Here is a 110,845-nt window from a genome sequence, read left to right on the forward strand (position 1 = left end):
CGCATAATGTCACTGGCTTCAGACCGAGCCGATGGAAGCTGTTGACCAGGCCGATGTTGCCGGTGAATGTCACCCATTCCAGGCCGCCCATGGCCAGCAGGTAGGTGATGGTGATGATGCTCAGCCGTGCACTGCCGGTGTCGCTGGCGGCGAGGTTGCCGACTTCGACGATGCCGGTGCGATCCACCGGGCGATCGGCCGCGGCGCTGATCAACGGTTCGATCGGCTCATCCAGGTAACGCTCCAGAAACAGCGGCTCCCGATGGGCGCGCCGTACACCGGCCACCGCGCACAGTTCGCCGTCGCCGTTGTGCATGCCGAACAGCTCGGGCATAAAGTGTCGAATGTCGGCGCCGTGGGCCTTGCGAAAACGTTGCTGGATGAAGGCTTCGAAGGTCTCTCGCAGTGCGTCGTCGGGCAAGGCGCCGGTCAAAGTCATCGGCGGTGCTTCGGCTTGACCGAAGCGCAGGGGAAGGGGGATGTTCCAGTCGTAATCGGGCATGGGCAGAATGCCTTCCTCAATGGTTTGAGCGAAGTATCGGAGGCATTTCTTAACGAAGTCTGAAGGTGAAAAAAGGTTAATCAATCGGGCAATCTTCAGATTGTCTTAAGACTGCAAGGGCAGGGTGGCACCGTCGGTCCGCCCTGCAACCGGATCGAGACCGTCGAACGAATCGACCGTCGCTCACGACAATCACGAGGCGCTTCTTATGACCCGCGACACCGCCGTTACCCGTTATGGAAAACTTTCAATCACCCTGCACTGGCTGATGCTGGCGCTGTTCGTCGGCGTATATGCCTGTGTCGAAATCAAGGGCTTCATGCCCAAGGGCAGCGAAGCGCGCGGCCTGCTGATGGGCTTTCATGGCCTGTTCGGCGCGGCCATCTTCGCTCTGGTCTGGGTGCGTCTGCTCGGCCGTCTGACTCCACGCCCACCGATTACCCCCAAGCCACCCGCCTGGCAGACCGGCGTCTCGCACCTGATGCACCTGGCGCTGTACGTGCTGATGATCGCCACACCGATCCTCGCCTGGCTGATGCTCGCCGCCGCCGACAAGCCGTTCCCGTACTTCGGCTTCCACGTCCCGGCGCCGGTGGCCATCGACCCGGACTTCGCCAAACAACTCAAGTACTGGCATGAAACGCTGGGCAGCACCGGCTACTGGCTGATCGGCCTGCATGCGGCGGCGGGGCTGTTCCACCATTACTGGGTGCGGGATAACACGCTGGTGCGGATGCTGCCGGGCCGCACGGAATAACGCTGACCTCCCCTGTAGGAGTGAGCCTGCTCGCGATAGCGGTAGACCCGTCAGCATGGGTGTCGACTGAGCAGACGCCATCGCGAGCAAGCTCGCTCCCACAGGTTTTGTGGTGTGTTTGAATGCTCGGGCTTCAGGTTTTGCGCCTGCCTGCCGATGAAATCTGCACGATTTCAACGGATGCCGTTCATGAACAAGGTTGTTGCTCTACTGGCGTTTACCGCCCTCGTCGCAGGCTGCAAATCCCTCGGCGGTTCCAGCGGCAATCCCATCGCTGACGCGCATCCCGTCTTCCGTTGCGCCGCCTACTTCGATCAGCCGTCGCTCAGTGAGCAGCAGCTCAACGACATCCGTGCCCTCAGCCGCCGCGACAACGGTTGCAAGTTGATTCTCGGCAGAATGTACGAAGCGGGCCGAGGCGTACCCCGAGACATCCCCCAGGCCAAAACCGTTTATCAGTCCCTCGCCGAGGCCGAACCGCGTGCCTACAACCGACTCGGCGCGATGGCCGAGCAGGGCATCGGCGGCCCGGTCGATCTGGTCGCCGCGAGGGACTTCTATCAGCGTGCCGTCAGCAAACCGGGCAACACCGACATCGAGTTCAAACTGGCCGAGTTCATGGAGAACGGCAAAGGTGGTCCTGAGGATCTTCAAGGCGCATTGAAGTATTACCTCAGCAGTGCTGGCGCCCTCGACGCGGCCTGGAGTGGTGTGCAACGACTGCGTGCCCAAGGTGTTCCGATGACAACTGCGCAGCAGAAGCGCTACAACGAGATCTTCGGCAGCAGCGTTTATTACCGCTTGAGAAAGAAGGTCGAGTACCTCGAAGAGGCCTTGAAGAAAGAGAGAATGACGTCGCCCGACAGCCAACCGGTCAGTGTGAAGCTGGAGGGGATCCCCGGTGTGCCGGTGCCGACCCTCTCGCTGGTGCAAAGCTCCGGTAACAGTGCTGTCGACCAGAAAGTACTGCAGGGTTTCGCCGATTACCGTTTCCCCGGTGAGCCGATCATTGCGCCGGACCAGAAAACCTACTGGCTCATATCCACCGTCAGGACCGACGGCAAAACTGAATTGCAGAGATTGAAAGACCTCATGACGAAGTGAGCGGCTCCTGACCGATTCAGCACGGATCATATATTTTAAGAAGTAAGGCGGACCCGACGGATGCAGCGCATGAACAAGGCAGTTATTGGGGCATTCATGACCCTCGTCGCAGGTTGCAGCAGCCCCCCACCCAATCCTCAGGAAGCAAGCCTCACCGGCACCCGCTGCCTGCTCTTCGCGAGTGTGAGCGACCTTCCCGCCGACCGCGTCGATGACATCCGCGACGCCAGCGACAACGGCAACCTCAAGTGCAGGATTGCGCTTGGCGCTTTGTATGAGTTCGGTCGTGGCGGCCTATCGCCGGATGTGCGCAAGGCCCGCTCCCTGTATGAGTCTGTCGCTGCGCTGGATGGCGCCGGGTATGAGCAACTGGCACGCATGGCCGAGGAGGGCAGCGGGCAGGCGCCTGACGCTGTCGAGGCGCGACGGCTTTATCAGTTAGCGCTCGTCCATCGTGAGAGCGCCAGCAGCGAGTTCGCGCTGGCCCGGTTGATGGAACAAGGCCGAGGTGGCCCACAGGACCTGTCCGGGGCGCTGACGCATTACCTCAATGCCACTCGACAAATCGATGACCCGGCATGGGACGGTGTGCAACGGCTCCGCGTCCAGGGGCTGACCCTGACCGCCGAGCAGACACAGCGCTACAACGAAAAATGGTACGACGCCGTTGGCACCAGCCTCACAAGAACGGTGTACGACACCGAGCTGCTGTTGAACAAACAGATCAAACCTGGCACCGCGAGCAAACCGGTCACACTGGAGGCGAAAGGCAAACCCGGTTCGTTGGTGCCGCAATTCACCTTGGTCGAAAGCTCTGGCAATAACGAGGTCGACCAAGCCGTGCTCAAGGCCCTCAGCGAATACCGTTACCCGGCGCAGCCGATCCTCAAAGCAGGGCAGGAGTCCTGGTCGTCAGAGTTTCCGGTCAAGGTCGGCGTGAACTGAACGGGCTCACTTGCCGGAACAGCGTCTCGCGTCCACTCTATGGCATGCCGACAAGGAGCGTCCGCCGACCCTCCGTCGAGATCAAAGGGAGCTTGCAGCATGAGCGAAGACAACAAGGTAAAAGGCCCAGCGTCGTACTTCCCCTCCATCGAAAAGAAGTACGGCCAGCCCATCGATCATTGGCTGAACCTGCTCGCTGGCGTCACCGACAAGAAGCACATGGAGCTTGTGGCGTGGCTCAAGGACGAACACGGCATGGGCCACGGCCATGCCAACGCGCTGGTGGCGCATCACCTGGCCGCAGGCAAACAGTGAGGGCAGGGCAGCGATGAACTTCTCCCACCGGCCCGTCACGGCCGACGACGTCAAAACGCTTTGCGGCTTTCCGCAGGGCGTTCAAGAGTTGTACTTCATGTTCCCGAAAGCGCAGTACCCGCTGACGGAAGAACAGATGCACACCGCGATCAGTCAGCGCTTCGACTCCACGGCGTTTTTGGCCAACGGCGAGTTCGTCGGTTTCGCCAACTTCTACCGTGCCGAGCACGGCGGCGTCTGCTGCATCGGCAACGTCATCGTCGCCTCCTACGCCCGTGGCCAGGGTGTCGCTCGGTACATTGTCGAAACCATGACCGCCGTCGGCTTCGAAAAGTATCAGGCCAGGGAAGTGCAGCTTTCCTGCTTCAACGAAAACACCGCTGGGTTGCTGCTTTACCCGAAACTCGGCTTCGTGCCGTTCTCCATCGAAGAGCGTGCGGCGCCGGGTGGCAGACGTGTGGCGCTGATCAACATGACGCGCAGTAGAGGCGCAATCGATGCCGCTGACCTTCCATAAGATGCACGCCAACGGCGATGATTTCGTCGTGATCGACGCACGCAACAGCGTCAACCCCGTCACCGGCGAACTCGCCCGGCGTCTGGGTGATCGCCATCGCGGCATCGGCTTCAACCAGCTCGCTGTGGTGCTCGATTGCGAAGACGCCGATGCACGCCTGGAGTTCTGGAACGCTGATGGCTCAGCGCTCGACGTCTGCGGCAGCGCCACTCGTGGCGCCGCCGACCGACTGATGCGTGAAACCAGCCGCACCTTGATCGTCCTGCGCACCCAACGCGGTCTGCTGACCTGCGAACGCACACCCTCGGGCACGATTTCGGTGGAGATGGGCCAGCCGCTGTTCAACTGGGCAGACATCCCGCTGGCGCAGGCACTCGACACCCTCACACTGCCACTGCCCGGCGACCCCGCCGCGTGCAGTATGGGCAATCCGCACTGCACGTTTTTCGTCGAAGACTTGAGTGCCGTCGACATCGTCACCCTCGGCCCACGCCTGGAAACCCACCCGTTGTTCCCTCGCAAAACCAACGTCCACTTTGTGCAGATCATCGACCGTCAGCACATTCGCCTGCGCATCTGGGAACGCAACGGCGCCATCCCGCTCGGCTCGGGCTCCTGCTCATGTGGCGCGGCCGTCAACGGCATGCGCCGAGGGTTGCTGGATAACACCGTAGAAGTCGAATGCGACGGCGGCCCCGTCACGGTTCACTGGGACGGCACAGGCCCGGTCATCCTCAGCGGCCCGGTAGAGGCGAGCTTCACCGGCACCATCGCTGACCACCAACTCGAGCCCAAGTGAAACACGCCCCCTGTAGGAGTGAGCCTGCTCGCGAAGGCTCCCGCCCAAGCGACACCGCTCCCTATCCATAAACGCGATCATCCAGACGCCCCATGACTCAAACCTCCTCACCCCTAAGCTGAAGGCTCATCAGATCGCAACTCGCGGACCACGACGTCAACCACTCCGGCATCTCGGGCGACTGTTCAGGCAACCCCAATTCCCTGACGAACTCACCCGGCGCAATCGTGCCTTTCGCCGAACGAAACAGCCCACGCATGACCACCACGCCGATCACCCGTCCCTTGCTCACGAAGCGGTGTTCCATGAAGCTCCATTTGTCGTCCCAGCCGAGCATCCGGCTGTGGATTTCAAATGCTTCAAACAGCTTCAGTTCACGCCGGAATTTACCCCAGGTATCCCCAACGACGGGTAGCGCTTTAGTGCGCAACGCCACTCGAAACGCGCCACTGCGCAACACAAAATCCATGCGTCCGACGTCGGCCATTGTGAAATAGCGGCCATTGGTGACGTGCCGATTGAAATCGAGATCCAGCGGCCACACGCGCATGCGGATAACGGTGGATTCCAGCGCATTGACCGGCCTGCGCCAAGGTCGACGAAAAAGCATGCAGAGCAGTCGAAACCACAGATTCATAAGTACGTCAGCCAGTTGAAAGAGCGCTGCACTCTAGCGACCCGGGCGTCGGCGAGGTAGGTGCGTAAATGACTTTTTTGGGCTGAACAGTGCATTCCGATCATTGCTGAGTATTCGTCCGGCCAAGTCATCTACCCAGCCCTGAAACCTGTTGCGATGATCCGCATCGACTCAATCCGGCTCGCCACCGAGCCCATGGACATGCGCGCCGGCACCCGGAAAAAATCGTACGCTAAGGCTTTATAACCTGCCGTAGCGGCCTGAGTTTCTTGTCTTTCAGGTTGCTGGCTTTGCCGCCAGACGTGGCGAGTTCATTTTGGGTGTGGGCCTGATAAAGCATAGCGACTTGCCTCTTCCATCAAGTCATCGCACATAGGATTCGCCTTGAGAACGTGCGCAGCCGGGTCGATTATCGACAAGCCAAGCGACGTCTCTTCTGTGGCGGAAGTCCAAACTTCTCCCATAGGCCCGACAATTTGGCTTTCACCTCTGAATGTCGCCTCTGCGCCTGCATACATTTCCACACCGGTACGATTGGCACAGATAAGCGGAGTGGCATTTTCCATTGCGCGAATACGCGCAAGCTGGGTTGTCCAAGGCCCACCATAGTTGGCTGGACAACACAGTAACTGCGCACCCTGGCGCACCAACAGGCGAGCGGCTTCTGGCATCCAAAGGTCAAAACAGGTAAGTATGCCGAAGCGGCAGATTCCGTCATCGAAACACGCTAATGAATCGCCTGGCGTGAAGAGGCGCTTTTCTATGCGTGACAGGTGGCACTTGCGTTGCTTTCCCAGCCAGCGCCCTCGCGATACGACAATCGCCGTGTTGTAGATGTGATCGCCATCACGCTCGGCGATGCCAGCAATTAGCGTTGCATTCTTGTCTGCCGATAGTTGCAGTAAGAACTGCGCCGTTGGCCCATCGAGCGCCGATTCAGCATGAACAAACAATGCCTCACGCGAGTCGTGAAAATAACCGATGGTGCAAAGCTCGGGCATGACTAAGAGATCAAATTGCGCCAAGTTTACGGTGTCGCGAATCTTCCTGAAATTTGCTGCTGGATCGCCAAATGAAACGGGATACTGCAAAAAAGCCGTCAGCATGAAGTTGTCCAACCATTATGGAAGTTTTCTGGGCCCGGGCTTATCTTCCCTTGGGCGGCGTGAAGTTGAACTATACCCTTGCCGGCTGTCAGGCAGGCCAGCCGCTTAGTGTGAGATTTTGTCCATTTGTAAAGGCAAGGATGTCAGCGAGAAACTCGAACATAGGTGGCAACCGGTTTAGTTACGCAAGACGCGATGCCCGGACGTCTACATTGCTGAAATGGTGTTGATGCTGGATCGGCAGCCAGTTCAATCGGCCGATAAACAGAAAATAATCGGGATGTTTAAACGAAGCCTGCCGTTACCACCGAAGCCCTACAACGCCTTGCGCCATCGCCTACGACTAAGCCAGAATCCGCCGGCTTGTGCGTCTAGGTCGCGGGTTCTATCGTCTGTCGGTCACTGAAAAACAGTGATCGGGTTTGGTAGCCCGCCCTAACTAGTCGCATCGCGCACCGTTCGCAGACCTCTTCAGGTCGCTGCTCAATGGTGGCCATGCGCAGGACACCTTCGGGTGTGCCGGGTCCTAGTTACCGGTCTACCAACCCGCGTGTGGCCGCCACCCTTCGTTTGGTAGCGAAGGTGAAGGCTCCTCTTCAATAACTAGGAGTTTCACCATGATCAAACCAACACCCAATCCCCCAGAAACCGACCTCGCATCCCCCTACGAATCCCTCGATTCCAAAAAACTCCACGAAGCCGCCGAACGCGCCCTCGACCATTACCTCACCCCGGCCACCCAAATCATGGCCAGCAGCAACAAACCCGAACCCATGTACCTCGCCAACCCGAAGTGCGACACCGAATCCCTGCTCGCCAACGCCAGCGAAACCCTCGGCTCGGCCAGCGAAATGCTCAACAACTTCGCCGCCATGCTCGACACCTCCCACCGCAAAACCGCACTCGGCATCGCCCAAGTGGTGATGCTCGGCGAACTCGCCGTAAACCAGGCCCTCGACAACGTCGAAACAGCTCAATAACGCACCCCGTGCGACGAGACAAAACCCTCGTCGCACCCAGCAATTTCAACCAGGCTGGCACACGGCCACGCCTTGCGCGCCCCAGCCTCGGCTGTCACCCTTCGGCCCGTTCTTCAAGGATCAGAACAAGGAAATCAAGGATTGAGTGGCTACGTTCCCAACCCCCCGAAAAACTACCGCTACGAAGAAGCCAAACCCGTCGACATTCACGCCCAGCGTTGGGCCGAGTACGAGAAACACGGGAAAGAACCTGCGCGCGAGCCTGAGAAAATCGGCATTGCGTTGAGGATTGGGGTGTTCTTTGACGGTACTGGCAACAATGCGAATAACACGGCAGCAGGGTTGTTGTGTGGTGCGCAGCATCCGATTGCGCCGCAGGATATTCCTGCTAGCTGTCAGCCCTATATGAGGGATCCGGACAGCAGTTACGCTAATGACACCACCAATGTTCAGAAATTAAGTGAACTGTACTTCGCACCTCAAAGGGCCGAAGGAGATAGTTTGCAGAAGCAAGCGTTCCGGATGATTTATATCGAGGGAATAGGAACTCAGTCAGGCAAGAAGGACAGTGCGCTAGGTGGTGGTACTGGCCGAGGCGAAACCGGCGTGGCAGGCCGTGTTCAGTTGTCGTTTGCGGAAATCAAAACGCGTATCAAGGACGTACTGGACAACAATCCCAACAGTGAAATTACGTCCCTGACCTTTGATGCATTTGGCTTCAGCCGTGGTGCCGCTGCCGCGAGACACTTTGCCAACGAGGTTGTACGTGGAAAGCAGGGTCCACTTGGGGAGGTTTTGCGCAGCAACGCCAACGCCCTCAGCCGGACCTTCATCTACGAGTACAAAAGCAGCATCAACATGGGTTTTATCGGCCTTTTTGATACAGTGCCATCCATTGCTGGCTGGTCAAATCTTGGGGATATCAAAAGTCCCATCGCAACAGGAATCAAGCTGTACCTCGACCGTCGTTTCTTCACAGATGTCGTTCAGCTATCCGCGCGTGACGAATATCGGGCCAACTTCGCTCTGAGTCGCGTTAAAGCGGATCACTTGGAAATAACTCTGCCCGGGGTTCATTCCGACATTGGCGGTGGCTACCGCGATGAGGTCCAAGAGTGCGTACTCATCAGTCCGATGCAAACGCTTGAGGTGTCGCAATTTACCGACGTCTCCACTACCTCGATCTACCGTGATGCCGTGACGGTGAAGGCGCAGTGGCTCGCAAAGGGATGGCCAGAAGATATGTTGGAGATCGTCACGCCTGATGCGCTTCTTCTGCCAATTGGTCCTCAGGATCGGCTCAACCCACGTATGAAGCGCGTGTATGCCGCAGTGCAGCTCAAACGTCCTGTGAGTGGCTTGCTCTCCAGGGTATATCTACGAGTGATGCACCGATTGGCAAAAGAGAAGGGCGTTCGGTTTCAAGACATTCCCGATACGCCGGAGTTGGCAGTACCCGCAGAGCTTCAAACGCTGTGTGATCGATTTCTGGCAGGAAGTTATGACACCTCAATGCAAGAAGACCAATTGTTGAAGCTGAAGTACATTCACATGTCTGCAAATTGGAACCATCCCCTCGGGCGCAGAGATGGCAGTGGCGTCCGTGCCGTTTACATCAATGCCCCGACGCCGGACTTGATACGCGTACAACACCCTCATGTAGCTGACTGGAAACTTTGGTGATGAAAGTATTTTTTGCTCTGCTATGCGCGCTGTTCATTACTGGGTGCCAGTCTGCGGATCCACTTTCAGCAAAAAATGACCCGAAATCCGAGTGGTGGGAGTTGGCGTTTACCGAGCCGGACTACATGAAGGTCTGGGTAGAGAGCAGTTCTGTTCAAGACATTAACGGCAGGATTTTCTACAAAACCGGCGGTGGCACCGCTGCGGGGGGAGAGCCTGAAGATGGTACCGAGTCCGCTCGAGGGTGGACAGGTGGGGTGGGTGGCAGCGGAAAGAGAGTGGTGGGTGCAGATTTACCTGTTCGCATCTGGGTCCGTTGGCAATCGATTGTCGAACAGAAAACGTGGCAGGCATGGGTAGAAATCCCAGAGAAAGCCAGACAGTTGATGGTGGCATCCGTCAATCAGCGTTGCCCGCAGACGCCTGATCAGGAAGCGAGATTTATGGCGTCAGTTTATTTAGGGTTGGCCCCCGGTGGTGTTGTGCAGGTTTGGGTAAGAGACTCTTGCCACCACCCGGTCAAAGTCGCTCGAGCGCAGGCTGAAATTGAGCCGCTGGGGCCGAGTCAAGGTAAGAACGAAGGGCGTTACGCTTATCCGGTGAGTGAAAAGGCCAAGCGGTATATTGATAAATATGGCATTCCGTACGGAAGTTGGTAGTCGTGACACTTAACTGAATGGATCTTCTGTAATGAAAGTAACGATTGCACTGCTGGGCGCTTTATTGTTGTCCGGCTGCCAAATCAGTGGTGCAGAAACAGGCGAAAATGACCCTAAATATCCATGGTGGGAATTAGTGTTCGTTCAGCCGAATTACATGAAGGTCTGGGTAGAGGACAGCTCCGTCCAAGACATCAATAACAGAGTTTTCTTTAGAGCTGGCAAGAGCACTGCAGCCAGCGGAGAGCCCGATATCAGCACAGAGTCTGCCCGTGGTTGGGGGAAAGTATCGGGGAGCGGGATACCTGTGACGGGCGCCGACCTTCCAAAACTGATCTTTGTCCGCTGGCAATCCATAACAGAGCAAAAAACCTACAAAGGCTTCATCGAAATTCCGGAAGAGGGCAGGCAACTGATGGTGAAATCAACACACCAGCGTTGCCCGGAAACACCGGAGAAAACTGCTCGCTTTATGGCGTCACTTTACGTGGGGCTCGCTCCGGGCGGCGTGCTCAAAACATGGGTTAGAGATTCATGTCGAAATCCGGTTGAGATTTCTCGCGGTCAAGGAGAGATAGAGCCTCTGGGGCCGGAACAAGGGAAGCACGGTGGTCGTTATGCCTATCCGGTAAGTGAGAAGGCTGAACGATACGTCGAAAAGTACGGCATTCCGTATGGAAGTTGGTAGGGTAAGGGGGGAGACACTTCTCTTGCCTGCTTTCAGTGGCGTTGTCTTGAGTGAATCACCTTTTTGACAGCTTTCGCGTCAATGCTGAGCTCAACGAAGGTTCGCTTTCGGCCAATAGCTGTCTGTCGTAATCGACCGTAATCGACCCAGGGCGAACGTTGTCACTGCACGCAGCGTCTAGTAAAAAGGTCATCTCCAGTTCCAGGCACTGAAACGAATTTATGACTACTGACTATGGTCAACGTGTTTGTAATCGATGCGGCGATTTAATTACTGCTTACTGCCCATCAATTGAATCGCTAGCGATCATCGGGGCTTTCCACGAGAAGGGTGATCAGGCAGTAGTAGATGAAATAGTCCGCCGAGAAAATATTGATCCTAATGTTGTCTGGGAATATTTCCGCCATCGGATGAGGCCTTTGTGCGAGCAAAAATTGCCAGGTGCTCATTCTGCGGAGGGCAGCTGAGGACTTGGCATGCGCGTCAATGCATGCACTGTTTTCGGGAGTGGCACTGACGCATGGTGATTATCGAGCTGAATTTTCAGATTCTGAATTGCATTTGTACGACTTCTGACTGACCGCTATGTGGCCGGAAGCCGCCGTACCAGGCAAACCGTTTTCGGCCAAAAGCTGTCCTTGGACAGACTAGTGGCAAAACAGTAATTTTTGCGATAAGACCGACGGAAAATGGCCGCCAGCGGGTCATTCAATGGGATTCCACGTATGCCCACTTCTCTAACCTTTAGGTACCACAATGAAGTCGTATCGCAAGTTGATTTCAGCAATAGAGGCGTTTGATCGCTGGGAGCAGCCATGGGAGTTTTATGAGTCGATATCAGCTGCACCATCACTCGACACAAATGACCTCGAACAACTGCGGCGTGCCTGGGGTACTGCAATAGAGAGAGAAGGTTGGCTTGCGAGCAAGGACTTTGCCGATGGCTGCTCGCTTGCAGATGCTCGTCTTGCGTCGGGATTCCCATGGCTATCGAACAAAGCACGACAGCAGATTGTCAACGGCGCTTCCTACCAATGGCTGTAACGCTTAACATCTCGCCGAAGGCTGGATCAACATTGGTGCATCTTGTTCAACAGTCCATTCTCTGAATGATGGCCAAGGTAGGTTCAAGCCCTTCGCTACAAGGCAACAACTGGCAGAGATCAACCAAAAGCAGACATTCGCAACCGACCGCTAACGGCCAGAAGCGGACGTTTCCAAGCGCCCATGAGCGCATGCTCGTCAAGAAGTAATTCAGCTTATCGAAGCTTCTGCCTTGGGCAAGGTTTGCCGAAGGCGCATCTGTTTCTAGCAGTTATTTCTGGGAACTCGACTGTAAGTTCTACCATCTAGTACCCTCTTGATTTTATCTAAGTTTGTAACTCCAACCCTTGGTCCAATCACCTCCGCAGTAGCCCCTGCTTGGCCCATAGCGCGAATCGCTAAGACCTGATCGACACTGAGTCGATTCGAAGCTCCACAAATGACTGCAAGGGCATATTTAGGGTCTTTCCAAAGTTCTGCGATCCACGGCGCAGGCATACCGTTACGTGGACTACTACGTAACCAATTCTCTTGAGCTGTTTCAATGTCATCTGGTTGGATATCGACATTCCGGGAAAGCATACGGTGTTTGTGGAGATAGGCGAGTCCTGCCCTCCCACCGGGTATCATGTTGAGCAAGCGTTCATCACTCCAATGGCCTGCGACAAATGCCTCCTCCAGCTGCTGTACTTGTTCGAGACTTTCTGTAACGCCCATCACTTTGTGGTGAACAAAAGTCAGTCTATTCTTAGACTCCTCTTCCCGGAAAACTCGATGGAATTTGAGTCTAGAGCCGCGTTTGATTGCGGCACTGTGTTCTGCCCAGCGCCTTTGCCAGTCTCTAGATGTGATACCGATATAGAAATAGCCATCATCTGGATAGGCTCCACCGTGACCGAAAATATGCTGATACAAGATATACCGGCGACGAAGATTGTGTTTAGCCGTCGACCTAAGCGCTAACCCTAGAGGCATGGTTAAAATCATTGTTGGTGATGTTCGTTCGCTTCCAATCCGTTCTTCGGCGCTGCGACGATGGGCTTCCATAGCCTCCAAAGCTGCAGTTGAACCTTGAAGATGATTAATCGACGCGAGTTCGCGGCGGAGAGATGGATTACAGACGAAGGCGAGCTTTCTGTCGGTAATAATCTCCAATCTAAGCATCGGCTGGAATGCCATTTCCTCTGTTGGCCCTTCTGAATTGACCATACGATGGCCTTCTCTAATAAGAGGAGCGGGTAGGCGCATAAATGTCCACTTCTGATCCCAGCACATTCCGGCAAGATGAATGATTGGAAAGATCTTCCCTCCGCGGAAGCTAGCAAATGGATTAGCTAGAAATGCGTGGAAGTCCGATTGATGCGCAGCTAGCTCCTGATCAAATGCATCCAAATGGTGAAAGATCTCTTTAGGAGCAAACCGTAATAGCGAATCATGATCCAATAGCGTGGCCATGCATCAGGTTTCTCAAGTGAATTGTCAACCTTTACTTTGCGCTTCCAAGCTCCGCATTTACAACCCCCAATCGGAACATCCTTCCACGCGATTTTTAAGACCGTTACTGGGTATATACTGGCCTCACTCTGATCTCACCATGGCGTCGAGTACCACACGGCTAAACCGAGCCAGCACCAAACTGGAGCATAGAGTCCTCAGAAAATGGTGCTGGATCGCATACACATTTTACACACCGCTTGCTATATCGAATTTCCTAATCAGATGAGGTAATTCTAATTGTTGCAACTGATAACAAATAAATTAAATATAAGGGCTGAATGCTTTCGCCATTACGTCTCGTAACGATTGCGGAACGCCCTCCCAGCTTTCATTCCAGGCCAACGTCTCCCGATAAGCTTTGAACGGTTTTTCCGAGCTGGGCGCGGGGTAGCCTATCAAGTCCTCTACGCACTCATGTAACATAGTGATTTTTCTATTATCTCCAACCGCATCCGCAATTGGCTGGTTGAATATTTCAGCGCCAGCGGTGCCTTGGTCTCGATCATGAATCACATAATAATTAACGTTCAGAGCATTAAGATACTTTACTAGTCCTATAATCGCAGCCTTGCCTCTGGCTTTAACTATTTCGCTTCCAGATAAAACTTTCGCTCGAAGCTCCGGAGTCATTCGACGGATAGCTTCTTTTATCAAAACCTCTTCAGTGTCACCCTCTACAACGACAACCTTGCGAGTAAAGAAAATTCGAGACACGTGATCGTCAAGCTTTATCAGCATTTTCACTTGATCCTTGTCGTCTGCCTGAAGCTCTCGAAATTTCTCAGAAACGGAGAATGCGTGTATTGTTGAATGCCCCAGTTCATAATGGAAGCGATTTAAAACCTGTTTGGGTTTTCTAGATAGGTCTATTAAATATGGGGAGTGAGTAGTGGCTACTATTTGAGACGTGCCGCCTGAAAGCTCGTAAATCAAATCACGCATTTGGTTTGCTGCGCTGGGATGAAGAAATATTTCAGGCTCTTCAAACCCTATTATGAGTCCGCGATCATCGTTGCCACCCCTTTTTTTTAGCCATTGCTGACGGAACCGGAGAAGTCCAAAAACCGCAGCGCGCACCATTCCAGTTCCTTGATTAGCGATACTAGTACGGATGTTGCTCGACATCTCAATTGCGAACACCGGATTCAAGGATTCTGGTCCTGAAAGATCCGCAGAAGCGAAGATTCTGGATTCAGGAAAGACACCGCCCAAAACTTTATTTAGCTCCAGCATCATCTTCCCAAACTCCGACTCCGCGTCGGAAGGATCTAGCTCTTTCGCTAGAAGATTCAGACTGTGTTGGGCAGTTTTGAAGTGTTCAGATGTTTCTCTAACATCCTTGAAAAGCTCATTAAGAGTTTTGTGGAGTACGCCAGCCTTGTCGAACTCGTGGGCTGAAGATTCCGCAGGTATCAATAAAAAATTTGGCAGTTTTGATAGTACCACACTACTAATTCCGCCTGGATTCTTGTCCCAAACTTCATCCTCTGAAACATCCCAGATCTCGTCAATCAGCTCCAGTTTAGCGCGGTCGGCGGCACTTATTTTTTTATCCATGTCTTTGAATAGGTCTTGCACAACGCCGGGATCAATACCCCTTTCCAATAAATCCATCGGCTTGTTAATCGCGGAAAAATCAGGATGGAGAGTGCGAGCAAAAGATTTCAATTCAGTAATTACACTTTCACCAAGGCTATAGGTTTTTCTGTAAAAAATGCTCTTTCCTGTCTCTCCCGACTCGCCGGGGTCATAATTAAAGACTCTTCCTTTAAACCCTCTCTACTCGCTAGATTGGTCGGGAACATCACGAAACTCAGCTTCCAATGTCACGGTCTTGCAAGAAATTTTGTTTTCCCCCGTGTCAGGATCAGCTTCTGAGCAATAAAAGCACTGGTCCATTACGGTTCTAGCCGAAAGCAGCCACTCTACTGCCTGTAATACGGAACTTTTTCCTGCATTGTTCGCACCGATTAAGAACGTTGCTTCGCCGAATTCAACAGTCGCGGAGTGGATGCGTTTAAAACCACTAATTTCTAATCTATGAAGTCTCATCTTGATCTTTCCCTGAAACGATATCGGATTGATATCTAAATGGCATCATGGGGCAGGTCTTCGACGTTTTTCAATCGCTTCAAATCAAGAAAAATAGAATGTCATTCGTTGTGCGCATGTTTCTGAATTGGCTGCTAATCTTAGGTGTTTGCCATTTAAAGTTGCTGCTACACCCCCTTTCCGACCTGTGAACCTTTACGGCTTGTACCACCTCCGTCGTTGCTTCCTGCGCAGCCCAGATGAAGGCATGATGAACACTGACGATCCAATGCTATAGAGTCCAGATCACGCATTGAGCTATCCTCTACCTATGCTAATCAACCATGAACGCGAAAAGCTGATCGAAGCGGTCAAGTTTTTCGCGCAAAATACGCGAAAGCTGGGTAAGACAAAGCTTTTTAAGCTTTTGTATTTCTTAGACTTTACGCATTTTAAAGATACCGGCCGACCAGTCACTGGGCTGGAGTATTTCGCGTGGCCAATGGGGCCTGTTCCCACCGACCTCTTCGAGGAACTGAAGCGTCCTGAGCGAGATTGGGATGGAAATTGCTCGTTCGAATTCTTCTCTACAGCCAAAGGGCAAATGCTTAGAGTCGAGGCGTTAAGCGAATTCGACTCATCGCATTTTTCAAAGCGTGAGCTTCGTATCATGCACAGTTTGGCAGATCAGTTTAAAAACTCTGATGCAGAGCAAATGGTGGAGGAAACTCACCTCGAAAATCTGCCATGGCATCAGATCTACGAAGTCGAGGGGCGAAAGCAAGAGAGCATCCCTTACCGTATGGCTGTGCGTAGGCAGGAGGAGGGTGCCGTTATGAGTCTCGCCGCCGATCGAGCAGAATTGGTCGCCACGCTAAGGAAATAACGTGACCCCAGGAACAATCTATCTCCATAAAGAATTTCTATTTGCTGATGGCACATCCAAAGACAAGTATTTGGTTGTTTTGGGCAACTTGAAAAATGGAATAGTCCTGGTGGCCAAAACTACATCTCAAGGACACCACTATCGGAATGATTTTGGCTGCCAGAGTGCCAATAGATTTGCTGCTTTCTTTTTTCCTGCTAAGTCCACCTGCTTCCCGAAGAATACTTGGATTTGCTTGAGTGAGTTTTATGAACTCAGTGAGAATCAGCTGACTCAGGGGTTAGCTATCGGCGACGTTTTTAGGATCGGCCATCTTGAAAGCGCATTCACTCGGGACGTTCAGTTTTGCGCTAAGGGATCAGATGACATCAGCGCTGTTCAGGAATCCATGATCGACGGCAGTTTGGTTCCTTCATAATCTTCCCTCGCACCAAGACACCTTTGGCAGGTTTTATTAATCGTCCGCTTTTGGCCGAAAGCAGCCCCATCCGTAATTCCCTATCAGCCCGAGTCCCGCCAGATCAACGGAATCTATTACCGATATCAATCAGCGACGATCTCAAACGCAGCACTCCCCAAAACCTCCCCATTAACCAAAACCCTAACCCCATGCCGCCCCAAAAAATGCTTCCGCGTCGTAAAATCCCGAATCACCTGCCGCCTCCCCACAACCAACTCCCCAAACCCCGCCAACACCACCGTCTTCAACTTGAAAACCTTCCCTGAAACCCCGCCATTCGCCTTCACATAGTCAATCGCATAATCAATCACCAACCGTTGCTCATGCGCCACCGTCGACTTCACCGTAAACGACAATGTAATCGCTTCCCCCAACCGCACCACCGCCGGCTCAACCCGCACATCCAGCAACTCAACCTCAGCCTTGGCTCCGGCACCAATCACCGTCAGCGCTCGCAGATCTCCCTGTTTGATCAAACTGCGCAACGCATGCTTGGCAATCCACGCCGTGTGTTTGTTCTCCAGCGACCAGCCTTCAATCGTGTCCAGCACCCACTCCGGATGCTCTTTGGTCACGTCATTCAAATGGTTCGCCACGGACTTGCGCACGTACAGACTCTCGTCGGCTTTCAATCGATCGAGGATTCCGGCGGCCAATTGCGGATTGGCCTGCACCGCTTCCAGGCGAAATGACCAGGGCAGGCGAGGGCGGGTGCCTTCGCTGGCGAGGCGGCGGACGTGGTGGTTTTCGTCTTGGGTCCAGTCGTGCATGAGTTCCAGCGAGCGTTTGAGGTCGCTGCGCAGGAAGTGGCGGATGGCGAATTCGGAGGAGCCGAAGGTGGTGAAGTATTTCAGTGCTTGCATCGAGGTATCGAACGCGTGGCCGCCGTAGCTGGCGACGTAGTGCGGCAGGCACATGCTGACGAATCCGCTGTTGAGGCGGGGGGCGAGTTCGCGCAGCACATCGAGGGAATCTTCGTAGTCCAGCGGCAGCACGGCGTGCAGGCTTTCGCTGACGCGGGCCATGCGTTGCATCACCGAGAGTTCGGCAAGCCCGTCGTTGGCATGCTTGAGAAACGCTTTGGCCTTGAACGCCGGGTACACGGCGCTCATTTCAGTGGCGATGTGGTGCAGGCGTTCGGCGTTGAAGATTTCCTTTAACGCCGGCGCGGCGGTGTCGGTTGCGCTCATGGTCAGGTCATCGGGGTGCTGACGAACGCTTCGAGGGTTTCGGCGTAGGCGGTGTATTGGGCGATGTGCGGGTAGCGGCGGGTGTCGATCTGGTCGGGGACGACGAGGCCGGTGAAGCTCCAGGCGACGGCGAGGCTGATGCCGGCCTGGGTGAGGGTGCCGTCGGTGGGCAGGCCGCTTTTTTCGAGTTCCTGTTCGAGGGCGGTGAAGGCGGCGGCGAGTTGGCCTTCGACGCGTTCGACCCATGGTTGGTATTGGATGTCGGCCGGGCGCAGGTTGCGTTCGTAGTAGAGCTGCACGGCTTTTTCGCAGGCGGCGAGGCTGAGGCCGATCAGGCGCAGGGCGTGAGCGCGTTGTTTGAGGTCGCTGGGCAGCAGGCTTTTGCCGCTGGCGGCTTCGAGGTAGTCGAGGATGAGGGTGGAGTCCATCAGGACCACGCCGTCATCGAGGATCAGCGTGGGCGCCTTGACCACCGGGTTGATCTGCTGGAATTGCTCGAAGTGGCGGAACACCGAGACCGATTGGTGTTCGAGGGCGATGCCGAGGCGTTTGGCGGAGATCGCCACGCGGCGCACGTAAGGGGAGTCCAGCATGCCGATCAGTTTCATGACGCGTTCCTTCAAGTCGAACCGGTGGGAAGGCATAACCTAGCCGAGCCTGAGGCAAATGTCAGTCGTCAAACCCCGCTTGCTCGTGAATCTCCTCGACATTCAATTCCAGCCGATACGCCACCGCCACAAACAACGCCTGACACAAACACAAGGTCGCGCTCAACGAGCGGAACGCCAATGCGCTGCCTTCATTCACCAGCAACAGGCTGTTGGCGTTCCTCGCCAGTGGCGAGAGATGGCTGTCGGTGAGGATCAGGGTGTTTGCTTGTTGCTGGCGGGCGTAGCGCAGGCAGTGTTGGGTTTCCTTGGCGTAGGGGGTGAAGCTGATGGCGATCACCAGATCTCCACTGCGCACGCTGCGCATCTGCTCTCGATAACTACCGCCAAGGCCGGACACCAGGTGAATCCGCTTGTGAGTGTGTTGCAAGTTGTAAACGAGGTAGTCGGCGACGGCGAAGGAGCGGCGCACGCCGATGACATAGATGTTGTCGGCGTTGACGATCAGGTCGACGGCTTTTTCGAACGCGACGTCGTCGAGTTCGCGGCCCAGGCGTTCGATGCCGGAGCGGGTGGCGTCGATGCATTCGCGGGCGAGGTCGCCGTCGCTGGCTGGCTGCGACTGGTTGGCGATCATGCTGCGGATGCGTTGCTGGTAGTTCTGCACCGGCGAGGCTTTGTGGGTGTAGGCGGTGCGGAACAAGGCCTGCATTTCGCTGAAGCCGCTGAAGCCGAAGCGCTGCGAGAAGCGCACGATGGCGGACGGATGCACTTCGCATTCACGGGCGATGTCGCTGATGCGATCAACCATGATCCGGTCGCTTTGCTGGCTCATGTAACTGGCGATGCGCTTGAGTTGGCGCGGCAGGGTATCGTATTCGTCGGTGATCAGTTGCAGCAGACGCTCGGCATTGATCGGGGGGCTGGCGAGGGGGCGCTCGTCGTTGGCCGGCAGATCGGGGCGGGGCATGGGGAGTCCTTTTGGCAAATTGATCACCCTGTGGCGAGGGGGCTTGTCGAATCGTTGCACCGTCCCGTTGGACTTCGCAGCAGACCCTCTGCTTGAAAGAAAAAAGCAGGGCCGCCCCGCGACTCAGCGGGGGCAAGCCCCCTCGCCACAGGTGTTGGTTTGCTCTGATATTAGGGGGCTTTTTCGGGTTTGCTTTGCTGAAACGATGCACTGCGCGGGCGGCATGGCTGAAAAAAATGCGACCAACTGCCACTGGGTTAGCCGTTTGTCTTCTATATACAGCCGCTCGACTGAATTTCTTGCTATAAACGCACTCCGATGACCGCCATGACGCCTGTGTCAGAGCTGTTTACGGGTGTTGTCGGACAAATTCCCAGTATTTACAGTTGCTGAGGCCTCAAACGGGCCTTAGACTGCCGCCCCTTCGTAAATTGAGTGCCGGGTGGCGTTTGCAATAAACGATGCCTTTTCGTCGACCGGACACGGTTCGCCGGAACGCTCCCTAATTCGCCTTAATGCACGTTTTTTTATAGAGATATCAATGACAAAGGACAAGTTGCTGGCCATGCCGGCAGATGACTACATGAATGCCGAGCAGCACGCTTTCTTCACTGAGCTGCTGCAGAACATGAAAGTCGAAACCCACGAGCGCATTGAGCAAAACCGTATCGCCATCGAAAGCCTGGACACCCCGGCCGACCCGGCGGACGCGGCTTCGGTTGAAGAAGAGCGCACCTGGCTGGTCAACGCGATCGATCGCGACCAGCGCATGCTGCCGCAACTGGAACAAGCCCTTGAGCGCATCAAGGAAGACAGTTTTGGCTGGTGCGACGACAGCGGCGAGGCCATCGGCCTGAAGCGCCTGCTGATCAGCCCGACCACCAAGTACTGCATCGAAGCTCAAGAGCGTCACGAGCAGATCGACAAGCACCAGCGTCAGGCCTGATTCCATGGCTGCCCCCTGAATGGGGGGCGCCTGCAAAAGATCGCAGCCTTCGGCAGCTCCTACATGGGTTTACGTGAACCGCTGTAGGAGCTGCCGAAGGCTGCGATCTTTGCTTTTGCTCGTCTGCACGATTCCCGAGCGGTTCCATTGACCTGCTGCAGGCTCCACGACTAACGGACCATGGATAATGGCCAGGTAGTGGCGTTTAATGCGGATACAACAATGAGAACATGCGTGGGGTGACGAAATGACGAGAGATGGATCTCTGGTTGCGGCTCTGCCCGCACCAGTGCTGTTGCCGAAAAACCGCTGGATCGCTCCGACCCTGCAAAGCATTGCCTTGATGCTGTTGCTCGTCGGCATGACGCTGGGTGAGTGGTCGTTGTACATCGGCCTGCCACTGGTGGTGTTGATTGTCTGGCTGCCACGCCTGCGTTCCCGTGCCGTCGCCGATGCCGCGCCTGTCGAGACCGGCAGCGCGATTTCCGAACTCACTCGCGATCTTTCCTACACCACCAGTCATAACGCTCTGTCAGCCGCGGGTGTGGCGTTTTCCGTCAAACAACTGGCCAGCAAGCTGGAATCGCAGCTCGACGCGGCGGCGCAGATTGTCAGCAACGCCGAAGTGATGATCGCCACCGAACACGCTACCTCGCAGCTCAGCCGTGCAGCGCTGGACGCCGCCAGTGAAGCGCACCACAGCAGCGCGGCGGGGCGTACCGAGCTGGTGGATTCGATTGCGCGCATGCACCAGCTCAGCCAGCGCGCCAACGCCAGCCGTGAGCTGATCGAAGCCCTGAGCCTGCGCAGCGACGACATTCAACGGGTGACGCTGGTGATTCAGTCCATCGCCAGCCAGACCAATCTGCTGGCCCTCAACGCGGCGATTGAAGCGGCGCGGGCGGGCGAGCATGGTCGTGGTTTTGCGGTGGTGGCGGACGAGGTGCGCGGTCTGGCGGCGCGCACGGCGTCGGCGACTGGCGAAGTCGGGGAAATGGTCGCCGATATTCAACAGCGCACGGCGCAGGTAGTGGAGCAGATCCGCGAGCTGTCCAGCGATCTGCAGGTCGGCGTCGCACAGGTGGAAAACACCGGTCAGCATCTGGAAAACATTGCCCGGTTGGCCGCGGGGGTGGAAGGTCAGGTCGGCGAAATTGCCCGTGGCGCGGAAACCAACCGAGAGCAGCTCGACAGCCTGTTCAAGGCCATCGAGCAGATGCGCAGTGATCTGGCGATCAGCGATCAACAGACCCGACGCCTGGCCGAGGCCGCCGTGCAGATGGAGGGCCAGGCAGAAACCATCAGCGAGCGTCTGGCCGAAGTCGGTCTGGATGACTACCACCAGCGGGTCTATGACCTGGCACGTGAGGGGGCGACCCAGATTGCGGCGCGGTTCGAGGCGGATGTCGAGCAGGGGCGGATCAGCCTTGAGGATTTGTTCGACCGCCAGTATCAACCGATTCCCGGGACGCAACCGGCGAAGTTCCATACCCGTTTCGACCGCTATACCGATCAGGTGCTGCCAGCGATTCAGGAGCCGCTGTTGCCGCGCCACGAAGGGTTGGTGTTCGCCATCGCCTGCACGCAGCAGGGCTATGTGCCGACGCATAACCTGGCGTTCAGTCAGCCGCTGACCGGTGACGAGCAGGTCGACGCCGTGGGCAATCGCACCAAACGCAAGTTCGCCGACCGCACCGGCATCCGCTGTGGCAGTCATCAGCAAGCGGTGCTGCTGCAGACCTACACCCGCGACACCGGGGAGTTGATGCATGATTTATCGGTGCCGATCATGGTCAAGGGCCGGCATTGGGGCGGGTTGCGATTGGGGTATAAACCGGAGAGTCCGAGCTGATCGATTATTACCGTCCATGCAATGAATCTGTGCACGGGCGTTGCTGTTTCCGCTGTGACGAACTCATTAACATTGCTACTAGTTAGGTGGCTAATGAAGTGGAGAGGTCAGCATGCAGAGCAGAGTCGATGTCGCGGTGATGATTGGCAGTGGTGTGCCCGCCGGATTGCGCGCGATGGGCCAGAGCGTGTGCTGGGTGGTGTTGCTCAACGGTGAGCGGCGTGGCACTGCGTTCGCCAGTCGCGACGAGGCGGAGGAGTGCAAGGCTGCCTGGCTCGCGCAACTGCAAGCCGAACCAGGCGACAGCCTGCACTGACATTGATTAACGGCCGTCGTGCAAGCGTACGTTCAACTCATCGACCATCATCGCTTCCTCGCCGTCGGCGCGCAGCCATTCCTTCAGAAGTTGTGCCTGTTGCGGCGTCCAGAATTCGGCATCGATCAGTTTGGTATTGGCGTCCAGCGGATGCGCTTCGATGAAGTCGTCGATTGCGTTGCCCTCCGATGGCAGTCCGAGTTGGTCGAACAAGGTTTTCAGATCATATGCAGGCAGTTCCATCGTGTACTCCTTTTGCGTGTGCCGGAATGGCGCTGTCGCTCGCTCTTTATCTGAGGCAGTCGTTGGGCAAGAGTTCGATTCGTGCTTCAAGCGAGCGGGCTAGGGCACAGGCTGCGTTATGATCTTCGCGGAAACCTCTTACACGACCGGTAGACGATTCCTTGATATGAAAGAACGCATTACCGGCCGGGACGACCTGGAAGCGCGGTGTGTTGGCGCTTTGTGCGTAGTGCGCAAGCTCCGGTATATCGGCTGCGTGCAACACGAAAGGCGCGTCGATGCTGGCGTTGGAGGGGCAAGCAAAGTGAGTCAGAGTGCACATATGAAGTCCTTTTCATGAGTTGGCCGACGTTTACTGGTCGGTTCGGGTAGTCGTAAGGAGCATCGCTGCTCTAGAATCGCCAGTGCCTGTTGGCGACAGGTGCCTATCTAAAGCAATTTTTTACGGGCGATATGTCGGAAAAGGGCTTTTTTTCGTCAGTTTTTTCCCTAAAGTTTGTAGTCAGTCTTCGCTACGCTTAAGTGAAGATTTTTCCTTCAAGGCCTGGCGAACGTCGAGGCAAGTTTCTCGCGAGACTTTCCAGTAGTCTTGCGAACTCGCGATGAATGGGCGTTCTGCTTGATTCAGGTTTAGTGGAGTCATTGGGTAACAGCATCGGCCTGGCCGTTTTTTTTGCCGTGCGCGTCTTTGCGCAGGGTACTTTTTCAGATGTGGGGATGTTTCTTTGGCAGTCAGTAATCTCGATATGCATGCTTTGTTCGTGCTGGGTGATTTGCGTGCAAAGCTGGTCAAGCTGTTCCAATCGCGTTTTGTTTACATCACCGAACAGAACGCCGAAGGCATTTACGTGGCCGAAATCGACACCGAAAGTGCGTTGGTGGTCGATGACAAACCGGGCCTCAAGCTCAAGGTAGGTGATCATTTCAGCGCCTCGGTCCTGCCCAGCCGTGAAGGCGGCAAGATGGACATCCGTTTTCGCGAGATCAAACTGACGGTCTATGGCCTGGGCGATTACGCCTTTGTCGAAACCGCCGAGGGTCACGCGATCCTGTTCAAGGAAGGCCACAGCGTGGTGACGGTGTTTGCCGCGCATCAGCAATTGCAGGAAGGCCTGACCAAGACCCTGAAAGCCGTCACCGGCAAAGCGGCGAAGTGGCGCAAAGGCGAACTGGTCACGTTCAAGGCCAGCGAGTGATCGGTGGCTTGAGTCGCGCCGACTTCCATTCGCAGAACCTCGACCGTGCGCGTGAGGAAGCCTTGCGCTTGTTCAACGCCAAAGCCGAATTGCAGGGGGGCTGGCTGAATTGGGTGGCTGCGCAGATCTATACCTTGCGGCCTGCGGAATACGCCAGCATGGTCAGACGCGAGCTGCAAAGCTTGCAGGAAAAGTCTGAAACATAACCTCGTCGGGGATTGGCTCCCTGAAAAAGCAGGAACCTCGGCTACAGTCAGTTGACTGAGTATTCAGAGGCTTGCGGTCTTCTGTCAGGCCGTCCTGCTATTGCTGTGAACAGCACGAGGTGCAAAAGCATGAAAGGATTTCGACGGTTACTGGCCGCCAGCGTGGTCACGTTCGGTGTGCTGACGTCCGCGCAATCGATAGCGGCAGCGCAGGCGCCCATCCATTTTGCCGACCTGAACTGGGAAAGCGGCAGCCTGATCACCGATGTCCTGCGGATCATCGTCGAGAAGGGTTACGGGCTGCCGACCGATACGCTGCCCGGCACCACCATCACGCTTGAGACCGCGCTGGCCAACAATGACATTCAGGTCATTGGCGAGGAGTGGGCCGGGCGCAGTCCGGTGTGGGTCAAGGCCGAGGCGGAGGGCAAGGTCGCCAGTCTCGGTGATACGGTCAAGGGCGCCACTGAAGGCTGGTGGGTGCCGGAATACGTGATCAAGGGCGACCCGGCCAAGGGCATCAAGCCGCTGGCGCCGGATCTGCGCAGTGTCAGTGATCTGAAGAAATACAAGGATGTGTTCAAGGACCCGGAGAACCCGAGCAAGGGCCGGTTCCTCAACAGCCCGATCGGCTGGACCTCGGAAGTGGTCAACAAACAGAAGCTGACCGCGTACGGCCTGCAGGACGACTACACCAACTTCCGCAGTGGTTCCGGTGCGGCGCTGGACGCCGAGATCAGTTCTTCGATTCGTCGGGGCAAACCGGTGCTGTTCTATTACTGGTCGCCGACGCCGCTGCTGGGCAAATTCAAACTGGTACAGCTCGAAGAGCCGCCGTTTGATGCCGAGGCGTGGAAGACCCTGACCGATGCCGACAATCCCAATCCGAAACCGACCCGTTCGCTGGCATCGAAGCTGTCGATCGGGGTGTCTACGCCGTTCCAGAAGCAGTATCCGCAGATTGCCGAATTCTTCAGCAAAGTGGATTTCCCGATTGCGTCGTTGAACAAGGCACTGGCCGAGATGAGCGAGAAACACACCGCGCCACGGGAAGCCGCGGAGGCGTTCATGAAGGCGCATCCGCAGGTGTGGCAGGCGTGGGTGCCGAAGGATGTGGCGGATAAGGTATCCGCCAGTTTGTGACACTGCTCTTGTAGGAGTTGCCGCAGGCTGCGATCTTTTGACTTTGGCCTTTGAAAATCAGATCAAAAGATCGCAGCCTTCGGCAGCTCCTGCAGGGCATCGGGTTAGGGTCAGAACTTCGTCTGCACCGCCAATTCAAAGGTACGCGGCGTGCCCAGGTAGTAAGCCGGCGACACATGCGCAAACTCGGCATACACCTCATTGGTCAGGTTGCGCACCCGGCCGGTGACGGTGGTGTGCGAGTCGACCTTGTAACTGAGGAAGCTGCCGAACAACGTGTACGACGGCACGGTCATGGTGTTTGCCGTGTCCGCATACACCGACGCCACGTACCGCGCATCGACCCCCCCTTGCCATTGCGGCGAAAAATCATAAGTCAGCCACAGGTTGCCCACCCGGTCCGGGACGTTGGTCGGTGTGTTGCCCTTGCGCGATACCACCACGCCGGCAGCATTCTTCTCGGTGAAGTCGTCGTACTGCGCATCGACCCAGGCGAAGTTGCCTTCGGCCAACAGCTGGTCGGTGATTCGCAGGGAGCTGGCGATCTCGATGCCCTTAGAGGTTTGCTGGCCCACCGGAATGCTGCTGGTCGGGTCCAGCGGATCAGTCACGGCGAAGTCCTTGCGTTCGATGGTGTAGGCAGCCACCGTCGCCGAGCCGCGGCCGTTGAGGTAGTCGAATTTACTGCCGATTTCCCATTGTTTACCGGTCGACACATCGAAGTCCTGAGTGCTGTTCGGTTGTTCGGCGGCGGTGCTGTATTGCACGTAGACGTTGGCCGAAGGGATGAACTGATAGGTCAGGCCGGCGCGTCCGGTGACGGGTTCCCAGCTGCGCTTGAGGTGTTTGGGGTTGGACGCCGTCACCGTGCGGTGGTTGGTCACGTCGAGGTCGATGTCGTCGTAACGCAGGCCGGTCAGCAGTGCCAGTTTGTCGGTCAGGGCCAGGCGGTTTTCAACGAACAGCGCCTTGGTCGTGACTTCGTTGGTCTTGTCGCTGATCAGCGCCGGGTGGGTGCCGGGGATGTCGTAGAAATGCCCCGGCCGATAGTTGTTCGGATCGACCGTGCTCGCACCTTTGATGTTCAGCGGCGAGTTGGTGGTCTGGTTGACCTTGTATTCGAAGCCACCGGACCAGGTGGTGTCGAGGCCGAGCAGGGTGTTGTCGTGGCGCAGTTCGAACTGGTTGCCGTTCTGCTCGCCCTGATGTCGTACCTGATACGCGGTGGAGCGGTTCACCGCCGTGTTGTCAGCGTTGTACTGATAGGTTTCGAGGTTGCGGTAATCGCGCTGGCTGTCGAGGTGATACAGCGTGTTGCGCAGGGTGGTGTTGTCGTTGATCCGGTAGTCGATGATCGAGCGTACCCAGATCGTGCGCTGTTCATAGCGACCGTCCTCGACGTTGTAGTTGTTGAAGCGGTTGTGTTTGTCGATCTTCAACTCGCCGGCCTTGGGATTGAGCACCGGGGTTCCCCAGTACGGGCTGTCTTCGTGTTCGTCCTGATATTCCAGAGCCAGGGTGTGCGACAAATCCGGCGTAAGGTCGCTGAGCAACGAGAACGCCACGCTCCAGGCGTCGCGTTCCTGGCGGTCGATATAACCGTTGCTGGTGTTGTGGCTGACGTCCAGGCGCGCGTAGTGCTGCACATCGGCGCTCGGGTCGGTGAGTGCGTGGTTGAGGCCGAACGCGGTTTCGGTGGTGTCGTAGCTGCCGTAGCTGACGCGACCTTCGACGGCTTGCTCGTCGCGGGTCGCCAGTTTGGTCACGTAGTTCAGCGAGCCGCCCACCGAGCCTGCGCCGTTGATCAGCGACGACGGGCCGCCCACCAGTTCGACTCGATCATAGATCCAGGCATCCACCGGCCGGGCGAGGCCGCCGGAGACGTTGATGCCGTTGAACATTTGGGTGATCTGGCTGCTGGTGAAGCCGCGATAGGAGACGAATCCGCCAAAGCCTGGCGGTGCGCTGGCATTGACCCCGGGCAGGCTGTTGGCAGCGTCCTGGAAGTTCTGCGCGCCGTGGCGTTCGATGTCGTTGCGGTTGGCGATGGCCACCGAGGCTGGCGTATCGCGTACGCTGAGGCCGAGGCGCGAGGCCATGCCGCTGGATTGATCGAGGCTCAATCCCGGCTCGGCGCCGGATTCGCCGTCGATGGTGATCGGCGCCAGATCCACGGTGGATTGCGCCCAGGCGTTAAGGGACAGGCAGCCGCAAAGGCTCGCCAGCAGAGGAATATGTTTCATCGTTGAATCCTGAATGCTTGTCTAGGAATCAGCGCACAGGCGAACGCCGCGCGTTGGCGCAGTGGGCTGAACAATCAAAAGGGCAAAGACACTCAGGCGAGCGGTGGGGCGCGAGGATTGGCCGAAGGCCAGGTGAAGCGGGCAGGGAGGTTGGCGCTGACGCCGGGCGCCAGCGGCGGGCTGTGTTGTTCCGGCAGGACTGCCAGGGTCAGGCTGGAGTTGAACGCCGGGCCCATGCCGCCGCCGACCGAGCACAGCGGACAGCCGAACGCCTTGGACAGGGTCGGCAGTTTTTCTTCGGTGGGATTGTTGGTCAGCGGCGCTTGAGTGGCCGGATCGACCGTACAGAACTGGCCGCCGATGCCGTTGAGTTGCATCCCGACCATTTGCCCGTGACCGATGCTGCAGGCGAACACGTTGAACAGGACGCAGCAATAAAGCATCCAGGCCAGCAGTGAACGATCGGAACGGGTGAATTTCATGGGGCGGCACTTTACCGTACCGCTGATCGGTCGTGCACTTCAAAAAAAGCCGACTAGGATGATTTGTTCAAATCCCCTGAAAGGATTTCAACCATGACCTTTGTGATGGCTCAATGGCTGGTGACGATTTTTGCAGTGATCGCCCTGGTGCATGTGTATTGGGCGCTGGGTGGACAATGGGCGGCGGTCGCGGCGGTGCCGCAAGTGCCGGTGCAAGGCTTGGTGGTGACGGTGCGACCGGCGTTCAAACCGTCAGGCTGGATCACCTTGCTGGTGGCAGCTGCGTTGTTGATGATTGCCGGGTTGGTGTGCATGCGGGTCGGCTGGGGAATGGCGGCGGTGCATCACCCAGCGTTGCAATGGGTGATCAGCGCGATTGCGCTGTTGATGTTTGCCCGGGCGATCGGCGATTCGAATCTGGTGGGTTTTTTCAAGGAGGTGAAGGATTCACGGTTTGCGCGGCTGGATACCTGGGTGTACTCGCCGTTGTGTCTGGTGTTGGGGGCGGGGTTGTTGGCGGTGGCCTGGGTCTAGAAAAGCAAGATCAAAAGATCGCAGCCTTCGGCAGCTCCTACGGGGGTTCGCATTCCAATGTAGGAGCTGCCGAAGGCTGCGATCTTTTAATGGGGTCAGCGACCGCTCTCGGTCCTGCGACTGCTCACCTCGGCTGGCACATCATCCCCCGCCATGCGCTTGCGGAACAACGCCGCCCGCGCCAGCAGCAGGGTGGTCACCGGCACGGTAATCGCCAGCAGAATCGGGATCAGCCAGGCGTGCAGCACCGGCCCCGATTTCAACGCCGAGAAACAGATGATCGACGCCAGCGCCACGCACCACGCACCCAGCGTCGAAGCCAGTGCTGGCGGGTGCATGCGCTGGAAGTAGTCCTTCATGCTCAGCAATCCGGTCGCGCCGATCAGGGCGAATACGCCGCTGAGCACCAGCAGGATCGCCACCGGAATCTCGACCCACAGCGACAATTCAGCATTCATTCGATCACCTCGCCACGCAGCAGGAATTTCGCCAGGGCAAACGAGCCGACGAAGCCGAACAGCGCGATCAGCAGCGCCGCCTCGAAATAGGTGTCACTGGAATAACGGATGCCCAGGGTCAGCATCATCAGCATGGCGACGATGTACAGGTAGTCCAGAGCGAGAACCCGATCCTGCGCCGACGGCCCCTTGAACAGGCGGATCAGGGTCAGGACCATCGCCAGCGAGAACAGGAACAGCGTCAGCAGAATTGCGTTCGACAGCAGCGGGCTCATTCGAAAATCTCCATCAACGGCTGCTCATAGGCAGTCTTGAAGTGGTGGATGAAGTGCGCCTCGTCATCCAGATCCCAAACGTGCAGCAGCAGGATGCTGCGATCCAGCGCCAGCTCCGACCACACGGTGCCGGGCACCACAGTGCAGATCATCGCCAGTGCGGCCAGACCGTTGGCGTCGCGCAGGTCCAGCGGCACTTTGACGAAGCGCGAACGCGGTGTCCGGCGACCGGCGTTGAGTACACCCCAGGCGACGATCAGATTGGACATCACCACGTCGCGCCCCACCAACAGGAACAGGCGCAGGATCGTCAGCGGCCGGCGAATGCGCACCTGTTTCGGACGCAGCTTGCGCATCATCAACGGTGCGGCAAACCCCAGTATTGCGCCGAGCAACAGGTTGCCCGGGCTGACTGACAGGTTCAGCGTCAACCACAGCACCCACAACGCCAGTGACAGCAACGGAGCCGGAAACACGCGCTTCATGGCTGCACCTCCAGCATCGCGGCTTTGGCTTCCGGGCTTGGCACGGCGCGGGTGCCGAGCACGGCCATCACGTATTGCTGCGGATTATTCAGCGCTTCGGCGGTGGCCTGGGTGTAACGCAGCAGCGGCTCGGCCCTGAAGGTCAGGGCGATGCTCAGCCCCAGCAGCAGGAAGATCGGCGCGCATTCGAGTTTGCGCAGCAGCGGCGAAGGACGCTCCTCCGGCGTCCAGAAGCGCTGGATACCCATACGCGCAAAAGCCATCAGCGAGGCCAGCCCCGACAAGATCAGCAGCGCCAGCAACGCCCATGAAGCGTTGGAAACCGGCGCATCGGTGCCCAGCCCCAGTGGGTTGAGCAGGGCGCCGATCAGGCTGAGCTTGCCGATAAACCCGGACAGCGGCGGCATGCCGATGATCAGCAGCGCACAGGCGATGAAGCTCAGGCCGAGAAACGCCATGGTCCACGGAATGACCTGACCGACCACGGCTTTCTGTTCGTCGTCGAGGTTGATGCCTTTGGGCGGTTGCAGGGATTCCTGCGGGCGCGGCAACAATTCGCTTTCGTCTTCCAGCGGAATCTCGTTGGCCGAACGCGAGCGCTCGATCAATTCCGCCAGCAGAAACAGCGCGCTCAGCGCCATCGTCGAGCTGACCAGATAGAACAGCGCCGCGCCGATCAGGTTCGGCTGGGCGAAACCCACCGCCGACAGCAGAATCCCCGCCGACACCAGAATGCTCAGGCTGGCCATGCGCTCCAGACGTTGTGCGGCGAGAATCGCCAGCGCTGCGCAGGCCATGGTCGCCATGCCGCCGTAGATCAGCCAGTCGCCACCGAAGAATGCCGAAGCGCCGGCCTGGCCGGAGAACAGCAGTGTCCACAGACGCAGCAGGGTGTAGACGCCAACCTTGGTCATGATCGCGAACATCGCCGCCACCGGTGCGCTGGCTGACGAATAGGCCGGCACCAGCCAGAAGTTCAGTGGCCACATGCCGGCCTTGGCCAGGAACGCCACCGCGAGAATCCCCGCGCCGGCGTGCAGCAAGCCACGGTCGGCTTCCGGCACCAGCGGAATCTTCAGCGCCAGATCGGCCATGTTCAGGGTGCCGGTGACGCCGTAGATCAGCGCCGCGCCGATCAGGAACAGCGACGAGGCCAGCAGGTTGATCGAGATGTAATGCAGCCCCGACGAGACCCGCGCCCGACCCGAACCGTGCAGCAACAGGCCATAGGAGGCGGCCAACAGCACTTCGAAGAATACGAACAGGTTGAACAGGTCGGCGGTGAGGAACGCGCCGTACAGGCCCATCAACTGGATCTGGAACAGCGCGTGGAAGCTCGACCCCGCGCCGTCCCAGCGCGCCATGGCGAAGAGCAGGGCGCTGACACCAATGATGCCGGTCAGCACCAGCATCAATGCCGACAGACGATCGACCACCAGCACGATGCCGAACGGCGCCTGCCAGTTGCCCGGCAGGTACACGCCGATGGAACCGGGCACGCCAGTGGTTTGCGTCCACTGCAGCAGCATCACCGAAATGAACAGGCCGACGAGGCTGGAGAACAGATTGATTTTCGCCTTCAGCGGCCGGTGCTTCTCGCCGAGCATCAACATGATGGCGGCGGTCAGCAGCGGCAGCAGGATCGGTACGGCGATCAGGTGAGTCATCGCCATCATTCCTTGGGCTCCCGGCCGTCGACGTGGTCGGTGCCGGTCAGGCCCCGCGACGCGAGCAGCACCACCAGAAACAGCGCGGTCATGGCAAAGCTGATGACGATGGCGGTCAGCACCAGCGCCTGTGGCAGCGGATCGGTGTAGTGCAGCAGATCCTGGACCACGCCGTCCTTGATCACCGGCTCCTTGCCGATGAACAGGCTGCCCATGCTGAAGATGAACAGGTTGACCGCGTAGGACAGCAGGCACAGGCCCATGACTACCTGGAATGTCCGTGGCCGCAGCACCAGCCAGACACCGGACGCGGCGAGTACGCCGATGGCGATTGCGATGACTTCTTCCATCAGACGGCTCCTTTGCTGGCGACGGACTTGGGCAGCGACGCGGTCTTGTGACCACGCACCGATTGGTGGGCGAGGGCGGTCAGGATCAGCAACGTCGAGCCGACCACCACGGCGTACACGCCGATATCGAAGAACAACGCACTGGCGATATGGATGTCGCCCAGTAGCGGCAACTCGAAATGCCAGGTGTGAGTAGTGAGGAACGGATAACCGACCGCCATCGCGCCGAGGCCGGTAGCCGTGGCGAACAGCAGACCGGTGCCCATCCAGCGCAGTGGTCGCAGGCTCATTTGCGCTTCGACCCACTGCGTCCCGGCAACCATGTATTGCAGGATGAACGCCACCGACATCACCAGACCGGCGACAAAACCGCCACCCGGCTGGTTATGGCCGCGCATGAACAGGTAGAACGACACCACCAGCGCAATCGGCAGCAGCAGGCGCACCAGCACTGCCGGCACCATCATGAAACCGAGCGCGGTGTCGCTGGCGGTACGCGGGTTGACCAGATCGGTGACCACGTCCGGCGCGAGCAGGCGTTGCTGGGCCGGCAGTTGCAGGCTTTCTTTCGGCGGGCGGAAGCGTCGCAGCAGGGCGAACACGGTCAGGGCCACCGCCACCAGCACGGTGATTTCACCGAGGGTGTCGAAACCCCGGAAGTCCACCAGCATCACGTTGACCACGTTGCTGCCACCGCCCTCGGGCATGGCGCGGCTGAGGTAGAACGACGAGATGTCGTTGGGCGTCTGGCGGGTCAGCATCGCGTAGGACAGCAGCGCCATGCCGGCGCCGACGGCAATCGACAGCAGCAAGTCGCGCAGACGGCGGATGCGCGCCTTGCGCAGGCTGCTCGGCAGTGGCGAGACTTCTTCGATGCGTCGTGGCAGCCAGCGCAGACCGAGCAGGATCAGCACCGTGGTCACCACTTCGACCGCCAGTTGCGTCAGGGCCAGATCCGGCGCCGAGAACCAGACGAAGGTCACGCAGGTCATCAGGCCGCAGACGCTGACCATGGTCAGGGCGGCGAGACGGTGATACTTGGCCTGCCACGCGGCGCCGAGGGCGCAGGCGATTGCCAGCAGCCATAGGGTAACGAACACGATGGAACCCGGAATCTTCGGCCGGTCGCCCCAGCTCAGGCTGCTGTGCAGCATCGGGATCAGGCCGGCGAGGACCGCCGCCAATACCATCAGGAACAGTTGCATCTGCAGGCGTCGGGTGCCGAGTCGGCGTTCTACCCGGCGGGCCAGGCGCATCATCATCACCAGACTGCGTTCGAACAGACGCTTGCCGTTGAAGCGACCCACCAGCGGCGGGTATTTGAAACGTCCACGCTTGAGTTGGTTGCGCAGCAGCAGGTAGACCACGATGCCGCCGGACATGGCGATCAGGCTCATGATCATCGGTGCATTGAGGCCGTGCCAGATCGCCAGGCTGTACTCCGGCAGCGTGCCGCCCACCACCGGCAGCGCGGCGGCCGCAAGCAGCGGGCCGACCACTTGCGCCGGGAAGATCCCGACGACCAGGCAGGTGAACACCAGCAGCTCCACCGGCGCGCGCATCCAGCGCGGCGGCTCGTGCGGGGTGTGCGGCAGGTCGGTGGCCGTCGGGCCGAAGAACACATCGACGGTGAAGCGCAGCGAGTAGGCGACGCTGAAGGTCCCTGCGATGGTCGCGACAATCGGCAGCGCCGCTTCGACCCACGCCGTGGCGTTGATGAACACGGTTTCGGCGAAGAACATTTCTTTCGACAGGAAACCGTTGAGCAACGGCACGCCGGCCATCGACGCACTGGCCACCATCGCCAGCGTCGCGGTAAACGGAATCAGTTTGATCAGGCCGCTGAGCTTGCGGATATCGCGGGTGCCGCTCTCGTGGTCGATGATGCCGGCGGCCATGAACAGCGAAGCCTTGAAGGTCGCGTGGTTGAGGATGTGGAACACCGCCGCGACTGCCGCCAGCGGACTGTTCAGGCCCAGCAGCAGGGTGATCAGGCCCAGATGGCTGATGGTCGAGTAGGCCAGCAGGCCCTTGAGGTCGTTCTGGAACATCGCGCAATACGCGCCAAGCAACAACGTACACGCGCCGGCGCCGCTGACGATGTAGAACCATTCTTCACTGCCGGACAGCGACGGCCACAGACGCGCCAACAGAAAGACCCCGGCCTTGACCATGGTCGCCGAGTGCAGGTAAGCCGAAACCGGGGTGGGCGCCGCCATGGCGTGCGGTAGCCAGAAGTGGAAGGGGAACTGGGCGCTTTTGCTGAGGGCGCCGATGAGGATGAGGGGAAGCAGAATAGGGTAGAGGGCATGTGCGCGAATCTGATCGCCGGCGGCCAGGACCTTGTCCAGGTCATAGCTGCCGACGACATGGCCGAGGATCATGACCCCCGCCAGCAGGCACAATCCACCGGCCCCGGTGACCATCAGCGCCATGTAGGCGCCACGCCGGGCATCGGCGCGGTGGTGCCAGTAGCCGATCAACAGGAACGAGAAGAGACTGGTCAGCTCCCAGAAGAACACGATCTGGATCAGGTTGCCGGAGATCACCAGGCCGAGCATCGCGCCCATGAACGCCAGGAAAAAGGCGAAGAAACGCGGCACCGGGTCGTCCGGCGACATGTAGTAACGGGCATATAAAGAAACCAGGGTGCCGATGCCGAGGACCAGCATCGAGAACAGCCAGGCGAAACCGTCCATGCGCAGGACGAAGTTCAACCCCAGGCTGGGCAGCCACATGAATTCTTCGCGGATCACCCCGCCATGGGCGATTTGCGGATACAACAGCGCGACCTGCACGGTGCCGATCAGAGCGACCAGACCTGCCAACAGGGATTCGGTATTACGCGCGTTGTGTGGCAGCACCGCTGCCAGACAGCTGCCAATGAATGGCAGAAGCAGTAGAACTATCAGGGACATAGGCTTCTAATCTGCGGAAGTTTGTGAAGCATCATACGTGCCAGTTCCCCGATCACCAAACGCCAGGATGTCTCAGAATCCTACAAAGTAGTCTGGATATTTCTGTTTGGCTCTGTTTCCAAAGCGAAAAGATCGCAGCCTTCGGCAGCTCCTACAGGAAAACGCATTTCACAATGTAGGAGCTGCCGAAGGCTGCGATCTTTTGATCTTAAAGGTCTCAGCGCTCAGTCTCGCGCTCGAAATCCTCCAACGCTTCCTCCGAAGCCTTACCCTTGGTCTTCAACTCGCTGACAATCACCGCCGCCACAATCAATCCCGCGCCAACCAGGGCAATCGCCGGCAACCGCTCCCCGGCAATACGCCCGACAATCCCGGCCCACACCGGCTCACCGGCATAGATCAAGGTCGCCCGGGTCGGCGAAACACTCTTCTGCGCCCAGTTCATCGCGACCTGAATCGCCGCACTCGCCGCGCCCAGGCCCAGCGCCGTCACCAGCAATGTCCAGGAAAAGCCCGGAATCGCTTCCCCGGTCGGGACCACCAGCAGGAACGACAGCACCGACGTCACCGCCAGTTGCACCACGGTCACCCGGCGCACGTCGACCTGGCCGGCATAGGTGCTGATCAGAATGATCTCGGCGGCAATCGCGATGGCACTGATCAGCGTGGCAATTTCACCGGGACTGAAATTCAGCGAAGCCCCGGACGGCCCCGACAACAGCATCAAACCGGTAAACGCCAGCATGATGCCGATGCTTGGCATCAACCCCGGGCGCCGGCCCAGCACCAGCCATTGCAGCAACGGCACAAAGGGCACGTACAGCGCGGTGATGAAGGCCGACTGACTGCTCGGGATCGTTTGCAGGCCAACCGTCTGCAAGCCGTAACCGAGCATGATCGCCACGCCGATGAAGGCCCCGGCCTTGAGTTCGAACAGCGTCAGTTCGCGCAAGTGACGCCACGAAAACAGCGCGACGATGCAGGCCGCCGCGGCAAAGCGCAGGCCGACGAAGAACATCGGGCCGCTGGCGGTCATGGCGTGTTGCACCAGCAGGAATGTTCCGCCCCAGACCATGGTGATCAGTACCAGCACGCACTCGGCCTTGCTGAAGCGGGAGAAGCGAAGAGGCGTGGAGGAACCGTTTGCTGGCGTCATGAACTTGCGCACTATAAAAGGCAGGACGCACAATGCGTCCAACGTTGCGCAGTATACTGCCCAACCCCACCGAGTGAGCAATATAGTGCACAAAGATTCCAGCCAGCGGGCGTCCGTCCTGCAACACGTCAGCCAGAACGTTCGGCGCCTGCGCCACGCTGCCGACATGAGCCAGACCGCGCTGGCCGAAAAGTCCGGCGTCAGTCGGCGCATGCTGGTGGCGATCGAGGCCGGGGAAAAGAATGTCAGCCTGACCACCCTCGATCGCGTCGCCGAAGCCCTCGACGTGGCCTTCAGTGATCTGATTCAGGCGCCCGACGCCCGCGACCCGAGCCGCATCAACGAAGTGGCGTGGGCCGGCGCCATTCCCGGCAGCAAAGCGGTGCTGCTGTCCAAAGCCACGGCCACCCGCGAGGTCGAACAGTGGGAATGGTGTCTGCAACCGGGCGAGGTTTATCCGTCGCAACCGGATGCCGATGGCTGGAGCGAGCAGATTTACGTGTTCGAGGGCTGCTTGACCCTGATGCTCGGTGAGCAACGGCAGCAGATCGCCACCGGCGAGTTTTTCATGTTTGCCAGCAACCAGCCGCACGGCTATCGCAATGATGGCGAAGTGGCGACGCGGTTTGTGCGCAATGTGGTGATTTGAATGAGTCAGAGCGCAGACATCCTGATCATCGGCGGTGGCCTCAGCGGCACGATGCTGGCCGTGCAATTGTTGCGACTGCCCGGGCAGCGCAAGCTCCTGATCATCGAACCGCGCGCCGAACTCGGCCGCGGCGAGGCCTACAGCGCGGTCGAACTGGGCCATACGCTCAACGGCAATGCGGCGCGCATGAGTGTCGACCCGGACAACCCCGATGATCTGACTCAATGGCTGACCGCGCACATTGCCGCCGGTGGCTGGCCGGAATCTGCCGAGCAGGATGTGCCGGTCAGTGAGCTGTTCCCGCCGCGCGGGCTGTTTGGCGTGTATGTGCAACAGCGTCTGGCGGAGGCGCGGATCATCGGTGCGCGGCACGGTTCGACGGTCGAGCACGTGTGTGCCGAGGTCGTCGATCTGCAAGCCGCGGCCGATTCGGTGCAACTGACCTTGAATGATGGTCGGCGCATAAGCGCTGCCTATGCCGTGCTCGCCACCGGCATGTTCCCTGCCGCACGCACGCCGCAGAAAGACTCCAGTGGCCTCAATGCCGCTGCGCTCGATCCTTGGGATGTCGCGGCCATGCGCCAGCTGGATCCGCGATCAACCGTGCTGATCATCGGCTCCGGGTTGACCATGGTCGATGCGGTGGTCTCACTGGAACAGGCCGGGCATCGCGGGCCGATCGAAGTGTTTTCCCGTCACGGCCTGTTGCCGCATGTGCGGCGGCAACCGCCGGCCTGGGTAGATTTTCTCGCTGACGACCCAAGTATTCACACGCCCCGCCAATTGCTGCGTGAATTGCGCAAGCATTGCCGTGACGCCATCGCCCAGGGCATCGACTGGCAGGCGCCGCTGGACACGGTGCGGGCACATATCGGACGGCTCTGGAGTCAGGCGACTGATGTGCAGCGGCGACAATTCGTACGCCATGTGCGGCCGTGGTGGGAGAGTCATCATCACCGCTCGCCACCGTTGAGTGCGGCGTTGGTTGAGCGCTTGCACAGCGAGGGACGATTGCGGATACAGGCGGCGTCGTTCAAGGGGCTTGAACCTGCGACGGGCGATGGCGTGAGTATTCGAATTCGCCGCCGTGGTGAAGCCCAGACCTGTGTGGTGCAGGGGGCGGCGCTGATCAATTCCAGTGGCATCGAGTACGACTGGCGCCGCGTCGCACGACCGCTGCCGCAGCAGTTGCTGGCGCGCGGACTGGTAAGGCCGGGGCCGTTGGCGCTGGGGATTGCGGCGACGGTGGACGGAGCGGTGCTGGACGCGCAAGGGCAGGCCGGCAGCCGATTGTTCGCCATGGGGCCACCGCTTCGCGGAATGTGGTGGGAGAGCACGGCGGTGACGGATGTGGCGTTGCAGGCCAAGGCGTTGGCGGCGCGGTTGGTGGGTTGAGGGCCGTTGCGTCCTCCATTGACCGGATATTTCGACAGACACAGCACCTTGTAGGAGTGAGCCTGCTCGCGATGGCGTCGGCACATTCAACATTGGTGCGTTTGATCCACCGCCATCGCGAGCAGGCTCACTCCTACAGTTGAACGGTGCAGTTCAGTTATCTGGGCAAGTTATTCATCAGCCAGCGCTGGCGGATCTGCTCCAGGCGGCCATCGGTGCGCAAGGTTTCCAGTGCCTGTTGCCAGCGTGCGACCTGCTGTGGATCGGTCTGCAGCGAGAAGGCAATGTAAGTGTCCTGATGCATCAGCGAGATCTGATATTGCAAGCGCCCTGGTTCCATGCCCTGGGTGCGGGCGAGTGCGGCGGTGGACAGGGTGTCGGAGACCACGAAGTCGGTCCGGCCCAGGCTGAACAGACGCATCATCTGTTCAGGGGTTTCGACGCCGTCGAGGTTCTTCAGGTTTTGCTGTTGCAGGTAGCTGTAGATCAGCCATTTGCGCGGCACGCTGATGCGCCCCGCCTGATCGGCCTCCTGCAGTGAGCGTACCGGCGGTTGGCTGTAGGCGTGTCCGTAGAGGGCGGTTTCGACTTCGATCAGCGGCCCGACCCATTGGTAGCGCTCATCGCGCTCGTCGGTCCGCAGGACGGTGAATACCCCGGTGTTCGGGGTTTCGCTGGCGGTGCGCAGGGCGCGCAGTAACGGCACTTGTTGCAGGCTGATCCGGTCGCCGGTCTGTTCGGCCAGCGCGCGCACCACCTCCACGCCGTAACCCACCAGTTGATCGCCTTGCTGAAAATGCAGGGGGGGGTGGTTGTCGGTGAGCAGTTGCAGGTCTGCCGCATTGGCCGCCAGGGCCAGGCACGACAGCAGGCACGCGGCAATCCGTTTCATGAATCGTCCCTGAAAAAGCAAACGCGTAGCTTAGTACGCACGAGGTGTGGCTGTCCCGGGGAATCTGGGGGGCTTATGTGTCAGATAACAAGGCTGATCGGTAATGCCGGGTTCCTGCAAAACAACGGTGGAACGGAGCTTGCTCCTGAATGCGGTGGGTCATTCAAAGATGAGGCTGGCAGACCTGCCGCTTTCGCGAGCAAGCCCGCTCCCACAGGGAATGCAGGTGTTTGCGCAATGGTGGGCATCACACAAAACAACTGTGGGAGGGGGCTGAAAAATCAGGCCACCACGCGATAGCACGGCACATACGCCGCGCCGCCCGGCAGTTTCATCCGGTGTTGGGCGACGAAGGCTTTGAGCAGCGCATCGAGCGGTTGCATGATCACCGCGTCACCGCGGATCTGATACGGCCCGTGTTCTTCGATCAGGCGGATGCCCTTGTCCTTGACGTTGCCGGCCACGATTCCGGAGAACGCGCGGCGCAGATTGGCTGCCAGTTCGTGGGCTGGCTGGTCGCGGTGCAGCTTGAGATTGGCCATGTTCTCGTGGGTCGGATCGAACGGACGCTGGAAGCTTTCGTCGATCTTCAGCAGCCAGTTGAAGTGGAACGCGTCGTTGCGCTCGCGACGGAACTGCTTCACCGCCTTGAGGCCGGCGGTCATCTGCCGGGCGACTTCGGCCGGGTCGTCGATGATGATCTGATAGTGCTGCTTCGCGGCATCGCCGAGGGTGGCGGTGACGAACGCATCGAGTTGTTCCAGATACGGCGCGGCATGTTTCGGCCCGGTCAGGATCACCGGGAACGGCAGGCCTTCGTTGTCCGGGTGCATCAGGATGCCCAGCAGGTACAGGAACTCTTCGGCGGTACCGGCGCCGCCCGGGAAGATGATGATGCCGTGGCCGACACGCACGAACGCTTCCAGACGCTTCTCGATGTCCGGCAGGATCACCAGCTCATTGACGATCGGGTTCGGCGCTTCGGCGGCGATGATGCCCGGCTCGGTCAGACCCAGGTAGCGCCCGCCGTGAATGCGTTGTTTGGCGTGGGCGATGGTCGCGCCCTTCATCGGGCCTTTCATCACGCCGGGACCGCAACCGGTGCAGATGTCGAGGCTGCGCAGGCCCAGTTCGTGGCCGACCTTTTTGGTGTATTTGTATTCTTCGGTGTTGATCGAGTGACCGCCCCAGCACACGACGATTTTCGGCTCCACGCCCGGACGCAGGGTGCGCGCGTTGCGCAGCAGGTGGAACACGTAGTCGCTGATGCCTTGCGAAGTGCTGAGGTCGATGCGTTGGCTGTCGAGTTCGTTTTCGGTGTAGACGATGTCGCGCAGGGCGCTGAACAGCATCTCGCGGGTACTGGCGATCATTTCACCGTCGACGAAGGCGTCGGCCGGGGCGTTCAGCAGTTCGAGGCGCACGCCGCGATCCTGCTGGTGAATACGGATTTCGAAGTCCTTGTAGGCTTCCAGAATGGTTTTCGCGTTGTCGACATGGGCGCCGGTATTGAGGATGGCCAGGGCGCACTGGCGGAAGAGGGTGTAGGTGCTGCCGGATCCGGCTTCGCTCAGTTGCTGGACTTCACGTTGAGAAAGGGTTTCCAGGCTGCCTTTCGGGCTGACCGAGGCGTTGATTACGTGTCGTTGGGTCATGCAATGATCCTTAAAACGATGTCATTCCAATAGCTGGCAAATGGCATCCGAATAGTGTGTATCCATGAATGAAGATGGCACGATCTGCGCTATACCGCCATGTCCCCGTTGGACGCTGAAAAGATGAAAAGGGCTCCCAGCATAGCTAAATCGCGGAGAGAGGCGATAATGCGCAGCGAGTTTTTTCCGTTGCCCTTTTTATCGCTCAAGGAAGTCATGCCCGATGTTCGAGATTCAGCCGATGGACGCAGCAACGTTTCGCCAGCAGACCCGCCGCAGCACGCTGATCATTGCCGTGCTGTTCCTGGTGCTGGCGATGGTGTTTTCCACGGCAGCGGTCGCGCTGTTCGGCGAACCCGGTGGCGATAATCTGCGCTTCAACGTCGGCGGGGTATTCGTGGCGTTTCTGCTGACGGCGGCGCTGATGCGCGGGCAGTTCTGGCATCAGGCGTGGATGGCGCCGGCGGTCTATAGCTGGCGGCTCAAGCGCAGCCTGATGAGCGTGACCAACGTGATGCATCAGGTGACAGCGGCGGTGGAGCAGAGCGATCCGACGGCGATGAAAGTGCTGCGTTTCTATCATCTGGGGCTGACCCAGATGCATGAACTCGATGGCAACTCCAGTGATCATGCGCAATTGCACCGGGAAGTCGAAGCGCACAAGGAACGGATGCAGGCGCTGGGTCTGGATATCGACCAGAAGCGCCTGGACCCGGCCTGGTTGCAAGCCTTGAAACCGGCTGCGCGTTAAAACGGGATGCGGCTGGCGCGGCGCAGTTTCCACGAGCGGATCAGGCGCCCATAGACCAGCAGGTTGATCACCAGCACCACGCTGCCCAGTGCCAGCTGGATCTGCGGCGTCAGTCCGGCGGGGTAGATGATCGGCCAGATGTAGTGCTCGATGAAGCCGCCGGCGTATTCGGTCTGCCCGGCGGCGTGGCGCATCAGGTTTTCCCAGTAGGTCAGCGGACAGGTCAGGTGCAACACCTCGACCGCCACGCCCCACGCGGCGGCCGGCAAATGCAGCCACAGCACGCGCGGCCACTTGAGCACCAGCAGCCCGCCGAACAGCACGAACAGAATGAATGACAAATGAAACAGCACCAGCCCGTCGGCTGCGATTCGGTACAGCATGTCGTCTCCCTGACGCGATTGTGAAGGGCTCCATGGTACGCCGACAGCGGCGCCAGGGCGCTGCGATTTAGTGCAAGTGCGCAAGATTGTTCAAGCCGCGAACGGGCATTTACTGGCAGAGTCTGCGACCGTTTCCTCGGTTGAAGAGCGTTATGTCTGACTCACTTATGCCGCGCAGTGCGTTTCTTCGCGGCGCTGCGGCCATCATGCCGTTATCGCTGGCGACGGCGCCGTGGGGGCTGCTGGCCGGCTCCATGGCGATCGAAGCCAATCTCACGCCGCTGCAGGGGCAAGGCTTGTCGAGCATCGTGTTCGCGGGGGCTGCGCAACTGGTGGCGATCGGCATGCTCAAGGGCGGTGCCGGGGTTTTCTCGATTCTGCTGACCACGTTGCTGCTGACCTCGCAGCACTTGCTGTACGGGATGAGCATGCGTTCGGTGATTTCGCCGTTGCCCGGGCGCTGGCGCATCGGTCTGGGTTTTCTGCTCACCGATGAACTCTTCGCCCTGACCAGCCAGCATGACCGTCAGCAGTTCAATCGCTGGTACGCATTGGGTGTCGGCCTGACGTTCTACATCGCCTGGAACCTCTTCACTCTGGCCGGCATTGTATTGGGCAGCAGCATTCCGGGGCTTGAGCATCTGGGCCTGGACTTCTCGATTGCCGCGACGTTTATCGCGCTGATCACACCGGTGGTGCGCAACGTGCCGACTGTGGTGTGTGTGGCGGTGTCGTTGTTCTGCTCGGTGCTATTCAGCTATTGGCAGTGGGGCTCGGCACTGGTGCTGTCGGGGCTGGCCGGAATGACCGCAGGCTTTGTCTGCAACAAGCTGTATCGGGAGCGCACATGATGATCTGGGCAGTGATTTTTGGCATGGGGATTCTGGTGTTCCTCAACCGTTACGTGTTTCTCGAACCGCGTCTGCCGGTGCGTTTGAGCAGCAATGCACGGCAGTTTCTCGGGTTTGCCGTGCCGGGGATGTTGACGGCGATCTGCGGGCCCATCGTGTTCATGCCCGACAAGCAATTGAATCTGCAATGGGATAATCCGTATCTGCTTAGTTCGCTGGTGGCGATCGGGCTGGTGCTGTACACCCGCAATACTTTGCTCAGCATGCTATTGAGCATGGCGTTTTTCTTTTTGCTGCGCTGGTGGTTGTAAGTTGCAGCGGTGAAATTGTTCTACGCTTTAAGGATTCAGGTTTCTTGTTATGCAGGCGAGGTGGACATGACGACCGAGCAAGAGCGTCCGGACGAAGATGAAGACGAAGACACCGATGAGCCGACTGAAGAAGAGATCGAGCGTGAGAAGCGCAAGGAACAGACGTGGAAACACGACGATGACAAGGAGCTCACCGGGCCCGATGTGAAGTTCTGAAGCCCACTTGCAAAAAAGCCCCGCGATTGCGGGGCTTTTTCGTTGTTTTCAGAGGTCTTCCAGCTTCGGGAAGTCCGGGTGTGATGCCCGGTAGCCCAAGGTCCTGTCGATCCACGCGTTGAGTTCGTTGACCATCACCGGCGGGTGGCCGGGATAGTTTTCGAGGGTGGTGCGCAGGGTGCGTTCGATGTCCGGCACTGAACGCAGGTTTCGGGTCTTGATGTAGTGGCCGATAAAACAGTCGAGTTGAAAGCGTTCTGTCATCGACAGATAGATACACTCCAGGCCGTTGGCCTGTTTGATTGCAAAATCGTCGCGCAACTTAGTTCTCTGCAAGGCTTGTAAAGTTGTAGGGGATTCCTGGTTTGTTGACTCTTTGGTCAACGGTATGCCAACTGGAAATGCGGCGCGCATGCTATCCGTAGTGCATCTAAATGTATGTATGACGGTTGAAATGTCAGACAGGCGGTTAGTTCGCTCAAACGACTGTTTTTTCAGGCTGTTTCAACAATGAAACAGCTTCTGTAAAGATCTTGCGTCACCTGTAGGAGCTGCCGAAGGCTGCGATCTTTTCCCGTTCAAAAGCAAAGATCGCAGTCTTCGGCAGCTCCTACAGGTGGAACGCTTGAGGGCGGGGAATTTTTAGGTGATTGCCTCAATCAGGCTAGCGTCTTGGTTGCGTGAATTGCCAACGGCCTTGTCGACCTTGTGCCAGGCGAAGGCATCGCTGGTTTCCCCTTCGAACAGCAGCATCTGCTCCGCACGCTCCAGCGGTGTGGCACTGTCGAGCCATTCGCGCGCCAGCTCTGCTGCAAAAACCACCGGTCGCCGATCATGGATGTCGAGCAAACCACCGACGCTGTTGGCGGTGATAATCACGAAACCATCGTCCTCCCGAATCGGCGTGCCGGGTGTCGGAAACTCGCCGATGGCTGCGCAGAAAACCGCCCCGTGATCTGCACGACGGATCAGCCACGGCTGTCGGGTGTTATCCGCGGCATCGACCCATTCGAACCAGTTGTCGATCGGCACGATCAGCCGATGGCGCCAAATGGCCCGGAAGAACGGACCATGGGCGACTTTCTCCGCGCGGGCGTTGATCGGTGCGGCGCGGTCCTTGGCCCAGTGCGGGCGCCAGCCCCAGCGCAGGTTGTCGGCGTAGAGCTGTTGATCGTGCTGATGCAGGACGGCGAGTGCAGTGGTCGGCGCGGCGTTGTAGCGGGCCAGCGGCGCGTCGCCGACGTGATTGATCAGCGCATCGGGAATGCTCAGCACCGCGACGAAGTCGTGAATGCCACGGTACTGCGAGAGTCTTCCGCACATGAACCGAATCTCCGGTTGGACGCTTTCAGCTTAGTTGGCGGTGCCCAATCAGCCCTTCGCCTCCTGACCGGTGAACGTGTCGCGCCAGGCCAGCCAGCGGCGTTCCAGCATCGCGAGCACACCATCGCTGAGTTTGCCGAGCAAGGCGAGCACGATGATTGCCGCCAGCACGATGTCTGGCCGTGAGGTTTCGCGACCGTCGCTGAGCAGATAGCCCAGGCCCTTGGTGGCGGCGATCAGCTCGGCGGCCACCAGAAACATCCACGCCAGGCTCATGCCGCTGCGCAGCCCGGTGAACAGGCCGGGCAGGGCGGCGGGCAAGAGAATCCGTCGCACCAGTTGCCAGCGGCTGAAGCCATAAATGTGCCCGACCTCCACCAGTTTGCGATCGATGTTGCGAATCGCCGCGACCACGTTGACGTACACCGGAAAGAACGCGCCGATGGCGATCAACACGATTTTCGACGTTTCATCGATGCCCAGCCAAAGCAGCAATAACGGCACCCAGGCCAGGCTCGGAATGGAGCGCAGGGCGGCGAACGTCGGTTCCAGATACGCCTCGGCTTCGCGGCTCAGGCCGACCCAGGCGGCAAACATCAGGGCCAGGCTGGCGCCAATCGCAAATCCGAGCAACACGCGGATCAGGCTGGCGCCGATGTGTTTCCACAAGGCGCCTTCGGCGAGGTCGGTGAGGGTCAGGGCGATTTCACTGGGGGCCGGCATTTGGTAGGCCGGCAGCCAGCCGATACGCACAATGAACTCCAGGGCGACCACGATCAGCAGCGGCAGAGCCAGGCCTTTCAGGCGCCGCTGCCACGCTGGGTTGAGGGGAGAAGGGCGCGGCCTCGACAAGCTGCGAGGTGCGGGCAGTTCGTTACTGCGAGTGGTCATACGCGGGCTCCGCTCACCGCGAGTCCGCGTCTGGCGCGGGTTTGCGGTGAGTCTGGTGAATTACTGGCGGGCGACGGCTTGCTGCACGCCGCTGTCGAGCAACTGATCAATGACTTGATCGACATTCACCCCACGCCGTACCAGTTCCTCGGAGACCAGAATCGGTGCCGCAGCCTTGGATGCCTGCACGTCGTTGGCGGTCAGTTGCGGGCTGCTCAGGTCGGTGCGCGACAGTTGCAGCCTGGCCACGTCCAGCGGCAGACCGGACTCTTTGGCGAGCAGCGCGGCGAATTCGTCAGGATTTTTCAGAGCCCATTGCCGGGCCTGCTCGTAGGCGTTGATCACGGTGTCGATGGTTTGTGGATGTTGCCTGGCGTACTGCTCTGTGACGCTGACCACGCCATAACTGTTGAACGCCGGGTTGCGATACAGCAAGCGCGAACCGGCCTGTACTTCACTGGCGGCCATGTGCGGATCGAGGCCGGCCCAGGCGTCGACGTCACCTTTTTCCAGCACGGTGCGGCCATCCGGGTGCTGCAGGTGCACCAGCTCCACATCGTCTTTCTTCAACCCGGCCTGTTGCAGGCTGCGCAGGGTGAACAGGTAAGGATCGGTGCCTTTGGTGGCGGCGATTTTCTTGCCTTTGAGATCGGCGATGCTTTGATACGGCGAATCCTTGCGTACCAGCAATGCCGTCCATTCGGCGCGGCTGTAGACGTAGACGGATTTGATCGGGCTGCCATTGGCGCGGCTCAGCACGGCGGCGAGGCTGGCGCTGGAAGCGAAATCGACGCCGCCGCTGTTCAGGTATTCCAGCGAACGGTTACTGCCCTGGCTGAGCACCCAACTGACTTTGGTCTGCGGCAGGGCCTTTTCCAGGAAGCCGAAATGCTTGAGCACCAGACTCACAGGGGAGTAATAGGCGTAATCCAGATGAACCTCGGCGGGCGCCGCCTCGGCGGCGTGGGCCAGCGGTTGCAGGCTCAGCGCCATGGCGCTGGCGATCAGCAGCGTTTTGAGACGGGAAAACGGTAAGAACGATGTCATGGGGCGCTCCGGCAAAGGCACTGTTTTTTATGTCAAAAAAGATATTTTTATCAGCTGCGTCCTGCATGAGTGGAATATTGCAGGCTCTGTGCCATGTGCGCCGAAGCCCGTGTTTACGGGAGATTGACCAGATTTCACGGTGGGCAACTGTTGCCGGAACAACAGTGTGCCAAGGGACTGTTGCGCAGCGAACAGTGAGCATTCAGGGTGCTGAGCTTATGCATTAATCGAATTTAAAAATGAATAATCAAGAGCGTTATGGTCTATGCAAAATCCCATCGCAGGACCCGCCATGAAGCTCTCCCGTTTCCTCCGCACCACATTGATTGCCGGACTGTTCGCCGCACCGTTCTCCTACGCCGCTGAGCCTTTGGTCCTGCATGTCGGTGATCAGAACTACTACAACATCCGCGCCTCGATAGAAGCCTCCGGTGTATTGAAAGACGCGCCTTACAGCGTCGACTGGAAGCATTTTCAGGCCGCTGCGCCATTGGCCGAGGCGTTACAGACCGGCTCGCTGGATCTGGGCTTTCTCGGGGATTCGGGTTTTCTGTTTCTCGCCGCCAAACAGGCCCCGGTGAAACTGATCGGTGTGTCACGGCAGAACCCGGACACCATTGCGTTGCTGGTGCCGAAAGATTCACCGGTGAAAACCATTGCTGATCTGAAGGGCAAAAAGGTCGCTTATTGGCCTGGCGCCTGGAGTCAGCAATTGACCTTGCGCGCTCTGGAGCAGGGCGGTCTGCCGGAAAACTACGTCGACTTCGTCAAGTTGATGCCGATCGACGCGGCGGCTGCGTTGCCACAGGGCAGCATTGATGCTTTCCCGGTATGGGAACCGTACATCTCCCAGCAAATCGTGTTTTCCGGTGCGCGCCCGATTCTCACCGCGAAAAACCTGATGCCGGGCCTCAGCGCCATTGCCGCGTCCGCGCCGTCAATCGACCGCAAACGTGAAGCGATTGCCGATTTTCTCGGGCGTTTGAAGCGGGCCCGTGCCTGGGTCGACAGCCATACCGATGAGTACGCTGATCTGTGGGCGAAGAAGGCCAACCTCGATCAGCAGGTGTCGCGGCACTGGTTGCGCCAGGCGCACATGACCGTTGGGCCGGTGGATCAACAGGCTGCAACCGACCTGCAAAGCACCGCGGACTTCCTGTTCAAGGTCAAGGCATTGCCGGCGCCGCTGGCCACCGCCGGGATCATCGATACCTCGTTTCAACAGGTATTGACTGACTGAGCGAGCGTCGGAACCAAAGCCTGTGTACCCTATCCAAACCTGGCTCGAATAGTCGGGCGCAGGGATGGATCAGGGCGAGGGAGTTTTTGCCGGACGACAACAGGGCCGCAACGGTCAGGTGCAAGGCAAAACATGAAATACGCGTTCAAGCTTCTGTGTGCAGCGGCCATCGCGCTAGGTCTGGCCGGCTGCATCGCGGCCCCCGTCGAACTGACCACACAAACCGAAACCCGCCTCAAGGCCCAGGCGCCGGTGCGGTTTCTGCTGACCTACGATGACGGTCCCAGCGCCTCAAGCTTCTGGAACCCGTCAGCGACGGTGCTCGACAGCCTCAAGGTCAACCCGGTGCAACCGGACATCAAAGCGGTGTTCTTCGTCCAGACCCGCGCTCCCCGGGCCGGCAACAGTGAAATTGGCCGCAGCATCATGCGGCGCGAACATGCTGAAGGGCACATCCTGGGATTCCACACCGCCACCCATTGGCACACCAATCATCGCTTGCTCGACCCGCAGGAACTGGAGCAGTCGTTGACCAACGGCACGGCCGACATCGCCGCAATCACCGGGGCTGCGCCGATCCTGCTGCGCCCGCCGTTCTGGAATTACGACAAGCGCACCTTCGCCGCCTATCAGCAGCATGGTCTGCACGTGCTGTTGACCGACTTGAGCGCCAATGACGGCAAGATCTGGGGCTTCAATGCCAGCCCCCGACGTCGGGCGAACATGTTGCGCCAGCTATCGGAAGTCCGCGAACGGATTGCCCTCGGCGAATTTCCCACCGTGGACGGGGTGATTCCGGTGGTGGTGACCTTTCACGACCTCAACCGCTATACCGCGCGGCATACCCGCGAATACCTGCAGATCCTGCTCGACAGTGCTGCTGCCACGGGTGTGAGGCTGGCGGACAAGCCGTTTTACGATGATCACGCGGCGCTGCAGAAAGCGGCGTTGGCGCGCACGGTTGAGCAAAGTTCGGAGCCGGTGCAGTTGCCGGGGATCTGGAACTGGATCTGGGACCACGATGCCCATTAAGGCTGCACCGCAAATGTGATCGGGTTGGCAGTTGCCAGGCGGCAGGGCGCCGGGGGCTCATCTATGCTCAACGGATCGACCGACTGATCGCCTGCGAGGCGTGCGCCCATGCTAGCCATTGCCGACATTTGCCGGATAGTCGAATCCGGCTTTCCGTCGCTTGAATGCGAATGCACACAAGTGGAGCAGGGACTGTTGCGGATCAAGGTGTATGAGCCTGAGTCCGGGCGAGTCGAACTGTTGCTTAATGGTGTGTCACCGGAACATCTGGTGACGATCCGCGACATTTCCAACTTCATTGGCGAATTGCGCGCCGAGATCAGCGCCGGACGTCGGGCATTCGCCGGTTGAAACCTCACAAGCGCCGCTGAAACGCCTGCACGATGCGTAACGTCGCGTCGCTGGTGGGCAGATTCTGCACGGCATCCAGCGGATGCCAGATGCATTCGATGATCTCGTTTTGCGGGCGCAACTGCTCAAGATCCAGCACTGAGGCCTCGTAGACATGATGCTGGGTGCTGCCGCTGTGCAATTCCATCAGGTACAGCATCTGCTCGGCATCCAGTGCGGTTTCTTCCTGCAACTCGCGCGTTGCTGCTCCGACTTTGCTTTCTCCGGGCTCGACCTTGCCGCCGGGTAGTGTCCAGCGACATCTGGGTTTGCGCACCAGGAGGACGTGTCGATCCAGTTCGCAAATGACGGTGGCGCGTACTTTCATCTGTTACCTGTTTGCTGCTTGTCATGAAAATGAAATAAAACTGCAATATCCGAGCCGGCCCGCGGATTAAAGGTTCCGTTGGGTTTTGAGCGTCGGATCGAACAGAAAGTGCCAGCGCCTTGGCGCATCGCTGTCGCGACACCCGGTCGGCACACCGTTGCGAGCAGGGTGTAAGGTAAAAAGGTATGGCTGAATCAATCGTTGGCAGAAAAGGAGGTGCCCATGAGCGTTCCTGTACTGAACAAGATGCACATGAACGGCTACGACGTACTCAGCGTGAACAACGGCCCATGGCGGGTTTGTACCCAGGGCGACCGGCTTGCGTCGTTTGGTAGCAGAGAAGAAGCACTGGCTTACGCCGCATCGTTGCCGGGTTACAAACAACGCTCGGCGCGGACGCGAAGTCACACCGAGCGTTGAAGTTGACGTAACGAAAGAGCCCCGGTGATTGCCGGGGCTTTTGTTGAGGGCAGGGTGTTGTCAGTGAACTTTGGTGCGGCTGATGGAGCGCGTCTTCACTTCCCTTGCATACAGTTGCAGCCGTTCTTCATCGCTTTGCAGCACCTCGCAAGACCTGAGTACCGCCTGGGCATCCGCTTCATTGCCGCTCTTGCGCAGTTGTTCGGCTATGCGCTTGAGGTCGACCGCCGACCATCTCAGATCCGATGCAACGGCTTGCAGGTCGCGCTGAAGTTCGTGTTCGTATTCGTTGAGCCGCATGATCACCTCCGGAACATTCTCGGTAGAACAGATTAGCTGGGATTTTTCATCGATGATGCGCAGCTCGTCTGTCACTGGGCCGAATGGATGTAAATGTTTGTCCAGATTCCCCGTTGGCGTGGTGCCACGATGGATGTGCACCCAGTTACAAGGTACATTCGCTTTTTTAAGATCAGAGAAACACCATGCGGATATGGATCGGGAGTTTGGCGTTGGCATTACTGGCTGGTTGCTCGTTGCCAGCATCGCTGGTGCCGGGCGAGCCTAATCTCAGCAAGACCAGCACCAAGGCGCCTAAAGATTATGCCGCGTGCTTGTTGCCGTTGTGGCAGCAGGATATTCCGAAGACCACGCAGACTGCGATCTCCAATGGCTATCGCATCACCGCGCCGAGCATCGTCACCGCCGACGAGATTCTCGACGTCATCAAGTACAAGGACGGCAGCCGCGTCTCCCTGTATCAGGGTCCCCCGTGGGCCAAGTCCGCGTCGTTGCGCAAGTCGGTGCGTGACTGCCTGTAACGCAAGGCTTCGGTAACAAAAGCCAGCTACAAAAAAGCAGAAACCGGAGCAACGGTTTCTGCTTTTTTTTGCGTTTTGCGGGGGTTGCTTAGTCTGGGGCGCGGATCTGATTTTGCATTCAAGCGACCTGACACGTTTGGGCAGATTGTGCAGGCGTTGATTTTTACGTTTGTGATTCACGCGGTGGTGTTGGGGATCGGGGCAATTGGCTTATGGATAGGCTCGAAGGGCTTTTCTGTAGGGCAATGGGATGGCAAAGCCAAGGCTATGTGGGCGTTTATTGTTTCAATGGGACTCGGCTTGTTGTCGTGTGCTCTGGCTTCGAACGACAAATTGCACAAATGGTTACGAAGTAAAAATGTAACGAATAAAAACTCTTATCCCAGCAAGTGGTACAGCACGTTTGTCCGCCACAATCGGCTGGTAACGCTGCATTTGACGGATGAAAGGCGATTGTTTGGCTGGCCCGTTGAGTGGCCTTCCGGCCCCCTGGAGGGACAGTTCATCATGCTGAATCCCGGCTGGCTGGGTGAGGATGGCGTGGCGTTGCCTTTTGGCGCCGAACTATTAGTGATAGATTCCTCGAAAGTTCAGTGGGTCGAATTCAGTGCTGTCGAAGAGGTTTCATCATGAGCGCAAAAGAGCCTACTCCCATGCCGCCTAGCGTCAGGCGCCTCTTTTATGGCCCAGACGGCAAGCTGCTGGCCAAGCCCCTCGTCAAAGGGCCGAGTGCGCCGCCACCGCTGAAGCGTCAGTACAGGGATTGACTGAACGCCGCTCATCGAGCGGCGTTTTGTTATGTTTTGCATTTGTGGGATCTCCGGTCAGAGCGTATCCACCAACCAATCCCGAAACGCCTTCAACGACGGCAACGCCTCGTTACGCGGCGGATACACCAGGTAATAGCTGCGCCGGCTGGTGATCGGTTGTCCCAATTGCAGCAACTCGCCGTTGAGCAATTCATCCTCCACCAGAATCCGCGGTACCAGACCCACGCCAATATTGGCTCGCACAGCCTGAATCAGGTGCGAGGTCATTTCAAAGCTCGGCCCGATGCGCATGCTGCGATGCGGCAAGCCGTGATGCGTGAACCATTCCGCCCAGGCCTGGGCATTGCTGCTGACATTGAGCAGCAGCTGTCCGGCAATCCGTTGTTCAGCGTCCTGAACCTCGGCCGCTGACAACTGCGCGCTGGCGATCACCACCAGTTCTTCGGTGTGCAGGGGCAGGGCGGTCAGCCCCGGCCATTCACCGCCGCCAACACAGATTGCCGCGTCGATCTCACTGGTGTCGAAGTCAATCGCTTCGATACGCGAATGCAGGTGCACGGTCATGCCCGGGTGCGCGGTGTAGAAATCCTTGAGGCGTGGCAGCAGCCATTTCGAGCCGAAGGTTGGCAGCGTCGCCAGGCGCAGGCTGTGGATGCCCGAACCAAACGCCATGGCCTGCAAGGTCGCGCTGCGGATCTGCCCGAGGGCTTCGGCCAGTTCGCGCTGATACATGCGCCCGACATCGGTCAGCACCACTTGTCGGCCTTCGCGGCTGAACAGGCGCATGCCGAGCATCTTTTCCAGAATCTGCACCTGACGGCTGACCGCGCTTTGCGTCAGCGACAGTTCATGGGCGGCGCGGGTGTAGCTTTCATGGCGCGCGGCGGCCTCGAAGGCCAGCAACAACGACATGGAAGGGGTGAGCGTTCGCGGATTCATTCGTTTTAGTCATGGATTACGGGTCGATTTTACGCTTGTCCCAACGGCGCCGAGCAATGAACATAAGCACCATGAGATGGCGGGAGCGTGACGCAATCATTCATTGCGCACAACTGTTCACCGCCACACGGCCCGTTTTTGACCGAGATTTCCTGACCGATGATTGCCCAGCTGTCGCCCGCCACCGCATTGACTGCCAATTACCAGCAGTTCCTCAACGCCCTGAAAGCCAGTGGCTTTCGCGGCGAGATCAGTGCCGATTACGCCAGCCGCGTGGTGCTCGCCACCGACAACTCGATCTACCAGCGCCTGCCGCAAGCGGCGGTGTTCCCCGTGGACGCCGAGGATGTGGCGCGGGTCGCACGACTGATCGCCGAGCCGGCTTACCAGAAAGTGGTGATCACCCCGCGTGGCGGCGGCACCGGCACCAACGGTCAGTCGCTGACCGATGGCCTCGTTGTCGACCTGTCGCGGCACATGAACCGCATTCTGGAAATCAACGTCGAAGAGCGCTGGGTGCGGGTGCAGGCCGGGGTGGTCAAGGATCAGCTCAATGCCGCACTGAAATCCGCCGGGCTGTTTTTCGCCCCGGAGCTGTCGACCTCCAACCGCGCCACCGTCGGCGGCATGATCAACACCGATGCCAGCGGCCAGGGCAGTTGCACCTACGGCAAGACCCGAGACCACGTGCTGGAACTCGACATGGTCCTGCGCGGCGGCGAGCGCCTGCACGGCGCAGCACTGGCCGAAGACGAGCTGGCCGCGCTGTGTGCCCGCGAAGACCGGGTCGGCGAAGTCTACCGCTGCGCACGGCAGATCATTGATGAGCAGGGCGAACTGATCAAACAGCGCTTTCCTGATCTCAACCGCTGCCTGACCGGCTACGACCTGGCGCACCTGCGCGAGGCGGACAATCGCTTCAACCTCAACAGCGTGTTGTGTGGCGCCGAAGGCTCGCTCGGGTTTGTGGTCGAGGCCAGGCTCAATGTGCTGCCGATCCCCAGACACACCATGCTGGTGAACATCCGCTACGCCGGGTTCATGGACGCATTGCGTGATGCCCGTGCGCTGATGGCGCTCAAGCCCTTGTCGATTGAAACCGTCGACTCGAAAGTGTTGCTGCTGGCGATGCAGGACATCGTCTGGCACGGCGTCGCCGAATACTTCCCGGAAAGCACCGAACGGCCGACGCTGGGGATCAACCTGGTGGAGTTCTGCGGTGATGACCCTGAAGACCTGCAGCGCCGGGTCAAAGCCTTCCTCGACCACCTGAGCAGCGACGTTACGGTTGAACGCCTGGGGCATACGCTGGCGGTCGGGCAGGCGGCGGTGAACAAGGTTTACGGCATGCGCAAACGCGCGGTGGGCCTGCTCGGCAACGTTGCCGGTGAAGCGCGGCCGCAGCCGTTTGTCGAGGACACGGCGGTGCCGCCGCAGCACCTGGCCGAGTACATCGCCGAGTTGCGCGAGCTGCTCGACAGCCACGGTTTGCAGTACGGCATGTTCGGCCATGTCGATGCCGGCGTGTTGCACGTACGGCCGATTCTCGACATGAAGGATCCGCAGCAAGCGGCGCTGGTGCGGCCGGTGTCCGATGGCGTGGCGGCGCTGACCCAGCGCTACGGCGGCCTGTTGTGGGGTGAGCACGGCAAAGGCCTGCGCTCGGAATACGCGCCGGCGTTTTTCGGTGAGTTGTACCCGGCGCTGCAAGCCCTGAAAGCCGCGTTCGACCCGTTCAACCAGTTCAACCCGGGCAAGATCGCCACCCCGGCCAACACCGATGCGCAGCTGTTGAAGATCGACGAGGTAACCCTGCGCGGCGAGCTGGATCGGCAGATCGACGAAAAAGTCTGGCAAAGCTACGGTGCGGCCCTGCATTGCAACGGCAACGGCGCCTGCTACAACTTCGACCCCGACGACGCCATGTGCCCGTCGTGGAAGGCCACCCGTGAGCGCGCGCAATCGCCCAAGGGCCGTGCATCGCTGATCCGCGAATGGCTGCGTTTGCAGGGCGAGGCGGGCGTGGATGTGCTGTCCGATGCGATCCGCCGGCCGGCATTTTTCAGCAGTTTGTGGACGCGCTGGCGCAACAGCCGCCGCCAGGACGCAGACTTTTCCCACGAGGTTTATGACGCCATGGCCGGTTGCCTGGCGTGCAAATCCTGCGCGGGGCAGTGTCCGGTCAAGGTCAATGTGCCGGAATTCCGTTCGCGCTTTCTCGAGCTGTATCACACCCGTTATCTGCGTCCGGCGAGGGATTATCTGATCGCCTCGCTGGAGTACAGCATCCCGTACATGGCGCGGGTTCCGGCGCTGTACAACGGTTTGATGGGCGCATCGTTGGTCCGCAACCTGCTGGAACGTCTCGGCGGGATGGTCGATGTGCCGTTGCTCAGCCGCTTTGATTTCCACGCGGCGCTGCGTCGCTGGAATGTGCAGCCGGCGACGGTCTCGACCTTGTCGTCGCTGACCCCGGCGCAACGTGAGCGCAGTGTGGTGCTGGTGCAGGATGCGTTCACCCGTTACTTCGAGGCGCCGCTGCTGGCGGATCTGCTGGAGCTGATTTCGCGGCTGGGCTATCAGGTGTATCTGGCACCGTTCAGTGCCAACGGCAAGCCGCTGCATGTGCAGGGCTTTCTCTCGGCGTTCAACCGCGCGGCATTGCGCAATGCGCAGCAACTGCGTGAGCTGGCCGACGTTGGTGTGCCGCTGCTGGGGCTGGACCCGGCGATGACCCTGGTCTATCGCCAGGAATACCTGAAAGTGCCAGGCCTGCAGCAATGCCCGGAAGTCGCGCTGGTTCAGGAATGGTTACTCGACGTGGTGCCGAAGCAGGCCAGTGCCGACGCGACCCAGACATTCCGTCTGCTGGCGCACTGCACCGAGAAAACCAACGCACCGGCTGCCACCCGGCAGTGGGAGCAGGTGTTCGAACGGGTCGGGTTGAAACTGGCGACGCAGGCTACCGGTTGCTGCGGCATGTCCGGCACCTACGGCCACGAGGCGCGCAACCGCGAAACGTCGGCGGTGATCTACGCGCAATCCTGGGCCAGTCAGGTCGCAGCGCCGGCCGAGCGCGGTGAGGCGCTGGCCACGGGTTACTCGTGCCGCAGTCAGGTCAAGCGCCAGTCGGATCAGGCGTTGCGCCATCCGTTGCAGGTGTTGCTGGAGGTGGTGCGTCGCTGAGCGGCTCGTCGTCCGGGGCGTTGTCCCAGATCAACCGCGGATCGAAACTCATCGCCGAGAGCATGGTGAACACTACGACCAGGCCGAAGAACAGAATGCCCGGTCGTGGTTCGATGTCGCCCAGCGCCTGGAATTTCACCAGCGCCGCGACCAGTGCGACCACCAACACGTCGAGCATCGACCAATAGCCGATCAGTTCGACGAAACGAAACAGCTTCGAACGCTCACGGCGCGCCCAGTCACTGTTGCGCTGCACGGTGATCAGCAGCAGCGTCAGGGCGACGAACTTGATCCCCGGCACCGCGATACTGGCGATAAAGATGATCAGGGCGATGTCCCACGCGCCACTTTCCCAGAACTCCAGCACGCCGCTCATGATCGTGCTGTCGGCGCCGTTGCCGAGCATCACGGTGTTCATCACCGGCAGCAGATTGGCCGGCACATAAAACGCCAGCGCGGCGAACATGTACGCCCAGGTGCGCGTCAGGGAGTTGATCTTGCGGCGATGCAGTGGCGCCTCGCAACGCGGGCACTCGTGGGGTTCGTCGGTCATGTCGCAGGCCAGTCCGCAACTGTGGCACAGGCACAGGTTGAGTTCGCCGGCGGTCGGTGGTCGCTTCATAGAATGTCCCACAAATCACGAATATCGCGGCCGGCGATGCGGATCATCATCAGGCTCAACACCGCCAGGGCGAACAGGCCGATGCCCGGCAGCACATCGAGCAGCCCGGCCAGTTTGAACACCGCGACCATCGCCCCCAGCAGACAGACTTCAAGCATGCTCCACGGGCGCAGCGTTTCCAGCCAGCGCATGCACAGCTTGAACCCCGGCGCACGCCGCGAGGACAGGGCAAAACTCAGCACCCAGATCAACAGCACCAGTTGAAACGCCGGGGCGATGATGATCGAAATCGCCGCCACCATCGCCATGAACGTGATCGGCCCCTGACTCAGCGCCAGCACCGAATCCCACAGCGTCGCGCTGTTTTTCAGGCCCTTCATGCTGATGCTCATCACCGGGTAGAAATTGGCGAACAGCCAGAGCATTGCCGCGGTGAAACTCAGGGCCAGGCGTTGCTCGACGGTCAGACCGTTGTAGCGCTGCAGCACGCCACCGCAACGCACGCAGGCGGTTTTCTGGTGTTTGGCGAGCACGACTTTTTCGTACACGCAATCGCAGTGCTCGCAGATGATCAGGTGTTCGGTCTGGGTCATGGACAACGCTCGACAGCAGGCGCAAAGGGCAGAGGGCGCCTGATCACTATAGAAGCCTGACGTGATTGGGCAAATGACGGCTTCAGCGGTTTTTTTGAGAACCAGTAGCGTTTGGCTTGGGCTTCGATTGTTAATGTTATAGAGTAACGCGAATTTTTCGGGGGGCGTGCGGTTGCGCTCACTCCGGTTCATCCATTCGATGGCGAAATGTCCATGACGATTGCGTTTGCTCGCTCCACCCCGGCGCCGACCGGCCGCCTGCTGTCCATTGATGCGTTAAGAGGTCTGGTCATCCTGTTCATGCTGCTGGACCATGTGCGCGAGACGTTTCTGCTGCACCGTCAGGTGTCCGACCCGATGGACATCGCCAACACCGAGCCGGCGTTGTTTTTCAGTCGCACGCTGGCGCATCTGTGCGCACCGGTGTTCGTGTTTCTGACCGGCCTGTCCGCGTGGCTGTTTGGCGAGAAGTACGCGGGCAAGTCCGACGTGAGTGCCTTTCTATTCAAGCGTGGACTGTTTCTGGTGGTGCTGGAGTTCACGCTGGTGAACTTCGCGTGGACCTTTCAGTTGCCGCCGAGCGTGATCTATCTGCAGGTGATCTGGGCGATTGGCCTGAGCATGATCGCGTTGTCATTGCTGGTCTGGCTGCCGCGCTGGCTGCTGCTGACGCTGAGCCTGGCGATCATTGCCGGGCATAACCTGCTCGATGGGCTGCATTTCGCGCCAGCGTCAGCGCTGCATGTGCCCTGGGCGATTCTGCATGACCGCGGCTGGATAGAGGCCGGTGACAGCTTGCGCTTGCGCACCTCGTATCCGCTGTTGCCGTGGATCGGCGTGATCGGCTTGGGTTATGCGCTGGGCCCCTGGTTCGCCCGCATGGCCGAGGCCAGGATCCGTCAGCAGTGCCTGTTGCTGGGGGGTGTCGCCGGACTGTTGGGGTTCCTGGGGCTGCGGCTGCTCAACGGTTACGGCGAACAGCCTTGGGCGGTTGAAGACACGACCGTGCAAACCTTGATGTCCTTTTTCAACATCACCAAGTACCCGCCATCGCTGCTGTTCATCACGCTGACGTTGAGCGTGGGCCTGCTGTTGCTGCGGGTGTTTGAACGGCTGCAGGCACATCGCTGGATTCGCTGGCTGTGCGTTTTCGGTTCGGCGCCGATGTTTTTCTATCTGCTGCACCTGTACGTGCTGAAGGTGCTGTATCTGATTGCGGTGGCGCTGTTCGGCCTTAACCACGGTAGCTATTTCGGTTTCGATTCAGTGCCGGCGATATGGCTGGTGTCGGGGCTGTTGGCGCTGGCGCTGTACCCGGCAGTGCGCTGGTTTTCCGCCCTGAAATCGCGGCGTCGGGACATTGTCTGGCTGAAATATCTGTAAGCCCTAGTGGCGACTGCGCTCGCGCGCGAAGTCGATAAAAGCCTTGAGCGGCGCCGGTACATGGCGCCGGCTCGGGTAGTACAGATGCAGGCCCGGATAGTAAGGGCACCAGTCGGCCAACACCTGAATCAGACGCCCCGATGCCAGGTGTTCGCTGACCATTTCATCGAACACATACGCCAATCCCAGGCCTTGCAGCGCAGGGCCGACCATCAAGCTGACGTCGCCGAGGATCAGCGGGCCGTTGACGTCGATTTCCTGGGCAATGCCATCACGTTCGAACTCCCAGCGATACATCGTGCCACTGGGGTAGCGGTGGCGAAGGCAGGGCAAGTCGTGCAGATCTTCGGGCTTTTGCGGCGCAGGATGGCGTTCAAAGAATGCCGGCGAACCGACCACCACCGACCGCATCGCCGCGCCAATCGGCAGCGATACCATGTCGGCCTCCAGCCGATCGCCAAAGCGCACGCCAGCATCAAATCCGCCGGCGACGATATCCAGTAATGCATCGCTTTCGACCACTTCCATTCGAATGTCCGGGTACGTCTGCAAGAACTCGCTGGCAATCGGCAGCAATACCAGTTCGCACGCCTGGCGTCCGCAGGTGATGCGCAGGTTGCCCGTGGGTTTGTCGCGAAAATGGTTGAGGTCTTCCAGTGCATCGTCGATGTCGCGGAACGCCGGTTTCAAGCGTGCGTTCAGGCGCTCACCGGCCTCGGTCAACGCCACGCTGCGGGTGGTGCGATTGAACAGACGCACACCGAGGCGATTCTCCAGTGCCTTTATCGAATGGCTCAGGGCTGAAGGGGTGAGGCCAAGTTCGACGGCGGCCTTGCTGAAATTCAAGTGTTGCGCCGTACAGAGAAATACTGAAAGGTCTGCTGCTGAGGGCGATTTCATCTGTGAATGCCTTTCACAAAGTCATGAAAAATTGATGGGATTATCACATCAGTAGCACAGCCTTAAAGTCGCAGCCTGGCAATTTTTTTATAAAGGATGAGTTCATGACAACTGTCACTCAACAGCAAGGAGCACGTAACAAGCTGCTGATCCTCGCGGCGGTCTGCCTGTCGGCACTGGTACTTCCCTTGAGTTTTACCGGTGGCGCGGTGGCGACGCCCGCCATTGGCCGTGATTTGGGCGGCAGTCCCGTTGCCCTGACCTGGATCACCAATGCGTTCATGTTGTCGTTCGGCAGTTTGCTGATGGCGGCGGGGGCGTTGGCCGATGTCTATGGGCGAAAACGCCTGTTCACCTTCGGCATGTTGCTGTTCACCGCAGCATCGATTGCCCAGAGCCTGGCACCGTCGGTGGGCTGGCTGGATGGGCTGCGTGCGGTGCAGGGCGTGGCCGGTGCTGCGGCGTTGGCCAGCGGCTCAGCGTCGTTGGCGCAGGAATTCGAAGGCCATGCGCGAACCCGTGCGTACAGCGTGCTCGGCACCACATTCGGCATCGGTCTGGCATTCGGGCCGTTGGTGGCTGGCGCGTTGATCGAGGCATTCAACTGGCGGGCGATTTTCGTCTTCACCGCGCTGATCGGCGTGATCGCCATGGTCTTTGGCCTGCCACGCATGCGCGAAAGCCGCAACCCGGATGCCATGGGGCTGGATTGGCCGGGCACGATCACCTTCAGCACGATGCTGGCACTGTTCACCTTCGGCGTGATTCAGGCCCCGGAAAGCGGTTGGGGCAGCCCGCTGGTGGTCGGTCTGCTGAGTGCTTCGGCATTGTTGCTGGCGTTGTTCGTGATGATCGAGATGCGCGTCAAACACCCGATGCTCGATCTGAGCCTGTTTGGTTATCCGCGCTTCATCGGCGTACAAATGCTGCCGATCGGCACCTGCTTTTGCTACATCGTGCTGGTGGTGATGTTGCCATTGCGCTTTATCGGCGTGGAAGGCTTGAGCGAAATCGACGCCGGCCTGCTGTTGCTGGCGCTGTCGGCGCCCATGCTGGTGGTGCCGATGCTGGCGGCGTCGATGACCCGGTTTGTCTCGGCGGGAATCTTGTCGGGGATTGGTTTTCTGATCGCTGCATTGGGGTTGCACGGCTTGAGCCTGTACAACGTCGGCGAGCCGAAATTTGCCTTGGTCATGGCAATGGTGTTGATCGGGACTGGCACCGGTTTGCCGTGGGGCTTGATGGATGGTCTGTCGGTCAGCGTCGTACCGAAAGAGCGCGCGGGGATGGCGGCGGGGATCTTCAACACCGTGCGAGTAGCGGGTGAGGGCATTGCGCTGGCGGTTGTGGCCGCTGTGCTTGCCTCGCTGTTGCATACCGATCTGGCCAGTGCAGTGGCAGGCAGTGTCGATGCCGCGCTGATTGCCGAGACCGCGCACCGGGTCACCACGGGGGACATGGCGCATGCGATCAACACGGTTCCGGGGCTGGCCAATGAGCGTCTGGTGCAGGGGTATGCTTCGGCGTTTCAGTACCTGCTGCACATCCTTACGGTGATCACCCTGGCCTCGGCGGTGGTGGTGCTCGGGCTGTTGAGCAAGGGGCGGACGGTTACCGAAGCGCAACAGCAAGCGACCTGACACCCTGTAGGCGCTGTCGAGTGAAACGAGGCTGCGATCTTTTGATCTTGATCTGAAAAATCAAAATCAAAATCAAAAGATCGCAGCGTGCCGCAGCGCCTGCAAGGGAAGGTGATGTCCCGGGTTATTTGCGATCCAGCCACACGGTCTGCGCGTTGCAGAACTCGCGCACGCCGAAGTGCGACAGTTCACGGCCGAAGCCGCTTTTCTTCACGCCGCCGAAGGTCACGCGCGGGTCGCTGGCAGAGTAGCCGTTGATGAACACCCCGCCGGTTTCCAGTTCGCTGGTCAGTTGCTGGGCCAGTTGCACGTTGGCGGTGTAGATCGTCGCGGTGAGGCCGAAGTCGCTGTCATTGGCCAGGGCCACGGCGTGGGCGCAATCGCGGGCGGTGATGATCGACGCCACCGGGCCGAACAGTTCCTGTTTGAACGAGGTCATACGGTCGGTGACGTCGGCCAGCACGGTCGGCTCATAGTAGTTGCCCGGGCCTTCGGCCTTGCCGCCGCCGAGCAGCAGGGTGGCGCCTTCTTCGAGGGTGTCGCGCACTTGCTGATCGAGTTCGTCACGCAGATCGAAACGTGCCATTGGACCGATGTAGGTGTCAGCGGACAGCGGATCGCCGACCTTCAGCTTGCGGGTCGCTTCGACGAATTTTCGGGTGAATTCCTCGACCACGCCTTCTTCGATGATCAGGCGTTTGGCCGCAGCGCACACCTGGCCGGAGTTCTGATAGCGGCCGATGACGGCGGCTTGGACGGCTTCGTCGAGATCGGCGTCATTGAGCACGATGAACGGGTCGGAACCGCCCAGTTCCAGCACGCATTTCTTCAGCGCGGCACCGGCCTGGGCACCGATGGCCATGCCGGCGCGCACGCTGCCGGTCAGGGTCACGGCGGCGATACGCGGGTCGGCGATGGCGCTGGAAACGCCTTCGGGGGTGACGTTGATCACTTCAAACACGCCATCAGCGAAACCGGCGTGCTTGAAGGCGTCGCGCAGCAGGTAGGCGCTGCCCATCACGTTCGGCGCATGCTTGAGCACGTAGGTGTTGCCGGCGATCAGCGCCGGGACCGCGCCGCGTAGCACTTGCCAGATCGGGAAATTCCATGGCATCACCGCGAGGATCGGGCCGAGCGGACGGTACTCGATCCGCGCTTTGCCACCTTCGACTTGGGTCGGCTCGGCGTCGAGCATGGCCGGACCGTTTTCCGCGTACCACTCGCAGAGCTTGGCGCATTTCTCGATTTCGCCACGGGCCTGAGCGATCGGCTTGCCCATTTCCTGGGTGATCATGGTTGCCATGGCTTCGGCGCTGTCACGCAGTGCGCCGGCCAGTGCGCTCAGGGCGCGGGAGCGGTCTTGCAGCGGCTTGCGCTTCCACTTCGAGAACCCGAACGCGGCGCGGGTCAGCGCAGCGTCGAGGGCCTCCGCCGACTCAAAGGCGTAGTGGCCGATCTGCTCGCCGGTGGCGGGGTTGATCGAGATGGCGTGGGTCTGGCTGGAAATCGGGCTCATGGCTGGCTCCTGCGAGTTCAGTGGATGGGCCTAGAGTAGGGTGGCGTTTGTTTTCTGGAAACTGAATAATACAGATCGTTTCTTTCACGATTGGAGAATGACTGTGGATCTGGTGCAGCTGGAAATCTTCAAGGCCGTTGCCGAGCACGGCAGCATCAGCGCCGCCGCGGCGCAGATCCATCGCGTGCCGTCGAATCTGACCACGCGGATCAAACAGCTGGAGCAGGATCTGGGCGTCGACCTGTTCATCCGCGAGAAAAGCCGTCTGCGCTTGTCGCCCGCCGGCTGGAGTTTTCTCGAGTACGCCCGGCGCATTCTCGATCTGGTGCAGGAGGCCCGGGCCACCGTCGCGGGTGAAGAACCACAGGGCGCGTTTCCCTTGGGGTCGCTGGAAAGCACGGCGGCGGTGCGTATTCCCGAACTGCTGGCGGCGTACAACCAGTTGCACCCCAAGGTCGACCTGGACCTGTCCACCGGCCCTTCCGGGACGATGATCGACGGTGTGCTCTCCGGGCGATTGGCGGCGGCGTTCGTCGATGGCCCGGTGCTGCACCCGGCCCTTGAGGGCGTGCCGGCGTTCGAGGAAGAAATGGTCATCATCGCGCCGCTCAATCACGCTCCGGTGCAGCGCGCGGCGGACGTCAACGGCGAGAACATCTATGCGTTCCGCTCCAATTGCTCCTACCGGCACCATTTCGAAAAATGGTTCAGTACGGATGCCGCCGTGCCCGGCAAGATTTTCGAGATGGAGTCCTATCACGGCATGCTCGCCTGCGTCAGCGCCGGGGCCGGGCTGGCGCTGATGCCGCGCAAGATGCTGCAGAGCATGCCCGGTAGCGCCACGGTCAGTGTCTGGCCGCTGACGGCGGATTTTCGCTATCTGACGACGTGGCTGGTGTGGCGACGGGGCACGGTGTCGCGTAGCTTGAGCATGTTTGTGCGTTTGCTCGAGGAGCGCGGTGTGGTGCGCGCAGACGCCTGATTGACGCAAGGGCACGAAGACGATGCCGGAGCTTCTTTTGTCATCCGGACACAGTCACAGACTGCCCACCAGTTTCCCGCCCATCATCCGCCGCCGATAGGCGCTGTCACGATTGGCCAGCCAGAAATACAGCGGCGAAGTAACCAGCAGGCCCACCAGCCACGACAGGTCGGCGCCGTTGATGTGCGCCGACACCGGGCCGACGTACAACGGGGTGTTCATGAACGGGATCTGCACCGCGATGCCGATCGCATAGGCCAGCAGCGCCTGCGGGTTGTAGCGCCCGTAGATGCCGCCGTCGACCTGGAAGATCGACTGGATGTCGTACTGGCCTTTGTGGATGGCGTAGAAGTCGATCAGGTTGATTGCGGTCCACGGCACCAGCACGACCAGCAGCACCAGCACCATGTCGACGAAGTGGCCGATGAAGTCCTTCGAGGCGCCGACGGCGGCAAAGCAGCAGGCCAGCAGGACGATGATCGAAATCACCGCACGGCTTTTCGCGGTCGGGATCCAGCGGTAGGCGAAGGTCTGCACCAGGGTGATCAGCGACAGCACCGCGCCGTACAGGTTGAGGGCGTTGTGGCTGATCACACTGAGCAGGAACAGCACCAGCATCAGCGGGCCGATGGAACCGGTGGCGAGTTTGACCGCATCCATGGTGTCCATGCCCACGGGGGTCGCGAGGACGGCGACGGCACCGAAGATGAACGCCAGACTCGAACCCAGCGCCGAACCCAGATACGTCGTCCAGAACGTCGATGAGACTTTGACGTCGGCCGGCAAGTAACGCGAATAGTCGGACACGTAAGGGGCAAACGCGATCTGCCACAGCGCGGCGAGCGACACGGTGGCAAGCCAGCCGGAGAGGTTGAAACCGCCCCGGGTGAGGAAGTCATCGGTTTGAACATGGGTGAAGATGTAGCCGAAACCGACGACGATGCCGATCCCCAGCACCCAGGTGCCGATGCGGTTGAGCACGTGGATGAAGCGGTAGCCGATGATGCCGATGATCCCCGAACCGAGGGCGCCGATGACGATGCCGACCGGCACCGGCACGCTGTCGACCACGCCATGCAGCGACTTGCCGGCGAGGACGATGTTGGAGGCGAAGAAGCCGATGTACATGACGCCGGCAATCAGCACCACCAGCAGGGCCCCGAGCGAGCCGAACTGCGCGCGGCTCTGGATCATCTGCGGAATGCCCATCTGCGGGCCTTGCGCCGAGTGCAGCGCCATCAGCACGCCGCCGACCAGGTGACCGACCAGAATCGCGACGATGCCCCACAGCAGATTCAAGTGAAACAACTGCACGCCCAGCGCGCCGGTCACGATCGGCAACGGCGCGATGTTGCCGCCGAACCACAGCGTGAACAGATCCCTGACCTTTCCGTGGCGATCTTCGGGGGGCACGTAGCCTATCGTGTGTTTTTCAATGAGCGGGGCGGACGTTGTTGCAGAGGTGGACATGACGAACTCCAAGGCAAGGATGAGTACGTGGACGTACTTCGGTAAGCGCCGGCACGAACGGCGCATTTCTTGTTGAAGCGATCATGTGCAAAGGCCGGGGATAGATAAATTAGTAAGTTTGTTGCTTCAGACCTTAAAAAATATATGCCCCGGGTCCGGGGGCTGTCCGGTATGTTCAACCGTGATCAATAACCAAAACTTTCAGGGGCGAACCCTTTCCTGTGGCGAGGGAGCTTGCTCCCGCCGGGCTGCGAAGCGGCCCCAAAAACCGCACCACGCCCCCTGTTGCGCTGAGTGCTGCGCACTCAAGCGGGAGCAAGCTCCCTCGCCACAAGCGTCGTCTCACTTGCAGAGGTTTTATATGGCTGCCTACAACCTGCGTCAGCTCAAATACTTCGTCACCACCGCCGATTGCGGCAGCGTCGCCGAAGCCTCGCGCAAGCTCTATATCGCCCAGCCGTCGGTGTCGACCGCGATCAAGCATCTGGAAGAAAGCTTCGGTGTGCAGTTGTTCATTCGTCATCACGCCCAGGGCGTTTCGCTGACGCCCAGCGGTTCGCGCTTCTATCGCAAGGCGCTGGAGTTGCTGCGGGTGGCGCATGAGTTCGAGCAGAACGCGCTGGCTGACAATGATGTGGTGTCGGGGCAGATCGATATCGGCTGCTTCGAAACGGTGGCGCCGCTGTACCTGCCACGCCTGATCGCCGGTTTCAAGGCGCGCTGGCCGGGAGTGGAAATTCGTATTCGCGATGGCGAACAACAGGAACTGGTGCAGGCACTGACCGCCGGCAGCATCGATGTGGCAATGCTGTTCGAACACGACCTCGACACCACCATCGACACCACGCCGCTGATGCCGCCGCAGCAGCCTTATGCCTTGCTGCCGGCCGACCATCGCTTTGCGCAACAGGCGAAAGTCTCGCTGCACGATCTGGTGCTGGAACCGATGATCCTGCTCGACGTGGTGCCGAGCCGCACCTACTTCGTAAGCATTTTCGAAGAGCGCGGACTGACCCCGCACATCGTCTTCAGCTCGCCGTCGATCGAGATGGTGCGCGGCATGGTCGGGCGCGGTTTCGGCTTTTCGATTCTGGTGACCCGACCGTTCGGCGAGTACACCTACGACGGGCAGAAAGTGGTGTGCGTGCCGCTGGCGGAAAACGTGACCGGCTCGGGCTTGTCGGCAGCGTGGTTGCGTCGGGTGCAACTGACCAAACCGGTGCAGTTGTTTGTCGATCATTGCCGCGAGGAACTGGCTCGACTGCACGCCTGAGCCAGCGCCCCTCGACGATGTTCAGTGACGGATCAAGGTCAGCATCCGTTGCAGCATCGCATCGCAGGCATCGAGTTGCGCACGACTGACAAACTCATCGGGTTTGTGCCCCTGGTCCATGCTGCCGGGGCCGCAGACCACGGTGGCAATACCCGCCGCATCGAACAGCCCACCCTCGGTGCCGAACGCCACGGTGCCGAACTCCCGAGAACCGCAGAACGCCGCAATCAGCTCCGCCGCCTGACTCTGTGCATCGGTGGCCAGGCCCGGATAGGCCGACAGCTCACTGAAGCGAATCGCGCTGTGCTCACTCACCGCACGCATGCGCGGCAGCACTTGCTGCTCGGCGTAGGCCTGCAACTGCTGCGCGACTCGCGCCGGATCCTGCGAGGGCAGGGCGCGGATTTCGAAGTCGAAGCGGCAATCGGCGGGGACGATATTCAGCGCTTTGCCACCGCTTATGACCCCGGTCTGCACCGTGCTGTAGGGCGGGTCGAAACGCGCGTCCTGATGCTCCGGCGCTTGCAATTGCTGGCCGATACGCCCCAGCTCGCCGATCAGTTGCGCGGCGTACTCGATGGCGTTGACCCCCAGCGGTGCATACGCCGAATGACACGGATGACCGTGCACGTCGCAGCGCATCGCCAGTTTGCCTTTATGGCCGAGTACCGGTTTGAGCTCGGTGGGTTCACCGATGATGCACAGCAACGGTTTGACCGGGCGGCGCTCCAGTTCGGCGAGCAGCGAGCGCACACCGAGGCAGCCGACTTCTTCGTCGTAGGACAGGGCGATGTGCACTGGCATGCGCAGCGTTGTTTGAACCAGCGTCGGCACCAAGGCCAACACGCAGGCTATGTAGCCCTTCATGTCCGCCGTGCCGCGCCCGAACAACTTGCCGTCGTGCTCGCTGAGTTCGAACGGCGCAACGGTCCACGGCTGACCGTCGACCGGCACCACATCGGTGTGCCCCGAGAGCACGATGCCCGGTTGATCGGCCGGGCCAATCGTCGCGAACAGGTTGGCCTTGTTGCGCTCGGCGTTGTAGATCAGCTCGCACGGCACGTCGAAGCCAGTTAGGTAGTCACGCACGAATTCGATCAACTGCAGGTTGGATTCGCGGCTGGTGGTATCGAACCCTACCAGCGTCTTGAGCAAAGCGACGCTGCTGCTCATCGATCGTCTCCGGCGACGCCATAACCCGGCGCTTTGGCCGGATCGAGGGCGCGGTCAATGTAATCCTGCAACTGTGGCTGATAGGCGTCCCAGAGTGTTTGCAGTTGGCCGATTGGGTCTTCATCAGCCCAGTCGACCCGCAAATTGACGATCGGCCAGGTCTGTTCACCGACCACCATCACGGCCGCCGAATGCACCGGTCCGGCTTCGCCACCGAGGGCCTGTGCAGCGTGCAGAGCCTTGAGCAAACGGTCGGCCAGTTGGCCTTCGCCGTCCTCAAAGGCACTGACCATCGCCTCGATCACCGCACGCCCGGCGAGCATGTTGCCGGCGGCTACGCATTGTTCCCCGGAGACCGCGTTGTGTACGCCGAGGGTTTGTGCACCGCTGAAATGCGCGGTCTGGCCGAGGTGGTTGATCGCGGTGATCTGCCGGTACTGGCTGTAGCCGTTGCGGGTCAGCACTTGGTCCAGCGCAGCGTCGGGCGCCAGGCCTTGCTCCATCAGCGCGAGGACTTCCGGGCCGAGCGACGGCAGGGTGATGTTCTGGCTCGACACCGCGCCGACACCCGGCAGCAACCACGGACAGCGCGCGCCGACGGCGATGCTGGAGGAACTGATGGCGACACCGAACTGGCCGGTTTCGGGGCAGCGGGCTGCGATTGAAAAGGTCATGGTCTAACTCCTTGTGTGTCTGGGCTGGCCTCATCGCGAGCAAGCTCGCTCCCACCGTTGGAATGCATTCCCCTGTAGGAGTGAGCCTGCTCGCGATAGCCGCGACTCGGTCTGCCGACTTACTCTGGAATCACCGCCACCACATCAATCTCCATCAGCCACTGCGGCTGCCCCAGTGCCGACACCACCAGCCCGGTGGAAATCGGGAACACGCCTTTGAGCCACTTGCCGACTTCCTGATACACCGGCTCGCGGTAGCGCGGGTCGATCAGGTAGGTGGTGGTCTTGACGATGTGGCTCATGTCGCTGCCGGCTTCTTCGAGCAATTGTTTGACGTTGCGCATCGCCTGTTCGGCCTGTGCGCGCGGGTCACCGAGGCCCACCAGATTGCCGTCGAAATCGGTGCCGACCTGACCCCGCACATACACCGTGTTGCCGGCGCGCACGGCCTGGCACAGGTCGTTGTCCAGGGTCTGGTTAGGGTAGGTGTCCTTGGTGTTGAACATACGGATGCGGGTGTGGGTTGGCTTGCTCATGTACAGCTCCGGACAGTGGCGGCGAGGTGCGCGGAGCACCGCCGCGAAAGAGGGAAATCAAGCGTCGACGGTGTCGGCGGCTTTGGTGTTGGCGCTCGAATGCAGGGCCGCTTCACGCTGCTCGGCATCTTGGTAGTCGAGGTATTTGCGCTGGGTGGCGATGTGGTCGGCCACGTGTTTGGCGTCGTGCCAGACGCCCCAGATGAACGACGAGCCGCGCCGCGACTGCCATGGCAGCCCGAGGAAATACACCCCCGGCTCACTGGACACGCCGCGCTGATGCTGTGGTTTGCCCTTGTCATCAAACGCTGCGACCTGCAGCCAGGAATAATCCACGGCGAACCCGGTGGCCCAGATGATCGAGGTGATGCCGGCCTTGGCCAGGTCCAGATCGATCAGCGGATTTTTCACGCATTCGGGATCCGGATAGGTCTCGCGCGCTTCAGGTTCTTGCGGCAGGTCGAGACCATTGCGCTCGACGTAAGCGTCAGCAGCATCCAGCAGGGCGAGATAGTTTTCGTCGCCACGCTTGAGGTTGTCGCGCAGGTCCTGCTTGAAAGTCACCACGCCGTTGTTGAACGCCTCGGTCACGCCGACCAGGGTCATGCCGCGATGGGCCAGGCCACGGAAGTCGATGGTGCGCCCGCCATGGGCACCGCTGACCGCGATGGTCACGTGCTCGCGACCGGGTTTCATCGCCGCCTGATCCCACTCGCCGAGCACCCCCAGCCACCAGCAGAAATCCCGGTTGCGATAGGCACGCGGCGGACGGTCGTGAGCGCCGACCGAGAGGTAGACCTGCTTGCCGGAACGCTGCAGTTCATCGGCGATCTGCACGCCGGACGAACCGGCACCGACCACCAGCACCGCGCCTTCGGGCAGTTGCTGCGGGTTGCGATAGTCGGCGGAATGGATCTGCAGCAGGCGTGGGTCTTGGGGGGCGATCGGCGGGATCACCGGACGCTGGAACGGGCCGGTCGCCGCGACCACGCGGTTGGCCTCGATCACCCCTTCGCAGGTCTCGACGGTGAAACCCGGACGACCGACATTGCGCACCACGCTTTTGACCTCGACGCCGGTACGGATCGGCGCATTGAATTTCTTCGCATAGGCTTCGAAGTAGTCCGCTACGCGCTCCTTGGGAGCGAAGCCGTCGGGATCGACATCATCGAATTCCAGCCCGGGAAAGCGGTCGTGCCACGCCGGACCGTTGGCCACCAACGAGTCCCAGCGCCCGGTGCGCCAGCGTTCGGCGATGCGGTTGCGTTCCAGCACCAGGTGCGGCACACCGAGTTTGCTCAGGTGCTCGCTCATCGCCACACCCGCCTGTCCGGCCCCCACGACAAGCGTGTCTGTTTTTATTATTTCAGTGCTCATTTCTACATCCTTCCTGGCAAGGCAAGTGGATTCGGATCGCTTCAGGCTTGTCCGTTTTGCTTGCGGTCAGACTAGGCAGGAGGGGGGTATCGGTAAAATATTATTAAGCTGGGATGTGAAGATAAAATTCTGATGCAACGTGCTTGAGAGCTTACAAACAAAGGTCTTCGGGGCCGTTCGGGTTAATCAGAACGACAGACTTGGCCCCAGGTAACCGTTGACGCTTTCGATGTCGTCGTCCCCCAGTGCGCCGACGTTCGCCGCCAGACGCAGCCTGGCCAGCAAGTAGCGCAGTTTGGCTTCGAACAAGTCGCGGCGTGCGGTGAAGATCTGCTCCTGGGCATTGAGGATGTCGATGTTGGTGCTGCTGCCGGCGAGAAAGCCTTTTTTTGAGGACAGCAACGAGCGCTCGCTGGAGATGACGGCTTTTTCCAGTGCATGGATTCGCGCTTCACCGCTTTGCACACTGCGAAACTCCCGGGTGGTGCCGGAGATGATTTCTTCGCGGGTTGCATTCAGGTCTTCTTCAGCCTGATCCCGTGTCGCAACGCTTTGCCGGGCCCGCGCGCTGACATAACCGCCGCTGTACAACGGAATGTTCAGCTCCACCCCGGCCGAGGTATAGCGGTTGCGTTGATTCTGGGTCGACAGGGTTTCGCTGTCGGCAGCGGTGTAGCCCAACACCAGATCGAGGGTCGGCCAGTGACCGGCCTTGGCCTTGGCGACTTCTTCATCAGCCGTGTTGACGTTCAGGCGGCGGGCGCGGATTGAGGGGCTGTCGGTGCCAGCGCGGATGATCCACTCCTGTAGCGTGGCGGGCTGCAAGGGGGGCGTAGGAAAGTTGTCCTGCAGCGTCGCGACCTGCTCGGGCGCTTCGCCAATGTATTCCTGCAGTTGACGTCCGGCGACGACGAGGCTGTCCTGAGCTTCGATCAATTCGGCCTGGGCCAGGTCGCGCCTGGCCACGGCCTCATCGACATCGGTCACGGTGCCGTCCCCTAACTCGCGGCGGCGTTGAGTGGACGCCACTTGCTCATTCAGCGCGTTGAGCTTGGCTGCGGCCAGCTTGGCGGTTTCATGGGCCAGCAGCACGTCGAAGTAGCGCCCGGCCAGGCGCACGGCCGAGTCCTGTGCCTTGCCGTCGAACACCGCATTGCCATAGTCGGCCTGATACTGACCCTGGCGGTACTCGGCCATTTTTTGCTTGTTGAACAACGGCTGGCGCAGTTGCAGCGTGGCACCGCGCGAGGCGTAGTTCAGGTCGTTGGTGTGATTGTTGCCGTAAAGGTCAGGCTGTTTCTGCGTGCCATTGATGTGATTGTCGAACGCAGTAATACCGATTTTCGGCAGCAGGCCGGACTTGCCGATGGCTCGATTTTCCAGGGCCGCATCCCTCTCGTGACCGGCGGAGAGGAAGGTCGGGCCCTGAAACTGCATCAGATTCCAGGACTCACGCAGATCCAGTGCCGCCGCCGATTGCGCCAGGGCCAGCAACGCGGCCACACCGATCAGCCTGCGCACCTCATTGCTCCTTGAACGCGCTGTTTACGCGGTCGAGCAGGGGTTTCAACAGGTAGCTGAGCATATTGCGCTCACCGGTCTTGATGGTCACCGAAGCGGGCATGCCCGCGCGAATGTGATTGCTGCCGAGCATCGACATCCCCACCGGGGTGACTTCGATCTGCGCCAGGTAATAGGGCTGTTTGTTGTCCTCACTCATCAAGCGGTCAGCGGAAATGGTCAGCACTTGTCCGGGAATGTTCGGTGTCTGCACATGGTTGAACGCGGGAAACGAAATCGTCACCGGTAACCCCGGGTTCATGCGGTCGATGGCCTGCACCGGAATCATCGCGTCGATTTGCAGCGGCTCATGGGCCGGGACGATTTCCATGATCTTGAAACCGGGGGCAATCACGCCACCGACCGTCGACACGCTCAAGCCCTGCACCATGCCGTCGATGGGTGAGCGGATTACGGTGTGTCGCACTTGATAGTCCAGGGCTTGCAGGCGGTCGGTGAGGGCGCTGTTTTCCTTCTGCACATCGGCCAGCAGCGATTGCACTTCCTTGCGGTAGTCGTACTCGCGCTGAATGATGCGCAACTTGATGTCGGCAGCCTGGCCCCGGGCACGGGCGATGTTGTTCAGGTTGTCGGCCTGCGATGCGTTCAGATCGGACCCGGCGCGCTCCAGCTCCAGCATGCGATTGCGCGGCACGTAGCCTTCGGCGGCGAGTTGGCGCACGCCCACCAGTTCCTGATTGAGAAAGCCGATTTGGGATGAACGTGCGCTGTAGACACGCTGCAAGCCCTTGACCTGTGCTTCTGCGGAATTGAGCGATTCGCGCAGGATGTCGAGCTCGCCCGCCAGACTGGCGCGGCGCGTGATGAACAGATGACGTTGCAGGCGAATGGCGTCGGTCAGGTGTTCGTTATCGGCATAGCGTTTGAGCATGGACGGGTCGAACACCACGTCTGGCAGACCATCACGTTCGGCTTGCAGGCGGTTTTCCATGGTTTTGGTGGCGATGAATTGCGCGTTCACCACGCCTTGTTCCGAGAGTGCCTGAGTCGCGTCCAGGCGCACCAGTTCCTGATCCTTGCTGACGGTGTCGCCCTCGCGCACCAGAATCGCGTCGATGGTGCCGCCGGTCTGGTGCTGGATCGCTTTGCGGTTGCTGGTGACCTTGACCGTGGCGCTGGCAACGATCCCGGCGTCCAGCGGCGCGAGCCATGACCAGAGCAGAAAGCTGCCAAAGCCGACGATCACCAACAGCACGCCCCAGCGTGCCGGGCGTCGGTCGTCGACGTCGATATCGGCGATTGCACGCACCAGCTCCTGGCCATGCGGATCAACGCTCAAGGCACCCATTTACTCTCTCCCGCGCAGGGCTGACAGGGTTGGCGCCCCCACCGTTGGCAGCACGCTGGTCTGGCGCAGCGCGGCGAACACTTCTTCCCGGGGGCCGAACAACTGAGTGCTGCCTTCACGCAACATCAGGACTTTATCGACGGTGCCGAGGATGCTTGGCCGGTGGCTGATCAGCACGGTGGTGCAGTGCCGCTGTTTCAGGTCTTCCAGCACCTCGATCAGAGCTTTTTCCCCGGCGTCGTCAAGGTTGGCATTCGGTTCGTCGAGCACAATCACCGAAGGCTCGCCATACAGCGCCCGTGCCAGGCCGATGCGCTGGCGCTGGCCGCCGGACAATGGGTTGCCGTCGACATCCAGCGTCGTGTCGTAACCGCGGGCGAAGCGCAGGATCATGTCGTGAACGCCGGCGCGCTTGGCGGCGACGATCACCGCGTCACTGTCGACGTCGCCGAAGCGCGCGATGTTGTCGGCGATGGTGCCTTCAAACAGCTCCACGTCCTGGGGCAGGTAGCCGAGCCACGGACCGAGTTCCTGCTTGTTCCACAGGTACACGTCGACCCCGTCCAGGCGCACTTTGCCGCTGAGCGACGGCCAGATGCCCACCAGCAAGCGGGCCAGTGTCGATTTGCCGGAAGCGGAAGGGCCGATGATGCCGAGTGACTCGCCCGGTGACAGGCTGAAGTTAGGCCCGTGAAGGATGGCCTGGGTCATGCCCGGCGCGCCGGCGTGCAAGTGCTCCACCGAGATCATGCCGAGCGGGCGTTGCAGCTTCATCGCATCGGCGCGCGGAGGGAACTCCTGCAGCAGGTTCTTGAGTCTCGACCAGGCGCGACGACTGGTCAGCAATTGCTTCCAGGCACCAATCAATTGCTCCACCGGTGCCAGCGCCCGACCGCTGAGTATCGAGCAGGCGATCATCATGCCCGGCGTGATCGAACCTTCGATGGCCAATAGTGCGCCGGTGCCCAGAATCAGCGACTGCAAGGTAATGCGCACGAAACGCCCGAGGCCACTGATATAGGCGGCCCGGTCGGAGGCCAGGGTCTGCATTTCGAGAATTCGCAGGTGGCTGCCGAACCAGCGACCGGTGATCGCCGGCAGCATGCCCATTGCTTCGATGACTTCGGCGTTGCGCAGATTGTTGTTGGCGAAGGTGCCTGAGACCTGCGCGGCGATATTGGCTTCGCCCAACGGCTTTTTTGTGGCGACTTCGGTGAGCCATGTCAGTGCTACCAATATCAGCGAACCGCACAAGGTGACGATGCCCAGCAAGGGATGAATCAGATAGGCGACGAACAGGTAAATCGGCGTCCATGGCGCATCGAAAAATGCGAACAGACCATTACCGGTCAGAAACTGGCGGACCTGGGCGAGGTCCTGCAAGGCCTGCGCAGGGTTGCCGCCGGCGCGCTGCAGGTTGCGCTCGAAAGCCGCGCTAAACACCCGGCGATTGAGGGCCATGTCGAGCCGGTTGCCGACCCGGATCATCACACGGGTGCGCACCACTTCCAGCATCGCCAGCAGGGTGTACAGCCCCATCATCAGGATCGTCAGCATCAGCAGCGTGGTGAGGTTGCTGCTGACCAGCGCCCGGTCATACACCTGCAGCATGTAGATGGCTGGCGCCAGCATCAGCACGTTGATCACGCCACTGAATCCGGCCAGCGAATAAAACGTGCGGCGCAGCCGAAAAAACACATCGGCCAACTCGGATCGCGCGTGATTTTTCTTGTTCATCGGGAGGGTCCAATGCCGTGGCGTCATGTACCTCAGCGTAGGAGAGCGACTGTTGGTCGGATAACACCGCGATCCGGGTTATTGGCGATCGACAGATTTTTGACTGTTTGTGAGGTGTTACAAAACAATGGCTTGCCGGCGGGTTTTTCAGTCGCTTGTTATCCAGATTGCTTGTTGACGGTCAAAAATCGCCCGACTTAAGTCTAATTTCCGCGCTTTCGAGGTTCCCCGCACCCGACCGGTGCCCGACATCGCTGCGGGTTTGCTGCTATTAATCAATGGGGTCTGAATGCTTGGCTTAGACAGGAGCGCGTCATGAATCCGTTCATCCGCATCGGCATCGTCGATGATCATCCTTTGCTGCGTGAAGGTGTCGCCAATACCCTGCGAAAAAGGGCCGACCTGCAAGTCGTGGAGCAGGGTGGCAGTGCGGATGAAGCCCGGGATATCGCACTGCGGATGAGGCCGGACGTGATGTTGATGGACGTCAACATGCCGGGTGACGTGTTTGCAGCGGTCAGGTACATCGCGACGCAACTGCCGGACGTCAAGGTGCTGATGCTGACTGTTTCCGAATCGGAAGATGACGCCTATTCAGCGCTGGAGGCCGGCGCCAGGGGGTATGTGCTCAAGGGCGTCAGCGGGCCGGACCTGGTGCTGGCGATCCGTTCGATTGCCCGGGGCGAAACGTTTATCACCCCCGAATTCGCCAACAAACTGCTCAGCAACTTCAAAAAGCATGAAGCGGAAGTGCGCAAGATCGACCTCACCCACCGTGAGGAACAGATCATCCGCGAAGTCTCGAAAGGCCTGACCAACAAAGAGGTGGCGTCAAAGCTGTTCATCAGCGAAAAAACCGTCAAGTACTACATGACCTGCGTGATGCAGAAGCTGCACGCGCGCAACCGTGTTGAAGCGGTCACGGCGCTCAGGCGGCATTGGGAGCGCGAGGCTGTCGGGCGCTTGCACATAGGGGCGGTGCCGCCGCAGCTGGATGCCCATGGCGGGTCCTGATCAGACTCTGAGTCGTGCGCTGACCGAGGTGCCGCTGCCCGGTGAAGACTGAATACTGAACACCCCGCCCAGCGACTCCACGCGATAACGCAACCCGGCCAGCCCCAGCCGGTTTCTGCCGTGCCCGTCGACCACCATCGCATCGGCCGCCATGCCCGGGCCGGTGTCTCTGACTGTGATCCGCAGTGTCCCTTCTTCGTGGCTGGCGATAATCGTCTGGCCTTTGCCTTGCGCATGGCGGTAGGCATTGTTCAGGGTCTCCTGGACAAACCGGTAGAGGCACAGCTTGACCGGCAGCGGCGCTGAGTCCGGCAGTGTCGCGATATTCAATTGCACCTTGCTGCCGGTGCGTTGCTCATGCCGCTCAGCCACCAGTTGCAGTTCTTGCGTCAGGGTCAGGTCGTTGATTTCCGGAAGGGCCAGCCCCCGCGAAAGATCACGCACCTCACGCAGAGCATCGGTGGCGGCGCCGCGGATGGTTTCCAGCGACTCCTGATCAAGCGTGGTGCAGTGCTCGGCCAGGTCATCCAGACGGATCAGAATCAGTGTCAGCAGTTGCGCCGGGCCATCGTGAAGGTCGGCGCCGATGCGACGCAGGGTCAGTTCGTTGATGCGCGAGAACTCCTGGGTCGCGGTGTTGATTTTGCGATGCAGCGCCGCGTTGCTGACGTGCAGGCGAGTTTGTTCCAGCAACCGCAGTCGCAGTGACACTTGTTGGCGCTGGATGATCTGGTCGCCGCGCCGGACGAGGAAAAACAGCAGCGTCAACATCGCCAGGGTGGCGGTGCCGACCACCAGCCAGACCTGCTGGCGCACGCGGTTGATTTCCTGTTCCAGGCTTTCAGCCTTCTCATAGAACTCGCCCACGGCGATGATTTTTCGGGTGTTGAACTCGCGCAATGGCGCATAGATTTCGTAGAGCGGAACGTTGAGTTTGCGTTCGAACTCGTTTTCTTCCTGATCCAGGTCTTCAAGGTCGGTAACCACATTGCCCTTGAGTGCATCGGCGATTTCGTCCATCGGAAACTGCCGGTTGGTGATGGATTTGTCGGTGCTGTAAACCACCGTGCCATCGGCGCGCCAGATCTTGATCGAGACGATGTGGCGTTTGAGCGAGCGACTGTCCATCAGTCGATCCAGGGATTTGATGCTGTTGGGCGACAGACCGTTATCGCGACTCATCTCCTGCACATAGGGTTCCAGAAACGCCTCCATGTAGTGCGCACCAGCCTCGGCGGCACTTTGCACGGCCGCACGTTCTATCCGCGCACTCACCAGTTTGCCGACGAAAAACATGGTCAGCCCCAGGATCAGCGCGGCGGCGATGACGAACTGGGTGGAGCGGCTCAGGTGACGGGCGTGCAGCTTGATGCGCGAGCGCCAGACACCTCTGGAGGCCGGTCTTGATTCGACCAAAGTCTCAGTCTCATCGGCGACAAAAGTCTCGTTTTTTGATTGGACTTTTGCATCTTTTGCCATCGCGTCGATTTCCTGATGATCGTGGTAAGTCGGTTGAAAAACCTTGCGAGCCAACGGATATCCGGAGTTTGCCATGTACCAGCTAAAGCGCTTCACCCTCAATGCCAACGATATTTCGTTCCTTGAGCAGCAGGTGTCCTTTCCGACTATCCATATCGTTGGCTACGACAGCTCCGGTCAACCGCTGTACGGCTATGACGGTTCGGACGGCAATGTCCATGTGCTCGGGCTGCTCGGCAGTTTCAATCCACTCGACACGCCGCCCGGGGAACCCGTCTGGTACAACGGTGCGCGCGATCCGATCGGGCTGCGCGACGTCTCCGGTCATTTCAACAACCTGACTCAGGATGGGCAGAGCTGGGGCAGTTTCGCGCAGAACTTCATTCGCCTGACGCATTCGGACTACAGCCACTACGTCCAGCAAAACCTGGGTAACGCGGCACTGACCTCGGGCGCAGGCGTTCCGGCAGGTGCCACACCCTTGTCTGACAGTAGTTCACTGTACAGCGATCCGACAGCGTCACTGGTGGACTACACCCCCCGGATGATCAGCCAGACCATCGTCAGCGGCGGCGTCACCTTCGCCACCGACGCCAATGGCCATATTCAGCACACGGCCACGGGCGTGGCGATCGTCACCGATCCCGGCATTCTCGGCACCATCGGTGAAGTCGACACCAGTGCCCCGGACTCCGGTCAGTACTACATTCGCAACCAGAACACGGTGTCAGGCGACCCGTCGACCACCGGCTGGTTCACCCTGTTCGGGCAATTCTTCGACCACGGTCTGGACTTCATCAACAAGCCCAACCAGAACGCGACGATCACCATTCCGCTGGCGCCGGACGATCCGCTCTACGGCACGATCGGGCCGGATGGGCAGCCGGTGTATTCGATCAAGGTCCACCGGGCCTCCGTGGCTGAAGTGGACGGGCAGGGCCAGGCGCAGTACGTCAACCTCGATTCGCCCTACATCGATCAGAACCAGACTTACGGCTCCAATGACGCAGTCACGCAGTTGCTGCGCCAGTGGGTGGCCGATCCGAATCACCCGGGACAATTCATTGCCGGTGCGGCGCTGTTCGACGGCACGACACTGAGCGATGAAGCGGCCTGGACACTCAACGGCGTGCTGACCCACCAGACCCTGCCGACCTTGAGTGAATTGCGCGCCCACGTGCTGGCTACCGGTCGTGATGATCTGACCTGGGACGATATCGCCAACTTCCGCGTGCGCGATGCCCATGGCCATGTACTCGATGCCGATCCCAACACTGCTGGCGTGCAAGCGGTGTACACCCGCGAGGCGTTGCTGCTGGACATGAACCCGCACTTCGATGATGCGCATATCGACCAGGCTCGACTGATGTCGCTGGATTCGCACATCACCAGCATCACCTTCGATGCCAACAACCCTTACGGCATGGTCGTCAATTACGATAATGCCGGGCCGAAGAATCTGTTCAGCTTCGTCAACTTTGCTGATTTCACCATCAGTGCAGCGCCGGGCAGTGCCGACTACGCAGTAGCCAACGAACTGCTGCTGCAATCGGTGGGCGACCATTACATTGCCGGCGACGGGCGGGTGAACGAAAACTTCGGTCTCACGGCGATTCATCACGTGTTCCACGAAGACCACAACGTGCAGTTGATCAACCTGCAGAACGAGGTGCTGAGCCAGACCGACGTCAATGTGCGGCACAACTGGCAGGTGCAGGTCAGCAATGGCAGTGGCGGTTTTTATGCCGACGCCAATGGCAATTTCACCCTGGCCGACGGCGTCACGGTGTCATGGGATCAGGACAAATTGTTCTACGCCGCCAAACTCACCGTGGAGATGGAATACCAGCACGTGGCGATCGACCAGTACGCCCGGCTGATTACCCCGGACTTGCCTGAATTTGTTACCTACGATTCGGGGATCAACACCAATATCTCGCTGGAGTACGGTCAGGCCGCGTTCCGCTTCGGGCATTCGCAGTTGCGGGAAACCATCGATGCGCTGGAGAAAAACGCCAGCGGCGGCTACGACCTGACCGGCGCGATCACCCACTACGCACTGGAGCAGGCGTTCCTCAATCCCGGCGGTTTTGCCGAAGTGGGGCCAACCGCAATTGCTTTGGGCATGACCCGGCAGATCAGCAACGAAATCGATGAATTCGTCACCCCGGCATTGCAGCAGGGCTTGCTCGGCCAGCCACTGGACCTGGCGACCATCAACCTGGCGCGCGGTCGGGATCTGGGGCTGCCTACCCTGAACCAGGCGCGGCAGCAGATCCACGATGCGTTGATCGCAGAACGGGCGTCACCGGCTGGCGCGCAGCACCACACCAACCTGATCGTCGATGGCCTGACGCCCTATACCAGCTGGAGCGACTTCGCCAACAACATGATTCACCCCGAGTCGCTGGTGAACTTCATCGCGGCCTATTCGTTCGACGGTGATGTGGCGCACGCCCAGGCGATCATCGATGCCGATGCGACGGGCGTGACCACCAACTACGCCGGTGGCAGTGTGACGGCAGAGCAAGCGGCCTATTTCCTCTCCGGTGCGGCGGATCCCAACGGCAATCACGTGGCCGGTTATGACGGTTACAACGCGATCGACCTATGGATCGGCGGTCTGGCGGAAAAGCACGTCTATACCGGGCAACTGGGGACCACCTTCAATGCGATCTTCGAGGATCAGATGGAACGGTTGATGGACGGTGACCGTTTCTACTACCTGTTCCGCCTCGACCTCGGCTTGCCGGCGATGACCAACCTCAACGAGCAGGTGGTCACCGAGCAGTTCAAGGACATCATCGAGCGCACCACCGACGCACGGCACCTGGCCGGGGATGTGTTTGGTTACGCCGACAGTTACATAGAGTTGAGCTACACCGACTCGGGCGCCAGTCCGACCGCGTACAAGAGCGAGCACAAGTACGGCACGCTCATTGAAGCCAACCACATGGGTGTCTATTCGACCGGCGGCGTTGGTGGCATTGGCGGCAACGGCTTGCTGGTGAGCCTGAGCAATCCGGAAACACACACCTCACAAACCTACATCCGTGACTATCGGCCGGATCAGGGCGAGAACCCCGACGGCACCGCAGCCGTGGGTTACAACTCCCACGAAGTGCTGGTCGGCACTGACTACAACGACTGGCTCGATGCGGGTGACGGCGACGATACGATCTACGGCGAAGGCGGCGACGACATCCTCGATGGCAAGGCCGGTGCTGACCATATTTACGGCGGCGACGGCAATGACGTGATCTACGGTGGCGACATCGAAGACTTCCTTGATGGCGGCGAGGGTGACGACACCATTTATGCCGGGACCAGTGCCGGCGCCCTGGATGTGGTGATCGGCGGCAATGGCAATGACCACCTCTATGGCGAAGCCGGTATCGACGAGTTGTACGGCGGCGCCGGTAACGATTACATCGATGCCGGTGGCGACACCGACCTGGTCCACGGCGGCGACGGCAACGACGAGATCTATGGCGGCGACGGCCCGGATATTCTGTTCGGTGAGGACGGCGATGACATCATTTCCGGCGGCTCCACCGGTGACCAGGAATTCGGCGGTGTCGGCGACGACATTTTGCTGCCGGGGCTCGGTGGTGCTCCCGGCCAGGGCGATGGCGACGAGGCCCTTGGCGATGTCGGTTTCGACATTGCCGCGTTCAGCGACGTGAACATCGCGCTGGATGCAGCGGCGGATCTGAACAACCAGAACATCGTCGCCGCACCGGGTACCGGCGTGCTGTTCCAGCCGTTCAACGCCTTGCTCACCGACATTGAAGGGCTGATCGGTTCACGCTTCAGTGACAGTCGGCCCAACAGCGCCTCGCCGGCCAATCCGACGGCCGGGTTGATCGGCAACGCTACCGAGAACTGGCTGATTGGCGGCAGCGGCGATGACGTTGCCCAAGGCAACGGCGGCAATGATGTGATCGTCGGCGACTCGATCAAACTTGCCGACCTCAATCACCTGCTCGCCAGCCAGGGCTTCGCCGAACACTTCACCGGCCTGCAAGCCAGTCGTCCGGGCTTCATTCTGGGCGACAATCATGCTGCACCCGGGACCGCCGATGGTGCAGCCGATGCCGCGATCCTCAGTGGCAACTTCGCCGATTACAGCATCACCAAGTTCACCGACACTCGTCCGGGGGGCGAGATGATCACGGCGTTCAAGGTCGTGGATCTGCGCGTGGGGGCCGCGAACGTCGACGGTACCGATATCGTGATCGGTGTCGAGAAACTGCGCTTCGCCGATCGCACGGTCAATCTGAGCATCACCAACCATCTGCCCACCGGTAATGTCGCGGTGTCCGGATTCGCCACCGCTCCCACCACGCCGAGCCGGCCAGTGCCGACGCAGTATCGGCTGACGGCCAACACCTCGGCGATTCAGGATGCCGACGGCTTGCCCGGCCCCAGCGGGTTCTCCTATCAGTGGCAGGCGCTGGTGGGCGCTACGTGGCTGAACATCTCCGGCGCCAATGCCTCGACATTTGCTCCGACCTCGGCGCAGTTCGGTCAGCAAGTGCGAGTGCTGACCACCTACACCGACAACAGCGGCACCGTGGAGCAATTGACTTCGGATCCGACGGAAGCGGTAGGGCGCTTCATCGAAGGCAGCAACTTCTTCAGCAATACCCTCAACGGCACCAACTATCAGGACATCCTGATGGGTTATTCGGGCAACGACGTGCTCAATGGCGGCCTCGGATCGGATCTGCTGGATGGCGGCAGCGGCAGCGACATCATGCGGGGCAATGCCGGCAATGACATCTACGTGGTCGACGCCAATGGCGATGTGGTGCAAGAAAACCTCAATGAGGGCACCGACACGGTGACGTCGTCAGTCAGCTATACCCTGGGCGCCAACGTCGAGAACCTGACCTTGCTTGGCTCTAGCAACATCAACGGCACCGGGAACGGTCTGGACAACGTCATCACCGGCAACAGTGGCAACAACCAGCTCAGCGGGCTGGCGGGCAATGACACGCTGTTCGGTGGCAGTGGCAACGACACGATGCTGGCGTCGCTCAACGATGGCAACGACCACTACGACGGCGGAACCGGCACTGACACTTATGATCTGTCCGCCACGTCGGCGGCGGCCACGGTGGATTTGCAGGCAGGCACCTCCACCAGCACCCAGACCGGTAGCGACACCTTGACCGGCATCGAAAACATCAACGGCGGTTCCGGCAACGATCACATTCAGGGCGATGGCGCCAGCAACCTGTTGCAAGGTCAGGGTGGCAATGACTGGCTGGATGGCGGTAGCGGTAGCGATACCCTGGTGGGCGGCCAAGGGCTGGACGGCGTGTTCGGCGGACTGGGGAATGACACCCTGCGGGCGTCGGTCAACGACGGCAATGACACCTACGATGGCGGTGGCGATGTCGATACCTATGACCTGTCGGCGACCTCCTCCAGCGCCACGGTCAACCTGGCGACAGGTCTGGCGAGCAGTTCGCAGACCGGTGCCGATACGTTGATCAATGTCGAGAATGTGATCGGTGGTAGCGGTGCCAATACCTTGACCGGCGATGGTGGCAGCAACGTGCTGACCGGGCAGGGCAGCACGGACACACTCGCCGGTGGAGGCGGTAACGACACCCTCGAAGGGGGCGGAAATCGCGACATCTTGTCCGGCGGCGCGGGCAATGATCTGTTCGTTTTTTCTGCCACGGGCGACTCGGGCACGTCAACGTTGACGCGAGATGTCATCAATGACTTCACCCATGGCCAGGATCACATCGATCTGTCGTTGATCGATGCGCGGACTTCCGGAGCGGGTTCTGCCGGCAATCAGGACTTTACGTTCCTCGGCGAGTGGAATGGCGTGGGTACCGAGTTCAACAATCAGGCGCAGCTCAAGTATCACTTCGTGAACGTTGGCGGCGTGGATCACACTTACGTGGAGGGCAATGTCAATTCAGGATCGAGTGCAGATATTCAGATCGATCTGGTGGGGCATGTCGCGTTGACAGCAAGTGACTTTGTCGGCGTGGTTTGATTCAACAATGAGAAAAAAGGCGCCCATTTCAGGAGATGGGCGCCTTTGTTGCACACGCCTCGTTGCCGTCCGTTCTGCTGCAAGAGATCTCAGTTCAAGCGACTCGGCGCGATGCCCAGCAGCCCGGTCAGCGTGTTCATGATCGCCTGCTGCCGCGCTCGATTGGCCTGGTGTTCGGCTTCGGCGGCGGCGACATCGGCGTTGCAATGTGGACAGATCACCTCGTGCGGATAGATGTACTGCAAGCAGCTGCGGCACAGGCTCAGTTGCGGGGCGATCCGGCCTTGCTCCGGCGATTGCTGGCCCTGATTGATCCACGCCAGTTTGACCACCTGACCGCTGTCACTGACGCTGCTGACCTTTTCGCCGGTGTCGATGCGTTCGGTGATCAGGTCGAAGCGGCCGACCGCGAACGACTTCTGCGCCGCTTCCTCGACCTTGACGATGCGCTCGCGCAGCCCACGCTTTTGCAGCTCCAGCGTGCGGTAATGGCAGTAGGGGTTGTTGCCGGGTTTGCCGAGCAGCGAATGCGAGGTCCAGGTGCAACCGCCGCGACACACGTCGTTGTAATAACAGCCACGGCAGTAACCCCACATGTCATCCACCGAGCGCAGGCGGCCGAAATGCATGCCTTCGCTGTAGTGCCAGATGTCGTGCAGGCTCATGTTGCGCACGTTGCCCCCGGAGAACCCGACGGTCGCCAGTGACGGGCAGCCTTTGACCGTGCCGTCGGCTTCCAGCGCCAGAACCGTCTGGCCGGCGGCGCAACCGGTCCAGTGCACGCGTTCGTCACCGAAGCCGCGCCACAGGTGTTCATACGGGCCGTAATAACCGATGTTGTTGCCGACGTTCATCAGCAGGCCACGGTCGACACCTTCACGATACAGGCGTGCCAGCAACGGCATGACGTCCAGCAGTTGATAGGGTTGCAGCAGCAACTCCGGGTGATCCACCGCGTTGCCCATGGCGACGGTGATCTGGATCTGCCAGTGCGTGGCGCCGAGTTCGATGATGGTGTCCATCAGTGCCGGCAAGTCCGGCAGTGTGGCGGCGCCGATCTGGGTGTTGACGCTCACCGCCAGTCCTGAGGCCTTGGCCCGGCGCAGGGTGTCTACAGCCTTGTCGAACGAGCCGGGGACGTTGCGCACCGCGTCATGCAGCGGGGCGAGGCCGTCGAGGGAAATGCCCACGCCGTCGAGCCCGGCATCTATCGCCGCCTGCATCTTCGCCGGGGTCAGGTTGCGTCCGCCGGTCTGGATCGCGCAGTACATGCCGTGGTCGTGAATGGCCTTGATCAGTTGCGTCCAGTCCTTGCGCAGATAGGCTTCGCCGCCGATCAGGGTGATCTCGCGGGTGCCGAGCGCGGCCAGCGAGTCGATGACGTCCAGGCACTCGCGGGTATTGAGTTCGTCAGGCCGTCGATGCCCTGCGCGGGAGCCGCAATGCAGGCATTTCAGGTCGCAGGCCAAGGTGATCTCCCAGACTACGTGCACCGGCACGTAGCGTTTGAGATCGTTGTCGCTGAGGTAACGGGCAGGGCGCACGTCTGACATGGGAAATCCTTGCGCACAGTTCTGTGCGCGCTACGAATGGATTGACCGCGGTTGAAAAGCCCCGGGTGAGATCCGTTGCGATCTCTCCCGGGGCTTGCCGGCTAGCGCGCTTCCAGTCGCGCGATTTCCGCTTTCAAATGCTCAAGAGCGCTACGCAAGGCGCCTTCGTGCGCCACTTGTTGCTCGGCCTGTTGCACCACGGTTTTGAGCTGCGCCAGATCGCCGCTGGTCTGCGCCTGCTGCACGGCCACGGCGTACAGTGGCTGCGGGTGTGGCCCCGGATGCGGTTGCTCGCTGGGTGCCTGATGCACCGCGACATGCTTCACTTCGTGCCACTGGCCCTGTTCTTCATAGCGATAATCGACAAAACCGCTGTCCCAGTCGCTGCCCAGAATGCCTCTGAGGTGGAACGTCTGGGCGATTTGGCTGGGCGGGCGGCTCGGGCCGCCGTCGAGGGTGAGGATGATGTGGTTCTCGACATTGGCAGTCAGTTTGGATTCGGAAAAACTGCCCCAGACCGGTTCCCGGTAATTGACCGTCGGCCAGGTGGCCTGGAACACACTGGCAATCCCGCTGACACGTTTGTGCGCAGTATCGACCAGCAGATCAAGGGTCAGGACCGGTGCACCGAGCAGTGCATTGCTGATGCTCAGACGGGTGTGAAAAAGTCCAATCGACATGGTGCTACTCCCTAAAGTGAATGGCGGATCAAGTGGCCTGACTCAGCGGCTCTGCAGCCGGCTGACTTCTTTCTTCGCCGCTTCCAGTGCGCTCTGCAGTTGCGGTTGTTGGTCGAGTTGCTGCTGCGCGAGTTTGGCCAGATTTTTCATCTGCGCCAGGTCACCGCTGGCGATCGCACTTTGGATCGGCGCGGCGTACAGCGGCAGGATCGGTGGGTGCGGACTGATCACCGGGCCCGGGTGGTACGGTGAAGGCAGCGACTCCTGCAGATGCGCCGGGGCGTTGTTGACCTCGTGCCAGCGTTGACCATCGAAATAGCGATAGTTGGCGACGCCTTCGCGCCAGTCGGTGCCGACTACCAGACGCACATCGAAGTTATCGATGGAGTTGGAGCCCGGCCCGCCGTGATTGCCTTGGGCGGTCACGAGGATTTTGCTGACCCCGGGCGACATCACGGTGAGGTAGGTGTACTCACCCCAGACGTCTGAATGCACGTCGAGTGGCGGGTTGGTTGCCTGGGTGATCACGGCGGTGCCGTTGACTTTCGCATTCGGCGTCGAGACCAGCAGGTGCAGGGCCAGCGACTGCGCCCCGGGCGCGCCGGTGCCGATGCGATAGCTCACCGGGAACAAACCGACATTTTGCTGAGTAGAACCGGACATGTTGATTGCCTCCATTGCAATGTGATTGATGGCTTCAGGGCTTTTCGTGCCTGGAAATTTCCCTGGCCAGTTCTTCGTACGCATCCTTCAGGTCTTGCGCTTCAGGTTTACGGGTGTCGCGCTGTTGCAACAACGTCTTCATGTGCTGCACATCGCCTTGCTTGATTGCGCCTTGAATGGCGACGCCATAAGGCGGGATGTTGGCCGTTGAACGGGACATATCGAGGGTTTCCTCATCCGTGCTGCAAATCCGCCCCCCGATGAAAAGGGGCGCCTTACCTGACAGACAGGCCGCCTCTGCCTGCTGGAACCCCGGCAAGCGAGCAACCTGATCCGTCGGGATCTGATCGAAGGGTGTTTTCAGTTCGCGCAGCGCCGGCGCATGGAGGCCGGCGCCCGTGTCCTCAGCCGAACCCGCCGGGCTGGACTTCGGGAGCGTCGCGAGTGGCCTGCCGCAGTGGCAGACGTGGGGAATTGACCGGTACGTTGTTCATCTTTCTGTCCTTGAGAGAACACAACGAAACGCAGGGATCAGTTGCGCGCTCGGCAAGAGCGCAGGAGAACCGCAAGCACAAAAACCATCCCTGATTTCTTTTCCAGTGCCGCGACGGGCGAGCGCGTGACCGCCGCTCGCGGGTCGCTGGCATATAGCCAGCCACGCAACCCTAGATCCGATTTCGCGGCCCTGCCAGACAAAGCGCCGAACGGTCGTGGGCGGGACATTGGCGGGTAGCAGGAAGTATCCGCCCAAGGCTTTCAAGCCATTGAGCGGACACAGGTATTTGTATGGACGAGACGGGGGCAGGGCAGCGCACACCGGATGGACTCATTGGCAATAAGCAACCCACCCGTTGGGCATATTCGCGCGGCGCTGCTCTGTAGTCAGTGGACTAATTACCGTCGGCGACCTTGCGTTCGATCGCATCGGTCTTACGCTTGAGTTCCTCGGCCTCTTGTTCCTTGGTGCGGATCGAGGTTGGGGTAATCACCTCGTCCACGGCTTTGGTGTCATCGTCGCTGTCTTGCAGATCCCGGCGAACCACGTCGACCGGTTTGCCCGAGGAATCGAGCGGTGGCGCGTCATGAGGGATTGCAGGCTTGATATCGTCGGTGCTTTTCATTACTCATACCTCCATTGACTTACAACGTTGGATACGACGACATGACGCGAGTTCGAGAAATTTCATCGGTGATCGGCGTGCTACTCGGCGCCGGTTTATGGCTGGCCGCCGATTCGGCATTCGCCGCCAGTTTTGACTGTGCCAAGGCCAAAGCGGCGGACGAACAAGCGGTCTGCGCCAACCGCACCCTGAACGATCTGGATGTGACCATGGGCGAGTTGTTCAGCCTCGACAAACGCCTGCTGCCGATGGGCGGACGCGATGCGCTGATCGGCGAACAACAGGCCTTCCTGAAAAGCCGCAAGGCCTGTGGCGCGAAGGTGAGTTGTCTGACCGATCTGTATCAGAAGCGGGTCGCGGAGCTGCGCAACATCATCGAGACGCGGGTGATGACGCAGGGACCGTTTTGACGGGCTGATTGACCTCAACATCGATGCATAGCAGCATCCCGGGCAAACCATTCGCCAACAGGAAAGTGCCACGATGTCTGCGCCTGATGATCTTGATGAGTTGCTGGAAAGCGTGAGCGACGAGCAATCGTTCATTGCGTTTATTCAGGCACTGGGTACCGACTTTGCCCGTGAGCGTTCGGTGAGCGAACCGCTGTCGCCCTATGGCCGGGGCGCCCTGGGTTGGGAAAATGGCTCTGTGGATGCGTTTCTTGAGGCTGCGGGTGCCTGGGCGATCGCCAGTTCCAGACAGGCGGCAGATGTCTCTTCAGCTAATGTATGGCAGCGCTGTGCGAGCATTTTGCTGGCGGGTAAGTTTTATGAGTGAGCCGGGAGAGGGAATGTCAGTTTTGCGAATCCCTGATTGCCTCGGCCAGTCGCGCAGCCTCGGCACGCAACGTGTCGAATTGTTCGTTCAACTCGACGTGGCCGGGTTTCCAGGCGAATACGCCATCGACACGACTCTGCCCTAAAACCACATCATTGAACGAACCCATTCCACCGTAGGCCGACAATAAGTAGGTGACCCCGGAGTAATCGGAGTCAAGAAGACGCGCTCTTGCGCTGCGCATCCACTGGTTCCAGTGCGTGTCTCCATCGCTTTCAAGTATCTCGATCAACTGACCCAGAACATTGATCAGCTCCTGCGTTTTCGGTCCCATTTCCCGGAAACCTCCTTTTTGATCGAGAGCGCTTTTTACAAGGGTTGCCAAATCGGTAAAGCCTCAAAGCAAACTCCACGACACCCCGACATAAACCCCCAATCCTTCACCCGGCGTAGACCGCGCTGCATCCTGGCCCTTGTCGTCATACCCCGGTGTGACCGTCGCGGCGTAGTGCTGGTTGGTCAGGTTGCGCAGGTCCAGCCAGGTTTGCCAGTCGTTTTTCGGCGCGTTGTAGCCGACGGTGGCACCGAACAGTGCGTAGGGATCGGCGTAGTAGCTGTTGGCGTAATCCACCGCGACCTTGGACACCAGTTGCGTGTTGACCGCGGCGAAGAAGCCTTGCGGCCAGTCGTGGCGCAGTTCGCCCTGGTAGTAGTGCATCGGCAGGCCGGGCAGGCGGTTGTCGCCGAAACGCTGGTCGTCGCGGTAGTGGAAGTCGCTGAAGGTGTAGGCCTGGCGCAGGGTCAATTTACGCCCGTCATCGGCTGACCACAGCGTGCTCTGCAGACTGGCTTCGACACCCTGATGCACGGTGGGGCTGGCGTTGAGTTCGTAAGGGGTGACGGTGTTGGCGTCCGGCAGCACCGAGAGCAATTCATGGCGCACCTGCGCGTAGTACCACGCCAGGCTCCACTGGCCGAGCGCGCTGTCGCCACGGCCGCCGAGTTCGAGGGTGGTGGCGGTCTGGTTTTGCAGTTTGATCGGGTCGCGCTGGGTGCCGGTCGCCGGACCGTTGCCGGCCGGGAAGCGGATGTTCGAACTGTAGATCAGCGACCACGGATGTGGCGCTTCGACCGAACGGCTGAGGTTGCCGAACAGTTGCAGGTCCGGCGTGACCTGATAGCGCAGGCCCAGACGCGGGGCGTAATCCCAGTCGTTCTGGCTGGTCTTGCCGCCGCTTTGCGGGTAGGTGACGGCGCTTTCGCGGCGGGTGTAGAGGGCGGCGAGGCCGGTGGTCAGCCACAGATCGTCGGCGATCTCCAGGTCGTTGCCGACGTGCAGAACGGTGTCCGAACCCTGATAGGTGAAGTTGCGCATGCGGGTGCCCGGCGCGTAGCCGGCGGTGTTACCGCTGGGGATGCGTACGAATTCGCTGGCGCCGTCGTTGGGCAGGTGTTTGGTGGTGCGCAGGCCCACGGTGCTGCGGCTTTCCATCCCGAGAAAGGTGTCGCGGCGCTTGTAGTCGAAGGTGCCGCTGACGTCGGTGTAGGCCACTTTCAAGCGATTCGGGCCTTCGCGCAGGTCCATCGGGTAGTCGTGATAGACCAGCCCGGTCTGGATGCTTGAATCGTCGTCGATGTAGTAGGTGGTCTTGTTGCCGATGAAGGTGCTGCCCGGCTGCTTGCGGCTGTCGTCGCGCGACACGTAGGCCGGGTTGGCCGCCCGTGGATCGTGCTCGATCGAGTGCTTGGTCACGCGCCCGGCGAGGTCGTTGTCGGTCTGCCGGTAGCGGAAATAGAAACGGGTTTCCAGGTTCGGGTTGAAGCGATAGCCGAAGTTGGCGATCACGCCCTGACTCTCGCTGGCGGTGTGATCCGGATAACCGTCGGCGTTCGAATCGGTCAGCGACACGTAGTAATCGAAGTCGCCCAGCACCTGCCCGGAGCTGACCTGGCGCTGCTGATAGCCGTGGCTGCCGGTGGCATAGCGCACCTGCAGTTTCGGCGCGTCATAGCCGGTGTGGCTGACGTAATCGATGGCGCCGCCCAGCGCCAGTGCGCCGCGATCGAAGCCGTTGGCGCCGCGCAGCACCTCCACATGGTCGAGCCACAGCGGTTCGAGCAATTCGTAGGGCGTGCCGCCGGGGCCGGTCAGCGGCAGGCCGTCGAGCATCGTGTACAGCCCGGAAGCATGGGCGCCCGGAGCACGGTTGATCCCCGAACCACGGATCGAAATCTTCACCCCTTCGTTACCTGCGGACTGCGCGTAGACCCCCGGCTGATACGCCAGCACATCCTGATTACTCGCCACCTTGCCCTGCAACGGCTGGCGCATGTCGACCACGTTGGTGCCGCCGGGCACCTGCGCAAGGCGCGCTTCGGCCTCGGCCACGGAGGCGTCTGCGCCGCTTTGCTCCTCAGCCGAAATCAGCACCTGGCCCAACTCCATGCCTTTGGGTTCCTCGGCCATGGCCGGGCAGGCGAGGGCCAGACCCAACAGGGCAGTGGGCAGGGATTTGGGCGAGGGCATCGAGGAAACTCCAGACAGACAGGAACGGGCAATGAACAGTGCGACGCAACAAGGAACGATGGAAACACATGGCAATTTTGCTTTTTTGCCGGGGAGCGGGGCGGAAGATACGGCGGCGATTACTCGGGAGACGGCACTCAGGGCCGTAAACGCGGACGACTGGCCGCATTGGAGGACGGCCAGTCGTCTGGTTTGCCTGCGCGTCAGTCCGCGCGCAAGTGAGCGTCAGGCGATTTTCAACGCCTGCAGAATAATCAGCGATGTCTCGGCAAATGCCTGGGCCTGTTCGGTCAGTTCGGCGAGATTCTCCTGGGCCGTGAGCAGAGGCTGATCCCCCTTGAGCAGCACTTCGCCCTGATCACCGATAACGCTCCATGCCAGTTGCGCCCAGTCTTGCGGGTCGGTCATGCCTTGCTTGAGCGCAATCAGGAACAACTGCTGGAAACGGCTGACCGGCACACCGCCGCCGGTGACCGGGCTGGCGAGCACCTGAATGTTGCTGTTGAACAGTGCGCGTTTGCACAGTTGCAGGTTGAGTGTGTTGCAATGCTCCTGCACCTGTCTTTCGGCGGCTTCGCTCTGGCACGGCGCGGCGACGCCCATGCCGATCAGCACGCTGACGGCCTGCACCAGGTCGTCATAAGCAACAGCGCCGACGGCCATCGACAACTGCTGCAAGGTTTTTGGTGCGTAGGCATTGGCGGCGAGCGCTTCGAGCACCGGGCCGTAAATGTCCGCCTGTAACGAAGCCTCGCCAGCGGGGCCGGTGACCATGCCTGGAATGTGTTCAATGGTTTGCAACAGGGCAAAACGGCTTCTCAGCAGGCCATCGCGCTGCTCGGCGGCAGACAGCCGATTGGCGCCGCGCACGTACAGATCGCGGCGGAAATGCTGATTGACGAAGTAGTCACGCGCCTGCTCGCGCATGATCGGGTGCTCGATCCCCTCGAGAAAGTCCATGCCTTCTGCGCTCAGATTCAGCGGGGCCACCGTGTCCAGCGGCACGGCGGTGGTGGCGTAGTCCAGTTTGGCTGAGGTCATGGCATCGACCACGTCCGTGAAATACATGCAGTTCCAGTCGCGGTTGAAGTATTCATGGGCCACGTACTGACGATTCTGGCCCTTGATGCTGTTCAACTGGGCGCCCAGGCTCGGCGCTGCGCTGGCGTATTTGGGATTGGCCGCCAGCAGCGCCTCGGAAAATTGCAGTGCGGCATCGATGCGTTTGGCCGGGCTGGTAGCGGTCTGGCTGGCAAAGCGGTTGTGCAGGCTGAACAGATTGCGCAGTGGCGCCGAAGGCGACCAGCCCGGGAAGCAGTTGTAGCTGACGTACAACATGCCGCCGGGTTTGAGGTGACGGCGGGCGAACTCGACGATCAGTTTCTGGTTGTCCCGGCTGACCCACGTCCAGATGCCATGCAGGCTGATGCTGTCGAAGGGCGGCAGATCATCGCGGGCCAGCAATTGCTCGAAGCTGTCGTCATACAGCCGTGCCTGACTGTTCCAGTCGCTCGCCAGCGCGATGGCATGGGCCGCCTGGGACGGCGTGAAGTCCGTGCCGACATAGTTTCCCGGGTTGGCAGCGGCATGGATGTTGATCGAGACGCCCTGGCCGAAGCCCAGTTCGCAGTGGTAGCCGTCGGCATTCTCCAGCGTGGCAAAACCGCGCAACAACAAACAATAACGCTGGAACACCGGGTTGATTTCCCGGCTATACGAGTAGGTGTAACCCTCGTCGGTGAAATACCCTTCGTTCCAGGCATTGCTCATGTGTGCACCCATTATGTCGAGAGAGAAAGCCGCTCTTATAAGGGGTTGGCCTTGCGCACGACAAGCGGAAAAACATGTCAGTGAATCTTACGCTTGCAGCGGCACGTAAATATCCGTCTGCCATTGCGCCTGCGGCGTCTCTGGATGCACGCTCAGGTAATGGAAAAACAGCGGATGATCGCGCAACTCTTCGCCGCTGGTTGGCAGCCAGTCGCGGTAGATCGGGTAGATCGTTTCGCCGATGTGATCCGGCGAACCCATATGCCGCACCACCACACAGCGACCGCCGGGGATGACCATTTCACGCACGCCGAATGCGTTGGGCGCCACGGCCTCGTCAATCTCGCCGCAGATGGCGAAGCGAAAATCCTCCGCCGGCGTGGTGTCGGGGTTGTTGTAGGGAATGCCGAAGGTACGACTCGACGCCACGGGCGACTGGCCGCTGTGCAGGCGCCACGCGATGAATTTCTGCACGCTTTGCTGAACCTCTGCCGGCGCGCCGCAGTGCTCAAGCGCGGCGACCCGCACGGTCGGGAAATCGATGATTCTGGTTTGCATGATGACGCTCCTGGAAAAGTGAGGGATGGCAAATACCGCATTCCAGGTCTGCCAGTTCGGTTGCTTCCTGAAGGCGCTCGGCGTCATGCCGAAGTCGCGCCGGAACGCTCGGCTGAAGGCTTCCGGGCTCTCGAAACCGGCGTCAGACGCGGCGTCCAGTATCGAGTGTTCCGGCTGCGCGGCCAGTTGATGAGCTGCCCGGCGCAAACGCATCAGTTGCACATAGCGCGAGACCGGCACGCCAATGAAGGCGCTGAATTGCCGATGGAAGTGAAACGCCGAAAAGTTCGCCACCTGACTCAACGTGCTCACCGACAGGTCACCCTCGAGATGGGCATCGATGTAGGCGAGCACGGCATTGAAGCGTCGGGTGTAGGCGAAGTCGGTCGGCAGTTCGGACACTGGGTGGAAACTCCTGAGAAGTGCGGTCTGCAATAGCCTCGTCGATTTTTGCGTAGGCGCGCCTAGCCGCGTTTGCTCAAGTATCGGTTCTGTAGGAGCTGCCGAAGGCTGCGATCTTTTGAGGTTGATTTTTGGTGGCCTCCATCGAGATCAGAATCAAAAGATCGCAGCCTCGTTGCACTCGACAGCTCCTACAGGGGGGCGTGGGGATTCAGCGCCCGTGCGCCGCATCCGCCAGTTGCCCGGTATCGACCCGCACAAACACCGAATCGCCAATCGCCGTCAGCACATCTGCGGCGTACACCTCGCAGATCACCCGCGTCTTGCGCCCGACCTCGCCCTCGACCCTGGCGCGCAAGGTCAGCGGCACGCCCATCGGTGTGGGTTTGATGAATTTGATGCCGAGGTTGCCGGTCACGCAGTCGATGCGCGGCAGGCTGCCCGGTGCACGCTGTTCGTCGCGGTAGTGGTAGGCCATCGCCGTCCAGTTGGAATGGCAGTCGACCAGCATCGCCAGTAAGCCGCCGTACACCAGGTCCGGCCAGCCGCAGTATTTGTCGTCCGGCAGGTGTTCGGCCATGACGTGCACGCCGTCCTCGTGCCAGACGCTTTTGACGTGCAGCCCGTGAGGGTTGCGGCCGCCGCAACCGTAGCAGACGCCCTCGGGGGCGGCGAGGTCTTGCAGGGGCGTATCGAAACTGGACATGGGTCTGGTCATCCTGAAGTGGTGAGCCCGGTCAGGCGCAGGCGGTTACGCCCGCCGCGCTTGGATTCGTAGAGCGCGGCGTCGCCTTGCTCGATCAGTGCCGCGAGGCTGGCCGGCGGTGTGTTGAACAGGGTCGCGCCGATGCTCAGTGTCACCGGTTCCGAGGTCGGAAATGCCTGGATCGCGGTGCGCTGAAACTGATCGCGCAGGGTGTCGCCGAGGGTGACGATGCGTTCACTCGGTGCGTTGTTCAGCAAAATCACGAACTCGTCCCCACCCAGCCGTGCGGCCAGCGCCTCATCGGGCGATTCGGCGCGGATCATCTCGCTCAAGGCCACCAGCAGGCGGTCGCCGGCGGTGTGGCCGTACTGGTCGTTGACCAGTTTGAAATTGTCGATATCGATCAGCAGCAGGGCGCCGGGTCGCGTCGGAGAGACATCCTGCAGCAGACGCGGGGCGCGCACTTCGAGGGCGCGGCGGTTGTAGAGGGCGGTCAGTGGATCACGGGCGGCCAGCCGCGCGATCTGCTCTTCGCGCCGGTAGCGTTCGGTGCCGGTCATCGACAACGCGATCAGCATGATTGCCATCGCGCCTTCGACCAGCGAGATCTGGATGATTTCACCTCGAAACGCGGCCAGATCGATCAACGTTCCCGGGATCATCACCGTCAGGGCTTTGGCCACATAGAACATGCCGTGGCCCAGCAACACGTAGCGCAGTTGCACCGCGCCGACGCTCAGCGATTTGCCATGGGGCCGCAGCAGAAAACTCGCCTTGAGCGTCGAGGCGGCCACCAGCAGCGAGTTGGCGGCCAGCATCACCTTCGACCACAGCGGCCCGTCCGGCAGCAACAGCATCACCAGCCAGGTGACGAAGATCAGGTACCAGGCGCGGGGCAGGCGGATCTGCGTGAAGCGCGCCACCCCCAGCAGAAACAGGAAGTGTGCGGTCACCAGCAAGCCGTTGGCGAACCAGATGCCAATCAGCAGAAAACCATTGCTGCGCAACAAGGCCAGGGTGGAACCGACGGTGATCGTGGCGAAACCGGCGCTCCAGAACAGCAGCGAAGGCTCACGAATGCTACGCCACTCGATCGCCAGGTACAGCGCAGCAGCGGCTGCGAGAGCGATCGAGATAGTCAGCATCGTTGGTGGATCGAGCGGCATTTCTTGAAGCGCCTGTCTGAAGTCGGTTAGACGGGCGATTGTAAGCGTTCGGGCCTGTTTTGGCAGGCGCCGCGCGCTACCGTCACTGCCCGGCGTCCGCCGTCACGGCTGTGGCGCGAGCCAGGTGTCGACGACCCGTCGATCCAGCTCTTCCCAGTAGGCCATGCCCAATACCCGCGTGGTGTTCAGCCCGCGCAGGTAGCCACGCAACTGATTGGCGGTGTCGCGCTTGAGCCGCGCATCGGTGATGTCCTTGTCCAGCAACACGCTTTCGTACTGCACCAGGTATTCGGCCACCCGCTCGCGAAAGTCGGGCAAGACTGCGTCGCGGATCAGGTCAAAGGTTCTCAATTCGGCTTCCTCACTGTTGTTTTAGTCGTTGTGGATGAGTGTGTTACCCGTCTTTATCGTGCGCAACTATCGCTAGAAGTAATAGTGACCATCACGAAACGCAAGTTCAGCTTTACAGGCAATAGGCGGAAAATTGCCTCCATTGAACACGCAGCTCAAGGAAACGCGCGATGAAGACACTGACCCGACTGGCACTGATCGCCCTGCTGATGGGCGGCGTGATGGCCACGGCACCGTCTTACGCAGACGACGCCTGTGCGTGTCATCTTCAACCGATCGCCGGCAGCAGCGCGAGCTTGCAGCATTCGCAGAGCGTAGGTGTGTTGTACAGCGAAAACACCCGGGACAACCTTGATTACCTGACGCGCTACCACGACATGGCGCTGCACGGTGCCAAGGATGCGCTGGACTCACGGATTCGCGCAGCTTTTGTCAGCAGCTCCGATCCGGAACTGGCGATCGACTGGTTGCTCAGCTCGTTACAGCGTCAGTTCATGTCGGTGACCGTTTACGACAACCTCGATGCGCTGATTCAGGCACATCCGGACATCGTGGTGAAACTCGACACCTTCAACCGCTTGCTGACCCAGCAGAACAACCTGTTCGAAGCGCACTTCATCGCGCGTTTCTACGATGCCGACCTGCAGTACATCGGCAAGGCCGAAGGCGCTGTGGAGAAACAGATCCCGGCGGTCTGGGTACACGATAAAGCGGCGCACGAGATTGCCGCGCAGATCGAAAAACAACGGGACCTGCAACTCAATGCCTTGAAGCAGTTCGATGCCTCGCTCAAGGCACTGGTGGCTTCAAGCTGAATACTCAAAACCAAAAGGGCAGCGGCGGCGCCGTGACGCTGAACCGCTGCCAGTTGAACCGAACCTTTATTTTCAGGACTACACCGATGCGCTCTTTATTTGCCCCGTCCATGGCCGTTGCCTCGTTGCTGCTCGCCGGTTGCGCCTCCGCGCCGAACGACCCGACGCTGACCCTGCAGACCAGCAAGACCCCGGCGCAGTACGCCGATTGCGTGGTGCCGAAGCTGCAACTCAGTGCGCTGAACCCGAGCGTCTCGCAGACCCAGCGCAGCTACCGGATCGTGGTGCCGAGCAAGGTTTCGGCCGACAACGTGCTGGAAGCCTACAAGGCCGGCAGCGGCGGCAAGGTGTTCATCTACGAGCGCCATTTGCTGGCCTCGAACTTCCTGCCTTCCAGCTTTGAACGCGCCGCCCAGGATTGCATCTGACCCGGGTTTGCCAACTGTTTTGACCGAGCTCCTTTGGTTGGCCGCAACCAACCAATACTTTGCCCCGCACCTCATTCGGTTGCGGGGCTTTTTTTGTCCTGAGTTTCTGTCGCTCAAGCGACGTCGATCACCACCTTGCCAATCGCCGTGCCCTGTTGCACCGCGTCGTGCGCTTGGCGCGCCTGGCTGAGGCTGAAGTGTTCAGCATGCATCAACGGCTTGACCTTGCCTTCCTCGATCAACCGCGTGGCGTAGCCGAGGATTTGTGCGTGGTGCTTGCGCCCGACGCCGGTGAGCATCGGCAGCAACACGAAAATCCCCGACAGCGTGGCGCTGCGCAGCGAACCGGTGGCCAGGTTGTGGGTGCCGAACGCCGCGCAACTGGTGACGTGACCGTAGAGCCGGATCGCCGCAAACGAATCATCCAGGCTCTTGCCGCCGACGGTGTCGTAGATCACGTCGAAGCCCTTGCCGTCGGTGAACTGGCTGACGTACTGCTCGACCGACACGTTTTTGTAATCGATGGCCGTGGCGCCGTAGCTTTCAACAATCGCGCGCTTGCCCGGCGATACGGTGGCGAACACTTCAGCGCCCAGAGCAGCCGCGATTTGCACCGCCATGTGCCCGACACCGCCCGCGCCTCCATGCACCAGCACCTTCTGACCGGCCTGGACATGCGCGCGGTCGACCAGACCTTCCCACGCCGTCAGGAACACCAGCGGTACGGCCGCCGCCTCACGAAACCCGAGATTTTTCGGCTTGAGCGCCACCAGGTCGGCATCCACCGCCAGGTATTCGGCGAGCGACCCCGGCAAACCGCGCACACCACCGACCATGCCGAACACTTCGTCGCCCACCGACAGATGGCTGACATTGGCGCCGACCGCTTCAATCACGCCGGCCATGTCAGTTCCGAGAATCGCCGGCAGCTCTGGCATCGCGTAAGGCGCATGGCCGGTGCGGATTTTATAGTCGATGGGGTTCACGCCACTGGCCACGATGCGCACCAGCACCTCATTGGCTTGTGGCACCGGGCGCTCGATCTGTGCCTCGCGAAAAGCGTTGTTGGCATAGTCGTCAAGGATCAACGCGCGGATGGTGGATTGGCTCATTACGACGCCTCGCTGTCATTTCAAGGAAAGGGGCCATGGTGAAACGTGCTGCCAGTTTTGTCGACCGGATACGCGTCGCCGTTACCCAGCGTAGCCGGCCCGTTGCGCAGCGTGACTGGAATATGGTTGTATCGTACAACCATATTCCAGAGGTGGTTGGTCATGACGATTGCCCCAGCCTTGATCGAAGACATCCGCACGGCATCGCGCACCATGGTGCGTGAGCTGGGCTTCATGCGCGCCACGCTGGCGGCGACCGACTACTCCGCCTCCGGCGTGCACGCGCTGCTGGAAATCGAGACCGGGGACGGTGTGAGCGCTGCGCAACTGGCGCAAAGCCTGGGGCTGGAAAAGTCCAGTGTCAGCCGCATGGTCGGCAAACTGATCAAGGCCGGGGAGATCGAGGAGCGTACGGCCGAGGACGCTCGCGTCAAGCGCTTGCACCTGACGCCGCAAGGCCGGCAGACCGTTGCCGCTATCCACGCCTTCGGCCAGGCGCAGGTCAGCCAGGCGTTGCAGGCGCTCAACCCATCGCAACAACAGAGCGTGGCGCAGGGCCTCACCACCTACGCCCACGCCCTCAAAACGATCCGCTTGGGCACCCATCAAGCACTCACGCCGAACCTGCTCATCAGCGCCGGCTACCGCCCGGGGTTGATTGGCCGCGTGGCGCAAATGCATGCCGATTACTACTCGCAGCATGCCGGTTTCGGCGCGGTCTTCGAAAGCCGCGTCGCCAGTGGCGTGGCGGAGTTTGTCGGGCGCCTCGATCAGCCGTGCAACCAGATCTGGGTGGCGACCCTCAACGAGCGCATCGTCGGTTCGATCGCGATCGACGGGCAGGACCTGGGCAACCATCAAGCGCATCTGCGCTGGTTCATCCTCGATGATGGCTGTCGCGGGAGCGGTGTCGGCCGGCAACTGCTGAGCGCGGCCGTAACGTTTTGTGACCAGCAGGGTTTTGCCGCCATTCAACTCTGGACTTTCAAGGGCCTCGACGCCGCGCGCCGACTGTATGAGGCGTCCGGCTTCGAGCTGAGCAAAGAAGAGCAGGGCAGTCAGTGGGGCACGCTCGTCACCGAGCAGCAGTTCACCCGGATTTACCCTGAAGGCTGATTCAGCACCACCACGTAGGCGCTGAACATGTCCGCCAGTCCATCGGCGAACGCGGTGATTTGCGGATCGCTACGCGGGTTGCCGGAAAAATCCTTGCCCACCGAACTGAGCGTGGTCAGGATCAGATCGCAGGCTGCGGTGCGGGTTGGCTCACCGGCTTCGGGCAGTAACTCGCACATGAAGACGGCGAAGATTTGCCGTCCCGCCGCACGTACTTCGTCAGCCTCGGGCGCATCGCGATACAGCGGTGCCGCATCGTTCAGCGCCCCGCGCATCTGCGCTTCCTCACACTCCGAACGGATGAACGCCTGCACCAGTGTGCGCAGGCGTGCCAGTGGCGGCTGTTCGGGATTTTCCAGAATTTGCTGCAGCATCTGCGTGGTGTGCAGCCATTCATCGCTCTGCAGACGGAACAGAATCGCCGCCTTGTTAGGGAAGTACTGGTACAGCGAGCCGATGCTCACGCCAGCCTTTTCCGCGACCCGTGCGGTGGTAAAACGGCTGGCGCCGTGCTCGGTCAAAACCTGAATAGCCGCCTGCAGAATCGCCGCGACCAGATCAGCCGAGCGTGCCTGCTGCGGCTGTTTGCGCGAGGAAATACGGGCAGTCTGGCGATTGCTCATGGGCGGCTCGGGCCTCGAAGGGAAACGCGAATAGCGGATCGAGTGAATCACTCGCATCATTTAAATGCGACGAATTGCTCGCATCTTAATCCCCCATTGACGGAAAGCAATCATGACAACCCTGACCTCTGAACCGTTGGCCAGCCTGATCGAACGTCTCTACAGCCAAGCTAGCGCCGCCACCAGCCCGGTGCTGGAAACGGTGTCCGGCGAGGAGCGTGAACGCCTGATGCACAGCAAGACCGAGTACCTGAAACTCTACGCCATGCTCAAGGATCTGTGGCTGCCAGTCTCGCGCGACACCGGCAAGCTGCTGTACCTGCTGGCGCGCAATGCCAAGGCCAAGGCCATCGTCGAATTCGGCACCTCGTTCGGCCTGTCCACCCTGCACCTGGCGGCGGCGCTGCGCGACAACGGTGGTGGCGTGCTGATCGGCAGCGAATTTGAACCGGCGAAAATCGCCTTGGCACGCCATCACTTCGTCGAGGGCGGCGTCAGCGATCTGGTGCAAATCCGCGAAGGCGATGCGCTCGTCACCCTCGCCAGCGACCTGCCGCCGTCAGTCGACCTGCTCCTGCTCGATGGGGCCAAGGCGCTGTATGGCGATGTGTTGCTCCTGGTGGAACAACACCTGAAACCGGGCGCGCTGGTGGTGGCGGACAACACCAACTACTGCCCGGAATACCTGGCGTACGTGCGTGCGCCGCAGAACGGTTATCTGTCCGTGCCGTTTGCCGATGACATCGAGCTGTCGATGCGACTGGGCTGAGGCAGGGTGCTGCGAGCGGGCGAACCGCTACAGACGCATGCCCATTTCAAAAGCGCGGGGTTCAAATCCGAACTCCGCATACATCCGCACGGCCCGGGTATTGAACGCCCAGACCGTCAAACGCAGATCCTGGGCATCCTGTCCGAGCGCCCAGTTTTTCACGAGATCCATCAGCCCGCGTCCAATGCCTTTTCCCGAAAACTGTTCGGCGACACACACCGAACCGATGCGCACAACATTCTGCGACTGCATCAACGGCCCTGAACTGGCTGACAGGCTGGCCGTGATAAACGCCGCAGGTTGATGACCGACATGGGCAATAAAGGCAACATGGCCCGGCCTCTCGAACAGCCCCGACCAGTGAGGCAGGTCACGGGAAAACGCTTCGGTGGCAGGTGCATAGATGTCGGGACGGGCAGTGTGGTGCACCTCATTGAGCAATTGGCCCAACTCACACATGCTCAAGGCATCTTCGACCGTTGCGATTCGGTAAGTGATGGTTTCATCCATGGGGTGCAGCGCTCCTTGATGGCGTGGTCCCTCGAAAGGCTCAGGCCTTTGTCTCATAGACGGGAAGGTATTCCAATGGGAATTCGGTGAGGAAACCGACGCCATGAACAACCGCGTAGTGGTTACCATGAGTATCGTTTCGACAGGAGCCACGCAATGGATCTGAAATTCAGTCACGTCGATGTACTGGTCAATAATCTCGAAGAAGCCTGTGCTTACTATGCGGACATACTCAACGCCAGAATCTCCAAGACGCTGGTCTGGGAGCGGGGCGGGCTACAGGTGCGTTACGCGATTGCGCTGATCGGGCAGGAGCGTTTCATGTTGGTGCAGCCGTTGGCCGGGAATCTGAAAGCGCTTCTGGATTCTGCCGGCGAGGGGATGATTTACCGTCACTGTTACTCGACCCCGGATATCGAAATAGCCTATGACGAATTGCTGGCCGCCGGTGTTCAGCCGGAAGACGAAAACGGGCAGCCATTAGCGCGGGCGAATCTGCAATCCCCGTCGGGGGGACGCATCATCTGGTTGCCCAAACGCTTTGGCCATTTTTCCATCGAGATACTGGAAGAGAAAGCGCTGGAGGCATTTGTCGAGGCCGCGTTTATCTGACTCAAGGCTGATCCTGGTCGGGCTGAACAAGAGGGCGAGAAGCGTTGTCGCACCCTCAAACCTGAAGTCAGATCAGCGCCTTTATTGCTTGGGCTGTTGATCACATGGCCCCAATAGCTGTTGCTGCTCAGCACGGTTTGATCGACATCGCTGATGATCGCCTACGGTCGATCACCCGGTTTGTGCGCCTGCAACGCTCGGTCCAGTTGCATTCTGGCGACGTTGACCCTTGGTAATAAGGCGCCTCGTTTGTTGTGGCAGGTCATGGCTCAACGAGCTGCAAACATCCCTGCTGACAGGCTGTGAGAATCTCTTGCGCCAATTGGTCATCGGCCACAGCTCGAGCGAGTGCCAAGCCACCAATCATCCCTACGGCAATTTGCACAGCATGCTGGCGTGTATTCGTCTGTGTCGTCGATTTCAGCCCGGACTCTAGACGTGTGATGAACGCTGAGAGCACTTGGGTATAGCTCTCCTGGATGGCTCCATCCTGTCGAGCAGCATCATTGACCATGAACGCTAACGGACAGTGCATGCGGCTTGCATCCCGATGGTCCATGCGGAGATAGTCTTTCACTACCTGCAGCAAACCATTTTTACCAGCCTCTTCGAGCATCGCGCCCCCTGCGTTCGCGGCATTTCTAATCGCTTCGGTGTAAAGCTCCGTTTTGGATGCGAAGTGACTATAGAAAGCCCCCCGGGTCAATCCCGCACTCTCCATAATTGAGTCGATACTGACTTTGTCGAAACCTTCCAGTGCGAAGAGTCGCGCGGCGCTATCCAGAATCATCTGTCGAGTGGTTGCGCGCTGTGTAGCAGGCCAGGGCATTCGTCTTCTCCTTGATAAAGCGTGAGCTGGAGTATGACAAAACGGGACTTTATGTTCTTGAACATAAGGTCATACCGACCAGAATTGCCGACTCTACCCCTCAAGGAGCTACACATGAGATTGCACATACTGGGACCTGGATTTAGCACCTTCGCACGGAGTGTCAGACTTTACTGCGAGGAGAAAGCGCTGGATTACACACACGGGATGCACGTGGATGGTAATGCGATCAGGTTGCACAGCCCTGAACACAAGGCACTGCATCCTTTTGGCAAGGTCCCGGTATTGCTGCATGGAGAGCGGAGCGTAATTGAAACAACCACCATTTGCCGCTACCTGGATGAAGCCTTTGCGCTTGTTTCTCCAAGGCCCGCTGACTTGGCCCAGAAGGTAAAGGTCGATCAGTGGGCCGCTGCCTTGGCGATGTATGCCGATGATCGACTGATACGTCGTTATCTTTTATTACTGGTTTCACCTGCACAGCCGTCACGCCCAATCGATAGAGACGCTGTGGCTATCGCCGAGCCAATGGCTATCCATACACTTTGGCTGCTGGCGCAGCAATTGGATGAGCAGCCATTTTTCTGCGGGGCGGACTACAGCATGGCGGACGCCATCCTGACGCCTATGCTCGATTATTTGGAACGCGTGCCCGAAAGTGCGCAATGGCTGAAAAAAACACCCAATCTTCGTGATTATCTTTTTCGCATGCGTTTGCGCCAGTCAGGGCTCAATGTGTTGACCGAGCCGAACTTCAGTTAATGCAGAAATTTATGGACTTATCGTTCGCCCCAAGGCCGTTTCTGGCCGAATTCTGTCTGTGTTAGCTGCCGCGTAGAAGGGCGCCCGTTCAACCACGCAAGGTCTTTTGGGCGGACGCTTACCGTCCAGAACCTGGCTACAAGGTTTCAGAAAATGCGTCAGCCATGGGCTTGAAACTGGAGGCAGGCTGCAGCTTCCGTTCCCCGGATGTTGACCGTTCAGTTTGAAGCGTTGTTCAGCTGTTGAAGCTCAAGTTGCCTGGCAGCACTGGCTTCGAGGTTTGCGCGCTCTTCATCCAGATACCGATAAATGCCTTGGAGGTTGGCGATTTTCTGTTTGATCTCTGCCATCTTTTTTTCAATCAGCCTGGCGCCGTCAGCACAATCGATCAGCTTGTTCCGCTGCGCGTCCAGAATCTCGCCGATTTCCCCCAGGGAAAACCCCATGCTTTGCGCACGCTGGATAAAGTCCAGATCCTGCAGAGTTTGCTCGGTGTAAACGCGATAGTTGTTGATTTGCCGCAGCGCTGAGATCAGGCCGATTTGCTCGTAGTAACGCAGCGTATGGCGGCTGGCGCCGCTACGGGCTTCGAGTTCGCCGATTCTCATGAAAACACCGCTTGACTGTAGAGTTGGGTCGACAGTTTACGCTTGATTTCTCATCTTGAACAAGGAACAGGGAAATGGGCGTGGAGTGCTTTGTCACGGGGGGGACCGGCTTCATCGGTCAACATTTGGTGGCGTATCTGAGTGCAAAAGGTCACACCGTTCGGGTGTTGATGCGTCGCCCGGAGCGACTGGCTGCACTGCGCGAGCAAGTCGATAATCTGGGAGGGTGCGCAACCCGGGTATTTGCCGTTGCCGGCGATCTGGAACGGGACAACCTCGGGCTGAGTCTTGAGGACCGAGAAGGGCTACAGCACGCCAGCGTCATATTCCACTTGGGCGCCCACTTCGCATGGGGGCTTTCGGTGGAGCATTCTCGTGCGGTGAATGTGGAAGGGGCAAAGCGCGTGGCGCTGTTGGCGGCTGAGCAAAACAGCCGTTTAGTGATGATCGGCGGCTACATGCTGAAAAATCATGAACATCTGCAGCGCATCGGAATTGATCCTCGTCATCCGGAGTTGACGAATTGGCCTGCCGTCTACCGGCGTGTCGGGGGTTACGAGGGAAGCAAGCTGGAGGCGCATTTTGCGACCCTGGAGGTCATGTCTGCCAAGGGCGGGGAGATGACCGTTGTCCACCCTGCGACTGTCTGTGGTCACAGCCGTACCGGGCATATCCTTGACGGTCAGCCGCTGGTGGAGCTGATACGCAACCTTGTGCAGGGAAAGCTGACCGCCGTGCCCGGTACCGCCGAGCACTGGCTGCCACTGGTTACTGTGGATTACCTGGTCGAGCTGTTGGCAGTGTGTGCTTTTGATCCTGCCATGGTGGGCCAGGAACTGCTGGCGCTTGATGACCAGACGCCAAACCTGCGAGAACTCCTGATACAGGTGGCACAACCTTTGGGCTTAAAGTCTCCCAAGCATCACATTCCGCTCCGATTGCTGAAGTGGCTGCTGAGTATTGCGCCCGTCGCGTGGTTTCTGAATACAAAACCCGAAGCCTTGGACTTTATCCAGACCACTCGTTTTGATACAACGGCGGTCGAGCAATTTGCCAACAGGCATGGAATAGCCAAACCGGATATACGTCAGTCTTTGCAGCACACTGCAACATTCGTCAACGCCTATTGCATCGCCAAATAAATACTGGCGTTGGCGGGATCTTCGTATCCTCAAACTGTGCGCCGTCGATATCGGGCGGCATTCTATCGGACGACAATTCAGCGACAGGGATCGTCATCAATGCAATCCACTTTCAGCAAAGGCGTCATGTTTGCACTCTCCGCTGCGGCACTGAACGCAACGATCGGTGTACTCAGCAAAATACTCATGAGTAATGGTTTCACCGCCAGCAGTGTCGCGGTCATCAAGACCGTACTGGGTTGCGTGCTTCTCTCGATCCTGTTGTTTTTCCTCAAGCGCCCGGCGGCGTCGATCAAATGGACTCAGGCGGCTATCTGCGCATTCCTTGGCATCTTTGTGCTGTTCCATTTCGAAACGTCCGCCTATCGACACTATGCTGCGGCAGGTGTGGTAGTGGTGCTGATGGCCAGTGCCTCAATTTCCTCGATCATTCTGGGGCGCATTTTTCTCAAGGACGCCATCACTGCGAACGCGACCGTGGGTGCCGCACTGGCTATCGCCGGGATCTCGGTGATCTTCGGCGGCGACCTGCAGCAGGGCTTTACCCTGCAAGGTGCTGCGCTCGCCTCCATGGCCGGCTCCGGCTATGGGGCCTTTTCGGTTGCCATGAAGCGAATGGGGGTGTCGGGGGGGCTGCACTTCACCCGACAACTGTTATTTTTTGGCAGCCTGTACTTGCTGATGCCGGCTGCGGCCGATGGTTTCGCGATCGGCGAGCTGTCGCCGCTGGCGATCGCTGCGCTGCTGGCGCTGGCCACGCTGCCGACAATCCTGGGCTTCTTCTGCACCACCAAGGCCATCGAGTATCTCAAGCCATCCCAAGTGCAAGCGCTGGAGCTGACCGAGCCACTGTTCGCCGCGCTGCTGGCGTTTGTGGCGCTCAACGAAGTACCGCGCGACAGCCTGTACGCGGGAGCGGCACTGATCATCGTCGGCTTGTGTTTCTCCAATGAACTGATCCGCTTGGGCAGCAAAGCCTCCGTCGCGTCGACCGAGTGAGCGGTTGTCGGATCCTGATTGCTTTAGCCATGTGCCGGGACAGTCAACGGGCTTGAATGCCGCGCATCGCCGGATGATGCGCGGCAGGATATTGTTTCGATAGTCACGCAACGATCGCGAGACGAACGTCTTTTTTACAACGCAAACGTAGTGCCACGCGTATTCACAAACAGTGAGTAGATCGAGTGACTACTGGCCATGAACAGCCGATTCCCTTCGCGTCCGCCGAAGCACAGGTTCGGGCAGCGCTCTGGCAGGGAAATGTGTCCGATGGCCTTGCCCAGCGGATTAAAAACGCGCACGCCGTCGAGTTTCTCCAGGTCGGCCTTGGGATCACCATTGCCGCCCCAGCCGCACCACAGATTGCCCGCTTCGTCGCATTTGATGCCGTCGATTGCGGCATAGTCCAGCCCCTCGATGTGCTTGCGGCGTTCGCCCAGTGTGCCGTCGTCCTTCACGGCAATCGCCCAGATCAGGCGATTGGGCTTGGCGCGGCCTTCGACGACGTACAGGGTTTTTTCGTCGGGAGAAAAGCACAGGCCGTTGGGGCCGTTGAGGTCGTCGATGACCCGAGTGACTTTTTTGCTCTCGCCGTCGATGCGGTACACGGCGTGGGGTTGGCTCGGGGTGATTTTGTGGCCTTCGTAGTTGTTGCTGGTCTGGAAGGGCGGGTCGCTGAACCAGATCGATCCGTCACTTTTGCAGACGATGTCGTTGGGCGAGTTGAAGGGCTTGCCGTCGAAGCTGTCGGCCAGCACGGTGATCGTGCCATTGTATTCGGTGCGCGTGATGCGGCGGCCTTCGCGGGTGGTGGTGGAGCCTTCGCAGACGATCAGACGCCCTTGGCGATCCCGGCACATGCCGTTGGAGAAGTTCGAGTGTTCGCGGTACACGGTGAAGGTGTCGGTGATTTCGTCCCAGCGCATGATGCGATTATTGGGGATGTCGCTGACCAACAAGTAGCGGCCATCACCAACCCACACCGGCCCTTCGGCCCAGCGCATACCGGTGGCGAGTTTTTCAACACTGGCGTTGAAAACGCGTAGCTCGAGGAAGCTGTCGTCGAGGATGTGAATCAGTGGATCCGGGTAGCGCTGACTCAAGGGTTCGGCGGCCTCGGAGATTCGGGTTAGCGCGGCGCTGCCGACGGTGGCGAGCGTGGCGGAAACAGCGAGGGATTTTTTCAGGAAGTTGCGGCGAGTATTGCCCTTTGCCCGGTCAAGGCTTTCAGGGGGGGCGGACAGGGATGAGTCCATGTAGCGATCTCCGTGGTTTTATTTTTTTTGGAGACCTAGTAATACCTTGTGGTAAGACATCGTACAAGTGCTTCGTCGCGCGGCCCATATGGCGTATGCAGCTTTGATGAATCGACGCTTGGTTTTTGCACAGGACCGTCAGCGGGCGCTGTCGATGATTTGGCCTCCGTCAGGCGTGAGGCTGTATCCCGTCAAGAACTGCGCATCCTTACTGGCGAGAAACAACACCACCGGCGCAATATCCTCTTCCGGTGATCCATAACGACCAAGCACGTTAGTGGGGGCAGGTACATCGACCGCGGTTCCCCACGTGTCAGCGACCGGCATGACATTGTTGACCGTGATCTTGTCAGCGCCCCATTCCCTGGCCGCAGAGCGAGTCAAGGCACGTACGGCTTCCTTTGCCATGTTGTAAGGCGCATAGCCCTGCATGCCAATGACACCGGCCAGGGACGCGAAATTAATAACCCGGCCCTCACCGCTGGCTTTGAGATGGGGATAGCACGCCTGCATCGTTCGCAGATAAGCAATCGGGCCCATTTCGAAATTACGCTGCAACTGCTCGGCTGATAGCTCAATCACCGATGAAAAAACCACAGAAGGATCGAAAGCATTGTTAACCAGAATGTCGATTCGTCCATAGGCAGCCATCACCTTGTCGACAGTGGCAGTAATTTGAACGGGATCAGCGATATCGCAAACGATTCCGAGGGCGATGCCGCCAGCGGCCTGGATCTCGGCAACCACCTGATCAACATTTTCAGCCGTGCGCGAAACGACCGCGACCGTCGCACCCTGCATCGCGAAAAGTTTAGCGATGGCTCGGCCGATACCCCGACCGGCGCCGGTGACAATGGCAACTTTTTCATTGAGTCGAGTCATGTTGTTCCCCATTACTTAAGAGCTTCTTGGATGATCGTTACCGGTGCATAAGGCGATGGATATTCGCGAGCAACGTTTTGTGTCACGAAGGAGGTGGCCAGGAGAATGATTCCTACGGCTGCCGGGATAGAACCTTTGGGTTTGTGAACACCCAGGTGTGCTGATGCTGAGAGCAACAAGTGATAAAGCATGCCGGCATAAGCCAGATCACTGATTGCCACATTGAAGCGCCACAAAATCGCGACGGGTCCCAGTATCTTGACCACGATCATCAAAGGCACCAGATGGGAGGCTGAATAGCCCAACTCCGCTTGTGCGTTGCGAACAAAGTCTCCCTTGGCGATGTACATCAAGGCAGAGGCGAAATAGAGCAACGAAAGCAGCGCCGTGCTAATCCAGTAAATATAATTTTCGATCATGAGGTTTTCCTAAGCAGGTGTTTTTACTTCGGCTTAGGGCGAAGATGTCGTCTAACATGAAAAACCACAAGTAGGATGAAAAACTGGTACTTAGTATGGAAAACCAGACTAATGATGACGGTCAGATCAACATGCACGAGGAAATGCGGCGCGCATTTTCGCTGCTTTCAGGCAAGTGGAAGCTGGAGATCATGTGGATGCTAAATCAGCGAATCTACCGTTTTGGCGAGCTGCGCAAAGCGATCAATGGCATTACACAACACATGCTGACGGCGCAACTTCGGGAGCTTGAGAGCGATGGCTTGATCTCGCGAACGGTCTTCGCAGAAGTGCCCCCGCGCGTGGAGTATGAAATGACAGCAAAAGCACGCGCACTCGGGCCGACGATGGAGGCGCTCGCTCAATGGTGGAATGAATACGGCAAAAGCGTACCGGTGAGGCCTGCCTCACGTGGCCGCAAAGCCAATAAAACCCAGGCGAGTGAGGGACCGATTTGAGTCGGTCTTTGCTGGCGGCCAACGTCTATGCGGCGATGAACCTGAAACTCTTCGAGTTTCTCGACCAGTTGGTTGCGCACTATCAGCGGTAACGCCCAGGGCTGGAAACTCATCAAGTGGCGCCGTCAAACCGCAGCTTCACGGCGCCTTTTTGCTCAGATCCAGACGTCGTTGTCAGCCGTGCGCTCGCCACCCTCGTGCCCGGTGTTGCGCACCCCTCGAGGCTCAATCATCATCAGGCGCGCTTCTCCCTCCGCCGCCGTGCGATGTTCGGTCCCGCGTGGCACGACGTACAGCTCACCCGGCGCGACGTAGACGCTGCCATGGGGCAGATCGATCCGCAGCGTGCCTTCGATCACGATGAAAGCCTCATCGGTTTCCGGGTGGGTGTGCCAAATGAATTCACCTTCGATGCGAACCACCTTGAACTGGTAGTCGTTCATTTCGGCGACCACGCGTGGGCTCCATGGCTGATCGATCAGTGCTGCTTTTTGCGCCAGATTGATGGCGTGCAGATTCGCTTCTTTGCGGGTGTGTGGCATGACGGATCCTCTCTCAAACAGGAGTCGTCAGCCTAGCGAAGGGGCAATTGGCAATGCTTGTACGATCCTGCAAGTTGACGATGTGCCCGGACGCGCTCCAGCCAGCGCGACGGAGACACCCCATAAGTACGGGTGAAGTGCCGGGTCATGTGACTTTGGTCGTGAAAGCCCGCCGCCAGAGCGGCATCCACCAGCGAGAATCGGTCAAGCACCAGCGCGCGGAATACATCCAGACGGCGCAGGGTCACGAAGCGATAGGGACTGGTGCCAAACAGCACTCTGAAGTCCCGGGAAAGGCTCCATTTTTCTCGGCCGCTGGCCTGCTCCAGCATCTCCAGCGTCACGCTCTGATGAAGGTGGGCCATGATGAATTCCCTGGCGCGCTCGGCCGCCGGGTAATCGAGCAGTTTGCGCCCACGAGGCTTACCCGCCACCGCCCGCAGTGCCATTGCCAGATCAAACAGGGCGTCCTGTTCTTCCAGCGGGTCGAGTGAGTGATCCATCGCCTGCACGAACGATTCGCTGGCACGATACAGACGCGGGTCGCTGGAGAGGCCGCCGGCGATAAACGGTAACGGCTCACCCTTCAACACCTGCTGAATCAGGGCCGGGTCGATATAGGCCATTCGATAGCGGAAACCGGCTTCGGTCCCGGCCATGCCGTCGTGCAATTCATCCGGATGCAGCAGCAAGGTGTTTCCCGGCAAACCGTGGCGCAGGGAGCCCTTGTAGTGAAAGCTTTGCACGCCGGAGAGTGTGCGGCCGATCGAATAAGTGTCGTGTCGATGTGGGTGGTAGCCATGGCCGCCAAACCAGGCCTCGATACGTTCTATCCGCCCCGGCTGAGTGCTGCGCAATACCCAGTCGGCGCCTGGATCGGGTCTGGACTGTTCCATGGTTTCACTGTCCCTGAGAGAGAAAACCTGCTGCCAACGATGATAGCGAACCTGATCGCAAGCAAGATGTTTACCGTTGCCCCCGTGTGTTTCGCGCCAGACGCTCACGCCAGTTGCCACCGTGCGTGCGTTGGCACTCTTGCTCGGAGTCGAAGCGCACGCAAGCGTCTGAAGGGGACAGGTCGATGTCGGCTTCCCTCAGCGCGGTGGCAGTCAGCTCGAAGACGCGTGCCTTGGCTTGCGTCAGGGCGAGGGTTTTGTCGGCCTCGGTTTCGAACACCCAGGTGACTGTCAGCGTTGCCGTCAAAGCGCTCAGGTCAGCGGTATGGGTAAGCCAGGTGAAGCCCTTGATTTCAGCTTTTGCGGTTTCACACGCATCGGTGAGCGTGGCAATCAAGCGGCGCTCGATCCTCGCCAGTTCACGTTTTCCAGGGGGCATTTCGGGTTCCTTGCTGACAATGGCCAGCGATCAAAAGCGCTCATCATATCGTGCCGGCGACGTGGTCTGGAGTCGCACACTCAGGTTGCTTTCGAAATTCAGTTGAGGATAACTGGGGCACCGCCCCTCGAATAAGGAGGCCCTGATGGCCACTGCCCACGTGTTCATTGCCGTCAGTCTGGATGGCTTCATTTCGCGCCCGGATGGCGAGATCGACTGGCTTTTACAGCGTGACGATCAGACAGAAGACCATGGCTATTCCACCTTCATTGCCGACAAGGATGTGATCGTGATGGGGCGGGGTACCTATGAGAAGGTGCTGACCTTCGACACATGCTTCTATGATCGGCCCGTGGTGGTGCTGTCCGAACAGTTGGTGGATACACCGGTGCCCGAGGCGCTGCAGGGTAAGCTGCGTTTTTCCAATCACGCGCCCGCCGACCTGATGGCGGAGCTGGCGAGCCAGGGTGTTGCGCGGGTGTATGTCGACGGCGGGCAGATGGTGCAATCCTTCCTGCGCGACGGTCTGCTCGCCGATATGGTCATCACTACGGTTCCCGTGCTGATCGGGTCGGGAAGGTCATTGTTCGGCGCGCTTGCGCAGGACATTGCGTTGGATCTGGTCTCCAGTCACAGTTTTCCTTCGGGCCTGGTGCAGTCAACCTACCGCATCGTGCGCGGCTAGCGCATCGCCTGAACGTGCAGCAACCGGGAAAA

The 110,845-nt window shown here is 59.7% G+C and carries 118 protein-coding genes (1 of these 118 running past the window's edge); 52 read left to right on the top strand and 66 right to left on the bottom strand.

Going from position 1 to position 110,845, the window contains the following annotated elements:
* A protein-coding gene (locus NN484_RS08260) for a thermostable hemolysin (RefSeq protein ID WP_274658856.1) crosses the window boundary here: on the bottom strand, positions 1-502 show its 5' portion. The gene continues 176 nt to the left of window position 1, outside the view; the window shows 502 of its 678 coding nt (coding positions 1-502); it begins with the start codon at positions 500-502; its stop codon lies off the left edge, out of view.
* Between the two features lie 208 nt (positions 503-710).
* Between NN484_RS08260 and NN484_RS08265 the strand changes: the two genes are divergently transcribed.
* The 6 genes from NN484_RS08265 to dapF all read left to right on the top strand — a co-directional run bounded on the left by NN484_RS08265 (position 711) and on the right by dapF (position 4,939).
* On the top strand, positions 711-1,259 hold the full coding sequence (locus NN484_RS08265) for a cytochrome b (RefSeq protein ID WP_127651492.1): 549 nt from the start codon (positions 711-713) through the stop codon (positions 1,257-1,259).
* A 189-nt stretch (positions 1,260-1,448) separates the two neighbouring features.
* Positions 1,449-2,363 carry a tetratricopeptide repeat protein gene (locus NN484_RS08270; RefSeq protein ID WP_215499548.1) on the top strand — a complete coding sequence of 305 codons (915 nt, stop codon included), beginning with the start codon at positions 1,449-1,451 and terminating at the stop codon, positions 2,361-2,363.
* A gap of 69 nt (positions 2,364-2,432) precedes the next feature.
* Positions 2,433-3,308, top strand: coding sequence for a tetratricopeptide repeat protein (locus NN484_RS08275; protein WP_215499551.1), 876 nt, complete (start codon positions 2,433-2,435; stop codon positions 3,306-3,308).
* A gap of 99 nt (positions 3,309-3,407) precedes the next feature.
* Entirely contained in the window at positions 3,408-3,623 is a 216-nt protein-coding gene (locus NN484_RS08280) for a DUF4287 domain-containing protein (protein ID WP_139054715.1), read from the top strand.
* A gap of 13 nt (positions 3,624-3,636) precedes the next feature.
* The gene (locus NN484_RS08285) at positions 3,637-4,140 is read left to right on the top strand and encodes a GNAT family N-acetyltransferase (protein ID WP_274658857.1); all 504 of its coding nucleotides are present in this window, start codon (positions 3,637-3,639) and stop codon (positions 4,138-4,140) included.
* Positions 4,121-4,939: a diaminopimelate epimerase gene (gene dapF, locus NN484_RS08290; RefSeq protein WP_215499557.1), complete on the top strand. Its 819-nt coding sequence runs from the start codon at positions 4,121-4,123 to the stop codon at positions 4,937-4,939. Before NN484_RS08285 ends, dapF begins: the two co-directional genes overlap by 20 nt.
* Positions 4,940-5,036: 97 nt before the next feature.
* Here dapF and NN484_RS08295 read toward each other — a convergent pair whose 3' ends face one another.
* Both NN484_RS08295 and NN484_RS08300 read right to left on the bottom strand, forming a co-directional pair.
* Positions 5,037-5,576, bottom strand: coding sequence for a thioesterase family protein (locus NN484_RS08295; protein ID WP_127651486.1), 540 nt, complete (start codon positions 5,574-5,576; stop codon positions 5,037-5,039).
* Between the two features lie 311 nt (positions 5,577-5,887).
* A complete protein-coding gene (locus tag NN484_RS08300) occupies positions 5,888-6,682 on the bottom strand; it encodes a nitrilase-related carbon-nitrogen hydrolase (protein ID WP_215499559.1) in 795 nt (264 codons plus the stop codon).
* A 617-nt stretch (positions 6,683-7,299) separates the two neighbouring features.
* On the opposite strand from NN484_RS08300, the gene NN484_RS08305 reads away from it, so the two are divergent.
* From NN484_RS08305 to NN484_RS08330, 6 genes are all read left to right on the top strand, one after another.
* Positions 7,300-7,662, top strand: a complete 363-nt coding sequence (locus NN484_RS08305; RefSeq protein ID WP_215499561.1) for a DUF6124 family protein — start codon at positions 7,300-7,302, stop codon at positions 7,660-7,662.
* A 141-nt stretch (positions 7,663-7,803) separates the two neighbouring features.
* On the top strand, positions 7,804-9,345 hold the full coding sequence (locus NN484_RS08310) for a DUF2235 domain-containing protein (RefSeq protein WP_274658859.1): 1,542 nt from the start codon (positions 7,804-7,806) through the stop codon (positions 9,343-9,345).
* Entirely contained in the window at positions 9,345-10,004 is a 660-nt protein-coding gene (locus NN484_RS08315; protein ID WP_274658860.1) for a DUF2931 family protein, read from the top strand. The genes NN484_RS08310 and NN484_RS08315 overlap by 1 nt, the downstream gene beginning before the upstream one ends.
* 31 nt (positions 10,005-10,035) lie before the next feature.
* Positions 10,036-10,692 (top strand): DUF2931 family protein, encoded by a 657-nt coding sequence (locus NN484_RS08320; RefSeq protein ID WP_274658861.1) that lies wholly within the window; start codon positions 10,036-10,038, stop codon positions 10,690-10,692.
* 221 nt (positions 10,693-10,913) lie between these two features.
* Positions 10,914-11,159 (top strand): hypothetical protein, encoded by a 246-nt coding sequence (locus NN484_RS08325; protein WP_274658862.1) that lies wholly within the window; start codon positions 10,914-10,916, stop codon positions 11,157-11,159.
* 289 nt (positions 11,160-11,448) lie between these two features.
* A complete protein-coding gene (locus NN484_RS08330) occupies positions 11,449-11,736 on the top strand; it encodes a hypothetical protein (RefSeq protein ID WP_274658863.1) in 288 nt (95 codons plus the stop codon).
* A gap of 264 nt (positions 11,737-12,000) precedes the next feature.
* On the opposite strand, the gene NN484_RS08335 is transcribed toward NN484_RS08330, so the two are convergent.
* From NN484_RS08335 to NN484_RS08345, 3 genes are all read right to left on the bottom strand, one after another.
* Positions 12,001-13,191: a GIY-YIG nuclease family protein gene (locus tag NN484_RS08335; RefSeq protein WP_274658864.1), complete on the bottom strand. Its 1,191-nt coding sequence runs from the start codon at positions 13,189-13,191 to the stop codon at positions 12,001-12,003.
* A 303-nt stretch (positions 13,192-13,494) separates the two neighbouring features.
* Positions 13,495-14,901 (bottom strand): ATP-dependent nuclease, encoded by a 1,407-nt coding sequence (locus NN484_RS08340; RefSeq protein ID WP_274658865.1) that lies wholly within the window; start codon positions 14,899-14,901, stop codon positions 13,495-13,497.
* A gap of 111 nt (positions 14,902-15,012) precedes the next feature.
* On the bottom strand, positions 15,013-15,285 hold the full coding sequence (locus NN484_RS08345) for an AAA family ATPase (RefSeq protein ID WP_274658866.1): 273 nt from the start codon (positions 15,283-15,285) through the stop codon (positions 15,013-15,015).
* Positions 15,286-15,577: 292 nt separating this feature from the next.
* Here NN484_RS08345 and NN484_RS08350 point away from each other — a divergent pair, with 292 nt between their 5' ends.
* Both NN484_RS08350 and NN484_RS08355 read left to right on the top strand, forming a co-directional pair.
* A complete protein-coding gene (locus NN484_RS08350; RefSeq protein ID WP_274658867.1) occupies positions 15,578-16,150 on the top strand; it encodes a Panacea domain-containing protein in 573 nt (190 codons plus the stop codon).
* A gap of 1 nt (position 16,151) precedes the next feature.
* Positions 16,152-16,568: a hypothetical protein gene (locus NN484_RS08355; RefSeq protein ID WP_274658868.1), complete on the top strand. Its 417-nt coding sequence runs from the start codon at positions 16,152-16,154 to the stop codon at positions 16,566-16,568.
* A 125-nt stretch (positions 16,569-16,693) separates the two neighbouring features.
* Here the strand turns inward: NN484_RS08355 and NN484_RS08360 are convergent, their stop codons facing one another.
* The 3 genes from NN484_RS08360 to NN484_RS08370 all read right to left on the bottom strand — a co-directional run bounded on the left by NN484_RS08360 (position 16,694) and on the right by NN484_RS08370 (position 19,378).
* Complete coding sequence (locus tag NN484_RS08360) at positions 16,694-17,800, bottom strand: DNA alkylation repair protein (RefSeq protein WP_274658869.1); 1,107 nt, start codon at positions 17,798-17,800, stop codon at positions 16,694-16,696.
* Positions 17,801-17,802: 2 nt separating this feature from the next.
* Positions 17,803-18,408 carry a glutathione S-transferase gene (locus tag NN484_RS08365; protein WP_274658870.1) on the bottom strand — a complete coding sequence of 202 codons (606 nt, stop codon included), beginning with the start codon at positions 18,406-18,408 and terminating at the stop codon, positions 17,803-17,805.
* A 61-nt stretch (positions 18,409-18,469) separates the two neighbouring features.
* Positions 18,470-19,378 carry a MurR/RpiR family transcriptional regulator gene (locus tag NN484_RS08370; RefSeq protein ID WP_127651476.1) on the bottom strand — a complete coding sequence of 303 codons (909 nt, stop codon included), beginning with the start codon at positions 19,376-19,378 and terminating at the stop codon, positions 18,470-18,472.
* Positions 19,379-19,919: 541 nt separating this feature from the next.
* Between NN484_RS08370 and NN484_RS08375 the strand changes: the two genes are divergently transcribed.
* The 3 genes from NN484_RS08375 (at position 19,920) to NN484_RS08385 (ending at position 22,492) form a co-directional block, all read left to right on the top strand.
* Positions 19,920-20,324, top strand: a complete 405-nt coding sequence (locus NN484_RS08375; RefSeq protein ID WP_003225981.1) for a TraR/DksA family transcriptional regulator — start codon at positions 19,920-19,922, stop codon at positions 20,322-20,324.
* A gap of 628 nt (positions 20,325-20,952) precedes the next feature.
* Complete coding sequence (locus NN484_RS08380) at positions 20,953-22,176, top strand: methyl-accepting chemotaxis protein (RefSeq protein WP_425518805.1); 1,224 nt, start codon at positions 20,953-20,955, stop codon at positions 22,174-22,176.
* 112 nt (positions 22,177-22,288) lie between these two features.
* Positions 22,289-22,492: a hypothetical protein gene (locus NN484_RS08385; RefSeq protein ID WP_025111382.1), complete on the top strand. Its 204-nt coding sequence runs from the start codon at positions 22,289-22,291 to the stop codon at positions 22,490-22,492.
* A gap of 6 nt (positions 22,493-22,498) precedes the next feature.
* Here the strand turns inward: NN484_RS08385 and NN484_RS08390 are convergent, their stop codons facing one another.
* A complete protein-coding gene (locus tag NN484_RS08390; protein WP_215499576.1) occupies positions 22,499-22,735 on the bottom strand; it encodes a DUF2789 family protein in 237 nt (78 codons plus the stop codon).
* A gap of 46 nt (positions 22,736-22,781) precedes the next feature.
* Positions 22,782-23,057, bottom strand: coding sequence for a hypothetical protein (locus NN484_RS08395; RefSeq protein ID WP_252191429.1), 276 nt, complete (start codon positions 23,055-23,057; stop codon positions 22,782-22,784).
* A gap of 424 nt (positions 23,058-23,481) precedes the next feature.
* Between NN484_RS08395 and NN484_RS08400 the strand changes: the two genes are divergently transcribed.
* The 3 genes from NN484_RS08400 to NN484_RS08410 all read left to right on the top strand — a co-directional run bounded on the left by NN484_RS08400 (position 23,482) and on the right by NN484_RS08410 (position 25,280).
* A complete protein-coding gene (locus NN484_RS08400; protein WP_215499578.1) occupies positions 23,482-23,931 on the top strand; it encodes a hypothetical protein in 450 nt (149 codons plus the stop codon).
* Positions 23,932-23,939: 8 nt separating this feature from the next.
* Positions 23,940-24,137 (top strand): hypothetical protein, encoded by a 198-nt coding sequence (locus tag NN484_RS08405; RefSeq protein WP_274658872.1) that lies wholly within the window; start codon positions 23,940-23,942, stop codon positions 24,135-24,137.
* A 129-nt stretch (positions 24,138-24,266) separates the two neighbouring features.
* Positions 24,267-25,280 (top strand): ABC transporter substrate-binding protein, encoded by a 1,014-nt coding sequence (locus tag NN484_RS08410; protein WP_274658873.1) that lies wholly within the window; start codon positions 24,267-24,269, stop codon positions 25,278-25,280.
* A 110-nt stretch (positions 25,281-25,390) separates the two neighbouring features.
* Here the strand turns inward: NN484_RS08410 and NN484_RS08415 are convergent, their stop codons facing one another.
* The gene (locus NN484_RS08415) at positions 25,391-27,523 is read right to left on the bottom strand and encodes a TonB-dependent receptor (RefSeq protein WP_274658874.1); all 2,133 of its coding nucleotides are present in this window, start codon (positions 27,521-27,523) and stop codon (positions 25,391-25,393) included.
* Between the two features lie 92 nt (positions 27,524-27,615).
* The gene (locus NN484_RS08420) at positions 27,616-28,005 is read right to left on the bottom strand and encodes a DUF2946 domain-containing protein (protein ID WP_274658875.1); all 390 of its coding nucleotides are present in this window, start codon (positions 28,003-28,005) and stop codon (positions 27,616-27,618) included.
* A gap of 93 nt (positions 28,006-28,098) precedes the next feature.
* Here NN484_RS08420 and NN484_RS08425 point away from each other — a divergent pair, with 93 nt between their 5' ends.
* The gene (locus NN484_RS08425; RefSeq protein WP_215499588.1) at positions 28,099-28,539 is read left to right on the top strand and encodes a DUF3995 domain-containing protein; all 441 of its coding nucleotides are present in this window, start codon (positions 28,099-28,101) and stop codon (positions 28,537-28,539) included.
* Between the two features lie 95 nt (positions 28,540-28,634).
* Here the strand turns inward: NN484_RS08425 and NN484_RS08430 are convergent, their stop codons facing one another.
* From NN484_RS08430 to NN484_RS08460, 7 genes are all read right to left on the bottom strand, one after another.
* Entirely contained in the window at positions 28,635-28,997 is a 363-nt protein-coding gene (locus tag NN484_RS08430; RefSeq protein ID WP_127651466.1) for a Na+/H+ antiporter subunit G, read from the bottom strand.
* Positions 28,994-29,272, bottom strand: a complete 279-nt coding sequence (locus tag NN484_RS08435) for a K+/H+ antiporter subunit F (RefSeq protein WP_003225959.1) — start codon at positions 29,270-29,272, stop codon at positions 28,994-28,996. Before NN484_RS08435 ends, NN484_RS08430 begins: the two co-directional genes overlap by 4 nt.
* Positions 29,269-29,757 (bottom strand): Na+/H+ antiporter subunit E, encoded by a 489-nt coding sequence (locus tag NN484_RS08440; RefSeq protein WP_127651465.1) that lies wholly within the window; start codon positions 29,755-29,757, stop codon positions 29,269-29,271. The genes NN484_RS08435 and NN484_RS08440 overlap by 4 nt, the downstream gene beginning before the upstream one ends.
* Positions 29,754-31,433, bottom strand: coding sequence for a monovalent cation/H+ antiporter subunit D (locus NN484_RS08445; RefSeq protein WP_274658876.1), 1,680 nt, complete (start codon positions 31,431-31,433; stop codon positions 29,754-29,756). Before NN484_RS08445 ends, NN484_RS08440 begins: the two co-directional genes overlap by 4 nt.
* Positions 31,430-31,774 (bottom strand): Na+/H+ antiporter subunit C, encoded by a 345-nt coding sequence (locus tag NN484_RS08450; protein ID WP_025111393.1) that lies wholly within the window; start codon positions 31,772-31,774, stop codon positions 31,430-31,432. The genes NN484_RS08445 and NN484_RS08450 overlap by 4 nt, the downstream gene beginning before the upstream one ends.
* Positions 31,774-34,692 (bottom strand): monovalent cation/H+ antiporter subunit A, encoded by a 2,919-nt coding sequence (locus tag NN484_RS08455; RefSeq protein WP_274658877.1) that lies wholly within the window; start codon positions 34,690-34,692, stop codon positions 31,774-31,776. The genes NN484_RS08450 and NN484_RS08455 overlap by 1 nt, the downstream gene beginning before the upstream one ends.
* A 217-nt stretch (positions 34,693-34,909) precedes the next feature.
* The gene (locus tag NN484_RS08460; protein ID WP_274658878.1) at positions 34,910-35,848 is read right to left on the bottom strand and encodes a DMT family transporter; all 939 of its coding nucleotides are present in this window, start codon (positions 35,846-35,848) and stop codon (positions 34,910-34,912) included.
* An 85-nt stretch (positions 35,849-35,933) separates the two neighbouring features.
* On the opposite strand from NN484_RS08460, the gene NN484_RS08465 reads away from it, so the two are divergent.
* Together NN484_RS08465 and NN484_RS08470 are read left to right on the top strand one after the other, a co-directional pair.
* Positions 35,934-36,497, top strand: a complete 564-nt coding sequence (locus NN484_RS08465; RefSeq protein WP_215499595.1) for a helix-turn-helix domain-containing protein — start codon at positions 35,934-35,936, stop codon at positions 36,495-36,497.
* Positions 36,498-37,892, top strand: coding sequence for an FAD/NAD(P)-binding protein (locus tag NN484_RS08470; protein ID WP_215499597.1), 1,395 nt, complete (start codon positions 36,498-36,500; stop codon positions 37,890-37,892). It abuts the gene before it with no gap.
* A gap of 157 nt (positions 37,893-38,049) precedes the next feature.
* On the opposite strand, the gene NN484_RS08475 is transcribed toward NN484_RS08470, so the two are convergent.
* Together NN484_RS08475 and ppnN are read right to left on the bottom strand one after the other, a co-directional pair.
* A complete protein-coding gene (locus NN484_RS08475) occupies positions 38,050-38,784 on the bottom strand; it encodes a substrate-binding periplasmic protein (RefSeq protein WP_274658879.1) in 735 nt (244 codons plus the stop codon).
* Positions 38,785-39,065: 281 nt separating this feature from the next.
* Positions 39,066-40,439, bottom strand: a complete 1,374-nt coding sequence (ppnN, locus tag NN484_RS08480) for a nucleotide 5'-monophosphate nucleosidase PpnN (RefSeq protein ID WP_127651458.1) — start codon at positions 40,437-40,439, stop codon at positions 39,066-39,068.
* Positions 40,440-40,662: 223 nt separating this feature from the next.
* Here ppnN and NN484_RS08485 point away from each other — a divergent pair, with 223 nt between their 5' ends.
* Positions 40,663-41,190 carry a DUF3087 domain-containing protein gene (locus tag NN484_RS08485; protein WP_215499601.1) on the top strand — a complete coding sequence of 176 codons (528 nt, stop codon included), beginning with the start codon at positions 40,663-40,665 and terminating at the stop codon, positions 41,188-41,190.
* Here NN484_RS08485 and NN484_RS08490 read toward each other — a convergent pair.
* The gene (locus NN484_RS08490; protein WP_215499603.1) at positions 41,187-41,573 is read right to left on the bottom strand and encodes a DUF2784 domain-containing protein; all 387 of its coding nucleotides are present in this window, start codon (positions 41,571-41,573) and stop codon (positions 41,187-41,189) included. The genes NN484_RS08485 and NN484_RS08490 overlap by 4 nt on opposite strands.
* Before the next feature lie 152 nt (positions 41,574-41,725).
* On the opposite strand from NN484_RS08490, the gene NN484_RS08495 reads away from it, so the two are divergent.
* From NN484_RS08495 to NN484_RS08505, 3 genes are all read left to right on the top strand, one after another.
* On the top strand, positions 41,726-42,424 hold the full coding sequence (locus NN484_RS08495) for an AzlC family ABC transporter permease (RefSeq protein WP_127651455.1): 699 nt from the start codon (positions 41,726-41,728) through the stop codon (positions 42,422-42,424).
* The gene (locus NN484_RS08500) at positions 42,424-42,735 is read left to right on the top strand and encodes an AzlD domain-containing protein (RefSeq protein ID WP_177327350.1); all 312 of its coding nucleotides are present in this window, start codon (positions 42,424-42,426) and stop codon (positions 42,733-42,735) included. Before NN484_RS08495 ends, NN484_RS08500 begins: the two co-directional genes overlap by 1 nt.
* Positions 42,736-42,801: 66 nt before the next feature.
* Positions 42,802-42,951, top strand: a complete 150-nt coding sequence (locus tag NN484_RS08505) for a hypothetical protein (RefSeq protein ID WP_164747892.1) — start codon at positions 42,802-42,804, stop codon at positions 42,949-42,951.
* Positions 42,952-42,999: 48 nt separating this feature from the next.
* On the opposite strand, the gene NN484_RS08510 is transcribed toward NN484_RS08505, so the two are convergent.
* From NN484_RS08510 to NN484_RS08525, 4 genes are all read right to left on the bottom strand, one after another.
* Positions 43,000-43,272 carry a hypothetical protein gene (locus tag NN484_RS08510; RefSeq protein ID WP_127651453.1) on the bottom strand — a complete coding sequence of 91 codons (273 nt, stop codon included), beginning with the start codon at positions 43,270-43,272 and terminating at the stop codon, positions 43,000-43,002.
* Positions 43,273-43,593: 321 nt separating this feature from the next.
* On the bottom strand, positions 43,594-44,274 hold the full coding sequence (locus tag NN484_RS08515) for an SOS response-associated peptidase (RefSeq protein ID WP_274658880.1): 681 nt from the start codon (positions 44,272-44,274) through the stop codon (positions 43,594-43,596).
* Between the two features lie 48 nt (positions 44,275-44,322).
* A complete protein-coding gene (locus tag NN484_RS08520) occupies positions 44,323-45,165 on the bottom strand; it encodes an ABC transporter permease (RefSeq protein WP_274658881.1) in 843 nt (280 codons plus the stop codon).
* 60 nt (positions 45,166-45,225) lie between these two features.
* Positions 45,226-46,212, bottom strand: coding sequence for an aliphatic sulfonate ABC transporter substrate-binding protein (locus NN484_RS08525; protein ID WP_274658882.1), 987 nt, complete (start codon positions 46,210-46,212; stop codon positions 45,226-45,228).
* Between the two features lie 292 nt (positions 46,213-46,504).
* Here NN484_RS08525 and NN484_RS08530 point away from each other — a divergent pair, with 292 nt between their 5' ends.
* The 3 genes from NN484_RS08530 (at position 46,505) to NN484_RS08540 (ending at position 48,835) form a co-directional block, all read left to right on the top strand.
* A complete protein-coding gene (locus NN484_RS08530) occupies positions 46,505-47,452 on the top strand; it encodes an ABC transporter substrate-binding protein (RefSeq protein WP_274658883.1) in 948 nt (315 codons plus the stop codon).
* A gap of 132 nt (positions 47,453-47,584) precedes the next feature.
* Positions 47,585-48,484, top strand: a complete 900-nt coding sequence (locus NN484_RS08535) for a polysaccharide deacetylase family protein (RefSeq protein ID WP_274658884.1) — start codon at positions 47,585-47,587, stop codon at positions 48,482-48,484.
* Positions 48,485-48,592: 108 nt separating this feature from the next.
* The gene (locus NN484_RS08540; RefSeq protein WP_127651447.1) at positions 48,593-48,835 is read left to right on the top strand and encodes a DUF1652 domain-containing protein; all 243 of its coding nucleotides are present in this window, start codon (positions 48,593-48,595) and stop codon (positions 48,833-48,835) included.
* A gap of 4 nt (positions 48,836-48,839) precedes the next feature.
* Here NN484_RS08540 and NN484_RS08545 read toward each other — a convergent pair whose 3' ends face one another.
* Entirely contained in the window at positions 48,840-49,202 is a 363-nt protein-coding gene (locus NN484_RS08545; RefSeq protein ID WP_215499619.1) for an NUDIX hydrolase, read from the bottom strand.
* A gap of 222 nt (positions 49,203-49,424) precedes the next feature.
* Here NN484_RS08545 and NN484_RS08550 point away from each other — a divergent pair, with 222 nt between their 5' ends.
* Positions 49,425-49,622, top strand: coding sequence for a DUF2188 domain-containing protein (locus tag NN484_RS08550; protein ID WP_274658885.1), 198 nt, complete (start codon positions 49,425-49,427; stop codon positions 49,620-49,622).
* Between the two features lie 60 nt (positions 49,623-49,682).
* Here the strand turns inward: NN484_RS08550 and NN484_RS08555 are convergent, their stop codons facing one another.
* Complete coding sequence (locus tag NN484_RS08555) at positions 49,683-49,922, bottom strand: hypothetical protein (RefSeq protein WP_027612987.1); 240 nt, start codon at positions 49,920-49,922, stop codon at positions 49,683-49,685.
* A 185-nt stretch (positions 49,923-50,107) separates the two neighbouring features.
* On the opposite strand from NN484_RS08555, the gene NN484_RS08560 reads away from it, so the two are divergent.
* On the top strand, positions 50,108-50,443 hold the full coding sequence (locus NN484_RS08560; RefSeq protein ID WP_127651444.1) for a hypothetical protein: 336 nt from the start codon (positions 50,108-50,110) through the stop codon (positions 50,441-50,443).
* An 84-nt stretch (positions 50,444-50,527) separates the two neighbouring features.
* The gene (locus NN484_RS08565; protein WP_274658886.1) at positions 50,528-51,076 is read left to right on the top strand and encodes a DUF6338 family protein; all 549 of its coding nucleotides are present in this window, start codon (positions 50,528-50,530) and stop codon (positions 51,074-51,076) included.
* Between the two features lie 191 nt (positions 51,077-51,267).
* On the opposite strand, the gene NN484_RS08570 is transcribed toward NN484_RS08565, so the two are convergent.
* Positions 51,268-52,152 (bottom strand): LysR substrate-binding domain-containing protein, encoded by an 885-nt coding sequence (locus NN484_RS08570; RefSeq protein WP_274658887.1) that lies wholly within the window; start codon positions 52,150-52,152, stop codon positions 51,268-51,270.
* Between the two features lie 159 nt (positions 52,153-52,311).
* On the opposite strand from NN484_RS08570, the gene ydiJ reads away from it, so the two are divergent.
* Positions 52,312-55,338: a D-2-hydroxyglutarate dehydrogenase YdiJ gene (gene ydiJ, locus NN484_RS08575; protein WP_274658888.1), complete on the top strand. Its 3,027-nt coding sequence runs from the start codon at positions 52,312-52,314 to the stop codon at positions 55,336-55,338.
* Here ydiJ and NN484_RS08580 read toward each other — a convergent pair.
* Together NN484_RS08580 and NN484_RS08585 are read right to left on the bottom strand one after the other, a co-directional pair.
* Positions 55,271-55,960, bottom strand: a complete 690-nt coding sequence (locus NN484_RS08580) for a paraquat-inducible protein A (RefSeq protein ID WP_127651441.1) — start codon at positions 55,958-55,960, stop codon at positions 55,271-55,273. The two genes, ydiJ and NN484_RS08580, sit on opposite strands and share 68 nt — an antisense overlap.
* Positions 55,957-56,553, bottom strand: coding sequence for a paraquat-inducible protein A (locus NN484_RS08585; protein WP_127651440.1), 597 nt, complete (start codon positions 56,551-56,553; stop codon positions 55,957-55,959). The genes NN484_RS08580 and NN484_RS08585 overlap by 4 nt, the downstream gene beginning before the upstream one ends.
* 213 nt (positions 56,554-56,766) lie before the next feature.
* On the opposite strand from NN484_RS08585, the gene NN484_RS08590 reads away from it, so the two are divergent.
* The gene (locus tag NN484_RS08590; protein WP_274658889.1) at positions 56,767-57,936 is read left to right on the top strand and encodes an acetyltransferase domain-containing protein; all 1,170 of its coding nucleotides are present in this window, start codon (positions 56,767-56,769) and stop codon (positions 57,934-57,936) included.
* 3 nt (positions 57,937-57,939) lie between these two features.
* On the opposite strand, the gene NN484_RS08595 is transcribed toward NN484_RS08590, so the two are convergent.
* On the bottom strand, positions 57,940-58,836 hold the full coding sequence (locus NN484_RS08595; RefSeq protein ID WP_215499627.1) for a LysR family transcriptional regulator: 897 nt from the start codon (positions 58,834-58,836) through the stop codon (positions 57,940-57,942).
* Positions 58,837-58,940: 104 nt separating this feature from the next.
* On the opposite strand from NN484_RS08595, the gene NN484_RS08600 reads away from it, so the two are divergent.
* Entirely contained in the window at positions 58,941-60,476 is a 1,536-nt protein-coding gene (locus NN484_RS08600; RefSeq protein WP_215499629.1) for an MFS transporter, read from the top strand.
* 124 nt (positions 60,477-60,600) lie between these two features.
* Here NN484_RS08600 and NN484_RS08605 read toward each other — a convergent pair whose 3' ends face one another.
* Complete coding sequence (locus NN484_RS08605; RefSeq protein WP_215499631.1) at positions 60,601-61,992, bottom strand: aldehyde dehydrogenase family protein; 1,392 nt, start codon at positions 61,990-61,992, stop codon at positions 60,601-60,603.
* A gap of 103 nt (positions 61,993-62,095) precedes the next feature.
* Between NN484_RS08605 and ptrR the strand changes: the two genes are divergently transcribed.
* Positions 62,096-62,974: a putrescine utilization regulator PtrR gene (ptrR, locus tag NN484_RS08610; protein ID WP_274659282.1), complete on the top strand. Its 879-nt coding sequence runs from the start codon at positions 62,096-62,098 to the stop codon at positions 62,972-62,974.
* A gap of 54 nt (positions 62,975-63,028) precedes the next feature.
* Here ptrR and NN484_RS08615 read toward each other — a convergent pair whose 3' ends face one another.
* Complete coding sequence (locus NN484_RS08615) at positions 63,029-64,444, bottom strand: purine-cytosine permease family protein (protein WP_127651434.1); 1,416 nt, start codon at positions 64,442-64,444, stop codon at positions 63,029-63,031.
* 361 nt (positions 64,445-64,805) lie between these two features.
* Between NN484_RS08615 and NN484_RS08620 the strand changes: the two genes are divergently transcribed.
* Positions 64,806-65,717 (top strand): LysR family transcriptional regulator, encoded by a 912-nt coding sequence (locus tag NN484_RS08620; protein WP_127651433.1) that lies wholly within the window; start codon positions 64,806-64,808, stop codon positions 65,715-65,717.
* A 21-nt stretch (positions 65,718-65,738) separates the two neighbouring features.
* Here NN484_RS08620 and argE read toward each other — a convergent pair whose 3' ends face one another.
* The 7 genes from argE to NN484_RS08655 all read right to left on the bottom strand — a co-directional run bounded on the left by argE (position 65,739) and on the right by NN484_RS08655 (position 74,083).
* Entirely contained in the window at positions 65,739-66,890 is a 1,152-nt protein-coding gene (gene argE / locus NN484_RS08625; RefSeq protein WP_274658890.1) for an acetylornithine deacetylase, read from the bottom strand.
* On the bottom strand, positions 66,887-67,564 hold the full coding sequence (locus tag NN484_RS08630; protein WP_274658891.1) for a DUF1028 domain-containing protein: 678 nt from the start codon (positions 67,562-67,564) through the stop codon (positions 66,887-66,889). The genes argE and NN484_RS08630 overlap by 4 nt, the downstream gene beginning before the upstream one ends.
* A 119-nt stretch (positions 67,565-67,683) precedes the next feature.
* Positions 67,684-68,100: a RidA family protein gene (locus NN484_RS08635; protein ID WP_003225869.1), complete on the bottom strand. Its 417-nt coding sequence runs from the start codon at positions 68,098-68,100 to the stop codon at positions 67,684-67,686.
* A gap of 57 nt (positions 68,101-68,157) precedes the next feature.
* The gene (locus NN484_RS08640) at positions 68,158-69,477 is read right to left on the bottom strand and encodes a flavin-containing monooxygenase (protein WP_215499637.1); all 1,320 of its coding nucleotides are present in this window, start codon (positions 69,475-69,477) and stop codon (positions 68,158-68,160) included.
* Between the two features lie 186 nt (positions 69,478-69,663).
* Positions 69,664-70,998: a TolC family outer membrane protein gene (locus tag NN484_RS08645; RefSeq protein ID WP_274658892.1), complete on the bottom strand. Its 1,335-nt coding sequence runs from the start codon at positions 70,996-70,998 to the stop codon at positions 69,664-69,666.
* A gap of 1 nt (position 70,999) precedes the next feature.
* Positions 71,000-72,346, bottom strand: coding sequence for an HlyD family type I secretion periplasmic adaptor subunit (locus NN484_RS08650; protein ID WP_274658893.1), 1,347 nt, complete (start codon positions 72,344-72,346; stop codon positions 71,000-71,002).
* Positions 72,347-74,083, bottom strand: coding sequence for a type I secretion system permease/ATPase (locus tag NN484_RS08655; protein WP_274658894.1), 1,737 nt, complete (start codon positions 74,081-74,083; stop codon positions 72,347-72,349).
* A gap of 315 nt (positions 74,084-74,398) precedes the next feature.
* Here NN484_RS08655 and NN484_RS08660 point away from each other — a divergent pair, with 315 nt between their 5' ends.
* Positions 74,399-75,097: a response regulator gene (locus NN484_RS08660; RefSeq protein WP_127651427.1), complete on the top strand. Its 699-nt coding sequence runs from the start codon at positions 74,399-74,401 to the stop codon at positions 75,095-75,097.
* Here the strand turns inward: NN484_RS08660 and NN484_RS08665 are convergent, their stop codons facing one another.
* On the bottom strand, positions 75,098-76,576 hold the full coding sequence (locus NN484_RS08665) for a sensor histidine kinase (RefSeq protein WP_127651426.1): 1,479 nt from the start codon (positions 76,574-76,576) through the stop codon (positions 75,098-75,100).
* A gap of 73 nt (positions 76,577-76,649) precedes the next feature.
* On the opposite strand from NN484_RS08665, the gene NN484_RS08670 reads away from it, so the two are divergent.
* A complete protein-coding gene (locus NN484_RS08670; RefSeq protein WP_274658895.1) occupies positions 76,650-82,598 on the top strand; it encodes a peroxidase family protein in 5,949 nt (1,982 codons plus the stop codon).
* Between the two features lie 89 nt (positions 82,599-82,687).
* On the opposite strand, the gene NN484_RS08675 is transcribed toward NN484_RS08670, so the two are convergent.
* From NN484_RS08675 to NN484_RS08695, 5 genes are all read right to left on the bottom strand, one after another.
* A complete protein-coding gene (locus NN484_RS08675; RefSeq protein WP_274658896.1) occupies positions 82,688-84,151 on the bottom strand; it encodes a GDL motif peptide-associated radical SAM/SPASM maturase in 1,464 nt (487 codons plus the stop codon).
* 101 nt (positions 84,152-84,252) lie between these two features.
* Positions 84,253-84,831: a DUF1842 domain-containing protein gene (locus tag NN484_RS08680; RefSeq protein ID WP_127651423.1), complete on the bottom strand. Its 579-nt coding sequence runs from the start codon at positions 84,829-84,831 to the stop codon at positions 84,253-84,255.
* Positions 84,832-84,873: 42 nt separating this feature from the next.
* A complete protein-coding gene (locus tag NN484_RS08685; protein ID WP_215499647.1) occupies positions 84,874-85,494 on the bottom strand; it encodes a DUF1842 domain-containing protein in 621 nt (206 codons plus the stop codon).
* Between the two features lie 34 nt (positions 85,495-85,528).
* Positions 85,529-85,714 (bottom strand): DUF1843 domain-containing protein, encoded by a 186-nt coding sequence (locus NN484_RS08690; protein WP_215499649.1) that lies wholly within the window; start codon positions 85,712-85,714, stop codon positions 85,529-85,531.
* A gap of 670 nt (positions 85,715-86,384) precedes the next feature.
* A complete protein-coding gene (locus NN484_RS08695; RefSeq protein ID WP_274658897.1) occupies positions 86,385-86,615 on the bottom strand; it encodes a hypothetical protein in 231 nt (76 codons plus the stop codon).
* 41 nt (positions 86,616-86,656) lie between these two features.
* Here NN484_RS08695 and NN484_RS08700 point away from each other — a divergent pair, with 41 nt between their 5' ends.
* Entirely contained in the window at positions 86,657-87,025 is a 369-nt protein-coding gene (locus NN484_RS08700; RefSeq protein WP_274658898.1) for a lysozyme inhibitor LprI family protein, read from the top strand.
* A gap of 73 nt (positions 87,026-87,098) precedes the next feature.
* Entirely contained in the window at positions 87,099-87,392 is a 294-nt protein-coding gene (locus tag NN484_RS08705) for a DUF7660 family protein (protein ID WP_274658899.1), read from the top strand.
* 16 nt (positions 87,393-87,408) lie between these two features.
* Here NN484_RS08705 and NN484_RS08710 read toward each other — a convergent pair whose 3' ends face one another.
* The 7 genes from NN484_RS08710 to NN484_RS08740 all read right to left on the bottom strand — a co-directional run bounded on the left by NN484_RS08710 (position 87,409) and on the right by NN484_RS08740 (position 94,872).
* Positions 87,409-87,726, bottom strand: coding sequence for a DUF6966 domain-containing protein (locus NN484_RS08710; RefSeq protein WP_127651417.1), 318 nt, complete (start codon positions 87,724-87,726; stop codon positions 87,409-87,411).
* 63 nt (positions 87,727-87,789) lie between these two features.
* Complete coding sequence (locus NN484_RS08715; protein WP_274658900.1) at positions 87,790-89,919, bottom strand: TonB-dependent receptor family protein; 2,130 nt, start codon at positions 89,917-89,919, stop codon at positions 87,790-87,792.
* 225 nt (positions 89,920-90,144) lie between these two features.
* Positions 90,145-91,689 (bottom strand): methyltransferase regulatory domain-containing protein, encoded by a 1,545-nt coding sequence (locus NN484_RS08720; protein ID WP_274658901.1) that lies wholly within the window; start codon positions 91,687-91,689, stop codon positions 90,145-90,147.
* 87 nt (positions 91,690-91,776) lie between these two features.
* Positions 91,777-92,640, bottom strand: coding sequence for an AraC family transcriptional regulator (locus NN484_RS08725; RefSeq protein WP_425518806.1), 864 nt, complete (start codon positions 92,638-92,640; stop codon positions 91,777-91,779).
* A gap of 220 nt (positions 92,641-92,860) precedes the next feature.
* Positions 92,861-93,355 carry a PaaI family thioesterase gene (locus NN484_RS08730; RefSeq protein WP_127651413.1) on the bottom strand — a complete coding sequence of 165 codons (495 nt, stop codon included), beginning with the start codon at positions 93,353-93,355 and terminating at the stop codon, positions 92,861-92,863.
* An 8-nt stretch (positions 93,356-93,363) separates the two neighbouring features.
* Positions 93,364-94,521 carry a GGDEF domain-containing protein gene (locus NN484_RS08735; RefSeq protein ID WP_274658903.1) on the bottom strand — a complete coding sequence of 386 codons (1,158 nt, stop codon included), beginning with the start codon at positions 94,519-94,521 and terminating at the stop codon, positions 93,364-93,366.
* Between the two features lie 102 nt (positions 94,522-94,623).
* Positions 94,624-94,872: a hypothetical protein gene (locus NN484_RS08740; RefSeq protein ID WP_127651411.1), complete on the bottom strand. Its 249-nt coding sequence runs from the start codon at positions 94,870-94,872 to the stop codon at positions 94,624-94,626.
* Positions 94,873-95,042: 170 nt separating this feature from the next.
* On the opposite strand from NN484_RS08740, the gene NN484_RS08745 reads away from it, so the two are divergent.
* Both NN484_RS08745 and NN484_RS08750 read left to right on the top strand, forming a co-directional pair.
* Complete coding sequence (locus tag NN484_RS08745; RefSeq protein ID WP_127651410.1) at positions 95,043-95,687, top strand: ATPase; 645 nt, start codon at positions 95,043-95,045, stop codon at positions 95,685-95,687.
* A gap of 86 nt (positions 95,688-95,773) precedes the next feature.
* Entirely contained in the window at positions 95,774-96,115 is a 342-nt protein-coding gene (locus NN484_RS08750; RefSeq protein WP_215499667.1) for a hypothetical protein, read from the top strand.
* A gap of 113 nt (positions 96,116-96,228) precedes the next feature.
* Here NN484_RS08750 and NN484_RS08755 read toward each other — a convergent pair whose 3' ends face one another.
* Complete coding sequence (locus NN484_RS08755; RefSeq protein WP_274658904.1) at positions 96,229-97,227, bottom strand: zinc-dependent alcohol dehydrogenase family protein; 999 nt, start codon at positions 97,225-97,227, stop codon at positions 96,229-96,231.
* Between the two features lie 162 nt (positions 97,228-97,389).
* Between NN484_RS08755 and NN484_RS08760 the strand changes: the two genes are divergently transcribed.
* Entirely contained in the window at positions 97,390-98,343 is a 954-nt protein-coding gene (locus NN484_RS08760; protein ID WP_274658905.1) for a bifunctional helix-turn-helix transcriptional regulator/GNAT family N-acetyltransferase, read from the top strand.
* Here NN484_RS08760 and NN484_RS08765 read toward each other — a convergent pair.
* On the bottom strand, positions 98,328-98,966 hold the full coding sequence (locus NN484_RS08765; protein WP_274658906.1) for a TetR/AcrR family transcriptional regulator: 639 nt from the start codon (positions 98,964-98,966) through the stop codon (positions 98,328-98,330). The two genes, NN484_RS08760 and NN484_RS08765, sit on opposite strands and share 16 nt — an antisense overlap.
* Before the next feature lie 112 nt (positions 98,967-99,078).
* Between NN484_RS08765 and NN484_RS08770 the strand changes: the two genes are divergently transcribed.
* Positions 99,079-99,735, top strand: coding sequence for an O-methyltransferase (locus NN484_RS08770; protein WP_215499675.1), 657 nt, complete (start codon positions 99,079-99,081; stop codon positions 99,733-99,735).
* A 27-nt stretch (positions 99,736-99,762) separates the two neighbouring features.
* Here the strand turns inward: NN484_RS08770 and NN484_RS08775 are convergent, their stop codons facing one another.
* On the bottom strand, positions 99,763-100,245 hold the full coding sequence (locus NN484_RS08775) for a GNAT family N-acetyltransferase (RefSeq protein ID WP_274658907.1): 483 nt from the start codon (positions 100,243-100,245) through the stop codon (positions 99,763-99,765).
* A 156-nt stretch (positions 100,246-100,401) separates the two neighbouring features.
* Between NN484_RS08775 and NN484_RS08780 the strand changes: the two genes are divergently transcribed.
* Positions 100,402-100,857: a VOC family protein gene (locus NN484_RS08780; protein WP_215499679.1), complete on the top strand. Its 456-nt coding sequence runs from the start codon at positions 100,402-100,404 to the stop codon at positions 100,855-100,857.
* A 262-nt stretch (positions 100,858-101,119) separates the two neighbouring features.
* On the opposite strand, the gene NN484_RS08785 is transcribed toward NN484_RS08780, so the two are convergent.
* Positions 101,120-101,686: a TetR/AcrR family transcriptional regulator gene (locus NN484_RS08785; protein ID WP_127651402.1), complete on the bottom strand. Its 567-nt coding sequence runs from the start codon at positions 101,684-101,686 to the stop codon at positions 101,120-101,122.
* A gap of 114 nt (positions 101,687-101,800) precedes the next feature.
* Between NN484_RS08785 and NN484_RS08790 the strand changes: the two genes are divergently transcribed.
* The gene (locus NN484_RS08790; RefSeq protein ID WP_252191431.1) at positions 101,801-102,448 is read left to right on the top strand and encodes a glutathione S-transferase family protein; all 648 of its coding nucleotides are present in this window, start codon (positions 101,801-101,803) and stop codon (positions 102,446-102,448) included.
* A gap of 218 nt (positions 102,449-102,666) precedes the next feature.
* On the opposite strand, the gene NN484_RS08795 is transcribed toward NN484_RS08790, so the two are convergent.
* Complete coding sequence (locus tag NN484_RS08795) at positions 102,667-103,056, bottom strand: MerR family transcriptional regulator (RefSeq protein WP_127651400.1); 390 nt, start codon at positions 103,054-103,056, stop codon at positions 102,667-102,669.
* A 74-nt stretch (positions 103,057-103,130) separates the two neighbouring features.
* Here NN484_RS08795 and NN484_RS08800 point away from each other — a divergent pair, with 74 nt between their 5' ends.
* Both NN484_RS08800 and NN484_RS08805 read left to right on the top strand, forming a co-directional pair.
* Positions 103,131-104,198: an SDR family oxidoreductase gene (locus tag NN484_RS08800; RefSeq protein WP_215499681.1), complete on the top strand. Its 1,068-nt coding sequence runs from the start codon at positions 103,131-103,133 to the stop codon at positions 104,196-104,198.
* A gap of 99 nt (positions 104,199-104,297) precedes the next feature.
* Positions 104,298-105,197 (top strand): DMT family transporter, encoded by a 900-nt coding sequence (locus NN484_RS08805; RefSeq protein ID WP_215500368.1) that lies wholly within the window; start codon positions 104,298-104,300, stop codon positions 105,195-105,197.
* Between the two features lie 134 nt (positions 105,198-105,331).
* Here the strand turns inward: NN484_RS08805 and NN484_RS08810 are convergent, their stop codons facing one another.
* From NN484_RS08810 to NN484_RS08820, 3 genes are all read right to left on the bottom strand, one after another.
* Positions 105,332-106,453: an SMP-30/gluconolactonase/LRE family protein gene (locus tag NN484_RS08810; protein ID WP_215499683.1), complete on the bottom strand. Its 1,122-nt coding sequence runs from the start codon at positions 106,451-106,453 to the stop codon at positions 105,332-105,334.
* A gap of 138 nt (positions 106,454-106,591) precedes the next feature.
* Positions 106,592-107,335, bottom strand: coding sequence for an SDR family NAD(P)-dependent oxidoreductase (locus NN484_RS08815; protein WP_127651397.1), 744 nt, complete (start codon positions 107,333-107,335; stop codon positions 106,592-106,594).
* 11 nt (positions 107,336-107,346) lie between these two features.
* The gene (locus tag NN484_RS08820) at positions 107,347-107,754 is read right to left on the bottom strand and encodes a DoxX family protein (protein ID WP_127651396.1); all 408 of its coding nucleotides are present in this window, start codon (positions 107,752-107,754) and stop codon (positions 107,347-107,349) included.
* 95 nt (positions 107,755-107,849) lie between these two features.
* On the opposite strand from NN484_RS08820, the gene NN484_RS08825 reads away from it, so the two are divergent.
* Positions 107,850-108,251: a winged helix-turn-helix transcriptional regulator gene (locus NN484_RS08825; RefSeq protein WP_127651395.1), complete on the top strand. Its 402-nt coding sequence runs from the start codon at positions 107,850-107,852 to the stop codon at positions 108,249-108,251.
* Positions 108,252-108,406: 155 nt separating this feature from the next.
* On the opposite strand, the gene NN484_RS08830 is transcribed toward NN484_RS08825, so the two are convergent.
* From NN484_RS08830 to NN484_RS08840, 3 genes are all read right to left on the bottom strand, one after another.
* On the bottom strand, positions 108,407-108,793 hold the full coding sequence (locus tag NN484_RS08830; protein ID WP_127651394.1) for a cupin domain-containing protein: 387 nt from the start codon (positions 108,791-108,793) through the stop codon (positions 108,407-108,409).
* Between the two features lie 32 nt (positions 108,794-108,825).
* On the bottom strand, positions 108,826-109,689 hold the full coding sequence (locus tag NN484_RS08835; RefSeq protein ID WP_274658908.1) for an AraC family transcriptional regulator: 864 nt from the start codon (positions 109,687-109,689) through the stop codon (positions 108,826-108,828).
* Between the two features lie 70 nt (positions 109,690-109,759).
* Positions 109,760-110,128, bottom strand: coding sequence for a hypothetical protein (locus NN484_RS08840; RefSeq protein WP_274658909.1), 369 nt, complete (start codon positions 110,126-110,128; stop codon positions 109,760-109,762).
* Between the two features lie 145 nt (positions 110,129-110,273).
* Here NN484_RS08840 and NN484_RS08845 point away from each other — a divergent pair, with 145 nt between their 5' ends.
* Positions 110,274-110,813, top strand: coding sequence for a dihydrofolate reductase family protein (locus NN484_RS08845; RefSeq protein WP_274658910.1), 540 nt, complete (start codon positions 110,274-110,276; stop codon positions 110,811-110,813).
* Positions 110,814-110,845: the final 32 nt, after the last annotated feature.

This window comes from Pseudomonas serboccidentalis, assembly GCF_028830055.1.
GTDB classification, from domain to species: domain Bacteria; phylum Pseudomonadota; class Gammaproteobacteria; order Pseudomonadales; family Pseudomonadaceae; genus Aquipseudomonas; species Aquipseudomonas serboccidentalis.

Coding starts and splice junctions, on each gene's coding strand:
- NN484_RS08475 (WP_274658879.1), bottom strand. CDS start 38,784: ATGAAACGGATTGCCGCGTGCCTGCTGTCGTGCCTGGCCCTGGCGGCC.
- NN484_RS08520 (WP_274658881.1), bottom strand. CDS start 45,165: ATGACCACTCGCAGTAACGAACTGCCCGCACCTCGCAGCTTGTCGAGG.
- NN484_RS08320 (WP_274658861.1), top strand. CDS start 10,036: ATGAAAGTAACGATTGCACTGCTGGGCGCTTTATTGTTGTCCGGCTGC.
- NN484_RS08585 (WP_127651440.1), bottom strand. CDS start 56,553: ATGACCCAGACCGAACACCTGATCATCTGCGAGCACTGCGATTGCGTG.
- NN484_RS08755 (WP_274658904.1), bottom strand. CDS start 97,227: ATGAGCCAATCCACCATCCGCGCGTTGATCCTTGACGACTATGCCAAC.
- ydiJ (WP_274658888.1), top strand. CDS start 52,312: ATGATTGCCCAGCTGTCGCCCGCCACCGCATTGACTGCCAATTACCAG.
- NN484_RS08700 (WP_274658898.1), top strand. CDS start 86,657: ATGACGCGAGTTCGAGAAATTTCATCGGTGATCGGCGTGCTACTCGGC.
- NN484_RS08635 (WP_003225869.1), bottom strand. CDS start 68,100: ATGAGCAAGCCAACCCACACCCGCATCCGTATGTTCAACACCAAGGAC.
- NN484_RS08720 (WP_274658901.1), bottom strand. CDS start 91,689: ATGAGCAATGCCTGGAACGAAGGGTATTTCACCGACGAGGGTTACACC.
- NN484_RS08735 (WP_274658903.1), bottom strand. CDS start 94,521: ATGCCGCTCGATCCACCAACGATGCTGACTATCTCGATCGCTCTCGCA.
- NN484_RS08275 (WP_215499551.1), top strand. CDS start 2,433: ATGAACAAGGCAGTTATTGGGGCATTCATGACCCTCGTCGCAGGTTGC.
- NN484_RS08765 (WP_274658906.1), bottom strand. CDS start 98,966: ATGAGCAATCGCCAGACTGCCCGTATTTCCTCGCGCAAACAGCCGCAG.
- NN484_RS08300 (WP_215499559.1), bottom strand. CDS start 6,682: ATGCTGACGGCTTTTTTGCAGTATCCCGTTTCATTTGGCGATCCAGCA.
- NN484_RS08455 (WP_274658877.1), bottom strand. CDS start 34,692: ATGTCCCTGATAGTTCTACTGCTTCTGCCATTCATTGGCAGCTGTCTG.
- NN484_RS08820 (WP_127651396.1), bottom strand. CDS start 107,754: ATGATCGAAAATTATATTTACTGGATTAGCACGGCGCTGCTTTCGTTG.
- argE (WP_274658890.1), bottom strand. CDS start 66,890: ATGAGCAGCAGCGTCGCTTTGCTCAAGACGCTGGTAGGGTTCGATACC.
- NN484_RS08390 (WP_215499576.1), bottom strand. CDS start 22,735: ATGGAACTGCCTGCATATGATCTGAAAACCTTGTTCGACCAACTCGGA.
- NN484_RS08540 (WP_127651447.1), top strand. CDS start 48,593: ATGCTAGCCATTGCCGACATTTGCCGGATAGTCGAATCCGGCTTTCCG.
- NN484_RS08420 (WP_274658875.1), bottom strand. CDS start 28,005: ATGAAATTCACCCGTTCCGATCGTTCACTGCTGGCCTGGATGCTTTAT.
- NN484_RS08535 (WP_274658884.1), top strand. CDS start 47,585: ATGAAATACGCGTTCAAGCTTCTGTGTGCAGCGGCCATCGCGCTAGGT.
- NN484_RS08845 (WP_274658910.1), top strand. CDS start 110,274: ATGGCCACTGCCCACGTGTTCATTGCCGTCAGTCTGGATGGCTTCATT.
- NN484_RS08705 (WP_274658899.1), top strand. CDS start 87,099: ATGTCTGCGCCTGATGATCTTGATGAGTTGCTGGAAAGCGTGAGCGAC.
- NN484_RS08365 (WP_274658870.1), bottom strand. CDS start 18,408: ATGAAACTGATCGGCATGCTGGACTCCCCTTACGTGCGCCGCGTGGCG.
- NN484_RS08505 (WP_164747892.1), top strand. CDS start 42,802: ATGACGACCGAGCAAGAGCGTCCGGACGAAGATGAAGACGAAGACACC.
- NN484_RS08640 (WP_215499637.1), bottom strand. CDS start 69,477: ATGAGCACTGAAATAATAAAAACAGACACGCTTGTCGTGGGGGCCGGA.
- NN484_RS08620 (WP_127651433.1), top strand. CDS start 64,806: ATGGCTGCCTACAACCTGCGTCAGCTCAAATACTTCGTCACCACCGCC.
- NN484_RS08710 (WP_127651417.1), bottom strand. CDS start 87,726: ATGGGACCGAAAACGCAGGAGCTGATCAATGTTCTGGGTCAGTTGATC.
- NN484_RS08805 (WP_215500368.1), top strand. CDS start 104,298: ATGCAATCCACTTTCAGCAAAGGCGTCATGTTTGCACTCTCCGCTGCG.
- NN484_RS08680 (WP_127651423.1), bottom strand. CDS start 84,831: ATGTCGATTGGACTTTTTCACACCCGTCTGAGCATCAGCAATGCACTG.
- NN484_RS08775 (WP_274658907.1), bottom strand. CDS start 100,245: ATGGATGAAACCATCACTTACCGAATCGCAACGGTCGAAGATGCCTTG.
- NN484_RS08305 (WP_215499561.1), top strand. CDS start 7,300: ATGATCAAACCAACACCCAATCCCCCAGAAACCGACCTCGCATCCCCC.
- NN484_RS08660 (WP_127651427.1), top strand. CDS start 74,399: ATGAATCCGTTCATCCGCATCGGCATCGTCGATGATCATCCTTTGCTG.
- NN484_RS08370 (WP_127651476.1), bottom strand. CDS start 19,378: ATGCCCCGCCCCGATCTGCCGGCCAACGACGAGCGCCCCCTCGCCAGC.
- NN484_RS08530 (WP_274658883.1), top strand. CDS start 46,505: ATGAAGCTCTCCCGTTTCCTCCGCACCACATTGATTGCCGGACTGTTC.
- NN484_RS08815 (WP_127651397.1), bottom strand. CDS start 107,335: ATGACTCGACTCAATGAAAAAGTTGCCATTGTCACCGGCGCCGGTCGG.
- NN484_RS08835 (WP_274658908.1), bottom strand. CDS start 109,689: ATGGAACAGTCCAGACCCGATCCAGGCGCCGACTGGGTATTGCGCAGC.
- NN484_RS08500 (WP_177327350.1), top strand. CDS start 42,424: ATGATCTGGGCAGTGATTTTTGGCATGGGGATTCTGGTGTTCCTCAAC.
- NN484_RS08330 (WP_274658863.1), top strand. CDS start 11,449: ATGAAGTCGTATCGCAAGTTGATTTCAGCAATAGAGGCGTTTGATCGC.
- NN484_RS08555 (WP_027612987.1), bottom strand. CDS start 49,922: ATGCGGCTCAACGAATACGAACACGAACTTCAGCGCGACCTGCAAGCC.
- NN484_RS08425 (WP_215499588.1), top strand. CDS start 28,099: ATGACCTTTGTGATGGCTCAATGGCTGGTGACGATTTTTGCAGTGATC.
- NN484_RS08730 (WP_127651413.1), bottom strand. CDS start 93,355: ATGTCCAGTTTCGATACGCCCCTGCAAGACCTCGCCGCCCCCGAGGGC.
- NN484_RS08335 (WP_274658864.1), bottom strand. CDS start 13,191: ATGGCCACGCTATTGGATCATGATTCGCTATTACGGTTTGCTCCTAAA.
- NN484_RS08670 (WP_274658895.1), top strand. CDS start 76,650: ATGTACCAGCTAAAGCGCTTCACCCTCAATGCCAACGATATTTCGTTC.
- NN484_RS08690 (WP_215499649.1), bottom strand. CDS start 85,714: ATGTCCCGTTCAACGGCCAACATCCCGCCTTATGGCGTCGCCATTCAA.
- NN484_RS08665 (WP_127651426.1), bottom strand. CDS start 76,576: ATGGCAAAAGATGCAAAAGTCCAATCAAAAAACGAGACTTTTGTCGCC.
- NN484_RS08760 (WP_274658905.1), top strand. CDS start 97,390: ATGACGATTGCCCCAGCCTTGATCGAAGACATCCGCACGGCATCGCGC.
- NN484_RS08785 (WP_127651402.1), bottom strand. CDS start 101,686: ATGCCCTGGCCTGCTACACAGCGCGCAACCACTCGACAGATGATTCTG.
- NN484_RS08360 (WP_274658869.1), bottom strand. CDS start 17,800: ATGAGCGCAACCGACACCGCCGCGCCGGCGTTAAAGGAAATCTTCAAC.
- NN484_RS08375 (WP_003225981.1), top strand. CDS start 19,920: ATGACAAAGGACAAGTTGCTGGCCATGCCGGCAGATGACTACATGAAT.
- NN484_RS08435 (WP_003225959.1), bottom strand. CDS start 29,272: ATGAGCCCGCTGCTGTCGAACGCAATTCTGCTGACGCTGTTCCTGTTC.
- NN484_RS08825 (WP_127651395.1), top strand. CDS start 107,850: ATGGAAAACCAGACTAATGATGACGGTCAGATCAACATGCACGAGGAA.
- NN484_RS08395 (WP_252191429.1), bottom strand. CDS start 23,057: ATGTGCACTCTGACTCACTTTGCTTGCCCCTCCAACGCCAGCATCGAC.
- NN484_RS08675 (WP_274658896.1), bottom strand. CDS start 84,151: ATGTCAGACGTGCGCCCTGCCCGTTACCTCAGCGACAACGATCTCAAA.
- ppnN (WP_127651458.1), bottom strand. CDS start 40,439: ATGACCCAACGACACGTAATCAACGCCTCGGTCAGCCCGAAAGGCAGC.
- NN484_RS08685 (WP_215499647.1), bottom strand. CDS start 85,494: ATGTCCGGTTCTACTCAGCAAAATGTCGGTTTGTTCCCGGTGAGCTAT.
- NN484_RS08470 (WP_215499597.1), top strand. CDS start 36,498: ATGAGTCAGAGCGCAGACATCCTGATCATCGGCGGTGGCCTCAGCGGC.
- NN484_RS08445 (WP_274658876.1), bottom strand. CDS start 31,433: ATGATGGCGATGACTCACCTGATCGCCGTACCGATCCTGCTGCCGCTG.
- NN484_RS08495 (WP_127651455.1), top strand. CDS start 41,726: ATGTCTGACTCACTTATGCCGCGCAGTGCGTTTCTTCGCGGCGCTGCG.
- NN484_RS08385 (WP_025111382.1), top strand. CDS start 22,289: ATGCAGAGCAGAGTCGATGTCGCGGTGATGATTGGCAGTGGTGTGCCC.
- NN484_RS08795 (WP_127651400.1), bottom strand. CDS start 103,056: ATGAGAATCGGCGAACTCGAAGCCCGTAGCGGCGCCAGCCGCCATACG.
- NN484_RS08650 (WP_274658893.1), bottom strand. CDS start 72,346: ATGGGTGCCTTGAGCGTTGATCCGCATGGCCAGGAGCTGGTGCGTGCA.
- NN484_RS08525 (WP_274658882.1), bottom strand. CDS start 46,212: ATGACATCGTTCTTACCGTTTTCCCGTCTCAAAACGCTGCTGATCGCC.
- NN484_RS08400 (WP_215499578.1), top strand. CDS start 23,482: ATGCATGCTTTGTTCGTGCTGGGTGATTTGCGTGCAAAGCTGGTCAAG.
- NN484_RS08515 (WP_274658880.1), bottom strand. CDS start 44,274: ATGTGCGGAAGACTCTCGCAGTACCGTGGCATTCACGACTTCGTCGCG.
- NN484_RS08745 (WP_127651410.1), top strand. CDS start 95,043: ATGAAGACACTGACCCGACTGGCACTGATCGCCCTGCTGATGGGCGGC.
- NN484_RS08780 (WP_215499679.1), top strand. CDS start 100,402: ATGGATCTGAAATTCAGTCACGTCGATGTACTGGTCAATAATCTCGAA.
- NN484_RS08415 (WP_274658874.1), bottom strand. CDS start 27,523: ATGAAACATATTCCTCTGCTGGCGAGCCTTTGCGGCTGCCTGTCCCTT.
- NN484_RS08440 (WP_127651465.1), bottom strand. CDS start 29,757: ATGAAGCGCGTGTTTCCGGCTCCGTTGCTGTCACTGGCGTTGTGGGTG.
- NN484_RS08545 (WP_215499619.1), bottom strand. CDS start 49,202: ATGAAAGTACGCGCCACCGTCATTTGCGAACTGGATCGACACGTCCTC.
- NN484_RS08605 (WP_215499631.1), bottom strand. CDS start 61,992: ATGAGCCCGATTTCCAGCCAGACCCACGCCATCTCGATCAACCCCGCC.
- NN484_RS08810 (WP_215499683.1), bottom strand. CDS start 106,453: ATGGACTCATCCCTGTCCGCCCCCCCTGAAAGCCTTGACCGGGCAAAG.
- NN484_RS08325 (WP_274658862.1), top strand. CDS start 10,914: ATGACTACTGACTATGGTCAACGTGTTTGTAATCGATGCGGCGATTTA.
- NN484_RS08315 (WP_274658860.1), top strand. CDS start 9,345: ATGAAAGTATTTTTTGCTCTGCTATGCGCGCTGTTCATTACTGGGTGC.
- NN484_RS08430 (WP_127651466.1), bottom strand. CDS start 28,997: ATGAATGCTGAATTGTCGCTGTGGGTCGAGATTCCGGTGGCGATCCTG.
- NN484_RS08550 (WP_274658885.1), top strand. CDS start 49,425: ATGAGCGTTCCTGTACTGAACAAGATGCACATGAACGGCTACGACGTA.
- NN484_RS08380 (WP_425518805.1), top strand. CDS start 20,953: ATGATCGCCACCGAACACGCTACCTCGCAGCTCAGCCGTGCAGCGCTG.
- NN484_RS08295 (WP_127651486.1), bottom strand. CDS start 5,576: ATGAATCTGTGGTTTCGACTGCTCTGCATGCTTTTTCGTCGACCTTGG.
- NN484_RS08485 (WP_215499601.1), top strand. CDS start 40,663: ATGTTCGAGATTCAGCCGATGGACGCAGCAACGTTTCGCCAGCAGACC.
- NN484_RS08590 (WP_274658889.1), top strand. CDS start 56,767: ATGACGATTGCGTTTGCTCGCTCCACCCCGGCGCCGACCGGCCGCCTG.
- NN484_RS08615 (WP_127651434.1), bottom strand. CDS start 64,444: ATGTCCACCTCTGCAACAACGTCCGCCCCGCTCATTGAAAAACACACG.
- NN484_RS08750 (WP_215499667.1), top strand. CDS start 95,774: ATGCGCTCTTTATTTGCCCCGTCCATGGCCGTTGCCTCGTTGCTGCTC.
- NN484_RS08345 (WP_274658866.1), bottom strand. CDS start 15,285: ATGAGACTTCATAGATTAGAAATTAGTGGTTTTAAACGCATCCACTCC.
- NN484_RS08285 (WP_274658857.1), top strand. CDS start 3,637: ATGAACTTCTCCCACCGGCCCGTCACGGCCGACGACGTCAAAACGCTT.
- NN484_RS08570 (WP_274658887.1), bottom strand. CDS start 52,152: ATGAATCCGCGAACGCTCACCCCTTCCATGTCGTTGTTGCTGGCCTTC.
- NN484_RS08600 (WP_215499629.1), top strand. CDS start 58,941: ATGACAACTGTCACTCAACAGCAAGGAGCACGTAACAAGCTGCTGATC.
- NN484_RS08460 (WP_274658878.1), bottom strand. CDS start 35,848: ATGACGCCAGCAAACGGTTCCTCCACGCCTCTTCGCTTCTCCCGCTTC.
- NN484_RS08790 (WP_252191431.1), top strand. CDS start 101,801: ATGAGATTGCACATACTGGGACCTGGATTTAGCACCTTCGCACGGAGT.
- NN484_RS08830 (WP_127651394.1), bottom strand. CDS start 108,793: ATGCCACACACCCGCAAAGAAGCGAATCTGCACGCCATCAATCTGGCG.
- NN484_RS08595 (WP_215499627.1), bottom strand. CDS start 58,836: ATGAAATCGCCCTCAGCAGCAGACCTTTCAGTATTTCTCTGTACGGCG.
- NN484_RS08580 (WP_127651441.1), bottom strand. CDS start 55,960: ATGAAGCGACCACCGACCGCCGGCGAACTCAACCTGTGCCTGTGCCAC.
- NN484_RS08560 (WP_127651444.1), top strand. CDS start 50,108: ATGCGGATATGGATCGGGAGTTTGGCGTTGGCATTACTGGCTGGTTGC.
- NN484_RS08800 (WP_215499681.1), top strand. CDS start 103,131: ATGGGCGTGGAGTGCTTTGTCACGGGGGGGACCGGCTTCATCGGTCAA.
- NN484_RS08410 (WP_274658873.1), top strand. CDS start 24,267: ATGAAAGGATTTCGACGGTTACTGGCCGCCAGCGTGGTCACGTTCGGT.
- NN484_RS08770 (WP_215499675.1), top strand. CDS start 99,079: ATGACAACCCTGACCTCTGAACCGTTGGCCAGCCTGATCGAACGTCTC.
- NN484_RS08840 (WP_274658909.1), bottom strand. CDS start 110,128: ATGCCCCCTGGAAAACGTGAACTGGCGAGGATCGAGCGCCGCTTGATT.
- NN484_RS08265 (WP_127651492.1), top strand. CDS start 711: ATGACCCGCGACACCGCCGTTACCCGTTATGGAAAACTTTCAATCACC.
- NN484_RS08695 (WP_274658897.1), bottom strand. CDS start 86,615: ATGAAAAGCACCGACGATATCAAGCCTGCAATCCCTCATGACGCGCCA.
- NN484_RS08270 (WP_215499548.1), top strand. CDS start 1,449: ATGAACAAGGTTGTTGCTCTACTGGCGTTTACCGCCCTCGTCGCAGGC.
- NN484_RS08630 (WP_274658891.1), bottom strand. CDS start 67,564: ATGACCTTTTCAATCGCAGCCCGCTGCCCCGAAACCGGCCAGTTCGGT.
- NN484_RS08280 (WP_139054715.1), top strand. CDS start 3,408: ATGAGCGAAGACAACAAGGTAAAAGGCCCAGCGTCGTACTTCCCCTCC.
- NN484_RS08450 (WP_025111393.1), bottom strand. CDS start 31,774: ATGGAAGAAGTCATCGCAATCGCCATCGGCGTACTCGCCGCGTCCGGT.
- NN484_RS08715 (WP_274658900.1), bottom strand. CDS start 89,919: ATGCCCTCGCCCAAATCCCTGCCCACTGCCCTGTTGGGTCTGGCCCTC.
- NN484_RS08655 (WP_274658894.1), bottom strand. CDS start 74,083: ATGAACAAGAAAAATCACGCGCGATCCGAGTTGGCCGATGTGTTTTTT.
- dapF (WP_215499557.1), top strand. CDS start 4,121: ATGCCGCTGACCTTCCATAAGATGCACGCCAACGGCGATGATTTCGTC.
- NN484_RS08490 (WP_215499603.1), bottom strand. CDS start 41,573: ATGCTGTACCGAATCGCAGCCGACGGGCTGGTGCTGTTTCATTTGTCA.